The organism is Halomonas sp. QHL1, assembly GCF_001882345.1.
GTDB lineage: Bacteria > Pseudomonadota > Gammaproteobacteria > Pseudomonadales > Halomonadaceae > Vreelandella.
Genome location: NZ_MINL01000001.1, coordinates 1 through 114564 on the forward strand (window position 1 = coordinate 1; position 114564 = coordinate 114564).

A 114564-nucleotide genomic window follows, 5' to 3' on the forward strand; every position below is an offset into this window, starting at 1 on the left:
TGTCATTGCGAGGAGCGCAGCGACGCGGCAATCTCGGCCTGCGGTGGCAGCTAACCCCGAGATTGCTTCACTGCGTTCGCAATGACAAAACCGAGATCGCCACGCTTCGCTCGCGATGACACCCGCTTGTCATTGCGAGTAGCGCAGCGACGCGGCAATCTCGGCCTGCGGAGGCAGCTAACCCCGAGATTGCTTCACTGCGCTCGCAATGACAAAAGCGAGATCGCCACGCTTCGCTCGCGATGACACCTACTTGTCATTGCGAGGAGCGCAGCGACGCGGCAATCTCGGCCTGCGGTGGCAGCTAACCCCGAGATTGCTTCACTGCGTTCGCAATGACAAAACCGAGATCGCCACGCTTCGCTCGCAATGACGAAACATCAAAAATCGCTGTGCTGGTGGGCTTCTCGCGGGGCAGGTGAAGAGGCGGGTAAACTTGCATGCCCAGCGCTCTGGTTAATGCGGAAGTGGGCAACCAGTTGGCGCAACTGGGCGCTGAGCTGTGCAAGCGCTTGGGTGGCGTGGTTACTTTCTTGCACCAGGCTGGCATTCTGCTGGGTCATTTGATCCATTTGCGTTACCGCCTGGTTAACCTGCTCAATGCCGCTGCTCTGCTCGATGGTGGCGGCAGAGATTTCCTGAACCAGGGTGCTGAGCTGTTTGATATCATCGACCATGCCATTGATCACATCGCCGGTGTCACGCACTTGACGGCTGCCTTCCATTACTTTGCTATCTGACGCTTCGATCAAGGTTTTGATCTCTTGCGCCGCGGAGGCTGAACGGCTGGCTAGTTGACGAACCTCATTGGCAACGACGGCAAAGCCGCGCCCTTGCTCGCCAGCGCGAGCAGCTTCCACCGAGGCGTTCAGTGCCAAGATATTGGTTTGGAAGGCGATGCCATCAATGGTGTTAACGATGCTGCTCATCTGCGTAGCGCTTTCGTTAATCGTCGCCATGGTGGTGATGACCGTCGACATAGAGTCACTGCCGCGCTGTGCGCTGTCGGCCGCTCGGGTGGCAAGCGTACGCGCATGATCCGTGTGTTCGGCATTTTGCTTAACTGTGGCGGTAAGCTGTTCCATACTGGAGGCCGTTTCAGCCAACGCAGCCGCCTGCTGTTCGGTACGTGTGGAAAGCTCTTCGTTAACCCCCACAATCTGCTCTACACCACTATTAACCTGATCTGCCCCGTGGTGAATATCGCCAATGGTATGGGCCAGGGTTTCACGCATGCGATTGATATTAAACAGTAAGCTCTCCTGATCTTTCGCCGAAAGCTGGGTTGCCTGAGTGAGATCTCCGTCAGCGATATTACGCACCACGCTGGCGGCGTAACGTGGGTCACCGCCTAAACGACGAGAAACATCACGAATAACCCAGCCCATTAGCAGCGTTACCGGAAGGCCAATGATCAGCAGAATCACGATCGAGCGAATCAAACCGTCAATAAAGGCAGCGTTAATATCATCGACATACACGCCTGTTGCCAGAGACCAACCCCACTCGGGAAGGTGCGCTACATAACTGGTTTTCGGTAGCTGTTCATCGCCACCCGCGCGGGTAGAGTAGTAGCCAACGTGGCCTCCGCCTGATTGGGCGACACGCAGTAACTCCGGGTATAGCGCCATACCGCTGGCGTCTAGATAGTCGGTCATGTCAGTGCCGGGTACGCGGCTGGGGTGGGAAATAACCAGTAAGTCATCATTGAAAGAGAAAATATATTCGCCTGCCCCAAAGCTAACGCTAGACATATTGTCGATGGCGCGCTGCTGGGCTTCTTCAAGGCTGAGTTCACCGGCGTCTACCCGTTCCTGCAGGGCTTTAATTTGGTTTTGTACGCTTTCGACCACGTACTGAATACTGTCGCGGCGTTCGTCCTCAATCGTTTGGCGGTTCTCAAGGGCTAGCCAACCCACCAAGAGCAGCATAGCTAACCAGATGAGGCCCAGCGTTCCCCAGAGTTTTTGTGTGGTTGTTAAACGAGTCATGATTTTCCTTTTTTTGTAATTAAGTAGTTCTGATCTTATTTCATTGCTATCGGCCTAAATAAAATAAAGATTAATGAATCTCTCATCAATGCTGTTTGGCCTATCACTCTTATTTTGCGAATAGGAGTATCTTATATTCTAAAATAGTCTAAATATAGAACTTAAAATACACTATGCTGTCTTCATATCATGAGAATGACATTTCCACCCCATGGGAGGCAGCGATGCAACGCCCAATCGTTACGCACTTTTTTGATGAGCCCACGAACACCTTTAGCTATGTCGTTCAAGATCCTGACAGCCGTGCCTGCGCGATCATAGATTCAGTGCTCGACTTTGATTATGCCGCTGGGCGAACCGACGTGCAGTCCGCTGACAATATCATCGCCTTTATTCGCGAATACGATCTCGATGTTGTCTGGATTTTGGAGACCCATGTACATGCCGACCACCTCTCGGCAGCGCCATACCTGCATGAGCAGTTAGGCGGTAAAACGGGCATTGGTGCCAACATAGTGAAGGTCCAGGAGATATTCGGTAAGGCGTTCAATGCCGGTAGCGAGTTTGCTCGGGATGGTAGCCAATTTGATGCGCTGTTCGAAGAAGGGGATACGTTCTCCGTTGGCCAGTTACAGGGCTATGTGCTGCACACCCCAGGGCATACGCCCGCCTGTTTAACCTACGTAGTGGGCGATGCTGCCTTTGTAGGCGATACGCTGTTTATGCCGGATTATGGCACCGCGCGGTGTGACTTTCCGGGCGGCGATGCGCGCACCCTTTATCACTCTATTCAAAAAGTGTTGGCGCTTCCCGAGCAGACGCGGCTGTTCTTATGCCACGACTATAAAGCCCCTGGCCGCGATACCTTTCAGCATGAAACCAGCGTGGCGGAACAGCGCAGTGAGAATGTCCATGTTCATGAAGGTATCAGCGAAGACGAGTTTGTGAAGATGCGTACCGAGCGCGACGCCACCTTAGGCATGCCAAAGCTCATTATTCCTTCGGTGCAGGTCAATATGCGGGCGGGGGAGCTGCCTCCGGCGGAAGAGAATGGCACCGTCTATCTCAAAGTGCCGATTAATTTTTTCTAAGGAGCCTCTGTTTAACGTTATGAGCGCAGGCCAGACAAGGCAAAAATCAACGAAAAAGCGGAGTTTACAGGTTGTAAATGAGCATTTTGAGGCGATTTTTAACGCCGTATGGCCAAGCGCAATAGTTAATCAGAGGTTTCCGAACGGTTTAAGTGCGAGTTGAGGAGTAATCTGTGGATTGGACAGCAGGCTTACAAGGGCTGGTTGGGGGTGTATTGATCGGGCTTTCCGCTACCTGGCTGATGGCAACGCTGGGGCGTATCGCAGGTATCAGTGGCATCGTGGGCAACTTGATAACCCAACGCCCCAAGGGCGATAGCGCTTGGCGAGTGGCTTTTCTGTTAGGGCTGATTAGCGGCCCGCTTTTGCTTATGGCGTTAGGTGGTGGTTTAGGCAACGTTGCCGAAAGCCCTGGTGAGGTGATTGGCGCACCAGTGGGAGGCGTAGGGTTAATGCTAGTGGCGGGGCTGCTAGTGGGCGTAGGCACGGGGCTGGGCAGTGGCTGTACCAGCGGCCATGGCGTATGCGGGCTGGCGCGATTGGCGCCACGCTCCATGGCGGCCACAGGTATGTTTTTAGTGACGGCGCTAGTGACCGTTTATATCTCGCGCCACTTGCTAGGCCTAGGCGGTGGAGTATGAGTCAGTCAAACAAGAGCAGTTGGATGAAAACAGCGGCAGGCTATGCGGCGGGGCTACTTTTCGGCATTGGCCTGGCTGTTTCAGGCATGACCGACCCCGCACGAGTAGTGGGGTTTCTAGACGTGGCGGGCGCCTGGGATCCAACGTTGATGTTCGTATTGGGCGGGGCCGTCGTCACCACCTTTATTGGCTATCGACTGGTATTCAAGCGTACTGCTCCACTGTTGGGTGGCGTCTTTCAGTTGCCGACCAAACGTGAGTTAGACGCGAAGTTGTTAGGAGGCGCTGCCCTGTTCGGCATCGGCTGGGGGCTTTCCGGCTACTGCCCAGGGCCAGCGATTGCCTCCATCGGCGGTCTTTCCTTACCGCTATTGGCCATGCTGGTGACAATGGTGTTGGGGTGGTTCGCCGCTAAGCGTCTCGCCTAGCCATTCGTTCTTATTCGGCGATTGCGATGCCTACGCCCTTGCCATCACGGCAAGGGCGTTTTTATTTGTCTTAACGCTGGGTTAATGCCCGTCAGCCATGCTGATGGGTAATAAATAGGAAACCGCTATGCACGTCTTGTTGATTGAAGATGACCCGCTGGTTGCTTCGGGTATTCGCGCTGGATTAATGACCTTCGATTTTGTAGTCGAGCACGTCTCCACGATGAACGCTGCCCGTCAGGCGATGCGAACGGTGGCCAGTGATGTGGTCATTCTTGATCGCGGATTGCCCGATGGTGATGGTCTTCAATTGCTGGCCGAGTGGCGTGAGCAGGGCAACGACGTTCCCGTGCTGGTGTTAACAGCTAGGGATGCGGTTCGTGACCGGGTGGATGGACTGCAGGGTGGTGCCGATGACTATCTGGTGAAACCTTTCGACTTAGATGAGTTGGTAGCGCGATTGCACGCATTGTTACGCCGTGTAGCAGGGCGCAGCAGCGGCCTGATTGCCCACGGCGCACTCTGCTTAGATCCAACGGCTCGGGAGGTCTACATCGATGAACAGCTGATTATGCTGTCTCGCCGGGAGCTGGTGCTGCTTGAAACCTTCCTGCAGTCGCCGCGCAGCGTCCTTTCAGCGGACCAGCTCAAAGATAGCCTTTACGGTATGAACGACGATGTGGAGAGCAATGCGCTGAATGTGCATATCCACCACCTGCGCCGCAAGCTGGGCAGCGGCGTGATTGAAACTGTGCGCGGGCTTGGCTATCGGTTGGGCAAACCCGAAGCGGTACATGCGGCCGGTACGCCCTATAAGGGGCAGCTATGAGTTTACGTGCGCGTTTGCTGCTGACTCTGGGATTAACGCTGGCACTGCTCTGGGGTGTGGCGGCGGCGTGGCTGATGCGTGACTTGGAAGAGAAATTTGTAGACACCCTGGATCAGCGCTTAGCGCAGTCGGCAAGAATGGTGGCGGGGTTAGTCCTGCAGCTGCCGTTTGACGTATGGGAGGATGCCGAGCACGCGGTGCTGTCTATTCCACCCATTGAGGGGCTGGCCTGCCAAGTGCACTCGCCCCAAGGTGAGATCATGGCGCGTACCCATGCCGACATGGACGCTATTCTCGCCCCGGGAGAGGGCGGCCACACTTATCGCCAAGCAGGCGACGTGACCTGGCGGGTATTTACCTACGAGCGCGCTGGCATCGTGATTACTACCGCTGATCGTATGGATGAGCGCGATATGCTGCTCAGCGGCGTTATACGCATGACCGTGGTGCCCTTTATCGTAGCGCTGGTAGGCAGCATGTTTGCGCTCTGGCTGGGGGTTTGGCGTGGCTTAGCACCGCTAACACGACTGCGCGAATCGCTGGCCAATCGCCACCCTGATGCGCTGGCCCCGGTTGCCACCTACGGCCTACCCAAAGAGATTCGTCCGCTAATTGAAACCCTAAACACACTTCTTGCGCGTGTGCAGCAAACCATTATCCGCGAACAGCGCTTTACCAACGATGCCGCCCACGAACTGCGCACACCGCTGACTGCGATTAAAACCCACCTGCAAGTGGCCCGCCGGGTCGAAGGTCAAGCCGCAATAACATCCCTCAACTATGCTGAAGAGGGCGTGGTGCGGTTGAGTTCAACCCTTGATCAACTGCTCACGCTGGCCCGCGTAGAGGGGCGTGTGCGCTTTGATGATGGTGAGGCTAGCCGCGTCGCAGATGTGGCCAAACACGCCCTGGCGGATAGCCAACACGACAAATCAGCCCGCTTTATAGTCCCGCCCCACTGGCCTGATGTTGCCCTTGCGATGCCCCGCGAACTGGCCATCACCGCGCTGCGTAATTTGCTCGATAACGCTATTAGCCATGGGCCAGCCGACACCCCCGTTACCTTCGATGCGCAGTGGGAGCCAGGGGAGCGTCATCTTACCTTTAGCGTTAGCGACCAAGGCCCAGGTGTTGATGGCGCGACGCTGGAGCAATTAACCCAACGATTCTGGCGCGCCAGTAAACAGCAGGGCAGTGGACTAGGGCTAGCCATTGTGGCTGCTATCGCCGAACGCTTTGGTGGCGAAGTGACCTTTGCCAGTCCTGCTGAAGGTGGTTTTGCCGCCCGCCTGGTGGTGCCAGTGGCGGGTAGCTAACAACGATAACGCAAGGGAGAAACCGATATGAATAAAAAATGCTTAAGCAGGTTTGGCTTGTTGATCGGGGTCAGCCTGGTCACAGGAGGCGCACTGGCGCAGCAGGGTGACGCAGAGCGAGGCCAGGCTGCAGCGACTACCTGCATAGCCTGTCACCAGGCCGATGGCAGCGGTATGAATGTGCCCAACGGTGAGTCATGGCCGCGCTTAGCTGGTCTGAATGCCGACTATATCGCCAAGCAGTTGCACGACTTTAAAGCCGGGCAGCGCCAAAACGCGACCATGATGACATTTGCCAATATGCTTGACGACCAGCAAATAGCCGATGTTGCCGAATACTATAGCCAAATGCCGCTATCGCCGGGGCAAGGCGGCGATGAGGCCGACGAAGCTCTGTTAGCGCGTGGTCAGCAGCTTGCCGAACGTGGCGATTGGAACGCCTACATCGTTTCCTGCCAAAGCTGCCACGGGCCTGGTGGTACAGGCGTTGGCAGCACCTTCCCAGGTGTCGCCAGCCAGCATGCTGGCTATATCAGCGCTCAGTTGACGGCGTGGAAAAACGAGACGCGCAGCAACGACCCACAGAATCTCATGGGGGCCATTGCCAAACGTATGAGCGATAACGACATTCAGGCCGTGTCTGCCTGGTACGCCACGCAGCCCGGTTCAGAAGAACAGGAGACAGCACAATGACCACCTGTCGTCGCCCCCTCGTCATAGCGCTGACCGGCTGCTCGCTTGCGTTCGGGGCCGTTTATGCAGCCACGGTTTTTGCCCAGCCAGAAGAGCGCCCAGATGCCGCGCTGAATATGCTTGTTCACGAGCCCCCCACAATGGAAGACCTTGAGAATTCCGAACTTCATCCGGAGCTGAAAAAAGTCATCCGCTATGGTCACGATCTGTTCACCAATACGCAGCAGTTGCGTGGTGAGAACGTGTTCAATGATATGAACTGCTCGAGTTGCCATTTGGGCGAAGGGCGGGTGCCGTTCAGCGCGCCGGTGTGGGCCGCGGCCATCACGCTGCCGGATTTCCGTGGTAAAAACCAGCATGTGAATAACCTGGAAGAGCGTATCGCAGGCTGCTTTGCTTACTCCATGAACGGCGTACCACCGGAGTATGGCAGCGATGAAATGCTGGCGCTAAGCGCCTACCATCAGTGGCTGGCCACCGGTGCGCCAATGTATCCAGACAAACCGATCTATGGGCGCGGCTTCCCCGCGCCGGATGAGCCAACTGAAGAGCCCGACTACGCTAGAGGCGAAGCGGCTTACCAGGAAAACTGTTCGGTATGTCATCAGGAGGATGGCTCGGGCCACTATGAAAACGGCGAATACGTATTTCCAGCCCCCTGGGGCGACGGCTCTAATAATTGGGGAGCGGGAATCGCGCGAGTAGAAACCATGGCGGGCTTTATTTACCAAAACATGCCGCTTGGTCAGCCGCGGTCACTCAGCGATCAAGACACCTGGGATATTGCATACTACATAAGCAGCCAGGAGCGCCCCCAAGACCCCCGCTACACGGGCGATGTCGCCGAGACGGCCGAGCGATTTGGCCCAACCTTCCATAACCGCTCACTGTACGGGCAAACCCGCGAACACGACGGCCACGTACTCGGTGACCACGACAACTTCGGGGAGAAGGGCGACATTAAACCCTGGAACGTCGGCATGCCGCGGTTTGAAAACCTTTCCGAGGAGTAATGCCGTTCACGATATGTGATTGTGAAGAGCTTTCATGTTTGTCATTGCAATGAGCTTTCTATGTTTGTCATTGAGAGGAGCCCACTTTATGTCATTGCGAGGAGCTTGCGACGAAGCAATCTTTACTAGCGGTGGTGGCACAAAACCCAGATCGCCGCGCTTCGCTCGCGATGACACACCCCACTTGTCATTGCGAGGAGCGCAGCGACGCGGCAATCTTAAGCTGCGGTGGCGATTAACCCCGAGATTGCTTCACTTCGCTCGCAATGACAGAGGGGCCGCAATGCCATCACCTATGTCATTGCGTATAGGGACTCCTCCCCGGTTGCAAGCGACGATGATGAACAACATAAGCCGATGCGTGCGTATAGTCGGTCTCTTAATGGGGACGCTATCCCCTGACCCTGATGAACGTCGCGCACCTACTCTCCTCAACGAGGCGTAGGCTTTTTCAGCCATCGCAATGATCAGGTTTCGAGAAGGTCGGTCTGACCTGTTATTCATCGATCGTTGCCCGGCAACAAGGTCGTCGCCTTTCGGCGTTTAGACGCTGATGGGGCTACCGCTTAGCTCATCATCAGCGCTGAACCGTCGTTAAACTCTCTACAATAGGACTGACCGCTGTGCAGCACCGCCCAGGCGGTTCGCACCGTCTTGTTCGCTAACGCGACAGCCGCCTTGTTCTTGCCAACGCGAGCGACCAGGGATCGTAGCCAACGGCTTTTGGCATCCGGCTTGTCACCCACCGTGTTGATGACCGAGTGTGCGCCACGTATCAAAGCGGCTTTCAGCGAGGGCTGGCCCGTTCGACCAATGCCCTTGAACGTTACGGTGCCACCGCTGCTGTGTTGCGTCGGTGTTAACCCCAGATAAGCTGACGCTTGGCGACCTTTCTTGAACGCGTCGCCGTTACCGAGGGCGCTATAGAGCTGCGTGGCGACCACCGGCCCTATACCCTCTATCGCCAGGAGTTCGCGACAAGGCATCGTGGCGCGACTCATCAGCTCCACCCGCTTATCCAGTGACTGAATACGCTCATTGAGCCGATCCAGCTCCGTCATTTGTTCAGCGAGTAAGTCACGCATCAGCATTGAAAGTTCGTTGTCGGCATCTTCTAGGGCGCGCCATACACGTTGCTTTAATGCCTTCTGACCACGACCGCTAATCACCCCGTACTCCTGTAATAGGCCATGAACTTGATTGATCAATTGGGTGCGCTGATGAAGGTACCTTTCCCGAATGCGGTGCAGACTCTGAATATCCTGCTGGTCTACGCTTTTGAGCGGTACGAAGCGCATGTCCGGGCGTAACCCGGCTTCTACAATAGCGAGGGCGTCATTGGCATCTGTCTTGTGCCCCTTGCGAAAAGGCGTCACAAACTGGGGCGAAATGAGGGCAACGGTATGGCCGAGGGCCTGCAGCTGTCGCGCCCAATAATGCGATCCACCGCACGCTTCCATGAACACCCGACAGGCCGGTTGGCGGCGCATAAAATCCAACACCTGATGCCGTTTAAGCTCTTTGTTGACCTGAACATGCGGGCGGCGGGTGTCGACAACACACACCTGAAAAACACGCTTTGCCAGATCAATACCTATTGTCTTATGCTTGTTCATGACTCTTCCCCTCCGCATTGAAGTGGTTCAACTATCAATGTAGCTCTCTGAAGCTTCGAGAGGGGAGGAGTCCCTTTCATTGAGGAGCGCAGCGACGCGGCAATCTTAAGCTGCGGTGGCGGTTGACCCCGAGATTGCTTCACTTCGTTCGCAATGACAGGAGGGCCGCAATGACTTCACCTATGTCATTGCGAGGAGCGCAGCGACGCGGCAATCTTAAGCTGCGGTGGCGATTAACCCCGAGATTGCTTCACTTCGTTCGCAATGACAGGAGGGCCGCAATGACTTCACCTATGTCATTGCGAGGAGCGCAGCGACGCGGCAATCTTAAGCTGCGGTGGCGATTAACCCCGAGATTGCTTCACTGCGTTCGCAATGACAATGGGGGAAGATCGCAATGACAGGGGGCTCACAATGATAAGGGATTGTAGCGCTCAGAAAGCTATTAGTACGGGGCGAGCTCATCCCATTCAGGATTAAGCGAGTCAATCAGAGCATTTTTACGTTGGCGTGAACCCGCTTTGAGCTGTTTTTCGCGCCTTATTGCATCTTCTATGCTATTTGACTCCTCTAGCCATACAAGTTTGTGACAACGATACTTTTTGGTGAATCCTGGCATTAAACCTTGGCGGTGTTCATTAAGCCTGCGCTCCAAGTTGTTTGTAACCCCTATATAAAGAACGCGGTGAGTACGATTAGTCAGCATATAAACATAATAAAGATTGCTTGTTGTCGACATAAATCGATCTTTCGGCGATGAGTTTTTATTAATCTAACTTCATTTTATTAGCAATGGTAGGGGCACATCATTGCAGTCAGTACTCTCATTTTGACTATGAAAAGTGAAAAGACCTTGGCTTACGGGGGGCAGATTAACCGAGATTGCTTCGCTTCGCTCGCAATGACAGGGGGGGGGGGCGCAATGACAAGGGGGCGCAATGACAGGGCAAGCCCGCAATAACAATTCATATGCTACTGCGAGGAGCCCCCTTTATGTCATTGCGAGGAGCTTGCGACGAAGCAATCTTTACCAGCGGTGGCGGATTAACCGAGATTGCTTCGCTTCGCTCGCAATGACAGGGGGGGGGGGCGCAATGACAAGGGGGCGCAATGACAGGGCAAGCCCGCAATAACAATTCATATGCTACTGCGAGGAGCCCTCTTTATGTCATTGCGAGGAGCTTGCGACGAAGCAATCTTTACCAGCGGTGGCGGATTAACCGAGATTGCTTCGCTTCGCTCGCAATGACAGGGGGGGCGCAATGACAAGGAGGACGCAATGACAGGGGAAGCTCGCAATAACAATTCATATGCTATTGCGAGTAGCCCCCTTTATGTCATTGCGAGGAGCTTGCGACGCGGCAATCTCAGCTAGCGGTGGCAGGCTAAGTTCAAGGCTCTTCACTGCCCATCATTTCGATCAGCCGCTCATCACTGGGCATGCCCTGAATGCGGTCAAGGCGCACGTTCCCGTTCTCTGTTTCACGCTGAAAAACCGAGGTGGGCGTGGCATACAGCCCTAACTCCTCGAACAGCTGGTTATTGGCATACACCTGTTCTTCAATTTCCCTCGGTTGGGCGCTGGCTTCGATTTCTTGCTGGCCACTTTCATGGGCATGCAGCGTCGCTGCCGGGTCATCGGCGCCGAGTATGGCAGCTGCTTTTCCAGGGCTGTCAGGTGCTAAGATACCTACCATAATATGACGTAGCTGCACCTCACCTGCTTCCACCCAGGGGCGAACGTCTTGCCACAGCTGGCGGCAGTAGGGGCAGTTGGCGTCGGTGAAGGTGTAAATCACCCGGGGAGCATCAACGTCGCCATCTTGAACCCAGTGGCTTTCGCTTAATAGCTGCCAGGTTTGTGCCTCTAACGGTGCACGTACATGCTCATCCAACTGCGCTTCGGTGAGGTCATTACCCTCGCTATCCATTAGCGTACCCACCACAGCGTGCTCGCCATCAGGCGTCAGGTAAATCGCCATGTCCTGGCCTTGCACGCTGGCGCCATAGCCGCGCAACCCGCCGGGGGCATCGAATTGGCCATGAATCTCCAAGCCTTGATCGGCAAGCGCCTGGATAGGGGCGGGGAGCTCATCGGCAGCGCTCGCAGAGGTACCCACCAATCCTGCCAGTAACAAAAAGCCGCTAATGGTGTTTCGGGTTAATTGCATTACAACGTCCTGTTTTAATGATATGGCGTTAAAAAAATGGTGTGAAAAAAATAGCAGAAGGCGTTTGATAAGAGGGCGGGTCAGCGCAAACGTTCTAACCCACGCTGCAGCGTAGCGCTGGAAAGCTCGCCAAAGTGCGTATTGACCAGGTGACCATCGGCATCATAAAAGAGCGTGGTTGGCATGGCGTGAGCTCCGGTGGCTTGTCCAACCGCATTGCGGGGGTCGAGCCATACGTTGTCCAGTGAGAAGCCGTGTTCACTCATAAACGCCTCAATATGGGCAGGTGACTCCCCTTGATTAACGAATACAAAGGTGATGCCGGTTTCATTAGTTTGCGCCTGTTCAAAAACCGGCATTTCGCGGATGCACGGCGGGCACCAACTGGCCCATAGGTTGACCACTATAGGTTGTTGGCTCTGTTGCGACATTTGCGGTAGATCGATGGGCTCACCTGCACGGGTAGTAAGCGCAATATCCGGTAACGGGCGAGATTGGTGCTCTATTAGGGTAGCGCTACCCGCGGCGAGCCCCCACACCAGGCCGCCGGCTAATAGTGCGCCTGTCAGCGGAAACCGCTGGCGTGGCGAGCGCCATAGAACCCAGCTGGCATACGCAAGGCCGATAACAATACCGCCAACAATATCAAATCCACCATCGCGAATATCCAAACGCGAAAGCAGGCCGTCATATTCGCCCCAGTAACGCACCACGAAGACCAGGCGGGCGCCAATAAAAGCGACAAAGAGCAGGGTAAATAGCGTATCGCTAACGGGCACCCGATGACGGCGACCCAGTAGCGCCCCTGCAAGCAGCGCCAATAAAAAAGCCAAGCCAATCAAGAGCTGGTGGATACTAAAGCCCATTGGGCCCAGGGCAACACTCTGTTGCAACATAAGAAAAAATAACCCCTAGAATAATGCAGTGCTGGCATTGTCGCAGCACGACATTATTTAGGGATTAGGTGTTTTATACCTGGGGCGATATGTCGCAACTGACGGTTTTTAAGCTTTAGGCTTCTCGACGGCATTAACGATCAGCCACTAACCAACGTACCGCGTAAGGCGGCAGCGAGCCTTCGGCGCTCCAGGGGTTACCCGGGTCAAGCGCTTGCCATGCGTGATTCTCAAGTGCCTGGGTAACTGCCTCGCCCACGTTCTCTAAGGGGAGCGGCAGATCGGTGACGTTATACAGCGCTAATAAACGGCGGCCATCGTGCAGTGGGCCGCGCTCAACCGCCAGCAGCTCCGGTGCAGAGACCAATACCCGCTGGGCGGCATTGGGGTGAAAGCAGGGTTCCTGACGGCGCTGGTCTAATAGCCGGTTTAACGCATGGAAGACATCGTGGGTGGGCGTTGAAGGGCTGTCTAACAGCAGGTCTAGCTCACTACGCTGCCAGCGCCGTCGGTTGATCGAGCGTAGCCGCCCACTGCGCTCAACGCCTTCTACGTCATTGAGTGTGCCTGTCAGGGTGTGAATATACAGCGCGGGTATGCCCTGTAAGCTGAGCATAATCGCCTGGCTGCATAGGAAGCGGGCGATCTGCCACGGGTCGGGGCCGCGGCGGGTGCCGCGCATGGCTTCAAACCAGGTGATATTGATCTCATAGGGTGTATCGCTGCCATCCGGGTTACTGCGCATGCTGACAAAGCCGCCGAATTTGTGCATCAGCTCAAGCAGTGCATCCCGCTCGTGATCGGGCAATAAACCTTCCAGCGGGCGCACGCCAATGCCGTCGTGGCTGGCGGTAAAGTTAAGGTAGGTGCATTGGTCGGGCAGTACGGGAAGGCTGGCAAGCCAGGTTTGCAGAGTGCTCGCTTCACCCCGGGTGAGGGTATGCAGTAGCAGTGGGGGAAGGGCAAATTGATACACCATATGGGCTTCGTCGGGCGCCCCTTTCGCTAGCCGATCTAAACCAAAATAACTGATGTTTTCCTGGTGGGGCACATTGGTTTCGGTGATCAACAGCGTGCCGGGCGCCACATGATCCACAATCGCTCGCAGCAGCCTTACCACGGTGTGGGTTTCCGGCAGATGAATGCAGGAGGTACCCAGCCGCTTCCACAGAAAGGCCACCGCATCCAAGCGCACAATCCGCGTGCCTTGCTCCAGATAGAACAGCAAAATACCTATGAACTCCAGCAGCACGTCGGGATGTTCAAAATTTAGGTCAAGCTGGTCTTCGGAGAACGTCGCCCACAGATAGCGGGTGCCGCGCCGGGTGGAAATAGGCACCAGCAGCGGACTGCTGCGTGGTCGCACCACTTGAGATACATCAGTATCTGGATCGACTTCAATAAAGTAGTCGCGACCGGGCAGGCTGCCGCTTAAGTAATCCACAAACCAGAGCGACTCCCGGGAAACGTGGTTGAGCACCAGGTCGGCCATTAAGTCGTAATGGCTGGCGAGTTCGCGGATGTGTGACCAATCACCCAGATCGCTATTCACTTCCCGGTAGTGGATCACCGAAAAACCGTCGTCGCTGCTCCACGGAAAGAAGGGCAGCACGTGTACGCCGCTGATACGGCCACCTAACCGCGCTTGCAGAAAATCGCTAAGCACCGCCAGCGGCGGCACACTATCCTCTATAATGGAGTCGCCGTAGCTGATCACCCACTGATCTTTTTCGCTCCATGACGGTGCGTTTTTAGTGCTGGCTTCGACGGGGTTGGGTGAAAACGGGGCAAGCGACTGGAAATGCTCTAGGCGCTGGTTTAAGCGGCGCTGAACTTCGCCTGCCCGAGGCCCGTAAAGGTGCCTAAGATAGTCGTGAACGGTCTGCTCGAAGGGGGGCATGGGTGACTCCTGATAAACAATCTGCCACAAACACTGCAGCTTGTGTGCCAAATCGTTACAATACGGGGTTAATACCGCGTTTAAACGCTAAGATACATTAGCTTATGGCAGTTGCTGCTGCTAAACGCCATGAAATAGCACACACATTGACAGGTTATAACACGCTAACTCGTGCGGCACGCTGACACGAGCTGACAATAGGTTGACCGCCATGCATTGCCCTTTTTGTGGTGCAAACGATACTCGAGTGACTGATTCGCGACTGGTAGCCGATGGTGACCAGGTACGCCGTCGCCGCCAGTGTGCAAGCTGCCAAGAGCGCTTTACCACCTACGAAACCGCTGAATTGGTCATGCCGCGGGTGGTGAAGTCCGACGGCTCCCGCGAGAGCTTTAATGAAGCCAAACTGCGGGCAGGCATGCTACGCGCGCTGGAAAAGCGTCCGGTCAGTGCTGAAGCCATTGAAGCGGCAGTGGAGCGCATTCGTCAAACGCTGCGCGCCCGAGGTGATCGTGAGATCAACGCCCGCGATATTGGCGAGTCGGTCATGCAAGCGCTTAAAACCCTCGATCATGTGGCCTATATCCGCTTTGCGTCGGTGTATCGCAAGTTTCAGGACTTGGATGAGTTTCGCGCCGAAATTGACAGGCTGTCTCAAGAGCCCTCTTCCCGACCGGGCCATGGCAGCGAGTCGCCAAAATGAGTGCTGCCTTTAGCCAAGCCGACCACCGCTATATGGCGCGGGCGCTGCAGCTGGCGCAAAAAGGCTTATATACCACTGATCCCAACCCGCGGGTCGGCTGTGTGATTGTGCGTGATGAGCAAATTGTCGGCGAAGGCTTCCACCTGCGTACCGGTGAACCCCACGCCGAAATCCACGCCTTGAAAGACGCGGGTGAGCAAGCCCAGGGCGCGACCGCGTACGTCACCCTGGAGCCCTGCTCCCACACCGGCCGCACTGGCCCCTGCGCAGCGGCGTTAAAGGAAGCCAAAGTGGCCCGGGTGGTGATCGCCATGGTGGATCCCAACCCTCAAGTGAGTGGCCGCGGCATTCGCCTGCTTGAAGAAGCAGGTATTGACGTCGCGGTGGGGCTGCTAGAAAGCGATGCCCGCGCGCTGAACCCGGGCTTTATTGCTCGCATGACCACCCAGCGCCCCTTTGTGCGGCTGAAAATGGCGATGAGTTTAGATGGTCGAACCGCCATGGGATCGGGGGAATCCCAGTGGATCACTGGCCCGGAAGCGCGCACCCACGTGCAGCGGCTTCGAGCGCGTTCCAGCGCGATATTAAGCGGCGTAGAGTCGCTCATTATGGATGACTCCCGGCTGACGCTACGGGCAGACCAGCTCCAGCTCGACAACGCTGACGCAGTGGTTCGCCGCCAGCCCCTACGAGTAATATTAGATACCCACTTGCGCTTACCCTTGGCGGCGGCCTGTTTAAGTGAGCCAGGGCGTACGCTAGTAATCACTACGCCAGACCACCCGGAAGAGAAGCGCGAGCGGCTAACCCAGGCGGGCGCTGAAGTGCATGTAGTGCCCGCCGGTAGCGATGGCCGTATCGATCTAGTGGCAATGCTGCAGTGGTTAGCCGAAAATGAGCAGGTTAACGAGCTGCTGGTGGAAACCGGTGCGACGTTGGCGGGTGCTATGCTCGACGCGGCGCTGATCGATGAGCTGCAGCTATTTGTCGCGCCAACCCTGTTAGGCGGCGAAGCGCGGCCGCTTTTTGCGCTGCCAGGGCTCTCACGTATGGCTGATCAGCGGCGGTTAACCATTCACGATATGCGAGCGGTGGGGCGCGATTGGCGCATTATCGCTTCCCCTCTGGCGACTAGCGCATCTGGCGAATTTAGCGAGAGCAAGGTACCCTGACGCGCAAAATCGTGACTAACTGGCGCGACACTCTTGCGCGATAACCTATCGTGACAAGCTATCGTGACAACACTTATTGGAGATTCCATGGCTCACCCCTCCTCTAGAGGCTTAGCCCCTATCGCCGAGCTGGTGGACGATATCCGCCAGGGCAAAATGGTGATTCTCATGGACGATGAGGATCGCGAAAATGAAGGTGATATCATCATGGCCGCCGAAAAAGTGCAGGCCGAGCATATCAACTTTATGGCCCGTTTTGCCCGCGGCTTGATCTGTATGCCGATGACCCGCGCCCGCTGTGAGCAGCTCAATCTGCCGCTAATGGTGCGCGATAATGGCTCTGGCTTTGGCACCAAATTCACCCTCTCCATAGAGGCAACTGAAGGCGTCACGACGGGTATTTCTGCAGCGGATCGAGCGCGCACGGTACAGGCGGCAGTGGCGCCTCACGCCAAGCCCTCCGATATCGTTCAGCCAGGCCACATCTTTCCCTTGATGGCAGAGCCGGGTGGCGTGTTGCGCCGTGCGGGGCATACCGAAGCGGCGTGTGATTTGGCGGCACTGGCGGGCTGTGACCCTAGCGGTGTTATCTGCGAGATTATGAACGACGATGGCAGCATGGCGCGTCGTCCCGAGCTTGAAGCCTTTGCCCACGAGCACGGCATTAAGATCGGCACCATCGCGGATCTGATCCACTACCGTATCGTTAACGAGCAGACCATCGATCACCTGGAAGCGTCAACGGTGATGACTTCCCACGGCGAGCTGACGCTGCACGTTTTCCGTGACCGTATCCAGGGCGCTCATCATTTGGCGCTGGTGAATGGTCAACCCACGCCGGAACAGGCCACCACGGTGCGCGTGCATCTTACCGATACGCTGCGCGATGTTTTGGGCTTGATGAAAGGCGAACAGTGCCGCTGGGATGCCCACCGCGCGCTGGAAGAGATTGCCGGTTCCGCGTCTGGCGTGTTTGTGCTGATTGATGACGGTCGCCCGCATCAGGATTTAAAAGATCAGCTCGATATCTTTTTGGATCGCGTACGCCAGCCGCGTACCAGCGATTCCGACGGTGCCGGTAACTACTTAACCATCGGTACCGGTTCGCAAATTCTGCGCTATTTAGGCGTGGGTAAAATGCGATTACTTAGTTCACCGTGGAAGTTTTCCGCGCTGTCCGGCTTTGATCTCGAAGTCGTAGAGCGTCTGGGCCCGAATGACACGGCGTATGAGCCAACCTTTCAGCAGGACTAATCAGCAGGAATAATTTGATGCACTCCCTCACTCAAGTTGAAGGTACTTTTGTTGATGTCGATGGTCGCTATGTCATCGTGGTCGGCCGTTTTAACCATCACGTGGTGGATAGCCTGGTGGAAGGCGCCGTCGACAGCTTGACCCGTCACGGCGTAGACGCTGAGCATATTCATATTGTTCACGTGCCGGGCGCCTGGGAATTGCCGCTGGCGGTTAAGCGTGTTTTGAAGGTGATGAAACCTGATGCAGTGATTGCCCTGGGCGCGGTAATTCGCGGCGGAACGCCTCACTTTGAGTACGTGGCGGGCGGCTGCAATACGGCAATTAATCACCTGCAGCTTGAGTTTGATACCCCGGTCGCTAACGGCGTGTTAACCGTTGAAACCATCGAGCAGGCGATTGAGCGTGCGGGCACCAAAGCCGGTAACAAAGGCACCGAAGCTGCCATGGCCGCCATGGAAATGGTCTCTCTGCTCCGCGCGCTGCCGTCAGGAGATACCCAATGAGCGAGCGCAAACCCTCTGCCGCTCAGCAGGGCCGCCACGCGGCGCGCGAGTTAACGGTGCAGGGGCTTTATCAATGGCACATGACGGGTAAATCCATCACCACCATTGAAGCCGAGTTTCGTAGCCAGGTCGCCGATGACGACCTTGAAGATCACGAAAACTGGGTGAAAGTGATGGAAATCGCCGACAAGGCGCTGTTTCACGAGCTACTCCACAACACCGTGCGTTTCAAAGCGGAACTGGATCGTGAAATTTCTCCCCTGCTAGACCGCCGCCTGGAAGATCTAGATGCGGTAGAGTTGGCAATCCTGCGGTTGGGCGCTTACGAGCTTTCTCGTCGCATGGAAGTACCCTATCGTGTAGTGATTAACGAAGGCGTTGAGCTGGCTAAGTCATTTGGCGCCACCGACGGCCATAAATACGTGAACGGCATTCTCGACAAGCTGGCGATTCGCTTGCGTAGTGCCGAGGTCAGCGCTCGCCGTCTCTGAACGCGAGCGGTCTGACACTGCGTTTAAGGGGCCTTTGTGCTTGCCGAATTTGATTTGATTCGACGCTACTTTATGTCGTCGCAGGAGGCGTCGACCGCGTCAAATGGCGTCACACTGGGATGTGGAGACGACGCCACGCTACTGATACCCCCAGCAGGCCAACAGTTGGCCGTGAGCGTTGATACCTCGGTGGTGGATGTACACTTTCCCCGCGAAGCCCCGGCATTTGCGGTGGGTCATCGTGCCTTGGCCGTTGCGCTGAGCGATTTGGCTGCCATGGGAGCGGCTTCACGCTGGTGCTTAATGGCGTTAACCCTGGATCAGCGCCAATTTGCCGATGATGAAGCTACCCATGCATGGCTGGACGACTATGCCCTTGGCTTTCATGCCCTTAGCCAGCAGCACGCCACAACGCTGGTGGGGGGCGATGTTACTTCTGGTGCGCTTTCCATAGGCGTTACCGTGATGGGTGAGGTGCCGGTGGGTGAAGCGTTCACCCGTGGCGGTGCCCAGGTGGGCGATCTAATTGCCGTCACCGGCGCATTGGGTGGCGGGGCAGGCGGGCTGGCGCTTTGGCAGCAGGGCGAGCGTGATCTGGCGCATCCGCTGTTAAGTCGCTACCTATTGCCGCAACCGCGCTTAGCGGCGGGTTTGGCGCTGCGTGGCTTAGCCACCGCTGCATTGGATATTTCCGACGGGCTACTGGCCGATTTGGCTCATCTTCGTGAGGCCTCGCAGGTAGGGGCTGTCATTGCGTTAGACGCGCTGCCACTAGCGGACCAGCTGGAAAGCACCCTTGGCCGGGAGACCGCCTTACGGGCGGCGCTGTCCGGCGGCGATGATTACGAGCTGCTGGTGACGTTAAGTGCTAACGACGTAGCCACGGCGCAGCAGCGTCTTGCACCACTAGGCTTGACGCTGACTGTCATCGGCCATTGTTGTGAAGCATTGGGCGTTAGTGCCTCTGACCAAAGTGATCTCAGTGGCTATGCCGGCTGGCAGCATTTTAGCGGGGAAGCGCCATGAATCGTGCACCGAAAAGTGTCTGGCGTCGCCCAACACATTTTTTTGCCTTCGGTTTAGGTAGCGGTACCGTTCCTTGGGCACCGGGAACCTTTGGTACGCTAGCGGCCATTCCGTTCTACTGGATGATGGCGGAATTGCCCCTTGGCTGGTACCTGAGTATTTGTTTTGTCGCCTTTGTTGTCGGCGTTTGGCTATGCGATAAAACGTCCCACGACTTAGGTGTACACGACCACTCAGGTATCGTGTGGGATGAGTTTGTGGGGTACTGGCTGACTATGGCAGCAGTGCCATTTTCGTGGGAAGCCGCCTTGTGGGGCTTTATTGTATTCCGCATCTTCGATGTCTTTAAACCTTGGCCGATACGCTGGGCAGATCGCCGCGTAGCGGGCGGTTTTGGCATTATGATCGATGATGTGATGGCAGGGGTCTACGCCTGGAGTACTATGCACCTGTGGTTCTGGCTACACTAAATTGTGTAAGTAATAAGTAGGAGCAGTTGATAACTTTTCGAGTGCGTTGGCTGCAAGGCGTTAGCTTCAAGGAGGTAGCATGCGCAAGGAACGTCTAATTGTCCCCATCCTGGCGATCATCGCTGTGGCATGGATGGCATTGCAGCTTCTCTCAAGCGTACTTTTTGAGCGCAGTCTGCGCCAAGCGCTCGAAGATCTGGAGGCGCGTGGTGAGTGGCGCGTCAACCGAACAGAGAGTCGCCAGGGCTGGCTAAGTTCTCAAGGTCGGTTGATTCTGTCGCCGCTGCTCAGTCGCCCCTGGCGCCTTGAGCTGACCTATAACGCACGTCACGGTATTTTAAGCACGGATGTCGAAGGCACTGTGTTACCCCGCCTGGATACCGTGCTGCAGCAAGCCGTGGGCGAAGTTACCGCTCCTTCTGTGCCGCGCTGGCAAGGGCGCTATCATACCCTGAGCGGCCACACTGACCTGCGCCTTGCTCTTGCTCCCTTCGTTATTCAACAAAATGGCCGGGAATTAGCCGTGCGCGGTGGTCGGCTGCGCTTGGAAGGGGTGTTTGGTGATTGGCGGCTACGCGCGCTGTTTGACCAGCTTACCCTGACCGATGGCATGGCCCAGCTTGAACTAGGGAACACGGTGCTCGAAAGCCGTTACACCTATACAGAGGGTGCCTACCATTTTGCCCAGCGCGACCATCTGCATATTGATATGCTGACGTTGAGCTACCCCTCCTACGATATTCAGCTTTCGCCTCTCGATCTAAACAGCCATATGGTGTTGGATGAGAGGGAGCTAAGTATCAAAGGCGACCTGGAGGTAGGTGATGTAATGGTGCCCTCTGAAGCGCCGGACATGCCGCTGCTCAGTGGCCGCATAGAGATGGAGCTCTCCCGCCTAAATGCCGATGCGGTTCGCCATATGATTCGTCGTTTACGCCAGGAAGCCGCTTGGGGAGACGCTAGTCTACCCATGGCCGAAGGCTTGCTGGCGCGTCTTGAGCCGGATCTGCGCAAAATACTTAGCGACTCGCCTCGTTTAGATGTCATGACCGTTGCCATCGAAAGTCCGCTGTTAGGTATTCGTTTAGATGCGGATGGCGCGCTGTTTTTTGATGCTCGCCAGTTGGATGAGCTTAGCGTGGTTAATCTGGACCAAAAGAAAGAGCAGGCGAAATGGCTGGAACGCATTGATGGCGACTTCACCTGGCACGAAGCGCCTACCGTCGCCGCGCTATGGTTGGGGCTGCCGCTCGGCACTCGCGAACTGCAGTTTGATGTGGTGCGCGGCGTTTGGCGTATCAATGGGCGCCCGATGCCCAAGCTTTGGCCTGAATAAACGCTGTTAACCTGACTGTTCTATTCGCGAAGGGTTGAAGTTTTGGCCCACTGCCCGCATTCCATGGACAACGCTAGGCGGTTCTTATCGCCGGTATCGGTTCATTGGAGGACGCATGAGCGACCAGGATTACGAACACGACGCTGAACACTTTGAGTGGGAACTTGATGAACAGCCGTCATCATCCACCGATGACGCCCAACGTGATGATAATGAAGAGCGTGCTGAAAAGGACGCTGAAGAGCAGGGCAGCAAAGAGTATCGCTCAGACGGCGAAAAGGTAAACTCCCTGGTGCCGGCCAGCGAAATGCTGCCCGAACGCATTTATCTCCTGCCTATCCATAATCGGCCTTTCTTCCCCGCCCAGGTACAGCCGCTGGTAGTGAATCGTGAGCGCTGGGAAGAGACCATGCGCCGCGTGGGCAACACGCCCCACCACACACTGGGCGTTGCCTTTGTGGGTGAGCAGGGCGTTACCTCCCTGGATCATGAAGGCTTTCCAGAGATCGGTACTGCGGTCAAAGTGCACAAACTCAAGGGCGAAGACGATCAGATTCAGTTTATCGCCCAGGGCCTCCAGCGCTTCACAATAACTCGCTGGCTCTCCAAAGAGCCGCCTTACTTAGTCGAAGTCACCTACCCTAAAGAGCCGGTTGACGCGGAGAACGAAGAGACCCGCGCCTACGCCATGGCGATTATCAACGGCATTAAAGAGCTGCTGCCGATTAATCCACTGTATGGGGAAGAACTCAAGCACTACCTCAACCGTTTTAGTCCGCATCAGCCGGGCCCGTTGACCGACTTTGCCGCCGCTATTACCTCCGCTAAAGGCCCCGAGCTTCAGGATGTGCTGGCCACTCTGTCAGTGGAGGAGCGGATGCAGAAAGTGCTGCCGCTGCTTCGTAAAGAGATCGATGTAGCGCTGCTGCAGGGCGAGATCAGCGAGCAGGTGAACGCGCAAATGCAGGACCGCCAACGCGAGTTCTTCCTGCGTGAGCAGCTCAAGGTTATCCAGCGTGAATTGGGTATCTCCAAAGACGATCGCGAAAACGATGTGGATACCTTTAGAGCACGTTTGGAGTCTCTGGTCGTGCCCGAGCGCGTTCAATCGCGTATCGATGATGAGCTCAATAAACTCAGCGTGCTGGAAACCGGCTCGCCGGAGTATGGCACCACGCGTAACTACCTGGATTGGCTAACCTCGCTGCCTTGGGGTGTGACCAGCCAGGATCAGCTCGATCTACCCCACGCGCGTCAAGTGCTGGATCGCGACCACGACGGCTTGAAAGACGTTAAAGAGCGTATTATCGAATTTTTGGCCGAGGGCACGTTTAAAGGGGACGTAGGCGGTTCGATTGTGCTGTTGGTCGGCCCGCCAGGGGTAGGTAAAACCTCCATTGGGCGCTCGATCGCTGAAGCCCTGGGCCGTCAGTTTTACCGCTTCTCTGTGGGTGGCATGCGCGATGAAGCGGAAATTAAAGGCCATCGGCGTACCTATGTGGGCGCGATGCCGGGCAAGCTGGTGCAAGCCTTTAAGGAAGTCGAGGTCGAAAACCCCGTCATCATGCTGGATGAGATCGACAAGCTAGGGCAGTCCTTCCAGGGCGACCCAGCCTCGGCGCTGTTGGAAGTACTTGACCCCGAGCAGAACGTTGACTTCCTCGATCACTACCTCGATGTACGCATGGATCTCTCCAAGGTGCTGTTTATATGCACCGCCAACACCCTGGATTCGATTCCTGGGCCGTTGCTCGACCGCATGGAGCAGATCCGTCTTTCCGGCTATATCGCCGAAGAAAAACTGGCGATAGCTAAAAACCACCTATGGCCGAAACTGCTCAAGCGCGACAATCTGACGAAAAAACGTATCAGTTTGTCCGATGCGGCCTTAAAGCAGGTAATTGAAGGCTACGCTCGGGAAGCCGGGGTGCGCCAGTTGGAGAAACAGCTGCACCGCATTGTGCGTAAATCGGCCGTTAAGCTGCTCGAAGAGGAGCCCGAAACGGTCAAGATATCGGTCAAAAACCTGGAGGAGTTCTTGGGTGCACCGATTTTCCGCAAGGAAAAAGTGCTCACCGGCGAAGGGGTGGTGACCGGCTTGGCGTGGACTTCCATGGGCGGCGCTACCCTGCCCATAGAAGCGGGCAAAGTACACTCGTTGGATCGTGGCTTTAAGCTGACCGGCAAGCTGGGCGAAGTCATGCAGGAGTCGGCTAATATCGCTTACAGCTATACGTTGGGCCATCTGCAAGAGTATGGCGCCGATGCCGACTTCTTTGACTCGGCGTTTGTGCACCTGCACGTCCCCGAAGGTGCGACGCCGAAAGATGGCCCTTCGGCCGGCGTTACCATGACCACCGCGCTACTCTCGCTGGCCAAGCACCATGCAATTGATCGGCCCTTGGCGATGACCGGCGAACTAACCTTAACTGGCCAAGTTCTTCCCGTTGGTGGTATTCGTGAAAAAGTTATTGCCGCGCGCCGCAGTGATATCTTTGAATTAATTCTGCCCGATGCCAATAAGCGTGATTACGAAGAGTTGCCGGACTACCTGAAAGAGGGAATGACGGTACATTTTGCTAAACGCTACCGCGATGTGGCGAATGTAGTGTTTGGCCGCTGATTACCTGCTTATTTAGCGCCATTGCAAGATTTTTATAGCGCTATTAACCATTTATTTAATGCTTTTAAAGCGCCTTACGAAAGTAAGGCGCTTTTTTTACATTTGTTTACTGGTTTGAAAATCATAACCATAGCGATAATAGCGTAAGATTTAATAAAAATTAAGAATATCTAATTCTTGGAGAACTAATGCGCAATAATCAGCCCGTCACTCAACGCGAGTATGTCCTGAGTGAGGAATCAGTACTCATTTCGCGTTCGGATTTAAAAGGCAATGTTACCTATGCCAATCCTACCTTTGTTGAGGTCAGTGGCTATAGCCGTGAAGAGCTAATCGGCGCACCACACAATCTCCTTCGTCATCCCGACATGCCCGAAGCAGCATACGCAGACTTCTGGAAAACCATCCAAGCCGGGGTCACCTGGCAAGGCGTGGTCAAAAACCGGCGCAAAAATGGTGATCACTACTGGGTGCACGCCACCGTGGCACCACTGCGGGACGGTGAACGCATCGTGGGTTATACCTCAGTGCGCCGCAAAGCCTCTGGGAAGGCCGTCGCCCGGGCAGAAAAAATCTACGCTGAAATCCACAAAAAGGGAAAATCTCGCCGTTACGCGCTAGCCAATGGCACGCTGCGGCGTAAAGGCTTGACCGGCATGCTGGCGCGCTTTCAGTTCACTAGCCTGAAAGCCAAGCTCACCAGTATGGTGGTGGCATCACTGCTGCTGCTTTGCCTTTCGGGCGGATTGGGAGTGTATGCGGTAATGGTCTCCGGCGAACGGCTGGAAACACTCAATCGCTCTGGGTTGGGCGATGTCGCCTCGTTGCAGCATATCGAGCGCTACATTGGTCAAACGGTTGAGACGTTGGAACCGGCGGTGCGTAATCCCCGCGGGGCGGACCTGGATGCTGTCAACGCTGATATTGGCCAGCATGCCGATGCCATGCAAACGCTTTGGGCGGACTATTATGCCGATGATGCCGTCACTGCTGAAGCCGCTCAGGCCTTTGATAGTGCGCTGAGCACCTGGGGCGCTGCGGTGCAAACCGCCCTTGTGGCCATTCAGGAGGGTAATGGGTTCGCGGCCTTTGAAGCCTTTAATGACGTCGTGGTACCCACTACTGAATCACTGCGCGAGATGAATAGCACCCTTGTAGAGCAGGTGCGCGCCGATGCAGAAGCGGTGGTCACTCAGGCGCAAACAGGGCGTCAACAGCTGCTAATGGCACAACTGGTGCTACTGGCCGTTGGCTTTTTAGTCATGATCGGCTTGAGCGTGATGATTCTAAAATCCGTGTTTCGCAGCTTGTCGGGCGCACGGTATATCACTTTCCAAATTGCGTCGGGCAACTTGGCCGCCCGTGAACGTCGTCAAACCAACGATGAGTTGGGTGAGCTACTTTACTCCCTGGACACCATGCGCTTTAGCCTATCCAGCATCGTGGGCGATGTAGAGAGCCGGGTCTCGGTGGTTACCCCGGCGATTCAGCAGATAGCCGCTGAAAACGAAGAGCTCTCTTCGCGTACTGAGCAGCAGGCGTCGTCGCTTCAGCAAACGGCGTCGAGTATGGAGGAGATGACCTCGACGGTTCAGCAGAACACGGAGAATGCCCGCCAAGCCACCGAGCTGGCGGTGCAAAATGCCGCGAGCACTCGTGACACTGGGCAGCAGATGCAGCAGTTGGTGGAACGCATGCAGCGTATCGCCCAGAGTGCTGAAAAGATGACCGAGATGATCAGCGTGATTGACGGTATTGCTTTTCAAACCAATATTTTGGCACTCAACGCCTCGGTAGAAGCCGCCCGCGCTGGCGAGCATGGCCGTGGCTTTGCGGTCGTCGCCAGCGAAGTGCGCAATCTAGCCGGTCGCAGCGCGGATGCCGCCCAGGAAATCCGCAAAATGATCGATAGCACCACCCAGGAAGTCAGCGGTGGACGCAGTGCTGTCGAGCAGGCGGAGCGAGCGATTGAGGAGGTCTCTCAGCAGGTCAGCCGGGTCAGTGAGCTAATGGAGTCGATCAGCACCGCTTCCAGCGAGCAGAGCAGTGGGATTGGTCAAATTAACTCGGCAATTGCCGAAATGGATCTCGTTACCCAGCAGAACGCCTCCAAAGTGCAGTCGATTGCAGCGTCAGCCGATAATCTCTCCCTTGAAGCCTTTGAACTCGCCAACGTGGTTGACGCGTTCCGTTTGGAAGGCGCTCAAGATGAGAGCATTACCGAGGCGCGGGCTAAGTTACAACGCGCTAACCAAGCACTCAGCAAAGCTGCCCAAAGTTTACCCGCCCCTTCCAAGCGTGCTGTACCACCCTCGACGCAGCCTCGCGCTGACCAGTGGGAAGAGTTTTAGCGCTTGAGCTTATTGCCATTAGGTAGGGGAGTTAGCTGCTCAATGATAGGTGGCTGATTTCCCTCAATTCGTTTTACCCATGCCACCCTTCGCGGTGGCATGTTTTATGCATTGCCTCCAATCAAATTCTAATGATGGCGCAAGCCGTCAATAAAAAAGTAGGGGTTCAAAATGCGCAGTGCTAAACAGGCAATGTCTAGTCAGACAGTAGCTAGTCCGTCAGTAGCTAGGCAAACAACATCCGACTTGTACGAGTTAGCTGATGATGAAGTGCTGATCTCACGCTCGGATCTGCAGGGCAGAATCACCTACGCTAACCAAACCTTTGTGGAGGTGAGTGGCTACACCCTGGAAGAGATCATGGGTGAACCCCATAGCCTGTTCCGCCATCCCAGTATGCCCAAAGCGGTTTTTCAGAACCTTTGGACAACCATTGAAGCCGGTAAGACCTGGCAGGGGCTGATTAAGAATCGCCGCCAAACTGGTGAGGCTTATTGGATGCACACCACCGTCGCGCCGCTGCTCGATGGAGAGCGCGTGGTGGGCTATACCTCTATTCGGCGTAAAGCCACGGCTAGGGCGATTGCCCGAGCAGAGCGGGTATACGCTGCTATGCAACAGGGCAAAACACGCGGTTTCACGCTCCATTATGGTGCAATACGCCACACTGGCGTGCGCGGATGGGTAAAGCGTTTTAGTTTCAGTAGTATGCAGGCCAAATTGATGGGCATGGTGCTGGCTTCTGTGGCCCTATTAGTGATCGCGGGGGCCGCGGGGGTGTATGGCCTGACCAGTTCCGCTGAACGACTGCGCACCCTCAATCAAACCGGCCTTGAAGGCATCACCGATCTTCAGCAAATTGATCAGCGCGTTAGCCAAGCAATTCAGGCGCTAGAGCCAGCCGTGCGCAACCCGCGGCGTGCAGATATTGAGGTGCTGGACACACAGTTAACCACCATGCGCGCCAACATTGAGCAGTCGTGGCAAGACTATACCGCGCAACGCGAAACGGGGAGTGTGCAGGAGGGACTAACGGCGCATCTCATTACCTTTACCGACAGTGCCGATACTACCCTGACCGCTATCCAAGATGGCAACGGGTTTGCCGCTTTTGAAGCCTTTAATGATATTGTCCAACCGACCTCTGAAAGTATTAGTGCCACTATCAACGTATTGGTGGAACAGGAACGAGCCGCCGCGCAGACGCTGATGGAAAATGCTGAACAGCAGCAACAGTTGTTGCTTTACGGCCAGTTGGGCGTCCTGCTGCTGGGTATTGTGTTGATGATCGGGCTGAGCATAGCGGTACTCAAATCGCTGATTAAATCGCTCAACGAGGCGCGCCGCGTAACGTTTCAGATTGCCGCGGGTAACTTGGCCAATCGGGTAACCTTAAAACGTAATGACGAGTTGGGCGAGCTGCTGAGTTCACTGGAAACAATGCGCGCTAGCTTGTCAGGGCTGATCACCGAGGTGGGCAATAAAGTCGAGGTGGTAACCCCTGCGTCTGAACATATCAAACAGCAGAATGAAGAGCTGGCGACGCGCACCGAGCAGCAGGCGTCCTCGCTGCAGCAAACCGCCTCTAGCATGGATCAAATGACGGCGACCGTGCAGCAAAACACCGAAAATGCCCGCCAAGCCAATCAGCTGGCCATGCGAAATGCCACCACCAGCCGAGAAACCGGTGAGCGTATGCAGGCGCTTGTCGAGCGGATGGAGCGCATCGCTGCCAGTGCCGATAAGATGACCGATATCATTAGCGTCATCGACGGCATCGCTTTTCAAACCAATATTCTGGCGCTGAATGCCTCGGTAGAAGCTGCCCGTGCTGGCGAGCATGGGCGGGGTTTTGCCGTGGTGGCTAACGAAGTGCGCAACTTGGCTGGGCGCAGTGCCGATGCTGCGGGTGAAATTCGCCGCTTGATCGACGCCTCCTCCCAGGAGATCAGCGGCGGCGCCCAGGCGGTGAGAGAGGCCGAAGCCGCCATTGAGCAGGTCGTCACACAGGTGATGAAAGTCAGCGACATTATGGAGGAGATCAGCACCGCGTCCGATGAACAGAGCAGCGGTATCGCGCAAATTAATACCGCCGTCGCGGAGATGGATCACGTCACCTAGCAGAACGCCTCCAAGGTGCAGTCAATTTCCAGCGCCGCTCAAGACCTAACCCGTGAGGCATTGAGCCTCGCTAACGTTATCGCCGCCTTCCGTTTAGAGGGCGCTGCCGAGGAGAGCAGCGAGACTGCCCGAGAGCGCTTGCTTAAACAAGCAGGGCTTGGCTCCACGCCCTCATCAGTGGCAGCTCCTGCATTAGCCCCGCCCCAGAGCTCTTCGGCTCAGCGTACAGGCCAAGCCCAGTCAGACGAAGAGGCGTGGGCAACCTTCTGATGAGCCGGCGCCATGGAGGGCGCTTCACTCGCTATCAGGTCTCTATTTAACCTCTACATCTAGCTTCTATATCTAGCCTCTATATCTAGTCTCTGCGCAGTGCTCATGCCACAATCAGAAAAACGACTGATATTTTTCAGAATAAACCTAGCCCGCGGCTTCGCGTGCAGTGGGCTAATAAAAAATAGAGCCTAGCGATTTATTAGAGAGTAGAGGACACCATGCCAGAGTATCGCTCACGTACCACCACCGCTGGCCGCAATATGGCCGGTGCCCGCGCACTGTGGCGCGCCACTGGTATGCAGGACGGCGACTTTCAAAAGCCGATTATTGCGGTAGCCAACTCCTTTACCCAGTTTGTGCCGGGCCATGTGCATTTAAAAGACATGGGCCAGCTGGTGGCGCGGGAGATCGAGAAAGCCGGGGGCGTTGCTAAAGAGTTCAATACCATTGCGGTGGACGATGGCATCGCCATGGGCCACGACGGCATGCTCTACTCGCTGCCCAGCCGCGACTTGATCGCTGACAGCGTCGAATATATGTGTAACGCCCACTGCGCCGACGCGCTGGTATGTATTTCCAACTGTGACAAAATTACCCCTGGCATGTTGATGGCCGCGTTGCGCCTCAATATTCCGGTTATCTTTGTTTCCGGCGGCCCCATGGAAGCGGGTAAAACCAAGCTGCTTAACCACGGGTTGGATCTCGTCGATGCGATGGTCATGGCCGCCGACGACAGCGTAGACGATGAAACGCTTGCCGAAGTAGAGCGCAGTGCCTGCCCCACTTGCGGCAGCTGTTCGGGTATGTTTACCGCCAACTCAATGAACTGCTTAACCGAAGCGCTGGGCCTGGCCTTGCCCGGTAACGGCACCGTGCTGGCGACGCACTCGGATCGCCGTCGCCTGTTTGAAACCGCTGGCCATCGCATTGTCGAGCTGGCAAAGCGCTATTACGAAGGCGAAGAAGCTCACCTGCTGCCTCGTGCCATTGCCTCCAAGGCGGCGTTCAAAAACGCTATGACCCTGGATATCGCCATGGGCGGCTCTACCAACACCATTCTGCACTTCCTCGCAGCGGCCCAGGAAGCCGAGTTGGACTTCACCATGTCGGATATCGACCGCCTCTCTCGTGAAGTGCCCCAACTCTGCAAAGTGGCGCCGAATACCCAGAAGTACCATATCGAAGACGTCCACCGTGCCGGTGGCATTATGGCCATCCTGGGTGAGCTGGATCGTGCCGGGGTGCTGGATACCTCCGTGCCCACCGTGTATGGCGATAGCTTAAAAGAAGCGCTGGATGAGTGGGATATCATGCGTTCCCCCAGTGCGGAAGTGATCGAATTCTTTAAAGCTGGACCGGGCGGTGTGCCTACCCAAGTGGCGTTTTCGCAAAGTGCCCGCTGGCCGAGTCTGGATGGCGACCGCGCTACTGGCTGTATCCGCGACCTTGAACACGCCTTTTCTCAGCAGGGCGGTTTAGCCGTGCTCTACGGCAATATCGCGCTGGATGGCTGTGTGGTCAAAACTGCAGGCGTCGATGACTCGATCCTGGTCTTTGAAGGCCCCGCCCATGTGGTGGAGTCCCAGGATCAGGCGGTTGCCGATGTGCTGGCGGATAAGGTCAAAGAGGGCAATGTAGTGGTGATTCGCTACGAAGGCCCGAAAGGCGGCCCCGGCATGCAGGAGATGCTCTACCCGACCTCCTATCTCAAATCCAAAGGGTTAGGCAAGGCGTGCGCGCTGCTGACCGATGGGCGGTTCTCTGGCGGTACCTCCGGGCTCTCTATAGGCCATGTTTCCCCTGAAGCAGCGGCGGGTGGCGCGATTGGACTGATCGAGCAGGGCGACCTGATCCGCATCGATATTCCTAACCGGGCAATTAACGTCAAACGGACAGATGCCGAGCTGGCGGCCCGCCGAGAAGTGATGGACGCCAAAGGCGCCACTGCCTGGAAACCCGCTGAGCAACGACCCCGCAAGATCACTCCTGCACTTAAAGCCTATGCGCTGTTGGCGACCTCTGCTGACAAAGGGGCCGTTCGGGATCTAAGCAAGCTCGACTGATATACGCAGCTAAAACATGCAGCTGAAACATGCAATAAGCCCGAGTAAGGAATCAAATGAAGGCAATTATAAACGTTGGATTAGTCGGCTACGGTTTCGCTAGCCAAACCTTCCACGCACCGCTGATCCAGGCTACGGAAGGCCTGGACTTGGTCGCGGTCTCATCAAGTGATGCCGCTAAGGTGCAGGCGTCACTGCCCGATGTCGAGGTAGAGGCTCAGGCATTAGCACTTTGCCAGCGCAGCGATATTGACCTGATCGTTATTCCCACGCCTAACGATACCCACTTTCCTCTCGCCAAAGCCGCTCTCTCCGCGGGCAAGCACGTAGTGATTGATAAACCCTTCACGGTCACCCTGTCAGAAGCAAAGCTGCTTAAAAAGTTGGCGGATAATAAAGAGTGTTTGCTGTCGGTGTTTCATAACCGTCGCTGGGACAGCGATTTCCTGACCGTTAAGGCATTGCTAGAAGCAGGTACGTTAGGGCGTGTAGTCAACTTTGAGTCGCACTTTGACCGTTTTCGCCCGGAAGTGCGCGACCGCTGGCGGGAAAAAGCCACCCTGGGTGGCGGCATCTGGTACGACCTGGGGCCGCATTTATTGGACCAAGCCTGTGAGCTGTTTGGCATGCCCTACGCTATCCTGCTGGAATTGGGAACGCGCCGAGATGGCGCCCAAGCCGATGATGACTTCCTGGCTTTGCTCGACTACGAAAGCTTTCGTGTTACCTTGGCGGCAGGCACGCTGGTGGCCGAGCCAACGCCGCGCTTTCGGATTAATGGCACCCAAGGCAGCTTTATAAAATACGGCTTAGACCCTCAAGAGGATCGCTTAAAAGCAGGTGAAGTGCCGACATCCCAGTGGGGCGAAGATAGCCAACATGGCACCCTGACGCTGCGTGAAGGGGAGGGTGAAAACGCGCCGCTAACGCGTCGTGAACTTCCGACCCTGTCGGGCGACTACCTTGCCTATTACCAAGGCATTGCCGCCGCTATCCGTGATAAGAAGCCACTTCCGGTGAGCGTAGAAGATGCTCTACGCTCAATGGCTTTACTCGAAGCAGGGCTGGATAGCCACCGCCAGCGCCGCTGGATCGCATTGAAAAATCATCTTTAGAATTAGTCAATGGTATTGGTAGCTTCGCTTACGATGGCATCGACCCACCTTGAGCGAAGCTACTTCCCACGAAGATACTTCAAAGCAAATTCGTAGCACTATTGCGCTTCTCTTCCCGCAACCTGTCTCGGGCGATATAGAGCGCGGCGATGGCGCGGGCTTCGTGGAAATCCTCGCGCAGCAGTAGGGCGGGTAGCTCCTCAATGGCGTGGGTTTCCACAATCAACGGCTCGGGCTCATCCCCCGGCAGGCGCTTGGGGTAAAGGTCGGTGGCAAGGAGTACCTGCATACGGTGGCGCATATAGTTAGGTGCCAACGAAAGCTCGACCAGCGGTTCAATACGGTGCGCGCCAACGCCACACTCCTCCATCAACTCGCGATTGGCCGCGGTAATGATATCTTCACCGGGGTCGACCAGTCCCTTTGGCAGGGTGAGCACATAATCTTCAAACCCTGCCGCGTATTCGCGGATCAGCAGCACGTGCTCTGGGTCGGGCATTGCAACCATCATCACCGCACCGCGATCAGCGCCGGTTAAACGCTCAAATTGGCGCTCTTCGCCATTAGAAAAGCGCAAATCAAGTGACTCTATCTGAAACAAACGGCTTTGGGCCACGCTCTTGCGCGCCAAAATTTGCGGCTTTTGCTGGTACCCCGAGCGCTTAACGCTGGCATCGTCTAGGTGGTTAAAAGTGGGGCGCGTTGGGGGGAGCGTAGACATAAAAGTGTGCCTCCATGGCTGGTAAAAGGCGGTTAAGCTACAATAGCACGCTTACTCCTAACGTGACTGGAGCGGCAATGATTGATTGGCGCGAGATAGACACCGTTCTCCTAGATATGGACGGCACGCTGCTGGATTTACACTTCGACAGCCACTTTTGGCTCGACCATCTGCCGCGGCGCTACCGTGAACTGCACCATCTGGATGAAGCCTCCCAGGAAGCGTTGCGCGCGCGAATTATCGGTGAACAGGGCACTTTAAACTGGTACAGCCTGGCGTACTGGAGCCGTGAGCTGGGCGTAGATATTGTCGCTCTGAAGCGCGAAGTCCAGCACTTGATAGGTCTGCGTAGCGACGCCCTGGATTTCCTTAAATGGCTAAAACAGGCTCACCCACGGGTAGTGCTGGCCACTAATGCCGATCGTGCGAGTCTTGCCCTGAAGCTGCCGCTCACCGGTTTGGAAAGCTATCTAGATGCGATCATCTCTTCTGAGGACGTGGGAGCCGCCAAAGAGGAGCAGGCGTTTTGGTTTGCGCTACAAGATATCGAAGCCTTTGACCCTGCGCGCACGCTGTTTATCGATGACAACGCCCGCGTGCTCGAGAGCGCTCGTGAGTTTGGCATTAAGCATTTGCTGGGCATTAAACAGCCCGACAGCCAGCGGCCTGAAAAAGAGCTACAAGAATTTATTGCCCTCGATCGCTTTGCTCACCTGTTACCCGAACAGTTTCCTGAACAGGTGTCAGAAACCCAAGGAGTGCCTAAATGAGCGAGAGCGTACGCTTAGATAAATGGCTGTGGGCCGCGCGTTTTTTTAAGACCCGCGCACTGGCCAAAAAAGCCATCGAGGGCGGGAAAGTGAATTACGACGGCGGTCGCGCTAAAACCAGCAAGCAGGTGGAAATCGGTGCGCTTATTCGTGTGCCCCAGGGCTGGGAGATCTTAGAGGTAGAGGTCTTATCGCTTTCCGATCAACGCCGCGGCGCACCAGAAGCGCGCACGCTCTATGCGGAAACCGAAGAGAGCGTGCAACGTCGTGCTAAAGAGGCCGAAGCAAGGCGCCTCACTAACGAGGCGATGCAGCATCCGCTCAAACGCCCCGACAAAAAACAGCGCCGCGATATCCAGCGCTTCCAGCGCCACCAAGGCGAGTAACTCCTCGCCGTTAAACTAGCCTCCATTACACTCTCATCGTGCTTAAATAATCGCTGCACTTAAATATTAGGTTGCCAAATTATGTCCGATCAAATTCAACGCTTTATGTTCGATCACACCAATGTCCGCGGCGAGATCGTCACCCTGGCGGCCGCCTACCACGAAGTGTTGGATCGCCACGCCTACCCACCGGCGGTGAATGAGCTGCTGGGAGAGCTGTTAGCCGCCGTGGCACTGCTTACCGATACCGTGAAATTGGATGGCACCTTGAGTATCGAAGTGCGTGGACGCGGCGTTCTTTCTCTATTAATGGCCGAATCCAACCCCGGTGGCGAATTGCGTGCGATTGCCCGCATAGCAGAAGACGCTGCACTGCCCAGCGAGCATGCCAGCTTCCGAGAGCTGGTGGGCGAAGGTCAGATCGTTATTACCCTCGATCCCCGCGAAGGGAATCGTTATCAAGGCATTGTGGCGCTGGATCAAGAGTCCCTGGGAGGCTGCCTGGAAGCCTATTTCAGCCAGTCCGAGCAGTTGCCAACCCGCCTCTGGCTAGCGGCAGATGAGAAGCGCGCGGGCGGGTTACTACTGCAGCGGCTGCCGGAAGAGTCACAAAACCAGGATGTGGATGCCTGGGATCGCAGCGTACAGCTAGCCGATACGATTAAAACTGAAGAGCTGCTCGGTCTTGAGCAGCGCGAAGTACTGCATCGTCTCTACCACGAAGAGACCGTGCGCGTTTTTGACCCCAAAGCCCTGCGCTTTGGCTGTACCTGCTCACGCGACCGCATGAGCTATGCGTTGCACTCTCTGGGCAAGGAGGAACTGCGGGATATTCTCCACGAACAGGGCGCGATCGATACCCAATGCCACTTCTGCCACACGAAATATCACTACACAGCGGCGGATATTGAAACTTTGTTAGACAACCCCGAAGCGCCATCGCCCACGATTCACTAAGTATGTAGTCGAAAGCATGAGCAAGGGCGTTTTCCAGTAGTGCTAGGAGCGCCAGTGGATTCAATGAACTTGGCGTTTCTTGCAAACGGCTGTTTGAATATTTACTGCGCCGCAACACAAAATGTAGTGCCTTTGTAGTAGTTTAACTACAAGATATTTGATCTTCGCCCCCGTTTCCTGGGGGCTTTCTTTTTGCCATAATGCGCCCAACTTCAGCGCGCCCAGCCCGTCTTGCAGTGGTTGGGCTGAATTTTAAGGCGTCGGTGACGCCCGGTAACTCGAGAGAAGCCCAGGAATCGACATGACCACGACTCAAGCCGCTCCCCAATCCCACGTTAATCTCAGTAGCGCCGAACTGATCGAGCGCGCCGTGGCACGTGGCGAAGGCCGCCTCTCAGCCAACGGTGCCTTGGTAGTAAATACCGGCCTGCGTACCGGCCGCTCACCGAAAGACCGTTATATCGTCGACGAGCCCTCCACAAGCAGCCAAATTGATTGGGGTAACGTTAACCAACCCTTCGATGCCGACAAGTTCAACGCCTTGTGGAACCGGGTCAATGACCACCTGGTCAGCCAAGAGCATTTCGTTTCTGAGCTGCACGTTGGCAGTGATTCCGCTCACTACCTGCCGGTGCGTGTCACCACCGAAACCGCTTGGCAAAACCTATTTGGCCGTACCATGTTTGTGCGCCCGCTGGCCTACAACCAAGCGATAAAAGATGAGTGGCGGATTGTTAACGCCGCAGGCTTTGAGTGCGACCCCTCTCGCGATGGCACCAACTCTGATGGCTGCGTAATCATCAACTTCGCCGAGAAAAAAGTACTTATCGCGGGTATGCGCTACGCCGGTGAAATGAAAAAAGCCATGTTCTCGGTGCAGAACTTCCTGCTGCCAGCCGCTGACGTATTACCGATGCACTGCTCTGCGAACGTGGGCGAAGATGGCGAAACCTGTCTCTTCTTCGGTCTCTCCGGTACCGGTAAAACAACGCTCTCGGCTGACCCGGCGCGCTTCTTGATCGGTGACGACGAGCACGCTTGGGGCGACGGCATTGTCTTTAATATGGAAGGCGGCTGCTACGCCAAATGTATCGATCTTTCTGAAAAGAACGAGCCGGTCATCTGGAACGCCATCAAGTTTGGCACCGTGCTGGAAAATGTGGTGCTGGACGACCGCCGTGAGCCTGACTACGCCGATGATAGCCTGACCCAAAACTCCCGCGCCGCTTACCCGTTAGAGCACGTTGAGAAGCGCGTAGCGGAAAACCTGGCTGGCGAGCCAAATGCTATCGTGTTCCTGACCTGCGATATGTCTGGCGTGCTGCCCCCGGTGTCGATTCTTTCCAAAGAAGCCGCGGCGTATCACTTCTTGTCCGGTTACACCGCCAAAGTGGGTTCCACTGAAATGGGCTCCTCGGAAGGCTTGGCCGCCACATTCTCTACCTGCTTTGGCGCACCGTTCTTCCCGCGTCCAGCCCGTGAATACGCTGACCTACTGATCAAACGTGTCGATAAGCAGGATGCTCAGGTTTACTTGGTCAATACCGGGTGGACCGGCGGCGCTTACGGCGAAGGCGGCGCACGCTTCTCCATTCCGACCACACGTGCCATCATTAGCGCGATTCAGTCCGGCGTGCTGCGCGACATCGATACCAAGCACATCGATGGTCTCAATCTACAAGTACCGCTTGCCGTGCCGGGCGTCGACTCCAGCCTGCTCGACCCGCGTGAAACCTGGCAAGACCGTGAGGCCTATGATCGTCACCTCAAAGATTTGGCGACCAAATTCGTTGATAACTTCAAGAAGTTTGAAGGCGTCAATGAAGCGATCATCAAGGCAGGCCCTCAGCTGGGCTAAACATTAGCGTATCTAAAAAGATGCTCGCCGGTGTAAGTAATCGGACGCAGGGACGACAAAGACGTTAGAAACGATCTAAGTTAGCAATGATCGACGTTAGCAAAGATCGAGGTCAGAATGGGACAGTGCTCAGGCACTGTCCCATTTTTTATTGGTTTTCCTTGCCGATTACGACGGGAGCGACACCATGAAAAGACGTCAATTTTTAGGCCTGGCAGGACTCACCAGCGTAGTGGGGGCGATACCCGGTCTTTCGTTTGGCTTTCCACGCTTAGACCTTGAGGCTGCCCCTGGGTTGGAAACGCTGGAACTTAGTGAAGCCGAGTGGCGTGAACGGCTTACCGACGAAGCCTTTGATGTGCTTCGTAAGCACGGGACTGAACCTGCCTTTTCAAGCCCCTTGGATAAGGAGTGGGGGGAGGGCGAGTATCGTTGCGCTGGCTGTGATCTATTACTTTTCACCAGTGAAATGAAATATGATTCTGGCACCGGCTGGCCAAGCTTTTTCGAGCATGTAGAAGGGCATATGCTGACCGAGCTGGATTTCAAACTGGTTTGGCCTCGCACCGAATACCACTGTGCCCGCTGCGGTGGTCATCAAGGCCACGTATTTGAAGATGGCCCCGATCCCACTGGCCTGCGCTGGTGTAATAATGGCGTTGCCCTGCGCTTCGTGCCTGCCTGAATTAGCGAGCCAGTTAGGTGAGAGCTATATAAAACAATGATTTGGAGCGTTGCGTGAAAGAATGGTTTCAAGGACTGGGTATTCAAAAAAAGCTCTCCAACATCCATAACCTGCACGATGTTGAGCGGCTGGCGCGGCGCAAGCTGCCCAGGCCAATTTTCGGCTATATCGACCATGTCGCCGAGGATGGAAGAACTCAGCGCGCAAACCTGTCCGCGTTCGATGAGTACCACTTTTTGCCCAAGGCGTTTGTTAATGTCGCGCAGATAGATCTGCACACCGAGCTCTATGGCAAACGCTACGCCGTCCCGTTCGGCATCGCCCCAATGGGTATTAGTGCGCTCTCAACTTATCAGGGCGACTTAGTGCTGGCGCGGGCAGCGGCGAAGCGCAACCTGCCCATGGTTATGAGCGGTTCATCGCTGGTACCCATGGAAGAGGTGGCCAAGGTGGAGGGCGCCGACTGGTTCCAGGCGTATCTGCCGGGAACGCCAGAAGGTATCGAAGCGCTACTGGCGCGTATCCAGCGGGCCGGTTTCAGAAAACTCGTCGTCACGCTCGACTACCCGGTACCCCCCAATCCCGATAATTTTCGTCGTTCTGGGTTTACATCGCCGCTGGAGCCAAGCCTGCGTTTAGCCTTGGATGGTTTGATGCGCCCAGGCTGGCTGTGCAATACCTTTCTGCGCACCTTGTGGAAGCACGGCATGCCGCATTTCGAAAACAACTATGCTGAGCGGGGTGCGCCTGTGATCTCCCGGCAAGCAGCGCGGGATTTTTCGGGGCGGCGCCATTTTGACTGGGGCTATCTCGATCTTGTGCGGCGGCTATGGCCCGATGTATTGATCGTTAAAGGGGTGCTTAACCCTGATGATGCGGTACGTGCGCAGCAGGCGGGGGTGGATGGCATTATTCTTTCTAACCACGGCGCTCGCCAGTTGGACTGCACCATCTCGCCCCTACAGGTGCTGCCCGAGATCAAGCGTCGCGTGAGTGATATTCCCATTATGATCGACAGCGGCTTCCGGCGTGGCACCGACGTGATTAAGGCGCTGGCGCTGGGGGCTGACTTTGTCTTTGTGGGCCGTCCCTTCAACTACGCTGCCGCCGTAGCGGGGCAAGCCGGGGTAGAGCATGTTGCCGATCTCTTACAGCGTGAAATTGAGCGCAATATGGCCCTGCTCGGACTGACCAGCCTCTCTCAGCTAGACCGTTCTTGCCTCTACCAACCAACAGTTGGTGAAGAGCCACGGTCTATTACAACCTAAACCCTTCAACAATATGCTCGGCTAAGCTATCGATAATCGGTGATTGGGAGGAGGAGGTACGCTGCAAAACGATGGACGCCTCAGGCAAGGCGGGAAAACCCTCCTTTTCACCCAATATCTGCATATCGGCGGTGACTAGGCTTCGCATCCAAGCAGAAACTGCCAATCCCGCGCCAACAACCGCTTGTAGTGTCGCCAAGCTGGGGCTGCTATAAGCGACTCGATAGGCCCGGCCAGCCCGGTCTAATGCATTGCAGGCATGACGACGACAAAAGCAGGGCGCTTCAAACATGGCTAGTGGCACTGGCGTCTGTAAATGGGTGCTGTGACTCTCTGCCGAGACCCATACGGTGCTTTCCCGCCTCAATATTGTGCCAATCTCATCGCCTATTTCCCGCGTCATAATGATCAGGTCCAGGCTTCCTTGCGGCTGCTGGGAGAGCACCGAAGAGGGGGCGCAGTGCACATCGACATCCACCAGGGGCCAAGCCTGGGAAAAGGTTTTCAGAATACCGGGTAGGAAACGCATCACGTAGTCATCCGGTACGCCCAGGCGTACTCGGCCCACCATGTCGGGCTGACGCAAAAGCGTTAGCGCTTCGCCTTGCAGCGATAAAATCTTGCGCGCATAGCCAAGCAGCGTATGGCCTTCGCTGGTCAATTGCAGCGGCTTACTTTGGCGCACAAAAAGTGGACGCTGAATAACGTCCTCTTCCAGTCGTTTAATTTGCATACTCACGGCGGATTGCGTGCGGTTCACCGTCTGTGCCGCGCGGGTGAAGCCCCCGTGGTCAACAATGGCGACAAAGGTACGCAGAAGCTCGTGATCGATTGTGGGTAGCGTCGCCATAGGTATCAATCTTATTGATGTTGCTCATAAGGAGTATTCGTTGGCTTGATTGTAGAAGCTGTTCAATACTTCCTTCAACGCCTATTTGATATGCCGTTTTAAGCGGCGATAAGGAGGTTGATATGGAGTGCTCAGTCATCTGCCATCATAATGCACAGCGCCAGCAGGCGGAGCAGCGTGCAAACACAGTAACCTGGCGGGAAAGGCTCTATCGCTGGCGGCAGCTGCGTCGCGAACGCTATGCGTTGCGCCACTTGAGCGACGCTATGTTGAAAGATATTGGCATTAGCCGCGAAGCCGTTCAGCGCGAATCGCATCGGCCTTTTTGGGATGACCGAGGCTGGCGCCGCTAGCAAACCCAAAAGTGAGAAGTCATTGCGAACGCAGTGAAGCAATCTGGGAGCAGCCATCGCCAATCAAGATTGCCGCGTCGCTGCGCTCCTCGCAATGACATATGAGGTGTCATTTCGCGCCTCTGTTGTCATTGCGAGCGAAGCGAAGCAATCTCGGGGCTATTCTCAAGGTCATGCCAGCCGTGGCGCGTTTGTGATACCTTGTTGGCACTAAAAAATGCTGCATGAGTTAGTTGCAATTTATGGATGTCAATCAGCGTATTATTTCCCGCCTGGCCACTGAGCTTGGTGTGCGTCCCGAGCAAGTATCCGCCACGGTGGAGCTGCTGGATGGCGGCGCCACCGTGCCGTTTATTGCTCGTTACCGTAAAGAAGTCACCGGCGCGCTGGACGATATCCAGCTGCGCCAGCTTGATGAGCGCCTCCGCTATCTGCGCGAACTGGAAGAGCGTCGCGCCGCAGTGCTAGCCGCCATTGATGAGCAGGGCAAGCTGGACGGCCCGCTGAAAGCCAGCATTGAGGCCGCAGAGACCAAGCAGCGGTTGGAAGATTTATATCTGCCGTTTAAGAAAAAGCGCCGCACCAAAGCGCAGATTGCTCGCGAAGCAGGGCTAGAGCCGCTGGCGGATGCGCTGCTTGCCGATCCAACACTTAGCCCAGAAGGCGAAGCAGAAAACTATTTGCGCCCGGCAGAGGGCGATATTCCCGCCATCGAAGACGCCAAGGCTGCCCTGGATGGCGCAAAGCAAATCTTGATGGAGCGCTTCGCCGAAGATCCTGAATTGATTGGCCTGCTGCGTGAACGGCTGTGGCAAGAAGGCGAACTCAGTGCCCGTGTGCTAGAAGGTAAGCAGCAGGAGGGCGCCAAGTTCTCAGACTATTTCGAGCACGATGAGAAACTCGCCAAAGCGCCTTCCCACCGCGCTCTAGCGATGTTCAGGGCGCGCAACGAAGGCATGTTGAGTCTGTCGATCCGCTTGCCCGGCGAAGAGGAAGCCCCCATTCACCCCGCCCAGCTGGCAATTGCCAAGCAGTTTGGCATTAGCGACCAGGGCCGTGCGGCGGATAAGTGGTTAGCCGAAGTGGTGCGCTGGACCTGGCGCGTAAAGCTGTACACCGCGCTTGAGACCGAGCTGCTGGGCCGCCTACGCGAACAGGCTGAACTGACGGCGATTGAAGTGTTTGCGGCCAACCTGAAAGACCTACTGCTGGCGGCACCGGCGGGGCAGAAAGTCACCCTTGCTATCGACCCAGGCCAGCGCACCGGCTGTAAAGTGGCAGTGATTGATGCTACCGGGCAGTTTGTTGACCACACCGCTATCTACCCCCATGCGCCGCAAAACCAATGGAATGAAGCCTTGAGCGTTCTGGCGAAGTTGGTGAAACAGCACGGCGTTGAGCTGATTGCCGTAGGCAACGGCACCGCCAGCCGAGAAACCGATAAGCTGGTGGGCGAGCTGTTAAAAGCGCTGGCGCCAGCGCATCGATTAAGCAAAGTCATGGTCTCGGAGGCGGGCGCCTCGGTTTACTCTGCTTCTGAGTACGCCTCACGGGAAATGCCGGATCTCGATGTTACGGTGCGCGGCGCGGTCTCTATTGGCCGCCGCCTGCAAGATCCGCTAGCCGAACTGGTTAAAATCGAGCCCAAGTCGATTGGCGTGGGCCAGTACCAGCATGACGTCTCCCAAGTACAGCTGTCGCGCAGCCTGGAAGTGGTGATCGAGGACTGTGTTAACGCCGTGGGTGTTGATCTCAACACCGCCTCCAGTGCACTGCTTTCTCGGGTAGCCGGGCTGAGTGCTGCGCTGGCCGAAAATATCGTTGCCCAGCGCAATGTCAAAGGCGCCTTCAAAAGCCGTAAAGAGCTTTTAGACGTCAGCCGCCTAGGCGCCAAAACCTTCGAGCAGTGCGCGGGTTTCCTGCGTATTCACAATGCCGACAACCCCTTGGATGCCAGCGCCGTTCACCCGGAGGCCTACCCATTGGTAGAGCGTATCGCCAAGCAGAGCGGTCGAGAAGTGCGAGGCTTGATTGGCGATAGCGCTGCACTGAAAGCATTAAAGCCCGCCGACTTTGCCGATGAGCGTTTCGGCGTGCCCACCGTCAGCGATATCCTCAAAGAGCTGGATAAGCCTGGCCGCGACCCGCGTCCCGAATTTAAAGCCGCGGAGTTCCGCGAAGGGGTCGAAACACTAAAAGATCTCAAGCTCGGCATGGTGCTCGAAGGTACCGTGACTAACGTCACGCACTTCGGCGCTTTTGTGGATATCGGCGTCCATCAGGATGGCTTGGTGCATATCTCGGCGCTGTCTGATCGCTTTATCGACGACCCGCGCAGCGTGGTGAAGGCAGGGGATATTGTCACCGTCAAAGTGATGAGTGTCGATATTCCCCGCAAGCGGGTAGGGCTATCGATGCGGCTGGATGACCAGCCGGAGGCTGAGAGCAGTGCTGATAAGAGCAGTGGCTCGCCTACAAATCAGCATAATGCAACACGCAAGCCGTCCCGTGGCCAGCGTAGCGCTAAGCCAAGTGATGCGCCAGAGCCCATGGGTGCGTTGGGCGCCGCATTGCTAAAAGCGCGCGGCGGCAAATAGTCGCGCGCCTTGAAAGCGAACGTGTCTTGAAATAAGCATGGTTGCCGCCATATCCTGTTTTCTATTTTTGAAACAGCGATGATGGCGATGCCACCTGACTACACCAAGGCCCGCTCACAGCGGGCTTTACTGACAAGGAGTGTTCACCTTGCCTGAACCACTCACTGTGCCATCCGCGCTGACCGCGCAAGTCGAGCGCCTGATTCCCAGTGCGCGCCTTGGTCGGTTGGGCCGCCTGCGTCGTGGCCTTGAAAAAGAGGGGCTGCGGGTTGATGCCAATGGCCGCATTGCCCAAACGCCTCACCCGCACGCGCTGGGTTCTAAATTGACGCATCCGCATATCACCACCGACTACTCGGAGTCGCTGTTAGAGTACATCACGCCGGTTTACTCCGACCCGGGTGAAGCGCTGTGCTTTTTATCCGACCTGCATACCTTTACCTATCATCACCTGCAAAACGAATGGATCTGGCCCGGTAGCATGCCCTCTAGGCTATCCGGCAACGACAGCGTGCCGATTGCCGATTATGGCAGCTCCAATGTGGGCATCATGAAGCATGTTTACCGCAAAGGGTTGGACATGCGTTATGGCCGCATTATGCAGGCGATTGCAGGCGTTCATTACAACGTATCGTTACCCGATGATATGTGGCACGCCCTTCGCGAGTTGGAAAAAGCCACCAATATTCCCTTCAACGATTACCGCTCCACCCGCTATTTCGGCATGATCCGCCACTTCCGCCGCCATAGCTGGTTACTGTTGTACTTGTTTGGTGCTTCACCGGCGATTGATAAGAGCTTTTTGCCCGAGGGTAAAGTGCCTGAAAAGCTTCAGTCACTCAGCGACGATACTTACTTTGCCCCTTATGCGACGACCCTGCGGATGTCCGATCTGGGCTATCAAAACAAAGTACAGTCGCAGCTTAAAATCTGTTTTAACTCGCTCTCTAACTACGTTAATACCCTGCGTCACGCCATCTCTTCACCATGGCCCGACTATGAAAAAATGGGCGTTAACGTGGACGGAGAGTGGCGCCAATTGAACGCAAATATTCTCCAGATCGAAAACGAGTACTACAGCGACATTCGCCCCAAACGGGTCGCCAAGCATAACGAAACGCCTAGCCAAGCGCTTGAAGCCCGGGGTGTGGAATACATCGAAGTTCGCTGTTTGGATTTAAACCCCTTCGACCCCCTTGGCGTCACTGAAGAACAGATGCGCTTTGTGGATACCTTTTTGATGTGGTGCCTGCTCAGCGACAGCCCGTGGATCTCCGACGAAGAGTGTGACCGCTTAGACGACAACCGCCGCTGGGTGGTTGAGCGTGGTCGTGATCCTGAGCTCAAGTTATTCAACCATGGTGAAACCACCTCGGTGCGTGAATGGGGCGAACAAATTTTCGCCGAGATGGGCGAAGTGGCCCGCCTGTTAGATGCCGTCGAAGAGGGAAGCCCTCATGCTGACGCGCTGGCAAGCCTTGCGCCGCGCTTAGCAGATCCTTCGCTAACGCCGTCTGCCCAGGTGCTCGAACGGCTCAAAGCGAACGGTGGATCGCTTAGCGATTTGATGCTCAGTCTGGCCAAAGAGCAGGCGGAGCAGTTAAAAGCCGAGCCTATGCAGCGTAGCCGTGAAGCGCTGTTAGCCCAGTTGATAGAGACCTCCCACCAACAGCAGCACGATATTGAAGCCGCTGATAAAGAGACCTTTGAGGAGTTCTTACAAGTCTACTTCACCAAAGCTCGTGAGTCCCGCGCACTATCGGCGCTGCCATCAGAGGTTCGTCAATGATTCAGCACTCCTTTCGCTCGGTTGCCCTTGCCGGTTTAGCCTTCTGCGTTTTAATGATGGCGGTAGCCCTGGGGCTAGAGCATATCGGCGGTTATGAACCCTGCCCGCTATGTATCTTTCAGCGCGTAGCGGTGATTGCCGCTGGCATTGTGTTCGCGATTGCTGCTATGCACAGCCCTGCTGGCCGTGTGGGTAAAGTCATTTACGGACTGCTATCGCTGGCCGCGGTTGGAACCGGCGCCTTTATTGCCGGTCGTCACGTTTGGCTGCAAGGCTTACCTGCCGATGAAGTACCTTCCTGTGGCCCCGGGCTTGATTACATGATGGATATTCTGCCCATGCAGGACGTGGTAGCCATGGTCTTAACCGGCTCTGGCGAGTGCGCCGAGATCGACTTCTCCTTATTAGGCCTCTCACTACCCGCCTGGACGCTAATCGGTTTTGCTATCTTGGCAATTGCCCCACTGCGTATGCTCTGGTTATCAATACGTAAGCAGTAGCTTTAAAGGAATGTGGCGTGCTTTATCACCATTTTGCGACTCAAGAAGAGATCGACCGTGCCTACGACCCAATGCTCGGTCGAGATCCGTCAATGTTGGTAAAGGAGTGGCGTCAGCGCAGCGAGGCGTCACGGGCGCGCCACCGCGTAAGTCTTGATTTGCCTTTTGGCCCAACACTTGCCGAGCGCATGGATATCTTTCATGCCGATACGCCTAACGCACCGCTGCATGTGTTTTTCCACGGCGGGTACTGGCGCTCGCTAAGCCACCGCGAATTTAGCTTTATTGTTGATGGCCTGGTGAAAGCCGGTATCACCGTTGCGGTGGTCAACTACGCGCTCTGCCCGCAGGTGCGCTTTAGTGAGGTTGTGCGGCAGAGCCAGGCCGCAGTGGCCTACGTATACAGGCATGCCGCTGAATTAGGCGTTGAACCTGGGCAGCTGAGTATCTCGGGGCATTCAGCAGGTGGGCATCTATGCGCGATGCTCATGTCGACGGACTGGGAAGGCACCTTCGGTTTACCCAACCAACTGATTCGCGGCGCGCTGTGTATCAGTGGTCTTTACGATCTTCGGCCTTTTCCCTGGTCGTGGCTGCAACCCAAGCTCCAGCTTAGCGGGCGCGATGTGCAGGAGTTCAGCCCCTTATGGCTGCCGTGCCTAATGCCTGCGCCTATAAAACTGGTAGCAGGGGGTCTGGAGTCAGAAGAGTTCGAGCGTCAGATGAGTCGCTATGCTGAGCATTTGAGCCAACAAGGCCAAACAGTGACTCAGCAGCTTCTTCCCAACGTAGACCACTTCTCGATTCTTGAGCACTATCTCGACGATGGCTGCTTTGTTGAATGGATCGAAGCGTTTCACGGTTTATAACAGCGCCCGCTAGGGGCACTGTTTATAAGCTTTACATAGCAGGAATCACCGCCGTCGCCTCGATTTCAACCTTGGCCTGATCTTCCACCAGTCCAGCCACCTGAACCATGGTCATCGCCGGAAAATGCTTGCCCAGCACTTCGCGGTAGGCCGCGCCCACCTCTTTAAGTCGTGCCAAATACTCCCGCTTGTCCGTCACATACCAGGTTAGCCGCACGATATGCTCCGGGCCTGCGTTCGCCTCTTTTAAGATCGCCACAATATTCTGCAGCGCCTGATTCACTTGAACGACAAAGTCATCACTTTCAAATATCTGGTCCGCATTCCAACCAATCTGGCCGCCTACAAAAATAGTTTGGCCTGAAGCCAGCACGCCGTTAGCGTAACCGACTGCTGCTTTCCAATGCGAAGGGTGAAGAAGCTGATGAAAGTTGGCGTCACTCATTATGGCTATCCTTATAGGTTTTCAACGATAAAGTGCTGGCGCATAGCTTCTGTCCAGGGCAATGACTTACCGCTCTTTAGATCCACATAAACAAGGGTTGAACTGCTGGTTAGGCGCTTCTGCTCACCGCAGTAAGCGGTGATCTGCAGAGTCAGGCTACTACGCCCAACGGTTTGAACCGCTAACTCAAAGGTAAGTCGTTCGCCTAACCGGCTAGGCGCGTGAAACTGGGTGTCGATAGCGGCGGTAGGAACCCCGGTGCCGCTCTCCACATGCAGTTGGTTAAAGTCGCGCTGCACGACCTCCTCAAACCAATCCTCCACCACGGAGTTAATCATCTCAAAATAGCGGGGGTAAAAAACGATTCCTGCCGGATCACAGTGCTGGAAACGGACTTTGCGCTGGGTAGTGAACGGCATTGTTTTCTCCCTATTTTTATTTTTAACATTCTTAACTACACGCCCAGATAGCGGTCGCGAACTGTGCTGTTCAGCATGGCGGGTTTGCCATCCCACACGGTGCAGCCTTTTTCCAGGATGGTGCAGCGGTCAGCGATGGGTAGAATTTCGCTTAACGACTTATCCACCAGTAGCGTGGCCTGGCCTTGCTCCTTGAGCAGGCGAATAGCCCGCCAGATCTCCTGACGAATGACCGGCGCTAAGCCTTCGGTGGCCTCATCCAGCACGAGTAGACGCGGATTGGTCATCAACGCCCGGCCAATGGCCAGCATCTGCTGCTCACCGCCAGAGAGGGTTTTGGCCATTTGCGCGCGGCGCTCCTCTAAGCGCGGAAACAGCGTTTCTACCTTCTCCAGCGTCCACTCGCCCGGTCGTGCCGTTACTAACAGGTTTTCGCGCACCGACAAATTGGGGAAACAGCGGCGCCCTTCCGGTACCAAACCAAGCCCCGCTTTAGCGATACGGTAGGCGGGCAGGTGGCGTATGTTTTGGGTTTCAAACTCAATGGTGCCGCAGCTGGCAGGGGTCAGGCCGAATATCGAACGAATGGTGGTGGTTTTTCCCATACCGTTGCGCCCCATTAGGGCGACCATTTCTCCGGCGTTCACTTCGAGGTTCACGCCGAATAGCGCCTGCGAGGGGCCATAAAACGTTTCAATGTCGGCAATTTTAAGCATCGGAATCTCCCAGGTAGGCTTCACGGACGCGCGGATCCTGTCTAATCGCCTGACTATCCCCATGGGCGATAACGCTACCGGATACCAGAACCGAAATGCGGTCGGCAAGCCGAAACACCGCCTCCATATCGTGCTCAATCAGCAGGATAGGCACTTCAAGCTTTAGCGCCTCAAGTAGCTCGGTTAGCTTCGCCGAGCCTTCTGGGCCCAAGCCTGCCATGGGTTCGTCCAGCAGCAGGGCGCGGGGCTTGAGCGCCAAGGCGCAGGCCACTTCCACCTGGCGGCGCTCGCCGTGAGAGAGCTCATACATTGGCGTCCAGGCGCGATGGCTAAGCTGCATGCGTTCCAGCGCCGCATAGGCGGGGTCGAGCAGTTGCCGGTCGCGGGCGACGGGTTTCCAGAACCGAAAGCTGTGGCTTTGCAGCGCTTGAACACCCATCATCACATTGCGCATCACCGATAGCGGCTCCGCCAACGAAGAGACCTGAAAGCTACGCCCCAGGCCAAGGCGCGCCCGCTGAGCGATGCTCATGCCAGTGATCTCACAACCCGCTAGGTAAACACTCCCTTCATCAGGGCGTATATTGCCGGCGATTTGGCCAATTAGGGTCGATTTCCCCGCGCCGTTGGGACCAATCAATGCATGAATTTCCCCGGCCCTAAGTTCCAGCGACACATCGTCAGTCGCCTGCAATGCCCCAAAGCGCTTGTACAGCTTTTGCAATGAAAGAACCACATCACTCATTGCGCTCCCTCCCAGCCAGCCAACCCATCACACCGTGCTTGGCAAACAGCACCACTCCAAGTAGTACAAGCCCCAGGAAGAGCTGCCAGTACTGAGTAAACCCCCCTAGGAGTGTCTCCATCATTACAAACAAAACGGCACCGGCCAGCGGGCCATAAAGACGACCTACGCCGCCCAAAATGACGATTACCATCAGTTCGCCGGAGAAGTGCCAACTCAGCATCGCCGGGCTGACAAAGCCATTCAGGTCAGCGTATAGCGCCCCCGCAAGCCCAGTGATCGCGGCTGAAATGACAAAGGCTACCAAACGAATGGGATAAGGATTAATGCCCGCGGTGGCCAGGCGAACATCGTTAAGGCACGCCATGGTCAAGGCGGCACCAAAGCGCGACTTCATCAGTCGTGAGGTAATTGCCATCGCCAACACAAGCCCGGTGAAGCAGATAAGAAAATAGGTGAGTGCATTGCTGCTATCGACTAGTGGCAAGGTGTTACGTATATAGATTGGCAGGCCATCCTCGCCGCCATAGGTCGGCCAGGAGTTGGCAAAGTAGTAAATCATCTGCGCAAAGGCGAGGGTGATCATAATGAAATAGACCCCCGTAGTACGCAGTGAAATGGCACCAATGGCGAGGGCTAGTAGCGCACACAGCACAGCGGCAACCAGCCATACCACCAGTAAGTTGTCACTGCCCGGTACGCTGAAGGGCCAGGTCATAAACGGCGTAAAATCAAAGGCGTGGTAGGCGCTGATGCCCGCCACGTAGCCCCCCAGACCAAAATAGGCGGCGTGGCCAAAACTCACCATGCCGCCATAGCCAATTGCCAAGTTAAGGCCAACGGCCGCCATGGCAATAATCGTGATACGCGAGGCCAAATTGACGTAATAAATTTGGCCCGAGAAATATGCCGCCACCGGGAGCAGTAACAGCAGGCCGAGTAGGGCCATCTGAACCAGCCCCTTGCGATTAAAGTGGCTACTTGCCTTGGACGCCTCAGCACCGTCGGCAACGCCCCGGGCAGAGTTATTAGACAGGGCAGAGTTCTTGGACATGGAAGTGGTATTAGTCATGGGCAGAGAACAGTCCCTTAGGCTTAAAAGCAAGAATGACGGCCATGAGGATATAGATCAGCATTGCGGCCAGTGCAGCCCCAACCCCGGTCGCCTCGGAAGGTGGCATAAACGCACGAAAGAATATCGGCAAATAAACACGGCCCAGCGTATCGACAATCCCCACCAGAAGGGCACCAAATAGCGCGCCTTTAATGGAGCCAATACCGCCAATCACAATCACCACAAAGGCCAGAATCAGTACTGGCTCCCCCATTCCCACCTGCACGGATTGTAGCGCGCCCACTAAAGCCCCCGCTAAGCCGGCAAGCCCAGCACCTAAGGCAAACACCAGGGTATAGAGTTTTGAAATATTGACACCCAGCGCCCCAATCATTTCGCGGTCGCTTTCCCCAGCACGTATTCGCATGCCCAACCGCGTCCGTGAGATAAGCAGGTAAAGTGCGATCGAAATAGCGATACCCACCCCAATTAGCATTAGTCGATAAATGGGGTAGCGGGTGTCACCCGGCAGGGTTACAAAACCGGTGAGCCAAGAGGGCGGGCTAAGCAGTAAGGGGGATGAACCGAAAATCCAGCGCGTGCCTTCCGAGAAAATCAGTATCAGTGCAAACGTCGCCAACACCTGATCAAGATGAGGACGGTGATAGAGGCGGCGTATGACAATCAGTTCCACCAATGCACCGGCCAATGCCGCCGCTGCGATACCCGCGCTCAGCCCAATCAGAAAAGAGCCGGTCGAGGCAGTGACCGCCGCCGTAGCGTAGGCCCCCACCATGTAAAATGAGCCATGGGCAAGATTGATCAGCCCCATTACCCCGAATACCAGGGTTAGGCCGCTGGCCATCAAAAACAGCATAGTGCCAAGCTGTACGCCGTTAAGTAATTGCTCAATTAGCAGAGTAACGGACACGTTAGGAATCCTTAACGAAAGAAAAGGGTAAAGGCTGGGTGGCGACACCCAGCCGCGGTGTCATTACATCTGGCACTGTTCAAAATAGACGTCTTGAATATCTTCAATGGCGATGCCGATCAGGCGGTTAGTCGGCTCTCCATCATCGCCCTCCACCACTTCGCGTACGTAAATATCTTGAATAGGGTGGTGGTTCGGGCCAAAGCGGAACTCACCGCGCACGCTGTCAAAGTCGGCGGCTCGCAGCGCTTCACGAAAGGCTTCCTTGTCATCAGGATGGGCGGTTTCAAGCGCGCTAAGGATCAGGTTGGCGGTGTCATAACCTTGCGCCGCGTACAGAGTCGGCATTCGGTCATAGGCGGCTTGGAAGCCCTCTACAAAGCGGTCGTTGGCCTCGTTTTCTAAATCGTAAGCCCATAGCGAGGTGTTGCGTGCTCCAACAGCGGCACTGCCCACGGCCTTGATAAGGATTTCATCAAAGGAGAAGGCGGCCCCAAAGATCGGCATATCAACGCCGGAGCTCTCCCACTGCTTCATAAACGAGATACCCATCCCACCGGGTAAGAAGAAAAACAGGCTGTCGGCATCGCTGTCGCGAATCTGGGCAATTTCAGCAGCGTAATCGGTTTGCCCCATTTGGGTGTAAAGCTCGCCAACGACCTCACCCTCATAAAGGTGTTTGAAGCCTGCCAAGGCGTCGGTGCCTGCAGGGTAGTTGGGCGCCATGATAATGGGACGCTCATACCCCTGTTCACGCATATAAGCGCCCATGGCGCCGTGCAGATTATCGTTCTGATAAGCCACGTTGAAGTAGTTCTCGTGGCACATGCGCCCGGCTAAATCGGAAGGCCCAGCATTGGGTGAGAGATAGAAGGTGCCCTGACGCACCACTGACGGAACAACCGCCATTGCCAAGTTAGACCAGATAATGCCGGTGAGAATGTCGACGTCATCACGCTGCATAAACTCATTGGACAGGCTGCGAGCCAAGTCAGGGCGCCTAGCGTCATCTTGGATCAGGACTTCAACATCGTCGCGACCCGACTGCTCGAGCGCCAGCATAAAGCCATCGCGAACGTCCACACCCAAGTGCGAACCGCCGCCTGAAAGGGTGGTGATCATGCCGATCTTGACGTCATCGGCATGAGCCGTTACCAGACTGGAGGAGAGCAGTAAGCCAAGGCCAAAGCGAGTTATCTGTTTCATGGATCATTCCTCATTTTTTAATCGTTTATTGCTTAGAGGGTCATACGTTGGTGTTGGTACTATTAGTGTTGGTGCAAGGAGAGCCAGCGCTCGGGTAATGTTCCTGGCTCAGCCGAAAGCGCTGAACCTTACCCGTGGATGTTTTAGGTAGTGCCTCGATAAACCGTATGGAGCGAGGGTACTTATACGGCGCGATGGTCTGCTTCACGAAGTCCTGCAACATTTGCTGACATTCTTCATCTTGCTGAAAACTATCGTTTAGAACAACAAAAGCCTCGACAATTTGCCCGCGCTCTTGGCTAGGCGCTCCGATCACCGCGCACTCTTTCACGGCTGGGTGTGCCAGTAGGGCCGCCTCTACCTCGGGGCCCGCGATGTTATAGCCCGCCGATACAATCATGTCGTCATTGCGGGCGGCGAAATGGAAGTAGCCTTCCTCATCTTGATAAAACGCATCACCGGTGATATTCCAGCCTTCTTTTACATACTTTTGCTGGCGCTTATCGGCCAAATAGCGACAGCCGGTGGGCCCGCGCACAGCAAGCTTACCGATCGTGCCGCGGGGCACATCATGCATTTCATCATCAACGATACGTGCCTCGTAACCGTTCACCGGTTTACCGGTGCAGCTGGGGCGATGGTCATCCAGGTGATTGGAGATAAAAATATGCAGCATTTCAGTCGCGCCGATACCGTCGAGGATCGGAGTACCGGTTTGCTTTATCCAGTCATGATAAATCGGTGCGGGCAGGGTTTCGCCAGCGGAAACGGCAACGCGTAGGCTGCTCAAATCCTCATGGCTGGTAGGCGCTGACAGCATCGCCCGGTAGGCCGTCGGTGCGGTGAAGACCACCGTGGCCTGATACTCGCGGATAATATCCATCATATTGGGCGGAGAGGCGTGTTCGAGCAGTACGGCGGTGGCCCCGAAGCGCAGCGGGAAGATGGCCAGTCCGCCCAGGCCAAAGGTGAATGCCAGCGGGGGAGAGCCGACGAACACGTCCTCGGGTGTTACCTGTAGGACTTCTTTGGCGTAGCCGTCAGCAATTACCAGCAGGTCGCGGTGAAAGTGCATGGTGGCTTTGGGCGAACCGGTGGTGCCCGAGGTAAACCCGAGTAGAGCCACATCGTCGGCAGCGGTATCCACTGCTTCAAAGGTGGCGGGTTTGCCCAGCGCTAAACGGTCAAGCTCTGCGTCGTGGTTAGCCGTGCCATCAAAGCCTACGACACGTTCGAGTACCGGGCTGTGCTGTTGGCACTCAACCAGTTCATCGAGCAGGCGGGTATCGCAAAGGGCGAGTCTGATTGCCGCTTTATCGATTACCTGGCATAGCTCTTTGGTACGCAACATCGGCATGGTATTGACCACTACGGCGCCCGCCTTGGTGGCGGCCAGCCAGCAGGCCACCATGGCCGGGTTGTTGGCGGAGCGGATCAATACCCGTTGGCCTGGAGTAACGCCCAAGTCTTCGACCAATACATGGGCAAGGCGGTTGGTCCACTCGGTGAGCTCTTGATAGGTGCGACGGCGGCCATTGCCCGCTAAAGCAATTCGTTCTCCGAAACCCTGGTTGAGCAGCCGGTCGCAGAGCTCAGCGCCCGCGTTAAGTCGTTGGGGATAATTGAAGCCCGCGAGCAGGAACTCAGGCTGACAATCAATGGGTGGCAGGTTATCCCGCGCAAAAGTATCAGCATGAGCCGACTGGATATACATGACCAACCTCCGTATTTGGTGTCGTTGTTTATTCCTGACGGCACCTCTGTGTGAGGCGTTATCAGGGATACGGTGTCTGGCGTTGTGTTTTATTGTTTTTGAGAACTACTGTACGGTTTTTTGCTGTTTACTCCTCCGCGAGCATGCTGCGGGCGATGACTACTTTTTGTACATCTGAAGCGCCTTCATAAATACGCAGCGCGCGGATTTCTCGGTAGAGGCTTTCGATAATATGGCCCTTGCGAACGCCGTCGCCGCCGTGAAGCTGTACTGCCTGGTCAATCACCTGTTGAGCCTGGTCGGTGGCAAATAGTTTGGCCATTGCCGCTTCACGGGTCACCCGCTCAGCGCCTTGGTCTTTCGTCCAGGCCGCGCGGTAGACCAGCAGGGCGGCGGCATCGACATTGAGCGCCATATCGGCCAAGTGGCCCTGCACCATTTGTAGATCAGCAAGAGTGGCGCCAAACAGCTCCCGGGAGCGGCTGCGGGAGAGCGACTCTTCCAGTGCCCGGCGGGCGAAGCCCAGGGCTGCCGCGCCAACCGTGGAGCGGAAAACGTCCAGCACCGACATGGCAATCCGAAAGCCCAGCCCAGGCTTGCCGATCAAGGCGCTAGCAGGCAGCACCATATCGTTGAAGCCCAGCCGTGCCAGCGGGTGAGGCGCTACCGACTCCAGACGCTCACGAATTTCCAATCCTGGCGTGTCGGCAGGTACTAAAAAGGCCGAAAGTCCTTTGGCGCCGGGGCCTTCTCCGGTGCGGGCGAACACCGTATAGATATCAGCAATGCCGCCGTTAGAGATCCAGGTCTTTTCGCCATTTAAACGGTAGCTGTCGCCGTCGAGCTCGGCGGTGGTATCCAGTTGGGCTACATCGGAGCCGGAGCGTGGCTCGCTCAGGGCAAACGCCGAAAGTGCTTCGCCACGACGGGTTTTTTCCAGCCACTGCTTCTGTTCATCGCTGCCGTATAGGCTGATGGCGCCGGTTCCCAGTCCCTGCATGGCAAACGAAAAGTCAGCCAGGCCATCGTGACGGGCGAGGGTTTCGCGAATGAGGCAGAGGCTGCGCACGTCGATATGCTCGCCCGCAGTGCCGGTCAAAAAGCCTGCTTTACCCAGGTCGCGGACGAGTTGAATACAGGTGGCATTTACATCGTTGTGATCGCGGGGTAGCTCAGTGCGGCACCACGCTTCGAGCTGTTCGGAAAGTTCGCGGTGTCTGGCCTCGAAAAAGGGCCATTCCAGGAAGCTCTTGTCGCTCATCAGTCCCCCTTAAACTCAGGTTTTTGTTTGGCTACAAAGGCGTGGTAAGCGCGTTCGAAATCGTTGGTCTGCATGCAGATCGCCTGGGCCTGCGCTTCCGATTCGATGGCCTGCTCCAGGCTCATGGACCACTCCTGATTTAGCTGGGTCTTGGTAATGCTGTGGGCAAAGGTGGGCCCACTGGCCAGCCGGGTGGCGTAGGCGATGGCGTCTTCTTCAAGAGCGTCTGGCTCAACCACGCGATTGTAGAAGCCCCACTGGAATCCCTCTTCGGCACTCATGCTGCGGCCACTGTAGAGCAGGTCGGCGGCGCGGCCCTGGCCGATAATGCGCGGTAGCATGGCGCAGGCGCCCATATCGCAGCCCGCCAAGCCCACCCGGGTAAACAGAAACGCCGTGCTTGCGCGGGGAGTAGCAAAACGAATATCCGAGGACATGGCGATAATTGCCCCCGCCCCAACACAAATGCCGTCGACGGCAGCAATAATCGGTTTGCCACAGTTAAGCATGGCCTTGACCAAATCCCCGGTCATGCGGGTAAATTCGAGGAGGCCCTTCATATCCTTGCCCACCAAGGGGCCGATAATTTCATGCACATCGCCGCCGGAGCAGAAGTTTTCACCGTTAGAGGTAAACACCACGGCATGCACATCCGATGCATAAGCGAGGTCGCGAAAGGTATCGCGCAGCTCGGCATAGCTCTCAAAGGTCAGCGGGTTTTTGCGCTCCGGGCGATTCAACCGTATAACGGCGACATCACCTCTCATTTCCCAAATAAAATGCTCGGGGACTAAGTCAGCCATACTCTTCATCTTTTTGTTCTCGTCTGTCAGTGATTAATGGGCATCTTTATGAGAAGCCGGTAAGCGGTGTAGCAACTCGCCTATATGATGGGCATCCTCTTCGCCCACCCCCTCAAATAGCGCATTGATCCAGCGTTCATGTTCAGTAGCCATAGCGCTAAAGCTTTCGCGGCCAGCCTTCGTCAAGCACACCCGCGTGGCGCGCCGGTCGCCCTCAATGGCAATGCGTTCAACGGCGCCATCCTCCACCAGACGATCAATAATGCCAGTGACGTTGCCGTTGGAAACCCGCAGTCGCTTGGAGAGCTCATTCATTTTCAGGCCCTCCTCAACGGCATACAGAGCCGCCATCACGTCAAAGCGCGGCAGCGTAGAGTCGTGCTCGGTACGCAGCCGTTCGCGCAGCTCGGACTCCACCTGACGAGTAACCCGTAGCATGCGTAGCCATAAGCGCAGGCGCTCCTTGCTTAAGCTTTCTGCTGTCATACTTCGCCCCCTGAGATTGAGATCGCCTGACCGTTAATCGCGCCACTGTTAGGCCCGCAAAGCCATAGGGCAGTAGCGGTTACCTCCGCAGGAGTGACTAAGCGTCCGGTGGGGTTGGTAGATTGAAAGTGCGCTGTGGCTTGTTCGGCTGACTGACCTGTTTTGGTCACAATATTCTCCACGCTGGCGGCCAGCAGTGGTGTATCGGTAAAACCGGGGCAGAGCGCATTGACGGTCAGGTTGCGGGTGGCGGTTTCAGCCGCCAGTGAACGCACCAGTCCTACCACACCGTGTTTAGCCGCGCAGTAAGCGCCCACATAGGCGTAGCCTTTTAGGCCCGCCGTAGAGGCAATGGCAATCATTCGCCCGCCGTCATTCAACTGTTTCAAGCCCTCGCGCAGGGTTAAAAATACCCCGCTAAGGTTTACATTCAACATGCGCTGCCAATGCTCGAAAGAGGTCTTTGTGAACGGCGCACTCTCAGCCGCCCCGGCGTTGGCGATAACGATATCCACACTGCCGATCTTCTCGAATAGCGCCACCATGGCAGCTTCGTCGGTGACATCGACCACGGCGGTACGAATGCCATCATGCTGCTCGGCAACGGCTTGAAGGGCTGCCTCACGGCGGCCGGTAATGGTGACTTCGGCGCCTGCTTCGGCAAAGGCCAGGGCCATATCGGCGCCGATACCGCTGCCGCCGCCGGTAATCACCGCCCGCTTGCCTGCCAGGCTGTTCGCTGCCACGTTTCTATCAGATTGGCTCATACCCAACCCTCGCCACGTTCGGCCAAGCGCTGTAGCTGATCGGCGCCGGCTCGGTAGGGCGCCGGCCACTCCACCTCACTATCACCCAGCCCTGCAGCAACGTGCAGCAGCCAGTAAGGATCCGCAAGGTGAGGGCGGGCGATACAGACTAAGTCGGCGCGTCCAGCCATCAGAATCGAGTTCACGTGGTCGGCCTGATAGATATTGCCCACCGCCATGGTGGCGATTGGCGTCTCATTACGAATCCGGTCAGAGAAAGGGGTTTGAAACATCCGCCCATAGACCGGTTTGGCCTGGGTCGAGGTTTGCCCGGCAGAGACATCGACAATATCCACCTCCGCGTCGCGCAGCCGTTTGGCGATCTCAACCGCATCGTCGGGGGTGATGCCTTCAGCGCCGCACCAGTCGTTGGCAGAAATGCGCACCGACAGTGGCTTATGTGCAGGCCACACGAGGCGCACGGCGTTGATCACTTCAATCGGGTAGCGCAGCCGGTTGTCTAACGAGCCGCCATACTCATCGTCACGGTGGTTGGTTAATGGCGTGATGAACGAAGAGAGCAGGTAGCCGTGGGCGGCGTGAATCTCGATCATGTCGAAACCCGCGCGATCAGCCATCTGCGCTGCACTGACAAACTCATCGCGTACGCAATCCATATCGTCGCGATCCATCGCTTTTGGCACTTGATTACGCGCCGACCAGGGCTGTGCTGAAGCTGCCAGTATTGACCAATTGCCATCTGCGAGCGGAGCATCCATTTCCTGCCAGCCCAGTTGAGTAGAGCCTTTTGCTCCTGAGTGGCCGATTTGGGCGCACAGCTTGGCCTGGGTTTCTGTGTGCACGAAATCACAAAGACGTTTCCACGCTTCTTCATGTTCGGGGGCGTATAAGCCAGGGCAGCCGGGGGTAATTCGCCCGGTGGGGCTGACGCAAGTCATCTCGGTATATACCAGGCCTGCGCCACCCTTGGCGCGTTCTGCGTAGTGGCTAAAGTGCCAATCGGTAGTGCAGCCATCGACGGCTTTGTACTGCGCCATGGGGGAGACCACAACGCGATTAACCAGGGTCATATCGCGTAGTTGATAAGGCGCAAACATGGGGGCGCGAGCGCTGCCAGAATTACCCGCCTGGGTTTGAAACCAACGCTCGGCGCTCTCCAGCCACTGGGGGTCGCGTACCCGCAAGTTCTCATGGCTGATGCGCTGGGAGCGGGTCAATAGCGAGTAGTTGAACTGCACCGGATCGAGATCCAGGTAGCGCTCTATCTGTTCAAACCACTCGGTGGAGTTGCGCGCGGCTGACTGAAGGCGAAGCACCTCGAAACGGCGGTCTTCTTCATAGCGAGCAACGGCAGCTTCCGAACTGCTTTCACTGTGCAAGTAACTAGCCAGTGCAATGGCGCTCTCCAGCGCGAGCTTGGAGCCGGAGCCAATCGAGAAGTGCGCAGTGGCAGCGGCATCACCCATCAAGACTACATTCTCATAGCTCCAGCGTTCGCAAAGTACCCGTGGGAAGTTGATCCATGCCGAGCCGCGTATATGGTTGGCGTTAGTCATCAGCGCGTGACCATCAAGATGCTTGGCAAAGATTCGTTCGCAGACCGCAATCGACTCTTGCTGACTAAACTCACCAAAGCCAAACGCCTGCCAGGTGGCCTCGCTACACTCGACGATAAAGGTCGCGGTATCCTTGTCAAATTGATAGGCGTGAGCCCACACCCAGCCATGCTCGGTCTTCTCGAAGATAAAGGTAAAGGCATCGTTGAAGGTTTGATGGGTACCCAGCCAAACGAACTTGCACGCCCGTACATCAATGTCGGGCTTGAAGTGATCGGCGTAGGTTTGGCGGGTGCGGGAGTTTAGGCCGTCGGCAGCCAAGACTAAGTCATATTCACGCCGGTATTGCTCAATGGAGCTTTCCGTTATATCGGTTTCAAAGCGCATCTCCACGCCAAGCTCGCGAGCGCGCTCCTGTAACAGAATCAATAGTTGGCGGCGGCCAATACCGCAAAATCCGTGGCCTGTAGAGACCGTTTTGACGCCTTTATGGACAACCGCAATATCATCCCAATAAGCGAAATGCTCCCGAATGCGCTCTGCGCTGACCGGGTCGTTGGCTGCCAGGTTGTCGAGGGTTTCGTCTGACAGCACCACGCCCCAGCCGAAGGTGTCGTCTGCACGGTTGCGCTCAATCACCACGATCTCATGGGAGAGATCGTGTAGCTTCATGCTGATAGCGAAATAGAGGCCGGCAGGCCCTCCACCCAGGCAGGCGATTCTCATTTTTTTCTCCACGGGAAAACACACTCTTTTCTGAAGATAGGAGACGCATTTATAAAATTCAAGCATAAACTCTTTAAGCTTAAACTATTTTCCTCGAATATGCGTGCGAGCGTTTAACGACCTGCCTGCTGCTGTGCTCGCAATGGTGGTCGGAAGATGAGAGCATCGATAGACGCAGGAATATGGCAAGACAGCCGCTTGAGAAAGCTGGTCATCAGCCATAGAAGAAAGTGTTATGGGTAGTGAGCTTTTAGTACCAAGGAAACCGTACTTGCTGGGATTGACAGAGGTAGTGGGAGGCGCGACTCTAAGCCTGTTTGTTATTCTAAGCGCTTAATAGTATTTAAAAGGTAAGTTTAAGGAGAATGCCCCATGCTCGAAGATTGCAAAAACGCCCTGGAGCGCTGGGGAGGCGTGCATACCCTAATCGACCGCTGGCTAGATCAGCGTCGTCAGCTATTAGTTAGCTTTATCGAGCTGAAGGAAGCGTGTGATGCTGAGCTGGAAGCAGTGAGCAAAGCGCCTATCGATACGTTTAGTGAAAAGCTAATGGATTACATCAGCGCCGGTCACTTTGAGATTTACCCCCAGCTGTCGGAAGAGGCACGGGCCTTTGGTGATGAGGACGCGCTGGTCATCGCGGAGAAGTTGCTTGAGCGTTTAGAAATGTCCACCGAGATGGTATTGGAGTTTGATACCGATTTTGGTTCCACGCTTCGCTGCGAACTAAATATCGCCCGCCTTCCTGCTTGGATTGACCGCTTGGCCCGCGGCCTTACTGAACGCTTCGCGCTGGAAGACCAGTTGATCGCGCGCTTACACGCCGTTCATAGCCCTCAGCACACCAAAGCACCCGCTTAATATTCTCATTAGCTCGCGGCCTTATTGGCGCCGCAGCTTACCCCCAATCACCAGCATGCAGGGGGTAAGTAGCAGGGTGAGTGCGGTGCCGAAGGTGAGCCCCCCGGCAATGGCGCTCGACATTTGCGTCCACCACTGGGCGGAGGGCGCATTAAAGCCAAGGGCCGGGGTGAATAGATCAACATTGACCCCCAGCACCATCGGCATGAGTCCCAGCACCGTGGTAATCGCCGTTAACAGCACCGGGCGAAGGCGCAAACAGCCCGCTTCAAGCGCGGCCTCGCCGGGGGGCATACCTTGGCCCCGCAGTTCGTTATAGGTATCGATCAAGACAATGTTGTTATTGACCACGATACCTGCCAAGGCAATTACCCCCATGCCCACCATGACAATGCCGAAGGCCTGCCCGGTAATCAGCAGGCCCATCAATACCCCCGCGGTGGAAAACACAATCGCCGAGAGCACCAGCCCCGCCTGGTAAAAGCTATTGAACTGGGTGACCAGAATCAGCGCCATCAAGGCGATAGCAATCAAGAACGCGCTGGCTAAGAACTGCATCGACTCCTGCTGATCCTCCTGCTCGCCCGCCACGTTGACCATCAAGCCGTCAGGCAAACTGTCGCTGCCCGCCGCTAGCAAGGCGCTCAGGCGCTCATCGGCGAGATATCCGGGTGCAAGGTCGGCGTCTATCGTAATAGCACGTCGGCCATCGATACGGTTTAGCGTGCCTACCTTAGGTGCCGGTTCCAGGGTTACAAAATGCGAGATCGGTACTTGGCCCCGCTGGGTATTGATCGTCAACCGCTCCAACTGATCCAGCGAACGCCAGTTTTGCGGCAGGCGCACTCGGATATCCACTTCATCGCTGACTTCGGGGGGCCGGTAGCTTGCTACCTGAAGGCCGGTAGTCAGCAGCTGAACCGCGCTACCTATGGTCGTTACGTCGGTGCCCATCCGCGCCGCGGCTTCACGATCCACGTTAACCCGCCACTCCACGCCGGGTAGGCTGCGATTATCCTGAATGTCGGTAAAGCCACCCAGCTCGCGCATTAACTGACTTATTTGGTTAACGCCCGCATCGGCAACGTCGGGATTAGTGGCGCTCACTTCAAGCACGATAGGCTTGCCGCCACCGGGGCCCATTTCCTGCTCCTGAAATTCCAGCGTAATGCCGGGAATATCCCGGGCGCGCTCGGACATATCATCCAAAATAGCCTGGGCTGGGCGACGCTCATGCCAGTCGATAAACTGAAACTGCAGCATGCCAATCACGTCGTTGCCCATCTGCTCATTAGGCACAGCAAAGGAGCGGGCATACAGCGCTCGCACTTCGCTCATGCCGGATAGTTTGGCTTCTACCCGCTGCACAATGGCGTCGGTCTCCACGGCGGAGAAGTCGCCTCGGGCGCGCACCAGCACCTGGGCGCTGTCGGGCTCCACGGCTGGGAAGAAGTCGACACCGTGGTTAAAGCGCGCATAGCCGGTATACAGCAGAGCCATTAATAACACGGTCACCAGCAGTACCCAGGCAGGGTGCATAAGTAGCCTAGCCAGCAGGTGGCGATAGCCGCGCCCAAAGGAGGTTGTCGCCTCATCATGGTTAGCGCCTGTCGTCGTCGCGGTGGAACGCGTAAACAGTCGCCCAAGAGTCGGTAAGAACACCAGCGCCATGGCCAGCGATGCCATCAGGCACAGAATTACCGTGGCGGGCAGGTACTTCATAAACTGACCGACCACGCCGGGCCAGAATAGCAGGGGAATAAATACGGCGAGCGTGGTGGCAGTCGAGGCAATGACCGGCCAGCTCATGCGCGAAGCGGCGTTGAGCCACGCCTGATGCGGCGTTTGCCCATCGCGCAGATGGCGGTCGGCAAGTTCACTGACTACGATAGCCCCGTCGACCAGCATGCCCGCCACCAGAATCAGCGCGAATAGCACCACGATATTAAGCGTAAAACCAAATGCCCAGACCAGCAGAATGCCGGTTAAGAAGGCGCCTGGAATGGTAAGCCCCACCAGCAGCGCCATGCGCCAGCCCATCACCGCGACCACCACAATCAGCACCAACACTACGGCGGTCAGCACGTTGTTGAGAAGCTCGGATAGCATATTCTCAACGGTGGTCGACTCATCCAGAATAGTGGTGAAACGCAGCTGCTCGGGAAGCAAATCATCCGCTTCGGCTAAGCGGTCACGGACTGCACCAATGGTGGCGATGATATTCGCCCCTGCGCGCTTGGAAACTTCCAGCACCACGGCGGGCTGATCATCAATGCGGGCAAAGCCTTCCGGCTCTTTATAGGTGGAGTTGATCCATGCCACATCGCCAAAGGTGACCACGCGATCCTCATCGACCTTGACTGGCATATTCATGACGTCCTCAAGGGACTCAATAATGCCGGGGACTTTCAACGCCAGTCGACCCGCGCCGGTGTCCAGGCTGCCTGCTGCTACCAAGCGGTTATTGCGTGATACCTGATTAAACAGCGCATCAAAATCGACCCCATAGCTCTCCAGCACCAGCGGATCAACGACGATTTCCAGCAGGTCTTCCCGCTCACCGGCAATGTCGACTTCCAGCACATCGGCGATGCCTTCGATCTCTTGCTGCAGGCGCCGGGCAATCGTCATTCGTTCGCGGGTATCCAGTTGCCCGGAGAGGCCAATAGTCAACACCGGAAACTCCGAAACGTTGACCTCCATCACCCGCGGCTCATCGGCCTCGGACGGCAGGTCGCTGCGCGCGATGTCCACCCGGTCACGCACGTCGGTCAGCGCGGTGTCGGGGTCAAAGCCCGGGTCGAACTCCAGGGTTATCGAGCCATGCCCCTCGCTGGATTGGGCGGTGAACTTGCGTAACCCCTCAATGCCGCGCAGCTCCTGCTCCATGGGGCGGATCAACAGCCGCTCGCCATCCTCGGGGCTCACCCCCTCCAGCGATAGCGCCACATAAATCATCGGAATGGTGACATCGGGGTTGGCTTCTTTAGGAATCATCTGCCAGGCAGTGATGCCCGCCAGCAGAAGACTCACCAACAGCAGCAGCGTCGTACGAGAGTGTGCAAGCGCCGCATTAATCAACTGGCGCATGAACGTTATCCTGTTCCGTCGGCTGTGAAATAATCGCCTCTTCAGCGGGTACCGGCTCTACCTTTTCACCGATTTCCACCATGCCTGCGCCTAGCGTAATCAGACGCAGCGGGTCGGGTAGGCCGGTCACATAGGCGCGCTGTATATCGGCACTGACAAGCTCAACGGCGGTCTGCTGCACCTGATCGTTGTCATCCAGATGCTTGACCGCCAGTTGGCCTTCGCTATTTAAGCTCAACAGCGCAGGCGAAAGGGTATGCACCTGACGGGGTGGTAGCGTAATCGTCAGCTCCGCGCTGCCGCCTGCCAGACGTTTCCCGGCGGGGTTGTCCAGCGTTGCTTCAATATAAAAGCTGCGTGTAGCTTCTTCGGCGCGATGGCTGATAAAGGTCAGCTCGCCTTCTAAGTGATCACCATTAAGCAGCCGGGCGGTTACCGGCAACCCCACGCTTAAATCACCTACTTGCTGCTGCGAAACCCAGGCGGCACCTTTCAAACGACGGTCATCGACCAACTGGCCCCACTCTTCACCGGGCTGGAGCAGGTCGCCTAGCTCCACCTGAACCCGATTGAGCACGCCATCAAACGGCGCGGTGGGACGGCTGTCATCCAGCTGCTTCTGCAGTTGTGCCACCGAGGCGGCGCTGGCGCTTAGTGCGCTCTGCAGGCGGAGCAGTTCTGGCTGCGAAATCAGCTCCCGCTGGCGCAGGTTGCGCGCCCCGGCATACTCCGCTTCGGCTACCGCTAGCTCGTCCCGGGCCTGCTGCAACTGCTCGGGCAGGGCGTCGTTATCCAGCACCAGTAGCGTATCGCCCGCATCCACACGGCTACCTTGCGCGACCGGCTTCTCAGCCACAAAGCCCGCTGCGTTGGCACGCAGGGTGGTTTCGCGCTCTGCCGTCAATTGGCCCTGAATAATTTGCTGGGGAATAAAGGCGGTGCTCTGCTGCACGACAATTTCGACCCGCGAACCTGCTTCGCTGCGTGCCGGGGCATCTTGGGGTGTGGTTTGAAAGCGCTGAAAATTACCAAAGGCGAGCCATATCACTAGCGCCAGCACCAGTAGGCTAGCTAAGGCATAAGAAAACGGGATTTTTCGCATGGAGCGTCCATGTCCTTAGCAAAACAAGAAAGGAGGGCATAAAACCGAAGATACCATAGCGCAACTCAACCTTTTCAGCGAGTAGCGAGCCGCTGAGTGAATGGCAAGTATAACAAATGGGTAGTAGCCGCATGTCTGATTGAGTTTTTGCCCGGCTGGGCATACCATCTTTGCGTCTTGAGTTCTGTTAAGCCACTCCTCAGGCGAGAACCATCCCTAGGCGAACCAATCAAGGAGCAATGATGAAAGATCCAGTACGTATTGCGATTACCGGCGGCGCCGGTCAGATCAGCTACTCTCTTATTTTCCGCATCGCCGCTGGCGACATGTTGGGGCCGGATCAGCCTGTCATTCTCCAGCTTCTGGAAATTCCCCAGGCAATGGACGCCCTGAACGGCGTGGTTATGGAAGTTAACGACTGTGCCTTCCCGCTGGTACAAGACATTGTCGCGACCGACGACCCGAATGTAGCGTTCAAAGACGCTGATTTCGCCCTGCTGGTTGGCGCACGTCCGCGCGGCCCAGGCATGGAGCGTAAAGACCTGCTGGAAGCCAACGCAGCGATCTTCTCCGTTCAAGGTAAAGCGCTGAACGATCACGCCAGCCGTGATGTGAAAGTGCTGGTTGTCGGTAACCCGGCCAACACCAACGCACTGATTGCTTCCTGTAACGCGCCGAACCTTGATGCGGGTCAGTTCACCGCCATGACGCGTTTGGATCACAACCGCGCCTTGACCCAGCTGGCACAAAAAACCGGAAAGCACGTCACTGACGTTGAAAACATGATCATCTGGGGCAACCACAGTGCCACCCAGTATCCGGATCTGGCCCAGTGCAAAGTCGACGGCAAAGCAGCGTTCGATCTGGTTGAGCGCGACTGGTACGAAAACGACTTTATCCCCACCGTGCAGCAGCGCGGCGCGGCGATCATCAAAGCACGTGGCGCTTCCTCTGCCGCCTCTGCTGCCTCTTCCGCCATCGACCATATGCACGACTGGGCGCTGGGTTCCAAAGGCATCGTCAGCATGGCGATTCCGTCTGACGGCAGCTACGGCATCGACGAGGGCATCATCTACTCCTACCCAGTGCGTTGCCAGGGTGGCAAGTATGAAATCGTTCAAGGCTTCGAAATTGACGAGTTCAGCCAAGAGAAGATGAAAGCCACCGAGAAAGAACTGCGTGAAGAGCGTGCAGCCGTCGAGCACCTGCTCGGCTAAACGCGCCCGCTGACGCTTTTATATGAGCGCCAGTAAACGCAAAACCCCGCAAGCCAAGCTTGCGGGGTTTTTTATTACGGTTTACTCCTCACCACTCACAAGCCTCAATCCCGCAAACTCATGATCCGCCACTGGCGCTCTTTGGCGATTTCGCGCAGGGTGTCGTCGGGGTCAACAGCGACGGGGTGCTCGACTATTTCTAACAGCGGCAAATCATTGTGCGAGTCGCTATAGAACCATGCGCCTTCCATGGTCAGGTCTTGATCTTCCAGCCACTTTTCTAAGCGGGTGACTTTGCCTTCGCGGTAGCTGGGAATGCCCGAAACGCGCCCAGTGTAGCGGCCCTCTTTGACTTCCGGATTCACCGCGATTAAATGATCGACACCCAAGCGCTCGGCAATCGGTGCGGTAATAAAGCGGTTGGTGGCGGTAATAATCAGCAGCGTATCGCCTTTGGTGCGGTGGCGCGCCAGCAGCTCTTCCGCTTTGGGCAGGATGTTTGGCTCGATTTTGCTGGCCATAAACTGCTGGTGCCACGCCGAAAGCTGTTCAGGGGAGTTATCGGCCAAGGGCTTAAGCGCCATTTTCAAAAAGGCGGCCATATCCAGAGTGCCCGCGTTGTAATCGGCCATGAAACGTTCATTGGCTTCCCGGTAAGCGACCGGGTCGACGGCCCCTTGTTCGAGTAAAAACTCGCCCCAGGCATGATCGCTGTCGATGGATAGCAGCGTATTATCCAAATCGAAAATGGCCAGACTCACGGCGCTCCCCTTTTTTAGTCAGTGGTAGTAAGCGGTTAGTGTTGGTGTAAAAGCCGTTGTTAAGGCAAATAGCGGACGCGGATTATCGCAGAGTCGCACTGCCATTCCCACCAGCGATAAGGCTAATACAAAGTAAGCATTCACCACTTAGCGTTATATTGTATTGATACGCTTGTCACCCTTGTGGAAAAATGGGGACAACTGAAAATTTATAAGGTGATGTCCGTGATCGACGCTGACGGCTTTCGCCCCAATGTTGGCATCATCATTGCCAATAGCCAGGGGCAGCTGCTTTGGGCGCGTCGGGTAGGACAAAATGCGTGGCAATTTCCCCAGGGGGGCATCAATGCAAGCGAGACGCCACAACAAGCACTTTTTCGTGAGCTTTACGAAGAGATCGGCCTAACCGCCGAGGATGTTGATATTGTTGCCTGCACCCGGGGCTGGCTACGCTACCGTCTGCCACGACGTATGATTCGCACACATTCGCGTCCGGTCTGTATAGGCCAGAAGCAGAAGTGGTTTTTACTTAAAATCCGTTGCCAGGAAAGCCAAATATGTATGACGGCAACCCCCACACCTGAGTTTGATGGGTGGCGGTGGGTAAGCTACTGGTACCCGCTAGGGCAGGTAGTGCCTTTTAAGCGAGAGGTATATCGGCGCGCGCTGCGAGAGTTGTCTCCCCGCGTTCAGCGCCTGGCACAGGATGAAGATTAGGGCGACGGGCCGCTGCTCCAAGTAGGGGAGCGGCAGTCTGCCAGGAAATTCCTCAGCGAGGCAAATAATAGTGAAAAGTAAAACGTCCATGCTTGAGGTGCTGCGCCGGGTGATTCAGGAAGTGAATGGCGCGCGCAACCTCGACGCCGCGCTGTCCACGATGGTACGCCGAATTCGTAAAGCGATGCAGACCGATGTGTGCTCCTTCTACCTCTACGACAAGGAGCTTGAGTCGCTGGTATTGATGGAAACCATTGGTCTGCGTACCCAAGCAGTAGGGCGCGTAGTGCTGCCGATAGGCGAAGGCCTAGTGGGCTTGGTAGCCAAACGCAGCGAGCCGCTTAACCTAGAGGACGCACAGATCCACCCGCAATTCCGCTATTTTGAAGCCACTGGAGAAGAGCGCTACTCCAGCTTCTTAGGCGTGCCGATCATCCACCAGCGGCTGATGCTGGGCGTGCTGGTTGTTCAGCAAGCCGAAAAACGCCGCTACGACGATGAGGATGAAGCCTTCCTGGTCACCATGGCTGCGCAGCTAGCGGGCGTATTAGCTCACGCCTTAGCCACAGGGAACCTGTTACGCCCGGCGCTTGCCGGTGGGCAGGCAATGTTTAAAGGTGTGCCAGCATCGCCGGGCATGGCCATGGGTGAGGCGGTGGTGATTACCCCTCCATCCGACCTTAATAGCGTGCCTGACCTCATTCCAAGCGATCAGGACTATGAGGTAGCGCGATTGAAGGAGGCCATCGGAAAAACGCGCAGCGAAATTCGTGCGGCGGCCGAGCGCTTGGCAAGTCGTATCTCTGCACAGGAGCTGGCGCTGTTTGATGTTTATCAGCAAATGCTTGGCGAAGCGGCACTGGCCGATGAAGTGGAAAAGCGCATTCGCGAAGGGCAGTGGGCGCCTGGCGCCCTGGCTGACGTAGTACGACGCCACGTGCAGTATTTAGAGCGCGTTGACGATAACTACCTGCGTGAGCGCGCCGCCGATATTCGCGATCTGGGCCGCCGGGTGTTAGCGCACCTGCAGGAAGACACGCCGTCCACGCCGGAAACCTACCCCGATAATGCCATTCTGGTCGGCGATGAAATCAGCGTGGCCATGCTGGGAGAAGTCCCCCGCGACAAGCTCAAAGGGCTGGTCTCGGTACGCGGTTCCAGCACTTCTCACGTGGCGATTGTCGCCCGCGCCATGGGCATTCCTACGGTGCTGGGCATGGTGGATTTACCGCTGCCGCGCCTAGGTGGTGCACCGGTGGTGCTGGATGGTCACCGTGGCCGCCTGTTTGTACGCCCAGCGCCTGAACTGAAAGCGCGATATGAAAGTCTGATTGCTGAAGAGATTGCGCTTAGCGAGTTGCTAGAGCACGAGCAAGATCTACCCAGCGCCACCCCCGACGGCCACGACATGCCGCTAATGGTGAATACCGGGTTGGCTGTCGACGCCACCGCGCTGCTTAAAAGCCGTATCGGTGGGGTGGGGCTTTACCGCACTGAAGTGCCGTTTATGATTACCGAGCGTTTTCCCGGCGAAAAAGAGCAAACCAAACTCTATCGCGACCAGCTTGAAGGTTTTGCGCCGCTGCCGGTGGTGATGCGTACTCTGGATATTGGTGGCGACAAAGATCTGCCTTATTTCCCGATTGAAGAGGCCAACCCGTTCCTTGGCTGGCGCGGTATGCGCGTGACGCTGGATCACCCCGAAGTGCTGATGGTGCAACTGCGCGCGATGCTTAAAGCCTCCATCGATCTGGATAACCTCTACGTCCTCTTCCCGATGATCACCAACGTCGAAGAGGTAGACGAAGCGCTGCGGCTGCTTGATCGTGCCATTCTAGAGTTGGGCGAAGAGGGTATTACCGTCGTCAGGCCCAAGGTCGGCGTGATGATTGAAGTGCCTGCCACTATTTACCAAATGGACGCGCTGGCGAAGCGAGTCGACTTCTTCTCTGTGGGCAGCAACGATTTAACCCAGTACTTACTCGCGGTGGATCGCAACAACCCTCGCGTATCGAGCCTTTACGATGCGCTGCACCCGGCGTTGCTCGGGGCCTTGCTAGAACTTGCCACGGATGCCACGCGTCTCAACAAGCCCATTTCGCTATGCGGTGAATTGGCCGGCGACCCGGCTGGGGCGCTGCTACTGATGGCTATGGGCTTTACCAGTCTCTCGATGAACGCACCCAGCCTGCCCAAAGTACGCGCGGCTATTCGCCGAGTACCGTTTAGCGATGCCCAGCAACTGTTGAAAGAAGTCATGGAGCTGGACACGCCTGCCCAGGTGCATGCCCATTTAGAGCAGCGTTTGGATGAGTGGCAGTTGTCGCACTTAATGCCGCCCCGCGACTAAGGGTGTTTGTCATCAACTGATGGGTAGCGCTAAGGAGGTTTCACCTTCGAAGCGCCCCAGCGGTCCAAAGCGCTGTTCGGTGATTTCGATGTGCCCGTGGCTATCCAGAGTTAGCCACGAGGTGGCGCGGGTGCCATAGCGCTCGCCGACTATAAACGCCGCTGAGAGTTGACGCTCCAGCTCAAGCCCCACACCAGTATCCGGCAACTCCTCGGCAGCCGCTTCTTGCGGGTTCTGCATTGCACGCTGAAGAGTGGTAGGCCATGTCTGGGGGGAGGCTGGTTGTGAAAGAGTGTGCTCAAGCGCACCACGCACATGTAGAAGCTTCGGCCAGGGTGAGTTGAGGTCGGCATTGGATAGGCCATGCACGCCGGGGACTACCTCGCTGAGGGCCAAACGGTTTCTGCCCCGGTGTAGGTGCCAAAGCCGCTTTGGCGTCGCCACTAACAAATTAAATCCTGCATAGCGCAGTGCCTCGCCCTCGCTGAGTGTGGTTAACCACGCTTCAATATCGCCACACTGCAAGGCATTAGCGACCAGTTCACCCCGGCTTGGGGCGCCAGGAGGCACGCTTAGTTGTAGGTCACGTACGTTGGTTAGGGCTGCCACGACACCGCCACGTTTGGCCGCCAGCCACGAGCCACCGGCCTCTAAATCACGCCCACCAAAAAGCTCGGGTTTATCTTGCCACTCTCCCAGCGGCGCGGTGGGGCGCGCATGGAACTCATCCCGGTTACCCATCAGCCGCAAAGGCATGGGCGTGCCGGGTTGCCAAGCAAACGAAATTAAGCACATAACAAACTCGTAGGCGAATAGGGTGGAAAACGTTCAACGCAAGAGCAGCATGACAGTAACGAAGCGCAGACGTACACTTACTTCAGTATCACACTTACTTAAGTAACATGTTTGTAGCATAAATCGTCACGCTGAAGGGTGTGAGTTTCGGCAAGTAGCCCAAGGTTTAACCAGCGGTCGCGTATTCTGCGGCCTTGCGGCCAATAGGAAGGCGGGATCATGCAACGCTATCAACGGGAGCACTTTTGGAACGCCATTATTTGGCCTCTGCTGTGGCCCCTGCTGCTTGTGCAGGCGGCATTAGTTGTTCTTTGCCTGGTAGTCGGCACCATGATGTGGTGGATGTCGCCAAGCTACACCTCCTGGAGCACCATGCTGTGGTTAATGGCGGCCCTGCTCATTGGCAGTAGTTTGAATGTTGGCGCCTTTCTTATGCTGGTTAAAGCACACGCTCGGCGCAACGATGCTCGTCTTATGCAAGAGCTCACCGAACTTGAACAGCATAGTCAGGCATTGTGCACCACCGCAGTGCGTTCACTACCTGAACATCAATGTTCAACGCCGGATGCCGCCGACGAATTTCATTCCCCCCTCCAGCGGTTGGTCAGTGTTAATGAAGCGCTATTGGGTCTTGAACACTCTATGCGCAGCTCGCAAGTGGTCAGCTCGGCTACTAAGAACACTCAGCAAGGGCATGAGCAAACGTTGTTGGACGACTTTCAGTACCAGCAGCGGCAGCTTAAACACTTGAAGGCTGGCCGAGAAAGAGCGCGGGAAGAGTCGCGTTTGAAATCAGGCTATTTAACGCTGCTGCAGAATGAAACGAATAACTTGTTAGACCATTTGAATGCCATGGCTGAAAAAGAGATTACCGATAATTGTCGGCAAAACGTCATGGAAGTATACGAGCACGTGTCGGATATCCGCGCCCTATTAGCCAATCTTGTTCAGCAAGATTCTGAACAAGGGGCTGGATATAGCGCTTTAGGCGATGAGGCAAAGGGAAGCGATAGTGAGCGTGCCGAACCCCAGCGCAGTTTGCGTGTATTGGTCGTCGACGACGGGCCGGTAAATTTGATGTTGGCGCGGCAAATGCTGGAAACCCAAGGTCTGCAAGTGGAAGGCGTTAGCAGCGGCGAGCAGGCGCTTGAGCGTCAACAAAGCGGCAGCTTTGATTTGGTATTTATGGATATCTTCATGCCCACCCTGGACGGTCTTGAAACCACCCGGCGCTGGCGCGAGTACGAGCGCAGCCGCGGCACCACTCAAAGCGTGTTGGTCGCGCTAACGGCCAACGTCGACAATGCAGGGCACGATGCCTGCCTGGCTGCAGGTATGGATGACCTGCTCGCCAAGCCGTATCAACCCGAAACCCTCCTTAATATGATTGCATATTGGTTTCCAGGTACGATTAAAACGACTCTGCCTGAATGACCATCATTATGGCGTTATCGATTTACTTAACCCTTGGAGCCGTCGCAGGCACCATGGCGGGTGTATTTGGCGTGGGTGGCGGGCTTATTATTGTTCCCGTGCTGGTGTTTGCGTTTGAGCTGCAGAATATCGCCTCAGAAATCACTATGCATTTAGCCATTGGTACCTCACTCGCCACTATTCTAATCACTGGTTCATCGTCGGCCCTGGGCCATTTCCGGCTTGGCAGTATTCACCGTGCTTGGCTAAAAGCGCTGCTGCCAGGGTTGGTATTAGGAGCCGTCGCCGGGGTGTTTGTTGCTGATAATCTCTCCGGCTCGTCGCTGGGAACTATGTTTGGCATCTTCGTTCTACTCATTGCCGCCAAAATGGTGTTTGGTTTAACGCCCAAGCCCGGCAGTGTCGCGCCTGGGAACTGGTTAATGGCACTGGCTGGTGGTGTGATTGGTGCTGTTTCAGCGCTGTTTGGGATTGGCGGCGGCGCGATGACGGTGCCGCTACTGTCGCGCTGCGGAGCTAGCATGACGCAGGCGGTGGGTACGGCAGCAGCGGTTGGACTACCCATCGCGCTAGTGGGAGCGCTGACGTTTATCGTGGTGGGGTGGGGGAGTCCTTTATTGCCCGCCTGGGCGACTGGCTTTGTTATGTGGCCGGCGTTCTTCAGTATTGTGGTCACCAGCGTTCCATTTGCCCGCTTAGGCGTTAAACTTGCCCACGTTTTGCCTGCCCATGTGCTACGGCTCTCCTTCGCGTTACTGTTAGCAGTGGTAGGGGTCCGCTTCCTGCTCTCCTAGCCTGTGACTATTAGGCTTGCGATTGGGCACTTCAAATACTTCCTTTGGTCAGATTAGAGAGTGTAAATGATTAATTACCCGACGATTGACCCAGTGGCTATCTCCTTGGGGCCGCTGCAAGTCCATTGGTATGGCCTAATGTACGTAGTAGGTTTTGTCGCTGCCTGGTGGCTCGGCTGCCGACGCGCATCGCGTATCGGCCTCAATAATGACGATATCGGTGATTTGCTCTTCTACTGTGCGATCGGTGTCGTCGCCGGTGGGCGCTTAGGGTATGCGCTGTTCTACGGACTAGGGCAGTGGACAGCCGATCCGCTCTGGATCTTCCGCGTATGGGACGGCGGAATGAGCTTCCACGGCGGCCTACTCGGCGTATTGCTTGCTGCCTGGATATTCGCCCGGCGCAAGCAACTGGCATTCATAACGCTGACCGATTTTATCGCCCCGCTAGTACCCATTGGCTTAGGTGCCGGGCGCATCGGTAACTTTATCAACCACGAACTGCCAGGGCGCGTGACCTCGTTACCCTGGGGCATGCCGTTTCCCGGCATGGGGCCTGAACCGCGCCATCCTTCAGCGCTCTATGAGGCGCTGTTAGAAGGCGTCGTACTGTTCGCCATTCTCTGGTGGGTCTCCGCCAAACCGACTTCACGCGGCTTTTTATCCGGGCTATTTCTAGTTGGCTACGGCGTATTCCGCTTCATGGTCGAGTTTGTCCGTATGCCCGATGCTCACATCGGTTATATCGCCTTCGGCTGGGTCACTATGGGTATGCTGCTCACGCTCCCGATGATTGCGCTGGGTCTGGTTATCATCGCTTGGTCACGCTCCCAGCCAGTGGACGTAAAAATCCAAAATGCTTAAAGGGAGAGGTGCTTAGCTAGCTGGTCGAAAAGAGGGGCAATCTTCGCATTGCCCCTTATGAACTCACCACCTAGAATAAACCGCTACATCGCCTGTTAATTTGGAAATTCTGTGACTGCTACAACGCCTGCGCTCGAACAACCCTATTTAGACTTGATGCAAACAGTTCTGGAGCATGGCGTTGACCGCCACGACCGTACAGGCGTGGGTACGCGCTCCGTGTTTGGCCATCAGATGCGCTTCGACTTATCGCGTGGTTTTCCGCTACTGACCACCAAAAAACTCCACCTGCGTTCTATCATTCACGAACTCCTATGGTTCCTGAAAGGCGACACCAACATCGCTTACCTGAAGGAGAACGGCGTGCGGATTTGGGACGAGTGGGCCGATGAAAACGGCGACTTAGGCCCCGTTTATGGCTACCAATGGCGTAGCTGGCCTGACCCCAAAGGCGGCAGCGTTGACCAAATTGCCAAAGTGCTTGGGCAAATTCGCACCTCGCCCCAGTCGCGCCGCCTGATTGTGTCTGCCTGGAACCCGGCCCAGGTCGATGAAATGCAGCTACCACCGTGCCACTGCCTGTTCCAGTTCTACGTCGCCAATGGCAGGCTGTCGTGCCAGCTCTATCAGCGCAGCGCCGACATTTTTCTCGGTGTGCCGTTTAATATCGCCAGCTACGCCTTGCTGCTGACCATGGTCGCCCAAGTGACCGGCCTGCAACCCGGTGAGTTTATCCACACCCTGGGCGATGCGCACCTGTACAGTAACCACCTTGAACAGGCCAAAGAACAGCTATCGCGTACGCCCAATCCAGCGCCTAAGCTGGTGCTTAATCCCGAGATAGATGACCTGTTCGCATTCCGTTTTGAAGACATTCACATTGACGCTTACGAGGCGCACCCGCACATAAAAGCCGAGGTGGCGGTATGAGCCAGTTGAACAATATGGCAGAACAAAAGGATAGCTTCGACTCCCTGGTACCGGTGGCTATGATTGTTGCCATGGCAAAAAACCGAGTGATCGGCGTAGAGGGCAAGCTGCCCTGGTACTTGCCTGAAGATTTAAAGTTCTTTAAGCGCATCACCCAGGCAAAACCGCTGGTGATGGGGCGTAAAACCTACGCTTCCATTGGCAAGCCGCTGCCGAATCGGCTTAATGTAGTCGTCACCCGCAACGCCGAGTTTTCCCACGAAGGCGTACGCGTGTGTCACGACCTGCCCGCAGCGCTCACGCTCGCCGACCAGCACGCCACTATCGAAGCGGCAGAAGAGATCATGGTCATGGGGGGCGGAGAGATTTACCGCCAGGCGTTACCCTTTGCCCAGCGGCTTTACATAACGGAAGTGGACATAGACGTTGAAGGCGACGCAACGTTTCCTGATTTCGACTCCAACGAATGGCAGGAAGTACAGCGCGTAGCAGGGCAGCCATCAGAAGGTCAGCCAAGCTATGATTTCGTGGTCTACGAGCGCATCGCCGACTGAAAAGGTCAAAGGAGAAGGCTATGGCCGCCAGCTTAATGAACATGTTAGATGACTTGGAAACGCGTCTAGAACGCACACAAGCTGAGCTACACGCCCTGCGCGAAGAAAACCAGCGGCTAAAGCAGCAATTGGCGCTGAAAGACGACGCCCAAGGGCAAAGCGTGCCAAGCCCGGAAACCGCGACTGTAATAGAGCCAGAGAAGCATAGCGAAGCCACTCCCGACCTTGAATCGACAGCGCTCGATGAAGAGGCGCCAGAAGAAAAAGCCGACTCACCGACCGCTGCTGAAACGCCCAACACACCTTCGCCGCACGCCTTGCTTAATCAATGGTACGAGCGCTACCCCCAAGCGTTTTTTAAGGGGCACACCAAACCGCTAAAAGTCGGCATTCACCAAGAGCTTGCAGAGCGTGAAGAGTGGCCCAACAAGTTGATTCGTCGCGCCTTAGCCAACTATGTGAACCTTCCGCGCTATATAAAAGCTGTGCGAGAGGGGGCAGAGAGGGTAGATTTGGATGGTCAGCCTGCTGGCAAAGTAGATAAAGAAGCAGCACTGCATGCATCAGAAAAACGCGGTGATCAGAAAGAGGCCAGACAGCCCAAAAAAGCGCAGCCCAAACCGAAGCCTGTCGCTCCAAAGCCACCTAAAGAGGAGGTAAAGCAGGCCGAGAGCGAAAAAAGTGAGTCGCGTAAGCAGCTTAGCATGGAAGACAAACTACTAGGCTTACAGCAGAAATTTAAAGGCCGCTGAGACCAGGCATGGAGCCAAGGGTTCCATTAAAAAGCGAAAATAGTAAAGAAACACTGTTTTTTTCTATTGCGTTCACTGGAATCCCAGTATAGAGTTCGTCTTGCGAGCATTGGACTATAACAAGGCTTTGTTGAGGACATGCCGCATACCACCGGGAAAAACCGGAGGATGGGAAAAGAGCATGGCCCGCAAAAGCCAACTGCCAGCTCTTAAAGAGCTGAGCACTAACGATCGAAACAGTTTACGAGTTAAGGAACTTACATCATGAAAAAGACACTTTTAGCGACTGCTATCATCGGCGCCCTGGGTGCCTCTGCTGCAGCACAAGCAGCTACCGTATACGACGAAGCTGGCACCAAGCTTGAAATCAATGGCCGCATTGCCATGGGTATCGCTGGCGGCGGTCCTGAAGCCGCAGTCGATACTAATGGCGACGGCGTCAATGATTCTGTGGAGAGCAACAGTGCCGAGTTTGTCGATGTCTACTCGCGCCTAGGCCTCTCCATGAGCCACGAGCTCAACTCTGACCTGACCGCCTTTGGTCGTGTCGAGTGGCGCTTCCGCGGTGACGAGCGTACTGGTAGTGGTCGTGTGGTCGACTCCAATGGCGATAGCATTAATGGCTTTAGTGAAGTTCGTCACAGCTATATCGGCCTTCGCAGCAACTCTTGGGGTACTGTTCAAGCTGGTAACTATGATAGCTTTTACAACAGCTATGTGGCCGCACCGTTCGATCTCTACATTGATCGTGGCCTTGAGTTTACCGATCGTGGTATCGGCGGCGCGAAGCAGGCGCGTGGTGACTCCTTTGGCTATGTGACCCCGGACCTGCAAGGCTTTACTGCCTTTATCAGTGGCAAACACTTCTCTGATCGTGGTGAGGTCGAGCCGACTGATGGCTCTGAATTTGCCACCCAGGGCGGTGCTATGTTCGAAACCGGACCGGTTCGTCTGGCGCTGGGCTACGTCGACGATATCTCCGAAGGCGGCGGCAATGACGAGATCCTTTACGGCGCCACTGCTTCCTATGCTATCAACGATGCCTTCTCTGCCCGCCTGGGTTATGAAACTCGTGACGAAAACGACACCTTGGGCGGTGGTTACGATACAGTAGGTTTAGGCGGCTCTTACAACATTAACCAGTGGACATTCCACGCTGATATTTACGATGTCAACCCGGATGACGGAGATAGCCGCACTTCTTGGGCGCTGGGTAGTTACTACAACCTCTCTAGCAACTTTAACATTTTCCTGGAACTGCAGCAGGCTGACCAACAGAGCATTTCTGTCTTCAATGACGGCGGCGATATTATTGAAACCGCTGATGGCGACGATGCATATTGGCTGACAGGCGCTCGTTACCACTTCTAAGCCTGGTTTAAATACCACGCTTAAAGGGTAACTGCCTAGCAGTATCCATAGAACCGGCCTCTTTCGAGGCCGGTTTTTTTGCATATGCAGATTACCGCGGAGAAATAGCCGGTTGGATGGCTAAATTCGAAGTTTCTTTAAACTGCGGACGTTATTCAGCTTATTAATTGCTATTATTTTCAGTAAAGCCCACGAACACAGATACAGAAGGATTGATGAGACCGTGCATTTGCTTCAAGGGAGTGAGTTATGAAAGCCGTCTTAAAAGCATTTTACGAACAACAGCCCAATCCCAGCGTTTCTAGTCAGCGTGTGGCGTTTGGAACCTCCGGTCATCGCGGACGTTCTCTCGAGTGTACCTTTAACGCCTCGCATATTTACGCGATCACCCAGGCGGTAGTCGATTATCGGCTTGAGGAAGGCTATCAGGGGCCGCTGTTTTTAGGTTTCGATACCCACGCGCTTTCGCGCCCTGCCTGGGAGTGCGCGCTGCAGGTGTTGGCCGCTAATCGGATACCGGTATTTATCGAGAAAGATCACGGCTATACCGCGACGCCGCTAATAAGCCAGGCGATTCTGCACCACAACCGCCCTCAAGGTCAGGCGGCACCCGATGTGGCACTCGCGGATGGCTTAATCATTACCCCTTCGCATAACCCGCCTGAAGATGGCGGCATAAAGTACAACCCGCACCACGGTGGCCCTGCGGATACCGATGCCACCGGTTGGATTGAGCAGCGCGCCAACGCTTACCTGATGCGTCAATTAGAAGACGTGCCCACCGTGCCCGTTGACGAGGCGATTGCTCACGCCCAAGAGTATGATTTCACCGCGCATTACGTCGCCAAGCTCGGCAGCGTGGTCGATATCGCCGCGATTCAGGATGCGAATCTAGCTTTAGGTGCTGACCCTATGGGCGGCACGGCGCTGCCGGTATGGCAGGCGATAGCGGCGCATTACAGCCTAAACCTTGAAGTGGTAAATACTGCGGTGGATGCTGAGTTTGCGTTTATGCCACCGGACCACGATGGCAAAACCCGTATGGATTGTTCAAGCCCTGCGGCGATGGCCAATCTGCTCAAGATTAAAGACCGCTTTGATATCGGCTTTGGTAACGACCCCGATGCCGACCGCCACGGTATTGTCGATGCCAACGGTTTAATGAATCCGAATCACTTTTTGGCCGTGTGCATCGATTACCTGATGACCCACCGCCCCGAATGGGCTGCTAGCTTAAAAGTCGGCAAGACGCTGGTATCGTCTTCAATGATTGATCGGGTAGTGGCTTCTCACCAGCGCGAGTTGTATGAAGTGCCGGTGGGCTTTAAGTGGTTTGTGGAAGGCCTGCGCGAAGGCTGGTTGGCGTTTGGCGGCGAAGAGAGCGCCGGCGCTAGTTTGCTAACCCGAGACGGCAAGGCATGGTCCACCGATAAAGACGGTATCGTGCTGTGTTTGCTGGCGGCAGAAATCATGTCGGTCACCGGTAAAACGCCCAGCGAGTATTACCGCACGCTTACCGAGCGTTTCGGCGAGCCTTTCTATAAACGTGTAGATACTGCCTGTTCACCCGAAGAGAAAGCGGCGTTTAAAAACCTGACTGCCGAGAGCGTGACCGAGCAGCAACTTGCTGGTGATCCGATTACTGCTGTGCTTGTCAACGCGCCCGGTAATGGCGCTGCTATTGGTGGTATTAAAGTCACCACCGAGAACGGTTGGTTTGCCGCCCGCCCCAGCGGCACGGAATCGCTTTATAAAGTCTATGCCGAAAGCTTCAAAGGTGAAAAGCATCTGGACGAATTGATTGAAAACGCCAAATCGCTGTTAGCCAAGGTGTTGAACGGCTAGTTCGTTACCAGCCGTTAGAGCGCCCATTCACTGCTCACTTTTTTGTAGACTATTCACTGGTATATCAAGGTGCTGAGGCCTGTTGAGCACATTAAGCAGGACGATGGCTCGCTCTTCGCCTTTAAGGCTGGTGAAGATGGCTTCCAGGTCTTTGAAGGGGCCGTCGGTGATAGTGACTTTCTCACCAGCGCTGAAGTAGGTGTGGATGCCTTCCTGGTGGTGTGGCTGGGCACGAAGGGTTTCAACGAGCTGTGAGGGCACTGCGACAGGCCTGTTGCCGAAGGTAATCAGACGCAGAACGCCGCGGGTGGAGCGAATGGGCCCCCAGTTGCTGGCTACCTGATCTAAACAGATAAACAGGTAGTAGGGGAATAGCGGTTCGGTCACGATAGTGAGCTTACCCTGGCGTTTTCGTTGGCTACTCAGCACAGGGTGAAACACTTCATAACCTTGGTTGGTGAGATGTTCGGCGGCGCGAAATGATTCACCGCCTTTGCATTGAATAACGTACCAAGAAGGTATCGCATCCTTTGCGTCGCTGAAAGAATCCATCCGTTCGTCCTTTGGCATAGCGCGTATTAACTGTGTGTACCTCAACGAGCAGGCTACGGTAGCATTTTGTCTTATGCATGTACCGTTTGATCAATTTTTTTCTCGCAGGTTTCAAAGCGTTTGGAAGCCTATATATTAGTCTTTGCTTGTGCCTTGCGTTAATTTTTAGCTTAGTACTTCAACGTGGCGATCATGTAAAGATCGCGCATGGTTGATGCCTGTCAACGTTTGCTAGACTAAAATTTTGGTAAAATTGGCCGATAAAAAGGTTTGGCCTATATTGCCGCCACCCGTAGTAACAGCAAATGGATATACATTCTGCAGTTAATCTATGAATTCCGGGACATCCAGTGCGTCTGGCTGCCCCGTTGAAACGTATGCATATCTCCCGCTCATTGAGAGGCCGGCTGCTGCTGGGCCTTGCGGCTACCTGGTTTTTGGTGGTTACCCTGGTGTTGGGCATGTCCTGGCAATTGGGGAAAACTATGGTGCAAGAAACCAATATGTCGCACCTTCGTTATGAAGCCACTCTGTTGGCCGATGAAGTCACCCAACAAGTTGAGCTACGTTTCCAGGCATTAGAGCGCCTGCGTGGAAGGATTGGTGCCACCGATGATGCGGGTTGGATCAACTATCAATTACAGCAAAACGATAGTCTGCTGGCCTGGTTCGAGGGAATTGTCGTTGCCAATCGCAAGGGAACGGTCGTGGCCGATTGGCCCGCTATCGTTGGCAGAGTGGGGCTCGACACCTCAGAGCTTGAGTACTTTCATATGCTGCGCGGTACGCGTAGGCCCTACGTAAGTGAGCCGTTTGAAGGTCGAGCGAGTGGAATGCCCATGGTCCTGGTAAGTGTTCCACGCTTCACCGAACAGGGCGAGTTTGATGGCTTTGTGGCGGGCATTCTTAGCCTTGATTCAGGGGGGATCTTTAGTCGTTTAGCCAAGGTACGCTTGGGTGAAAATGGCTATGCGGGCGTTGCTACTGCATCGGGGAAAGTCTTGTATCACCCTGATAGCTCGTTAATTAATGCGTCCGTTCCCGACAAGTCATTCAACCCTGGGTTGGATCTTGCCCTAGATGGCTGGGAGGGAGACAGCATTGGCCAATTATTAAATGGGCAAATGGCGCTACAGTCCTATGCCCAAATATGGCCTGCCAACTGGGTGGTAGGTCTTTACATGCCTGTTCAGCAAGCGCAACTGCCTTTGGCTGGCTTTATTCAGAAATTATGGTGGTTATGGGTGCTTTTTGCGCTCTCTATGCTGCCCCTCCTGTGGTGGATGTTGGGCCGAGTGCTTTCGCCCTTGAGGCATTTGGAAAAGCAGATTGGTGAAGTGGGGCTCGGCTATCGAGAGAACGTCAGCCTAGCTACCAATATGCAAGAGTTGCAGCAGGTAGCGGGTACATTCAACCGAGTAGAAGGAGAGCGTCAGCTTTTACTCGGTAATCTTCAAGAGCGCGAGGCGTTTCTAGACTCAGTGCTCAATGCCGTGCCTCAAGGTATGTTTGTCGCCAATATTCACGGTGACATTACCTATATGAACCCCGCGTTATTAGAGATGCTGGGGATTTCCGCTGATGCACCCATGGAGACATGGCTGACGCAGATCCATACTGACGACATCATTGGTGCCAAGGATCTGTGGCTGCATAGCCTGCGCACGGGTATTGATTTTGTTCGTCAACTGAGGTTTTTACGCAGCGATAAAGAGCTGCTGTGGCTGGATATTCATGCCCGCGTGGTCACGCTTTCTCAAGATGGCCATACCCTTGGTTTAGTCGGGGTTGTCAAAGACATCACCGAGCGCCGCGAGCAGGAAGCTATTCAGCGCTGGGAGGCGGAGCACGACCCGTTAACCGGGCTGTTGAATCGCCGTGGCTTCGAGCGCCGCTTAGAAGAAGCCTTTGCCGATTTCCAAAAAACCAGTACGCCGTCAGCCCTTCTGCTGTTTGATTTGGATCACTTCAAACCCATCAATGACGAAGGCGGCCATGCCCTAGGCGACGAAATGTTACGCCGTATTGCGCAGGTGGTTGCTTGGGAAGTTCGCCGTAGTGATCATGTGGCTCGCCAGGGGGGCGACGAGTTTGGCGTGTTGCTCCCCAGCTGCACCCTGGCTCAGGCGAGGAGGATCGCAGAGTCATTGCGTCAATCGGTCAGCGAAATCTCTGTCACTCATGAAGGCAAAGAGTACATGGTCACCTTAAGCATCGGTGTGACTACCTTTGATGATATTGATTCTAGTGTGGTCGATGTCCTAGCGCGTGCCGATGCCGGTAGCTACAAAGCCAAAGAGCACGGCCGTGATGGGGTTGTGGTTAATATGCCGCATGATGATGTCATGGAGCTTTTCGACTCGCAGAAATAATCTCTTAAAAGTGCTCAAAGCGGCGGTATAGGCCTAGAGCGCTTTTTAGTCGACAAAACTTGCTCAGCAGGAGAGTATAAGCGGGTACTAATTTGTTGTTAGAAGCCCGTTTTTAAAATCAAGGCTGACCGAGATACTGTTGTGAACCTACTTGAACTGTTTGCCCGCACGCTTGATGTCACGCTGCCTGTATTCGCGATGGTATTTTTAGGCCTAGTCCTTAAGCGCTTGAAATGGATCGATAGCGCTTTCGTCTCGACCGCTTCAGCGCTGGTATTTAGAGCAACGCTCCCCACCTTGATTTTCCTCAGTCTGATAAAAGCCGACTTAAGCGTGGCACTGGACGTTTCGCTGATGGTGTTTTTTGCCGCTGCCACGCTCGGCCAGTTCCTGCTCAGTTGGGCATGGGCGCACTTCCGTGTTGCTCGCCAGGACCGCGGTATTTACGTCCAGGGCGCGTTTCGCGGTAATTGCGGGGTAGTGGGCTTAGCCTTAGCGGCGGGAATGTACGGTAACTACGGCCTGTCGGCGGGCAGCCTTCTGCTGGGCGTAGTGATTGTGATGTACAACGCGCTTTCGGTTGTCGTACTGGCATTCTACCAACCTGGCCAGGCCACCGATTGGCGCAGCCTGCTCAAGCATGTAGCAAAAAATCCGCTAATTATTTCCGTGTTTGCGGCATTACCCTTCACCGCTCTCTCGATTCCGCTGCCCAGTTGGGTGATTACCTCGGGGGACTATTTTGCTTCGTTAACACTGCCACTGGCGTTGATTTGTATTGGCGCGACGCTCTCCGTTTCGAGCATGCGCAACAGCAGCCAAGTGGCACTAGGTGCTAGCTTGATGAAGATGGTAACGCTTCCGATACTCTCCACCTTGGCGGCCTGGATGATGGGCTTTTCCGGCGAACAGTTGGGCTTGCTGTTCCTGTTCTTTGCCAGCCCCACCGCCGCCGCCAGCTTTGTGATGGTGAAAGCGATAGGCGGCAATGTGCCATTAGCGGCCAATATCATCGCCATCACAACGCTGATGGCGAGCATTACCGTCACACTGGGTGTCTTTGTGCTGCGTTTACTCGGTTGGATATAGAATTGAATAGCGCCAACGCGGTTGGCCCTGCCTAAGCCGACGCGTTATACTACGCGCCCGCAAGTTCAGAGCGATTAAGTCCCTGTAGCTCAGTAGGATAGAGCAGCCGCCTCCTAAGCGGCAGGTCGCAGGTTCGACTCCTGCCAGGGACGCCATCTAAAACAATGGCTTAATGACGTAATTCTTTAGTGCCTTCCCTACTAAGGCCTTTAGTTCTCCCTAGTGATTCCCCTAGCTTTACAAGCACTGCATTTAAGCGGTTCTGTCTCGCTTGCAGCCCAAGTTATGTGAGGATGGGCTTATGGCCCTGTACACGTGGATGATTGATGCCACTTTAGTGCGAGCCACACGCGCTGCCGCTGAAGGTGGCAAAAAGGGGCTCGAAAGAATCGCTAGACCACGCCCTTGGCCGTATCCGCTTCGGTTTAACTCCAAAAATTCATTTGGTGTGTGATCTTCATACTTGGTCACTGCCATTAACCCTTCCGCCAGCCAACAAGTAGCTTTTCGACACTTCGCTTTCACGTTTGAGAGACCCTCACTGCCACATAGTGTCAGGCATCCTCACAGACGTAGTCGCTATATAGCGGCTTACTACAGCTTGATTCGGAACGAAAAGCTTAAAAAAACCAGTTTGGTCATTTCTCTACGGTGGTCATGTTGTGTGCAAACGAAGCACGGAAGTAAGCTCCAATCCAAGCTTGCCTTGCAGGCTAAAAAAACAATTACTAAAAACGCTAGGAGAAACGCAATGTTCAAGAAAACCACTCTTGCCGCCTCTGTCATCATGATGTCCATCACAACAGCGCAGGCTGAGGGCCCTTATCGCATCGGCATTACTCAAAACAACGTGGGTGTGGATAGCTATCAAACGACTTATGAAAGTGCGTTTGAAGCTGCTGCTGAAGAGGCAGGCAACGTTGATATTGTGGTGTTAGATGCCGGTGGAGATGTCGCTCGTCAGATTGGCCAAATGCAAGATCTTATTCAGCAGCGTGTCGACGCCATTATCATTTGGCCAACCAATGGGCAAGCCGTAATTCCTGCTATTCGTCAGGCTCATCAGGCGGGCATTCCTGTCGTCGTTACTAATTCCAAAATTGCTGAAGCGGGTCTTGAATTCATCGCTGCTTTTTCAGGCCCAGATAATGTTCAGCAAGGCATTTCCTCTGCGGAAATGATGTGTGATGCGCTCGAGGGCGAAGGGCAAATCGTGCAGATTGCTGGCCAGCCGGGCTACACCACCGCTATGGAGCGTTCGACCGGTTTCGAGGAGCGTCTTGCTGAAGTTTGTCCTGGTGTAGAGCTGCTGGAGACGCAGCCTGGTAACTGGAACCGTGAGCGGGCTCAGCGGGTGATGGAAGATTTCCTGACTAAATATGACCGTATTGACGGCGTTTATTCCGGCGATGACAACATGGGTGTCGGCGCTCTGAATGCAGCGAAAGGTGCTGATCGTGCCGATGAGATTATCTTCATTGGTGCCACGAATTTCGCCGTTGGTTACGACGCGATTGAGCGTGGCGAGTATTACGGTTCCATCTATCAGTCTCCCGTAGATGATGCGGAAGCCGCGCTACAAACGGCCTTGGATGTATTAGCCGGAGAAGAAGTGCCGAAAATGAACTTCTTTGAGACTCCAAAAATCACCGCTGACAACGTTAGTGAGTTTGATCGTCCTGTTTTCTGAGCTAGAGCATGCTGCCCAGAGCGATGAGCGCTTAGTTCGTCGTCTCTGGTAACCAGCATACGACTGAAGGCAGGGTTCCTGCGCCGGAGTGCACGGTAAGCGTCAATGGATGACTTGCTTGTCCATTGCGCTAACCGGTGCTTTCCGAGGTGATTTTATACAGGTGATTAGCATGGCTTCCGCAGAACAATCAAAATCCAGTCTGCCGGCAGGAAAACTTAGCAAAGCAAGCGTCATGAGTTTTCTTTCGGCCCAGGGAATTCTCATCTTTTTCCTGGTTGGCATGTTCGTTTTTTCTTTCTTTTCAGAGCAGTTTCTTTCCCAGTCAAACATCATGACCGTGGTTCGTCAGGCCTCGATTATTGGCATTATCGCCGTGGGTGTCACGGTGGTGATTATTGGCGGTAATCTGGATCTTTCCGTGGGATCGATGCTGTCGTTTTCGACGGTGTTGGTGGTGGATCTACACGATAAGGTTGGCCCCACCACGGCCATTCTGATGATGTTTGCATTAACGCTGATGCTGGGTGCCGTCAATGGCATTCTGATCGGTTTTTTGCGCCTTAACTCCCTGATTGTCACGCTGGCGATGTTGTCTGCCATTCAAGGCTTCGTGCTGATCTACAGCGGTGGCCAAAACGTTGATATCGCGAATCAGGACGGCACGTGGTTTGCGTTCTTTGGGCGTGGCTATTTAGCGGGGATTGCTGTCCCTATCTTGCTGTTTGGTTTGCTGGCCATTCTGGTTCAAGTGGTGATGAGCTACACAGGCTATGGGCGACGCATCTTTGCTGTCGGTGGCAATCCTATGGCTGCCGTTTATTCGGGCATTCGCAAGAACTGGTGCGTGTTCAGCACCTATCTAATCTCAGCGTTCTGTGTGGCGTGTGCGGCGCTTGTTCTTGGCTCGCGGGTGATGGGCTCACAAAACAATGTTGGCCAAGGTTATGAGCTGCTGGTACTGGCCGGGATCATCCTTGGCGGTACTAGCCTGCTGGGGGGCGCTGGCAGCATCTGGAAAACCGTGATTGGCGTGTTGATCCTGGGCTTTATTCAGAATGGCCTGCTGTTGATGGGCTACCCCTATTACATCCAGTGGATCGTGACCTGGGCCATTATTATCCTGGCCGTATGGCTGGACCTCGCTAACAAGCGTAAGCGCTTGCTAACGACCCACTCATAACCCGGAGGAGTAAAACATGACAAGTCTAAAAGGGTTCTTCCGTGGCAGAACGGCTATCCAACCGATCTGGGTGTTTGTTCTCGTCATCTTTATTTTCTTCAGCTTTATGTCGGAGTACTTCCTGTCATTTGGCAATATCAGCAATATTCTGGTGCAAACCTCCACCATTGGCCTGATCGCCCTTGGCATGACGCTTGTCATGATCAACGGCAATATCGATTTATCGGTCGGTGCGACTTTGGGGCTAGCAGCTTCATTGGCAGTCGGGTTGCAAGAGACGAGCATGACGCTGGCGATTCTTGCGGCACTCGGTTCAGGTGTTTTGTTAGGCGCGATTAACGGCCTGATTGTTTGGAAAACCGGCGTAAATGCTTTCATCGTGACGTTAGGCGCCATGCTAGGTATCAGGGGGCTGATCTTTCTATACACCGGTGAGCAGTCGTTTTATGCGTTGAATTTTGCCTTCTCTGACTTTGGTACCAGCACCATCGGACCTTTTCCAGTATTAGCAATTATCTTCCTGATTTGCACATTGATCATGCACCTAGTGCTGACTCGAACCGGCCATGGGCGTAACACCTATGCGGTGGGCGGCAACCCTGAAGCATCAATTGATGCCGGGATTCGGTTAGGGCGTCACATGATGATCAATTTCATTATCGTTGGCTTCTTTGCTGCCCTGGCGGGAGTAATGCTGGCCAGTCAAATGGGCGCGGCGACACCAAATCTGGGGCGTGACTATGAGCTCTGGGTGATTACCGCAGTGGTATTAGGCGGCACCAAGTTGACCGGTGGTTACGGCAGCATCGTTGGCACCCTAGGCGGGGTGCTGGCTATCGGTATTCTGCGTAACGGCATGAATTTAATGCAGGTGCCCGCGTTTTATGTGCTGGTCATTCTCGGCGCTATCCTCATCTCGGTGCTGATTATCGACAAGAAGCTTAATGCACCCTCGGCTAAGGAGGTGCGGATATGAGCCCTTCTCAACACGACTTTTCATCTAACAAACGACAGCCGATTAACGCTGAACAGATACTGCGGCTTGAAGGTATCACCAAGCGTTTTCCTGGGGTTGTTGCCCTAAATAGTGTGGATTTTGACGTGCGGCCTGGGGAAGTTCATGCCCTGCTTGGCGAAAATGGGGCAGGCAAGTCGACGTTAATGAAAGTGCTAGCGGGTAAACACCAAGCGAATGAAGGAAAGATCATTCTTGCTGGCCAGGAAATGGCCTTTGAAAACCCCAAGCATGCCAAGCGGGCAGGCGTCGTGCTGATTCATCAAGAGCAGTCGCTGGTACCTGAAATGACGGTCGCCGAAAACATCTTTCTCGGCAGCCTGCCAAGAAAGCCGTTCAATCGCGTTGACTGGCGCAAGCTGCGCGAGGATACCAATAAGATTCTTGAGACGCTTAAGTGTGGTTTTCAACACGATGACTTAGTGGGATCGCTGTCGATTGCTAAGAAACAGATGGTCGAAATTGGCCGAGCGTTAGCGTTTACCCCGCGCGTAGTGGTGTTCGATGAACCGACGGCATCGCTCACTGACCATGAAAAACCAGTGCTCTATGACGTGATCAATTCGCTGTGTGAGCAAGGCGTGGGGATTGTTTATATCTCCCACCGCATGGATGAAATTTTTCACTTATCACACCGTATTTCCGTGCTACGGGATGGTGAATACACCGGAACCGTCAATACGGCGGATACCAACGAGGACGAGATCACTCGAATGATGATCGGCCGTAGTTTGGAGCTCGATCATGCCAGCAAACCGAGTAACTTCGGCGACAACTTGTTGGAAGTGCGCAACCTCTCGGTGAAGCGCGTATTCGAGAACGTCAGTTTTAATGTTCGCAAGGGTGAAATTGTGGGCATGTACGGCCTGGTAGGCGCTGGACGCTCTGAGGTCGCAGAAACCATCTTCGGACTGCGCACGCCTTCCACTGGCGAGGTGGTGTTAGACGGCAAGGTGGTGTCCTTCCGTAACTCCCATGACGCCGCGGTTCATGGCGTTGCTTTGGTGCCTGAAGACCGAAAGGATCAGGGACTGATTTTGGGGATGAACTGCCGTGACAACATGACCCTGGCAAGCCTTTCTAGCGTGTCGTCATTGGGCTTTATGACGAGTGCCAAAGAGCGAGAGGTGTACGACAAATACCATCAGGCGATGAAGATCAAAACCCCCAGTTGGCGCCAAAAAGTGGGCAACCTGAGCGGCGGTAACCAGCAGAAGATCGTCATCGGCAAATGGCTGCATACCCACCCCAAGCTATTGATTCTTGATGAGCCAACCCGGGGCATTGATGTGGGATCCAAGTCGGAAATCCACACCCTGGTTAAAGACCTAGCCAAATCTGGCTATGCGGTGCTGGTGATCTCTTCCGAGATGCCCGAGGTTCTTGGCCTGAGTAACCGCATAATCGCTATGTATGACGGTCGCGTTACCGCTGAGTTTGATGGTGACAACGTCAGCGAGGACGAGCTGGTTCAGGCAATCACTGGAATGGGCAAGCAGGCGCAGGCGAGCTAGCTCGCCGTTTTGCGACTGATGTGCTCTGCAAAGAGCACATACAGACCACTTCAAACGTATAAGGAATGTTTTATGCAACCCTTTGTTTATGATGGCCTGCCATCCCGCGTGGTGTTTGGCCGAGGAACCCTGTCGCGTCTAGGTGAAGAGCTTGACCATCTAGGCTGTTCACGCGCCCTGGTGTTGGCCACGCCTCAACAGCATGAGCAGGCAAACCGCGTACTAGAGCAGTTGGGTGAGAAGGGCATAGGCGTTTACGCTGACGCCGCCATGCACACGCCAGTCGAAGTGACTGACAGTGCCTTGCAGGTGGTAAAAAAGCTGAACGTGGATTGCACTATTGCCATTGGCGGTGGCTCGACGATTGGTTTGGGCAAGGCGATCGCGCTGCGCACCGGCTTGCCGCAGATCGCCATCCCCACCACGTATGCAGGCTCAGAAATGACCCCGATCCTGGGGGAGACCCGCGACGGTATCAAGACGACGCAGCGCACTTTAGATGTACTGCCGGAAACCGTTATCTATGACGTTGATCTCACCTTGACGCTACCCGCAGAGATGTCCGGAACCAGCGGCATTAACGCGATTGCCCATGCGGTAGAGGCGCTATATGCCCGTGACTGCAACCCAGTAATCGCGCTAATGGCAGAGGAGGGGATCGCGGCGCTGGCGAGAAGCCTGCCCGTGATTGCTAATGACCCCAGCAATGTAGAAGCGCGCTCTGATGCGCTGTACGGCGCTTGGTTGTGCGGCACGTGCCTTGGCTCGGTGGGGATGTCGTTGCACCATAAGCTGTGCCATACCTTGGGCGGCTCTTTTAACTTACCCCATGCGGAAACGCACACCATTGTGCTGCCTCATGCACTGGCTTATAACGCCCCTGCAGTGCCTGACGCAATGGCTCGCATTGGCCGTGCGCTGGGCTGTTCGGACGCCGCTGCAGGGCTTTATGACTTAGGCCGTGCAGTCGGCGCACCCAGTGGGCTTGCTGAACTTGGCTTTACCCCCGCCGATGTTGAGCGCGCCACGGAGATCGCTACTCAGAACCCCTATTGGAACCCGCGCGAAATAGAAACCACTGGCATTCAGCAGTTGCTCAGCAATGCCCAGGCGGGCCGTCGCCCTCACGCTCAACCTGGGGGTGCGCAATGAAAGTGCTCTTCATTAACGCGACCGTGATTACCATGGACTCGCAGTTGGGCGAGTTAAGCAACGGCCAGGTGCTGGTTGAAGATGACCGACTTGCCGCCGTGGGCCATGGCCTGGTCGATGACCCCAAGGCGCAGGGCGCAGAGGTTATCGACTGTGTTGGCGGTATTCTCATTCCTGGGTTGGTGAATGCGCATATGCATACCTGGCAGACCGGGCTGCGTGGCGTTGCCGCTAACTGGACGCTGCTTGAGTATTTTCGCCACGTCCACCACGGTCTGGCGGCGCTGTTCACGCCCAATGACATTTATATTGCGACCCGTATGGGCGCGATTAATCAGCTTAACTGTGGCACCACCACATTAGGTGACTGGTGTCATAACAACCCGACCCCAGACCACACAGACGCCGCCGTGAGTGGGCTAAAAGAGTCCGGAATACGGGCGCTGTTTATGCACGGCTCACCGAAACCCGACCCAAAGCCTGGCCAGCCGCATTTTAGTGAAATCCCCCACCCGCGCCATGAAATCGAACGGCTGTTAAATGGCGAGCTGGCGAATCCAAAGGGGCTTGTCACCTTAGGCATGGCCATCCTTGGCCCTCACTATTCAACCCTTGACGTTACCCTGAAAGACTTTGCTCTGGCGAAAGAGTTTGGCCTTGTGGCCTCGATGCATCAGGGCGGCGGCACGGCGGTAGCGCCGGGCGCCTGGGATGAAGTAGAAAGCCGTGGTTTGCTGGGGCCCGATATCAATATTGTGCATGGACAAAGCCTGGATGACGGCCAGATGTCACGGTTCTGCGCCAGTGGCGTGACGTTCTCGATTGCACCGGAAAACGAGATGACCCAAGGCCACGGCTTTCCAGTCACTGGTCTGGTACGCCAGCACGGCGGGGTGGTGTCTCTGGGGGTGGATCTTGAGTCAGTACTTTCGGGTGACATGTTCAGTGTTGCCCGTGCTGCACTAGGGATGCAGCGCTCCCTTGATAACGATGCTTCACGTCGGGAGCAAGGCAAGATACCGGACACCTCGACTATTACTACCCGAGAAGCGCTTGGCTGGATCACGCTGGATGGGGCGAAAGCTCTTGGGCTCGATGCCCGCATTGGTAGCCTTACGCCAGGCAAGCAGGCCGACGTGGTGCTGATCGACAGCAACAAGCTCAATATGCAGCCGGTCAATGACCCGGTGTCGACGGTGGTGATGCAGACAAGCCTAGCTAACATCGACAGCGTCATGGTGGCAGGGCAGTTCAAAAAGCGCAGCGGCCGCCTGTTGATTAATACCGAGCAAGGTATCGCTGAGCTTGCTAAGTCTGGCCACCGTATTCACGCCGAACTACTGGCGCGTGAAGCTCACTCGACGCAGGAGGCAAACCAATGACAACTGTTTCCACGACGCGCCCTTCGCCATCTAAGGTGGCTTGGGTGGGCTTGGGTAAGCTGGGCTTGCCCATGGCCGCCAGAATTATCCAGGCAGGAACCGCGGTACAAGGATTTGACCTTTCCAGCGAGCGCCTCGCGTTGGCCGCAGCGTTAGGGGTCACGCCCCATCAGCAGCTTGCCAGTGCAGTGTCTGATTGTGACCTGGTGTTTGTCTCGATACCCGACGACCGCGCTTTAATCGGACTTTGCCTTGAAGCGGGCGAGCTGGTTCGCCACATGATGCCCGGCAGTATCTTAGTCGAGACCAGTACGGTAAGTGTTGAAGCGTCTGCCCGAGTGACCGAAGCGGCCAAGGCTCATGGCATCTCGTATTTACGTAGCCCCGTGTCGGGGAACCCCGTGGCGGCTGAGGCAGGCACGCTTTCGGCGATGGTATCTGGCCCCCGCGATGCACTGGCAACCGCCAAACCCGTGTTCGAAGCCTTTACCAAAGCACAATATTGGCTGGGCGATGAAGAGCAGGCTCGGGTCGCCAAGCTGGCGATTAACCTGATGATTGCCGTTAGTGCCGGAATGATGAGTGAAGCGCTGACCCTGGCGCGCAAAGGCAACATTGAATGGGACGCCATGTTGACGCTTATTTCCGACAGCGCGGTGGGTTCCCCGATGGTGAAGTACAAGGTGCCGCCACTTTCCCAGCGCGATTTCACCTCGACCTTTTCCGCTGCCCAAATGGCCAAAGATCTCGATCTGATTCTTGATTGCGCCCACACCTCTGGGGTCACAACGCCCCTGGCCGCCCAAATGCGCGAATCCTATACCGCGCTTATCGCCACGGGCCATGGCGATGATGACTATATCGCTACCGTACACCACACCGAGCGACTTTCGGGGCTAGGTGAGCCGACACCCGCACCGCATAGGGGGCAATAAGATGCGCAACCTGACGACTGACAATATCACCGCGGCGGTAATTGAAGATTTCTCTAACTGTGAAGACGCACGGCTAAAGACGCTGCTCAATGGCTTGGTCAAACACCTGCACGCCTATCTGCGTGAAGTGCAACCCACTGAGCAAGAGTGGACCCAGTCGATTGAGTTTCTGACCCGCACGGGGCAAATGTGCGATGACGAACGCCAAGAGTTCATTCTGCTTTCTGACACCCTTGGTGTGACCATGTTGGTGGATGCCATCAACCACTCAAACAGTGACCCGAACATTACCGAAAGTACCGTATTGGGGCCTTTTTATGTGGCGGACCCTCCCCAAGCGAATCAAGGGGATGCCATTAACTGGGGGGTTGAAGGGGAGCCGCTATTCGTTGAAGGCCACGTGCACGATGCCCAGGGTAAGCCATTGGCAAATGTCACTATTGATGTATGGCAGTCGGACAGTGAAGGTTTTTACGACGTCCAAAAGCCCGAGCTTGAAGGCGCTTCATTGCGTGCTCGCTTCCATACCGATAGCCAAGGCGGTTACGCCTTCTGGACCGTCACCCCTTCGCCTTATCCGATCCCAACAGACGGGCCAGTCGGCAAAATGCTCGACATTACCGGGCGGCATCCTTATCGCCCGGCGCATGTGCATTTCATGCTGATGGCGCCGGGGTACGAAACCTTGGTCACCCAAATCTTCGCTGAAGACGACCCCTACCTTGATTCGGATGCGGTATTTGGTGTGAAGGATTCACTGGTGAAGACGTTTGCTCAGCAACCAGCAGGGCAAGCGCCCGATGGTCGGCAGATGGAAACGCCTTACCGCTATTTTCATTACGACTTCGGCTTAAAGACGGCCTGAGCGACTCAACCTGAACGTCCGGCTCGAACTGAGCTGGTTAAACCGAAAGAGGAAACGACATGACAACGATCGATCAAACCGCTATCGCAACGCTATTTACTGAAGCACGTACCCACAACGTTTGGCAGGATCGTGACGTTAGCGAGGAAACGCTGCGCGAGCTGTATAACCTAATGCATTACGGCCCCACCTCGATGAATTGTCAGCCAGCGCGGATTCTGTTCCTGACCACAGATGAGGCCAAAGAGCGCCTGAAATCCGCTCTAATGCCAGGCAATCAGGAAAAAACCATGAAGGCACCGGTGGTTGCCGTGCTTGGTTTCGACACAGAGTTCTATGAGCATCTGCCGCGCATGTTCGCCCATAACAAAGACGCAAAATCGCTGTTCGAAGGAAAACCTGATTTTATTCATTCTACTGCATTTCGTAATAGCTCCATTCAAGGTGGCTATCTCATTTTAGCGGCTCGCGCACTAGGGTTGGACGCCGGCCCTATGTCCGGCTTCAACAATGCGGCCGTGGATGAAGAGTTCTTCCCAGATGGCAAAGTGAAGAGCAATTTTCTGTGTAACTTAGGCTATGGCGATGCGAGCGCATTGTTCCCTCGAGGCGACCGCTTCTCCTTCGATGAAGTGTGCAAAGTGATGTAGAAATTTATGGCAAAGGCTTGCTTGTATGCCTAAACGAAAGGGGGCCGTGACTGTCATGGCCCCCTTTTTCGCTTGCATTGCAGCAAGGGGAGCCACGGCGTAAAACTAATGAGGCGTTGAGATGGTTGTTGACTGGGTATTCGTGGCGTTAATGGTAGTTGCTGTGTTGCTGACTGGTATTTCCAAGTCAGGATTTGCCGGTGGGGTAGGGGTGGTGGCCGTGCCATTAATCTCGTTAAAGGCAAGCCCAACGTTTGCGGTCGCGGTGATGCTGCCGCTACTGATTGTAATGGATGTGTTTAGCCTTAAGGCGTGGTGGCACCAGCGGGTAGGCCGTCTATTGTGGCTTATGTTTCCGCCCGCGGTGCTAGGGGTGGTGGTGGGTTACTTCACCTATGGCTGGTTTGATGAAGCGCTGCTGACATTTCTGTTGGGGGTGTTTTCGGTACTGTTTGGCCTGTGGGGTTTATTCAAACCGCTACGTGGCAAATTAATGCCTGGCTGGGTAGGGCGCCTGTGTGGTGGCATTGCAGGATTTACCAGTTTTATTGCCCATGCGGGCGGGCCACCGCTGAATTTTTACCTACTGCAATGCCAACTGACCAAACAGCAATTCCTAGGGACTGCAGTGGTTTTTCTGGCCATTACTAACCTGGTGAAGCTGGTTCCCTACACCCTACTGGGCTTGGTTAACATTGATAACTTGACCATAGCGCTGCTGCTGATGCCTGTTGCATGGCTGGGGGTTCGGTTGGGGCTGGTTATTCAAAAACGCATCAATGGCGAGCTATTTTTCCGGGTGATTCTTTGCCTGCTTATTCTGCTGGGTATCCGCTTAATCATGGACGGTATAGGCTGACACTTAATGGTAAACTTTTTTTATAGCTGTTCTTTTTTTTAATAGCAGCCCCATCGCGAAAAGTGTTTACCACCACGTTGGCGGCCTGATGGTTTGGTGATGTGTTGGAGTTGTCATGAGAGAAGGTCGTGCTGAGATAAACGAAACAAACCCAGAAGGGCCTTACGATAAGCTATCGCAAATGCCCTCCTCCAAAATCTCGAACACAGAGTTCGCACGATTTATCGACTTCATTGAAAAATTTGAAGATGAAACTGAAAGTTCGCTCTCTATGGCGCTTGGCTATCGTGAGATGCGTATGTTGCTGCACGTCATGCGTAACCACCTTGCGGGTAGGTTAACCACCCCCACGTCTCTAGCCGATGCGTCTGGCCTCACCTACGGTACGGCAAAGCGCGGCATCGAGAGTATCATACAGCGCGGTTTGCTTATCTCGCGCCCACGAACTAAGTCGGGTAAGACGGTTTCGTTGCATCCTTCCCCTCAAATGATCCAGGAGTGGGAAAGCTACATCGAGCGTATTAAAGGACTCCTTGGGCCGTTGTTCGGTATAGACCCAACATCAGATTCAGCCAGTAAGATCTTTCTGGGTATGACGTCATCTGAACGGGTGATATCGACCCCGGCAGTGTTGTCTGCGCGGCTTGAGCTTAAGGGTGGATTACGTGTGTTAGCGCATGCTGACCCAACGTTCATGGCCATGCATAACCTTAAACGTCAGTTGGAGTCGATCTTTGGGTTGGAAATACGTAACAAGGCAAGGTCAATCGATAGTCTGTTAGATGAGATTCTAAACAATGCTCGTTTAGCTAAGTCGCGCTACGACGTAGTGGCCTGTGACTTACCCTGGTTTGGTGAGTTAGCGGCGGATGGTGTTCTGATGCCACTTGATGCATTAATCAAACGCGATGATTATGATTTCTCTGATTTTCATCCAATGGCTATTCAGAGCTCAGGGTATGCGGGCAGTCAGTACGGTATACCCGTTCAAACAACGCCAGAATTACTCTGCTATCGTCAGGATGTTTTCGAGGCGATGCAGTTGACGCCTCCAACCACAACAGAAGCGCTTGTCAAAGTTGCTAGACAGCTACATGAACCTGCCAAAGGGCGTTACGGCATCGCTTGGAATGCAGCGAGAGGCACACCCCTCGGGCATACCTTTAGTTTTCTTATGGCGAAGTTCGGTCAGCCGCTCCTTAATCTACCGAGTTGTCAGGGAGGTTATGACTTTCAGCAAGCCAGAGGCGAGCAGCTACGTCCTATGTTTCAGTCAGATGCCGCTTATAGGGCCTGCGAATATATGCTGGATATACTGAAATATTCACCGCCTAATATCCTCAGTATGTCTTGGTACGAGCGTGCACAGTCTTATGCATCGGGTGAAACCAGTATGGCCTACTGCTACACGCTACTCGCCCCGCTGTTTGAGTTGAATCGGCACTCACCTGCTTATGGCAATACTAGCTATCTTCCCCATCCTGTTGGAAATCATGGCCGTGCCATAACCCCAATAGGAGGTTATGCACTCGCCATTCCCGCTAACTTAGCACCAGAGCGTGTTGAGGCAGTGTGGACGGCTTTACGGCATCTGACATCTGCAAACATGTCCAAGCTCTACATTATGAATGGCAGCCTAGTGACGCCCCGTTTCAGTGTTAGCCAAGATCCTGAAGTCTCTGCCTTATCCCCACTCATAAAAATTGTCGACGATATGGCACAAAAGGATATTTTACAGGCTTGGCCACGCCCCCCCGTGCCAGGAATTACCGACCTTATTAGTATCGCAGGCAATGAGATATTCGAGGTGCTAGATGGTAGGCGCTCGATTAAGAAAGCCTTGTCGATCGCCCAGGAACGCGCGGACAAAGTGATGCGAGACAAAGGGCATTATTGAGTGAGGCGCGAACAGTAAGGAGTGTGCATAACCCCATGCCTGAAAGACAGGCATGGGGGAGTGCCTGTTACTGCATGATCATACCGCCATCGATCATCAGCAGTTGGCCTGTCATATAATCGGATTCTGCGCTGGCCAAGAAAGACGCGGTGCCGACCACATCTTCAGGGTAGGAGTAACGCTTCATAAGAATCATCTTCTCCGCCAGCTCATCCATCGACTGCCCCTGCTTATCGAACTTGCCGATGCTGACCAAGTCTTTGTCGAGCTGCTCCCAAAGCTCAGTGCGTACGACGCCAGGACCATAGCCATTAACGGTAATATTGTGGTCTACCAAGGCTTTAGCGCCACCATTAATCATGGCGAGCACGGCGTGCTTGCTGCAGGAATAAGGGACCACGTCATCAAAAGCCTGACGCGATAGAATTGAGCCAACGTTAATGATTTTGTAAGGCCCGTTATCTTTGCCCTGATTGATCATCTGCTTAGCGGCTTCCTGCATGCCGAGTAGGCACCCTAACGCGTTAACATCCATGATCTGATGCCAGTTTTCCTCGGTAATATCCAGGAACATTAATGGCTTGTTAATACCCGCATTATTGACCATCACGTTCAAGCTACCAAAGGCATCAACCGTTGCTTTAACCGCGGCCTGCACTTCGGCACGGTCGGTGACGTTGAGTTTGACCGCAATGGCGTCGCCGCCGTTTGCTTTGATGCGCGCAGCGACTTCCTCGCACCCTTCAATATTGATATCTGCTACGCACACCTTGGCGCCTTGAGCCGCATAGTGTTCGGCAACGGCGGCGCCCATGCCACGTGCAGCGCCTGTAATTAAGCAGTTTTTACCTTTGAGTCGAGTGTTGTCCATGAGGTCACCTTAGAAATCTTATTGTGGGTCTCTCTCCGCCACCAAGATAAATAGTCTTTGTTGTTGGACGTAGGGAGTCTGCGTTAACAAGGGCATCCGTCGTTTATCCTGCATTGCTAATGACAGATTTATAACCTTGTGATGGCATATTCTCGGTATGTAACACAGGCAATGACAGGTTGGTCAGTCGTTAATATGACCAGATTGGACGTTTCTACGGGCACTGCGTTATGGGAAGGGATATAGCTAGTGTTTAATATCAGCTTTATAGCTTTAGTTTAAATAACAGCGTTTTACTATTTCAGGTTCTCGCCCAGTGAAAGTTCCTGAAAGTGGGTTTGATGCTAAAAACTTCAAGGCTATTTATTTGCAATAAGAACAAAGAGAGGTGTCTATGTCTCAGCCCTGTATTATCTGTGTCGCTATCACCGGCAGCCTGCCGCGCAAAGAGAACAATCCTGCCGTGCCGATTACGGTTGAAGAGCAGATTGAAAGTACCCAGGCGGCTTTTGAAGCGGGCGCGACTATCGCTCATTGCCATGTGCGTAACGATGATCAAACACCCTCATCAGACCCGGAAAAGTTTGGCCGCTTGATGGAAGGGCTCAAGAAACACTGTCCCGGTATGATTATTCAGCTCTCAACCGGCGGCCGCTCTGGCGCAGGTGAGGCGCGTGGCGGGATGCTGTCGCTTAAACCCGACATGGCCAGTCTGTCGGTAGGCTCGAACAACTTCCCGAATCGTGTTTACGAGAACCCTCCTGAGTTGGTGGAGTGGCTTGCCGATGAGATGCTTAAGTACGACATTAAGCCTGAGATCGAGGCGTTTGATCTGTCGCATATTCACCAAGCGGTGACTCTTTCGAAGCAAGGCAAGCTAAAGACGCCGCTCTACGTGCAGTTTGTCATGGGTGTTAAAAATTCTATGCCAGCGGACAAACCCACTTTTGATTTCTATATCGAGACGCTCAAGCGACTAGCACCGGATGCACAATGGTGCGGTGCAGGCATTGGTGCCAATCAATACCTGCTTAACGAGTGGTCGATTGCGGCGGGCGGTCATACACGCACCGGACTTGAAGATAACGTGCGCCTGGACAGCAATACTCTGGCGCCCTCAAACGCTGCATTAGTTGAGCGTACCGTTGCGTTGTGCGAAAAGTACAGCCGCCCGGTAGCGACGTGGAAACAAGCGCGTGAAATATTGGGGCTTCAAATGAATGGTAGCCAAAGGTAAACACTACTAATACTTGGAGGTGCACCTTGCTATTCAGTAAATCAGTCAGCCAAGACGTACTATTAATCACAACCGAGTCAGAAAATTACAAGTCCAGTACACTTCAGGCTACAAGATAAAAGATCGTATATGTCTTAACTTGTACGAATCTTGGTTATAAGCTTTGTGGAAAAACTACTTAAACGCCCCACTGCAATAGTGGGGCGTTAGTGGTGTTACACCTTAGCTCTGAACTAAAAGCTTATTGCTTGGCATATTTAGAGTTCGTACTGCTCTCGGGCATAATCGCCAAGTCCCACTGCATCAAGCCGCGCAAGTGGAGCAAGGAAAGTGACTTGTATCACGCCGGGAGCACGGCCAATCTCAATAGCGCCATTGACGGTAGCTCGATTCCGGATTTCTGCCACAGTTAAATCGAGCAATTTCGCGGCTCGCTCCAGACCATTCTCAATGGCATCGTTGAGATTCGCGGCCGTACCTACCACAGAGATCGGTGCTAGCGGTTCGATTTCTGACACTCCCCATTTTTCCGCCAGTCGCACTCCTTTTGCCTTTTCCGCCGCACTAAAAGGTTTTGCTAACGGTGGCAGGTCTTCCAGCAGTGGGAAAAGCACGGGGCCGTCAATCGGATAGTTCTTTACGACTTCGACCTGAAGAGTCACGCTTCCAGAGACGTCCATGGTATGCCCAGCTATTTCACCATCGCCTTGACCCGCATGCATGTCGCCCATATAGACACCTGCGCCGGGTACCTTAACCGGCGCGATGAGAATCGAACCTGCGCGTACCGCATCTATATCCATGTGCCCATCGGTCTTGTGCTCGGCTAACTGCTCGGGCGTGAGGCTATATTCGTGCGGCGCCCCCAATAGAAAGGCACCGAAATCCCCCGCATTGTGACTGTCGGGCATTGGAATTGACGGGCAAGTACCCAATTGCCCCATAAAAGGCCGCGTACGAATAAGCGTTCCTGGCATGTCCGAGGGAGCATAATTAAGAATGGATTGCTGACGGCTTTGGTCGGGGAGGGCCGAGTAGTGAGAGGCTTTTTTCGCGAAGATTTCGGCAACATTGCTAGGAACGGTTAGACCAACAGTCCGGGTATCATCAAAAGTGACGGTATATCCATGGACGATTTCAAACGGCTTGACCGGGTTGTTACACACATCGCATTTTACTGCATCTTGTCCAAAACCTTCGATATGTGTTTCGGGCCCGATGGTGTCACAGATGGGACATCTCGCAGCGACGTAAGGATCACCGAGGCAAAAGCCTTCAGGAGAGCTGTCATGCCCCGACGCGGTAGCAATCGAGGTAACGGTAATGTCACGGATGCGGATGGCAACGCCATCACCGACTTCAGCACCCTCAACAAATACAGGTTTTGTTACTTCATGCCCGCCCCTCAGGCTAGGTGTGATCATCGGCCCCCAGCAACCCGGCGCAGTGTTAGAGATGATCGTACCGCCGTTTTCGACTGGCCCTAACATTGGGGCGTTCGGATCCAGCACGCTGTTGGTGAATTCTTGAACTACAACGCTTCGTTGAGCAACATGCGAATCCTTAGTTACATCCTTCATAATACTCTACGCTCGCTTTTTAAGTATTTGTATTAAATAAAGTATGCTCATCATTAGAAATCTTCAATATCGTTAGCGCGGAAAGGTGGGTGATTTTTTTGGGTTTGAAAGGACTAGATGGGTAATCCAAACTATTGCATTATCTCCCTGCATCATCGCCATTGCTCATTAAGGCAATGCCATTATTATGATTGAGTGAACCGCCTTGGGTAATCTAGATACCTACCTGCTACTTCACTTCCTTAGAAAAGCGACAGCGCATGTGCATCCCATTATTACGAGGTAGCCGCTGCGAAATGTTAATATAGGAAATTTGGAAGCAAAGTAGTCAGATTCTCCGGGACGGCATCACATAGGTGATATGTGGCATGGCTTACGCTTTGACAGCGGGCAATATATCCGGAAGTGCTACCACAGCATCCCTTGGCATGGGCCTAGCGAATAGGAAGCCTTGCAGTAAATCGCAGTTACGACGGACTAAATCCTGCTGCTGCTCGCGCTCTTCAATGCCTTCTGCCACCACGACCAAATCCATGTGGTGGGCCATGGTGATAATTCCCTGCACGATGGCGGCATTATTGCGACTGGTTGCTATGTCTTTGATGAAAGCTCGGTCGAGCTTCACTTTGTGAATAGGCAGGTCGCGCAGATAGCTCAAGCTTGAGAAGCCTGTTCCGAAGTCGTCTAGAGCTACCTTAATGCCCATTAACTTAAGCTCGTTGATCAACTCTATAGCCTGACCGGCACCGTCTAACAACACGCTCTCGGTCACTTCAAGTTCAAGAAACTCCGGAGGTAGCCCAGTCTCGGCTAGTACCCGTTGGACTTCCTCTAGAAAACCTTCACGTCGAAACTGAAGTGATGAAATATTGACGGCCACCGGCACCACCCGCTCGCCTTCGGAAATCATAGCGGCAACATCTTGGCAGGCGCGACGCAGTACCCAGCGACCCAATGGAATAATTTGGCCCGTTCGTTCAGCCAGCGGGATAAACACCCCAGGCGAAATCATTCCTTTCTCAGGGTGATGCCAACGGATTAGCGCCTCCAAACCACGGATACGGCCGTTGACTGCCTCTACAATGGGCTGGTAATACAGCTCGAACTGCTCCTGCTGCAGCGCTGTATGCAGGTCATGGCGCAGTAGTACAGCTTCTTCTGTGGTCCGTTGTACATCACCCTGATACCAATTCCAGGTATTTCGCCCCTGTTGCTTGGCCTCTCCCATGGCCAAGCCAGCACGCTGCAATAGCTCATGGGCGTGTTCAACGACACCGCAGGTGCAGGCAATGCCAATGCTGGCACTGATATGTAACGACTTGCCATCAATTTGGAAAGGCAGTGTGAATGCGTCCAGAACACGTTCCGCAAACACATTGCCTGACGGACGACCATCCAGGTTGGCAAACACCAAAGCGAACTCATCGCCGGTTAGCCGGGCCAAGGTATCGCTCTGCTCGATTAGACGCTGAAGGCGCTCTGCTACAGCAATCAGCAATAAATTACCGATGTGATGCCCCAATCCATCATTAACCGTCTTGAAGTCATCCAAATCAAGGTGCATGACCACTAGCATGCCTTGCGACTGTTGGGCATGCTCGAAGGCTTGCTCCAGGCGTTCATCCAGCTCAGTACGATTAGGTAACCCAGTCAGTAGGTCATGCGTTGCCTGGTAGGCGAGTTGCGATTCCTGTTCGCGTTGCTGGGTGATGTCCTGCTGGATGCCAATGTAGTGGGTGCAAATGCCTTGTTCATCGAATACCGGGCTGAGCGACAAATAATTCCAGAAGGACGCGCCATCCTTGCGGTAATTGAGTAACGGTGTTTCAACCGACTCCCGGTTGGCAATCGCCTGGCGAACGGCCAGTACTGCCTGCCGATCAGTGTCTGGCCCCTGCAAGAACCGACAGTTGCGGCCCAACGCTTCCTCTTGGTTATAGCCAGTTAGACGATAGAAGGCATCGTTGGCATAGATCAGCGGCATTTCAGGCTTGCTGGCATCCGCCATGAGCACCCCATTAGGGGTCGCCTGGATGCCTCTTTCCAACAGACTTCGAGACGCCTCTGCCCGTTTAAGTGCCGTAATATCTTTGCAAATACCATAGACACCGACGATTTCACCATCAACAGACACGGGGAAATTAAGAACTTCGAGATAATAGGCATATCCATCGTGGTGTCTGCCCATGGTCTCGTATTGGCGATTACCGCCCCGCTTGGCGGTATCAAAACTAGCCTGGGTGAGTGTCTGATAATCAGGTTCAATAAACTCATTAAAGTGATGACCGATTAGCGCCTCTGCCGGGTAGCCAGTAATCCGTGATAAAGCAGCGTTACCGCGCTGGAATCGCCCTTCTAAATCAAACTCATAAACACCGTCAGGGTGGTTCACAAATAGCGAGCGGTGCCATTCCGACAAACTGCGGTGATGACTTGAGTCGCGATCGCGGACGATGGCTAACGCGACGAGCGAAGCCGCCAAGTGCAAAAGATCCTCACTCGTTTCGCTAGGGCAGTAGGGCTGTCGGAAGTAAGTGCCGAAAGTACCCAACAACTCGCCAGTGGCCGTCATCACTGGGCTTGACCAGCAGGCGCGCAACTCTTCTTGGGCTGCGGCTTCGCGAAACGCCAGCCAGCGAGAATCCGTGCGAATGTCTTCAGTAATTACCTGTTCCTGCCGGTAGGCCGCACAGCCAAAAGAGGCCGAACTTGGGCCGATAGGCACTTCTTTCAGTTGATTCTGATAACGTTTAGAGAAGCGCAGGCTAGGGTAGAGGCTTAGCGACTGGCGATCCAGATTGAAGCGCATGAAAGCCACGATGGCGTCAGGCAACATAATTTCAATCCAGCTGGCGATGGCATCCAGCGTTTGACCGAGAGGCGCTTGTTGAGCAATCAGCTCATGCACTTCGCGCTGAGCCTCCATCATCGAACGTTCGTTATGCATGGCAGCGTCCCCGTGCGATCTGCACTGATAGATAGCCTTTTAAGAATTTTGAAGAGAGTGGACTAGTTGCCTGATGCGGGCAAGGCGGTATTGTTAGAGCGCACTGCCAGTACAAAACATTACGTACCTAGTGATTGTTATGGCCCTTAAAGTCTATATAGTCTCCTGCATAATAGAAAATGCCTATGCCCTTGATATAGGTGAATAATTATCAATACCACATTCGCAGGTATTATTTAATGGCGGCTCCACTTCTGTACGAAAATCCATCAGCAAGCGTGATTCGATCGCTGCTTCAACACACTCACGAGTTATCTATATATTCCAAAGACATGCCCTATGCCATAAAGGCAGAAGTTATTGAATTAAACCTAGGTAACGGGAGCATGATGCTGGAAGTGGAGTACGCGGGTTCAGACATCGAGCGTTATGTAGCCACAGGCAACTTAAGTTTTGACTTGGAAGCATTGAAAGGGGCCCACAGCAATGAGCGCGAAACTTACAGCCTCAGTAATGTTGCCGCTAAGTTGCTCCAGATTGACAGTGCGTTGTATCGCCTAGAGTGCCAGCTACCCGAATCCGTGTTCGTAAAGGAGAACCGAGGCGCCGTTCGTATCCCGTTCATTCTGGGCATGCAGACCCGGGTTGGCATCGAAGTTTATCTGAATGAACTCAACGTGCCAGGCAGGCTTCGAAACCTGTCTATTGGTGGTTGTATGGTCGATATTGACCTAGCTGACAGCATTGCGATTGGCGTAGATCAGGAGATTCCTGGGGTAACGCTGGAGTTTCCTAACGGCGATAGTTTTTTTGCCGAAGGCAAAATCCGTCATATACGCCCCTTCGGTAACCACGGCTATGCGGCCGTCGGTATTCAGTTCATCAACTTGTCGATGCCTCAGACTGAATCACTGTTTCACTACGTGAATGAGTCAGAAAGAGAGGCTGCCTACCGTACCGGCACGAACGACAAAATGGTTAATCACTCCTCTCTGTTTATCCCGGGTGCCAAGGAGAAGAAAATCCAGCATCGAGAAGCTTTGGAACGTGATAAACGCTCTCGCCAGTCGCCTATGGAACGGGGAGTGATGGACGTGTCTCATCAGCTGCAAGTGGGGTTGATGTACATGAAAACGCGACAGCTGTTCCCAACCGAGATTTTTTACGATTGCGTTGATACTTTGCGCTACCTAGTGGAGCAGGATCGTAAGACGTTTCTCTATGCCCTCGCATTTTTACGCGATGAATCAGACTGGGTCAGACACGCCATACAGGTCGCCGGGCAGCTGGCTGACATGCTGCTGACCCGCGACCCACATAACCCTCAAGTGCGGGAGGCAGTGCTAGGTGCCTTGCTGCATACCATGGGCAAGCCTTTGTTGATCAGCGCGGAGCTGCCGTCGCTAAAGGTCAACATGAACCCCACCCAAAAAGTGATTCTTAGCGGCCACGTCACAGCGCTGCAAGACAAGCTTAGCGAGCTTTGCTGGGAACCAAGTCCCACCTGTCGCGAAGTCATCGAGAAAGCCAATGAACGCCTGGATGGCTCCGGTTACCCAGCAGGTAATTGCGGCGAACAGCTATCCGATCTGGTGCGGCTAGTGTCTGTGATCAAGGCGATTAATAAACTACTTCATGCGCGTAACGGGGAATCTCCACGCCCACCGCTTGACGCCTACCGCAGGATTCATGAGACGGACACGGTTTACGACAAAACGGTGCTGGTGGAGTATATCCAAATTTATGGCCTATACCCGATTGGCAGTTTGGCCAAGTTCTCGGCTGGCTTCCTTGCCTGGGTCATGGATATCAACGGTAAGGGCATGCCGAGCCAAGTTTACGTAATCAAGAACCTTCGCTTTCCTGATACCAACATCAGTAGTGTCATCAAACAAAGCGACTTGTCCCAGATAGGCAAGCTTGAAGGGATTGTTAACCCTTCGGATTATGGGGTGAAGGTGCTAAAAATCTAGAAATACTAGGCTTTAAGGTCGATGATCTGAGTTATCGTCAGGCCGCCGCTCTGATGTATGACGCGGCGTGTCCTGCTGGTGTTGAGGTGTCCGCTTTCCAGAATTACGATCCCGAAACTTACTCCAGGCGGATTTGGCTTTCTGTTGGTTTTCTGGCTTACGCAGCCAGTTTGCTGCTGCCATCATTATCCACTTTTTCATGTGAACCTCCTGGTTCCTTTTCAGAGGTGTATATGCGACCTACCATTTGGCCTATATCCTAACTATTCAATATTGACTCATCTTTATAACATTACAAGGACGTTCTGGTACTATTTTATAGACTGATCTTAAAGGTTATCTGAAGACATAAATTTGGTCCGACGTCTCCCCCCTGATTGAGTAATGATGCTTTTCGATTGCCCCCCACGTGGCTGACCATTGCCAAGGAAGTTACCCATGTTTTTCCCAAAACGCGTTGCCTTCACGTCGCTCATTGCTATGTTCGCGCTGCTACCGCCCGCGCTATTGGCTCAGGATGCCCACATTGGCAGCGTGCGTACCGAGTTCAAGCTGCTAGGCCCAAACAACACCATTGAAGTGGAGCGCTTCGATGACCCGAAGGTTCAGGGTATTTCCTGTTATCTCTCCTACTCGCAGATTGGCGGGATATCTGGTGCGGTGGGGCTTGCTGAGGAAGCCAGTGAGGCGAGTGTGGCCTGTCGGCAGACAGGCGAGATCATCTTCGACCTTGCTGAAGTAGAGGAGCAAGAGGTGATTTTTACTCAGCGTCGCTCGGCGCTTTTCAAAAATATGCGCGTCGTTCGCATGCATGACGCTGAAACCCAGACCTTTGTATACCTGACCTACAGCACCAAGCTAGTAGATGGCTCGCCAAAAAATGCGATTACTGCCGTCAACTATGGTGCGATAGGGGACGACCAGTAAATGATTTGTGGGCGCTTAGCGAGGATTGCCGAATGTTTGTGTCCAGTAGGTTGAATAGCGCGATTCTGAATTGCTGGTTTTCGCCATGCCCATCTCTGTGAAGGCGTCATTCATGATATTGCGGCAGTGGCCGGGACTCTCTAGCCAGCCTTCCACTGCAGCGGAAACCGAGGTGTGGCCAGCGGCGATATTTTCACCTACGGCTTGCCACACGTAATCCTGATTATCCACACGCTGCTCGATACCTACACCATCAGGGCCGGTATGGCTAAAGTAGTCATTTGCGGCCATGTCTTGGGAGTGGCTCTCGGCCGCTGCTTCCAGTTTGCAGCTCCACACTAACGCTTCCACGGCCTCAAACCGTCGGTCGCCGCATTGTCGAGCCTGGCTACGCGCTTCGTTAACCAGCGACAGCATTGCCTGCTGCTGATCGTTGAGTTCGCATTCGACCGGATGGCTAGCATTATCACTTTGGGGCTCGTCACTGGCCCAAGAGCTGCCTGAACCCATGAGTATGATGACCATGAGGCTGGGAAGCGCCCCGAGAGTGGGGCGCTTTGGATGGAAGTTATCCACCGAATTTTTCATTCTCGCCAAGGTTCGGAGTTGCGTCCTTTTTGAGGTTCGCTTTGGCGATTTCGTAAAGCTGGAACGTCTTACTCTCTTTGGCTTTCCAGTGCTCACCCATCTGCACTTTAATTTCTAGCAGGGCGACGTCTGGATCGTCTTTACCTTCGGGGAACCAGGCGGCGATGAAAGGGTTCCAGTATTTTTCGATCAGGTCGCGGTTGTCGATCAGGTTGGCTTTGCCCGATAGCGATACGTAGACGCCATCTTCCTGGTCGGAGAAACTCAAGCACACATCGTGATCGCTTTCGGTCTCAAACACCTTTTCAGCACTGCGGCGGGTGAAGAACCACAGGGTGCCGTCGTACTCTTCTTGCACCAAGTGCATTGGCCGTGCGCGAGGGGTATCGTTATCCAGCGTCACGAGCATGCCAACTTTGATATCTTTGATCATCTTCCAGATCTTTTGCTTATGTTCCGGGCTGGACATAGCTTCACTCTCCTTATGAATTGGCCTTATGAATCGGGTACCGAAAATAGCCATAGACAATGATTGTACAATGTTAATGGCTGGCTACAGCTTAGCTACCATTTTCGTCATCAGCAAATGCACTTTTGAATAAACCTGTATCTTGCCAAGTAACGTCCAACTTGATGTGCCCTCGGTTACTGGGCAGGATCAAAATGACGCAATACGCTGCTTAATACTGTAGAAGCGCCTTTTTGAAATTAATTTAATACGCTTAGGTATTGTGATGCGTCTTAGTTACCAGGGCCCGCTGCCTGAAATGGTGGGATTTTTACTACTGCCGCAGTATTCGATGATGGCCTTCTTTGCGGCGGTAGAGCCACTGCGAATTGCCAATCGTATTGCCCATCGCCCGCTGTTCGACTGGACGTTGATAAGCGCTGACGGTGGGCCGGTGACGGCGTCTAACGGTATGACCCTGATGGCCGATCAATCGACGGCAGAAGTGCACCATCTGCCGTCGCTGGCGGTATGCAGTGGCTTTACTCCAGAGGCGCATCTTACCCGGCCGTTAATGGCTTGGCTTCATCAGTTGGATCAGGCGGGCTGCTGTTTGGGTGGGATTGATACCGGGGCGTTTCTGCTCGCCGCTACAGGGTTGCTAAAGCACGAGCGGGTGGCGCTGCACTGGGAGAGCCTGCCAGCGTTTCGTGAGCGCTTTCCGGGCATTGATACTACCGATGAGCTTTACGAGTTGGGCGAGCGGCGTTTCTCCTGTGCGGGCGGGGCAGCGGCGATGGATATGGCGCTGGAAGTGATTGCCCGGCGGCATGGTGCAAAGCTGGCCATTGATGTCTCCGAACAGCTGATCCATGACCGAATTCGCACCCGCAGCGATCAGCAGCGCATGGCGTTGGTGAAGCGTTTGGGCACGCATAATCGGCGCGTTGTGGAGGCGGTTGCACTGATGGAGCAGAACCTGGAAGAACCGCTCACCCTGGATGAGATAGCCAGCCGTGTAGAGGTGTCGGTGCGCCAGTTGCAGCGCTTGTTTGAGCAAGAGCTAAACGTAACTCCGCGTCAATGGTACTTGCAGCTGCGCGTCAAGCGCGCACGGCGACTGCTGGCTGAGACCGACTTGGCGGTGTTGGCGGTGGGCGTGGCCTGTGGGTTTAGTTCATCATCGAGCTTTGCGCGTACGTTTCGAGCTCATTACGGTTACTCGCCTCGGCAGGTGCGTTCTGCCATAGCAGAAAAAGACCTTTAAAGCGTAATGAGTGTCGCTTAATGCCTGATAAGTGTCGCCTAGTGTCTAGTAGTGGGAGGGCAGCCGCGCATACTAGCTAAACCCAACTAATAAAGAGGTTTAACTAAATGTCGGTCACTGCTATTTCTGTCACTAACAACTCTGCCACCACCAACTCTACCGCTACCAAGTCGTTGTCGTTGACAGCGGGCTTCTTACTTGCTGCGTTTGCTGCCACACCTGCCATGGCAGAGCTTGATGAACTGCGCTTTGGGGTGCCGCCGTGGCCTGGGGTGACGGTAAAGTCTGAAGTGGCAGCCCAGCTACTTGAGGCCATGGGGTACGAGACCCGCCAGCAAGATTTAGCGGTCAGCGTTATTTTGGAAGGCTTGTCGCGCAACGACCTGGAAATCTATCTGGGTGGCTGGTATCCGGTACAGACAGATATGGTTGAGCCGCTAGTGGCCGACGGTAAAGTCGAAAAAGTGGTTTCCAATATCAGTGGGGCCAATTCCGGGCTAGTGGTTCCCCAGTATGTTTACGATGCGGGCGTCACCACGGTTGCCGAGCTGGCAGAACACCAAGACCGCTTCGATGGTGAAATCCAGGGAATTGAAGCGGGCACCGGCATTAACGATGCGATTCTCAATGCCATCGATAACGACCTTGCGGGCCTTGGCGAGTGGCAGCTCCGCGAGAGCTCTACATCGGCCATGCTGGCCCAGGCAGAGCAACAAATGGCCGATGAAGAGTGGGTGACCTTTGTCGGCTGGGAGCCTCACTGGATGAACGTGAGCTTTGATTTGGCCTATTTAGCCGACAGCGATGATGCGGGCGTGGCCTCCATTGAAAGCACGGTATGGACTATTACACCTGCCAGCCTGGCGGACGAAGCGCCTGAAGTTCACCGCTTCCTGTCGCAGTACGTGATCGATATCGAAGATCAAAACGATTGGGTGCATGAGTACAGCTACGAAGAGCGCCCGGCGGATGAAGTGGCGAACGAGTGGATTGGCAACAACCTGGATACCGTTGCCGAGTGGCTGGAGGGTGTTGAAACCCGCGATGGCGAATCCGCCGTTGAGCAAGTGCGAGCCCAGTTCGGTTCTTAATAGTACGGCTCGTAAAACCTAAGCTGAGATTAACCCGAAACAGCGCCTTATTAATTAAGGCGCTGTTTTAGTTTTTGGCAAAAGTCCTGCCAAGCCGCACTCATATCGGGTAGCAGCGCGTGGGCGTGAAGGGCGGCATGAACCATGTTCGGGGCGCAGCGATAGCCTACCGAGGCGCCTTCCTTACGCCAATTGGCTATTGCGGCTTCGATGGGGAGTGTCAGTGGGTCTCTCTCTACGGTCAGCATTTCAATGCGTGTGGCAGGCGGGCGGCGGTCCCGCTGAGTAGCAATAATCTCAGGGCACTGTTGACGAATGCTGAGCACGTCGTCGCGTGAAAGCAGCGGTGCATCTTCTCCCAAGCAATCAAATGAAAGCTCGCCAACGATTGGGTAGATCAACCCGAGTGGGGGCGCTTCTTTGCGCTGATGGGCAAGGTCAATGGCTAATCGCCCGCCTGCACTGTCGCCCACCAGCGCGACAGGTTGAAACGCTTCTAGCGCCGCTTGGCAGTCTGCCAACATGGCAGGGTAATCCACCTCCGGTGCCAGCCGATAGTTAACGCTTACTACTTCACGTTCTAACGCTTGCGCCAAGCTGGCGTCGGGGCCATGGTGGCTCTCTGTTGAGCCGATGGTAAAACCGCCGCCATGAATAAACAGCACGCAGCCCGGCGTTCGCTGTTGGGGTATAAAGCGGCGCACGTTAACACCATCACAAACGCTATTTTCGTCCCGCATTTCTGCCGGGTCGGGTGGGGCAAACGTGCAGCAAAGCTTGTCGTAGGCGCGCCGCGCTTGTGGCAATGAGAGATACTCCATCACGGCCAGCCCGGCGCTAAAGCGCTGAATAAAGTCGTCTACGTTCATCGCTACTGCAACCCTTAGCGTCGAATGCCGATGGTGCGTCCGGCAAGCTCGGGCCAAGCGTCTTTATTGGCTTGAGGTAGTTCCGCTACGCGATTCGCAATCGGTTCTGGAAACTGGGCGGGACGCCCAGACGCTTGCTCCATACCCATCAGCATCTGTTCGCTGGTTGCTATCAGATTGCCTTCATCATCGAACATGGCGAAAAACACGTGCAGACGTTTTGTATCGCTATCCAATAGCGTCAGGTTCACGTTGAGCGCTTGGCCTTGGTGCGCTTCGCGGCGATAGCAGAGATGCGTTTCCAGGGTATAGATCGTGTAGCCATAGTGCTCACGGCCCGCTTCATCTAAGCCTATCTGGTCAATCAGCGCTTCGCAGGCCTGGGAAAAGACGCGGGCGTACTCCGCGTCGTTCATGTGCCCGTTGTAGTCAACCCACTCGGGGGCGACGTGGGTTTCATGGATGATCATTAAATGCGTCCCTTAAGGCCTTCGGCTTCCGGCCAGTATTTTTGCACCACCTCCAGCAGCTCGACTAAAAAGTCATCCCGGCGCCGGTCAAGTGTCGCCACTGAGCGACCAGCTGCTTGATGCTCACAGCCCTCGACGACTTTATCAATCAATTCATCGGTGAGCTCCGGTGCCTCCAACTTGGTCCAAGGTAGTTTTAGCGCTGGGCCAAACTGCTCCAGCATATGGCGCATGCCTGGCTCGCCGCCCGCTAGGTGGAAGGTTAAGAACGTGCCCATCAACGGCCAGCGGAGTCCACAGCCGTAAACTACCGCGGCATCGATCTCTTCGGTGGTCGCCACGCCATCGTTGACCAGATGCAGGGCTTCACGCCATAGCGCTTCCATTAAGCGGTCAGCGATATGGCCCTCAATTTCACGGCGAACCACCAGTGGGCGCATAGCGAGCGCCTGATATAGCCCTTGGGCGCTGGTAATCTGCGCTGGCTGGGTTGCCTCACCGCCAACAAGCTCTACCAAGGGCAGTAAATACACCGGGTTGAAGGGGTGAGCGACGATCACGCGCCCAGGCGCTTGTTGGCACTGTAGCTGCAGGTCGGTGGGCTTAAAGCCCGAGGTAGACGAGCCAATGATGACGTCCGGTGCGGCAGCCGCGTCAATGGTAGCTAAGATCTCTTGTTTAAGTTCCAAGCGCTCGGGGACGTTTTCCTGAATTAGGTCAGCGCCATCCACGGCTTTTTCAATTGTATCTGCAAAGGTTAACCGCTCAGGGCTAGCATCGGGCTCTAAGCCTAGCTGGGTTAATGAGAGCCAAGCGTTGTCGATAAAGGATTGGGTGCGCGCAGGCGCGCTGGGGTCTGGGTCGAAGGCGACGACGTCCCAGCCTTGGGCGAGGGCACGGGCAATCCAACCGTTGCCAATCACGCCGGTACCAATAACGGCTAAGCGGCTCATGCATCACCTCCTGACGGGTCACGTAACTGCAAATGTGCGCGGGTTTCCGCGGGAGTCATTACTCGGGCGCCGAGGTTTTCAATAATGGTCGATGCTTTCTCCACGAGCTGGCCGTTGTTAGCCAGCACGCCTTTCTCTAAAAACAGGTTATCTTCCAATCCCACTCGGGCATGACCACCCAGCAGTACCGCTTGGGCGACCATGGGCATTTGATGGCGACCAATGCCGAAGGCGGCCCAGTTAGCGTTGGCGGGCAATTTGTTGCGCATCGCCAGCATCGTTTCGGTGTCCGCTTCGGCACCCCAGGGAATACCCAGGCAGAGCTGATAGAGCGGGTCGCCATCGATCAAGCTCTCTTGCTGAAGCTGACGGGCAAACCAGACGTGGCCCAGATCAAAGCACTCCAGCTCCGGCTTAACGCCTGCGGCCTGAACGAGGCGGGCGTGTTCGCGCAGCCAGTCCGCAGGGTTGACGTAGACCATGTCGCCAAAATTGAGGCTGCCGCAGTCCAACGTGCACAACTCAGGGAGTAGCTCGCCCACCGGGGCGTGACGTTCGGCGGGCGTTTGAATATCGGTGCCAGGGCCGCCGCGGGTGGGGTCTGTGGCATCAGGTATCCAGTCGCCGCCGCCGCCAGCGGTGATGTTCATCACGATATCCACATCAGCCTCGCGGACGCGCTCCATCACTTCGCGGAATTGGTCGGTCGAGTGGCTGATGCCGCCGGTTTCCGGGTCGCGAACGTGGATATGCGCGATGCTGGCCCCGGCACGCGCTGCTTCAATGCAGGACGCAGCGATAGCCTTAGGTGTAACAGGTACATTGGGGTTTTTAGCGGTGGTATCTCCCGCGCCAGTTACGGCACAGGTGAGAATGACATTGCGGTTCATAGCGTGCTCTCTAGTTAGCAGTTTATTCGCTTACTAGTGTGTCGCCGTGGGCAGACATTAGTTGTCATAAAGCGACATTCGCCATACACAAAGTGCAGTTTTTGATTTTCGCTAATTAATCCCCGTTAATTTACCTGCTTCTCCTCGCTACTCACGATGGAGGTTTGCTCGCTTTGAAAAGTGCTGATTAGAAACTTGGTTAGTGGGAAATATTGACCGCCATGGCTGCCGATCTAAACTAAATAAGCCCATGGCAAAGTTGATAACAAACACAAACAACGCTAGGAAGGAGTGCCTTCAATGACCCATAAACCCTTTCTGCGGCCGCTATCTGCCTTCATCGCTTCTGCGGTGATCGTCGGCTTACCCGCCGTTGCGACTGCCAATGAGCCGGAGCTAAGCCAGACTGAGGTGTTAACCGGTCTTGAAAATCCTTGGGATATGGCCTTTCTGCCCGATGGGACGATGTTTTACACCGAACGCTGTCGAGGGCTGTCGGTACGGCTACCCGATGGTGAGGTAGAGCACCTGCTGGGGATGGAAGGCACGGAGGAATATGCCACTACTGCCGATGATCTTGTTTGCGAAGGCCAGGCGGGGATGAACGGTGTTGCGGTCGATCCAGATTTTGACGAAAACCGCACGGTCTACGTTTACTCAGCTTCCCAAATGTCTGAACCACGTACCAATCGTGTGCTGCGCCTAACGGTGAACAGTGATTTTAATGAGGTATCGGATCGTACCGACATTGTTGAGGACATTCCCTACAAACCCGCCGCCACCGACCATCCATTTGGCGATGCTGGCGCCCATAATGGCGGGCGTATCCGCTTCAGTCCGGATGACGGTTACCTTTACGTGACCACCGGCGACAACCATAACAGTGAGATTCCTCAGTCTCCGGATCTGCTAGGTGGCAAGGTCCTGCGGATTGACCGGGATGGTGAGGCAGCCGAGGGTAACGAACCGCCTGAGGGCTTTGATCCGCGGATTTATACTTATGGCCACCGTAATGTCCAAGGCATCACTTTCCACCCGGATACCGGCCAGCCCATCGTGACGGAGCACGGCCCTTGGCATTCGGATGAGATCAATGCGCTGGTCAATGGTGGTAACAGTGGTTGGGATCCGAAACCCAATATGGCCGGTCGTGGCGACTGCCCAGACGATTACTGCGGTTATGAGCCTAATCAGACCGAGGGGATGGATCCAGCCGAGCGGGCGGCCTATATGCCGGTGACCGACACCGAAACCTACCCCGATGCTATGCAGCCTGCCTGGAAAAACGATGGTCTTTCACAGGGCATCGCTCCTGCCGAATTCCTAATCGGTGAGCAGTGGGGCGACTGGGACGGCCGTCTGCTGGTTGGTTTTATGGGAATTGGTTTCGGAGGTACGCCGGTGGGCCAACGTATTAATCTGATTGATATTGCGGAAGATGGTCTTTCGGTTAATGACATTGCCGAAATGTCCCTGCCAATGGGGACGGCCCGCTTCCGGTCAATTGTGCTGGGCCCAGAGGGTGATCTCTATACGGCAGTGGATGAAGGTAGCATTTACCGGATCACACCAGAGTGAGCAATGCGCAGCCGCACAGGCGTATTCCCGTGCGGCTGCGCGTTTACCCCAAGCCGCCTCAAACTTTTGATCAAAATCACTCTGCTGGGAAAAGGTCACTATGAAGATATCGCTGTTTTTCGTCATCGCGACTGCGCTGACGATGGGCTCGGCTACTCTGCAGGCGGCAGATAAGGCCGCCGGAGAAGCGCTGTATGCGGAGGCATGTGCTCAATGTCACGGCCCAAACGGGAAGGGGATGGCTAGCTTTCCATCGCTTAGTGGTCGGGACGCGGACTATATTACTTCCCGCCTTGAAACGTATCGGTCAGGTGAGAAAGTAGGATCAAACTCCTTTCTGATGATCCCCAACGCTACCGATTTGTCGGATGATGACATTGCTAACCTTGCCGCTTTTATCACCGAGAGTGACGAGTGACCTAGCTTTTGAAAAGAGCCGTTGAAAAGAGCCGTTGAAAAGAGCTGTTTAAAAGAACTCTTTAAAAGAGCTAGTTAAATTAGGCTATTGCCTGTTAATACCCGGTCATTTCCAAGTAACCTTCGCCAAGCGACTCGCCGCTAGCTCGGTCGTTGACCACCACTTCGCCCTCCCAGTAAGGCACGCTGGTGGTCATCCAGCGGTTGGCGTAAGGCGCTGCGATATTGATATCGATCGCCACTGACGGTATTTCCAGCCGCCATTGAGTGGGCACATCGCGGCCGGCAACAGCTGATGTGGCCAGTGGCGTCAGGATGATCTCGTCTGTTGCTAAGGGTGTGGCGTCGCCTTGGGGGGTAATCCAGGTGCCGGAACGGTAGTCTGTGCCTTGCTCTTGATCAGCGTCGCCACCACTGCCATCACCACCACCGCGTAGCTGAAACGCCATCAGCTTTTGGCCGTCATCAAAGTGGATCGAGAACCAGTCCCAGCCGGATTGACGGGCATCAAGCAGTTGGCTGCTCCATTCTCGATCCAGCCAGCCGCGCCCGCTGACTGTTTTGGTCTCGCCGTTGAGGGTGACGTCGCCGTTTATCCGCCAGAAGGGCTGGCTGTAGTACATGGAGCCCTGGCCATTGGCGGCTTTCTGACTAAAGCCCTCTGCTCCGTGTAGTACCAGCGGCCCTTCGGCGGTCAGTTCTAAGCGGTAGCCAAAACGCGATTCACCTTCCCCGCTGTAGGCAGTGAGCGTTAGATGGTTGAAATCGGTGCTTGCGGCTTCTTCATTCGCTTTAAGCTGCCAATCATCCAGCCACGCATGAAAGGGGCTAGCCACTACGCCTGCTTGGCTGTTTTGGGCATTACTTAGCTGAGACTGTGAGTGGCTGCGCCCGAAACGCTCGGCAACTTCGTGCTGCTCGCCCTGTGAGATCGCCATATGGGCCATCCAGAGTTGATCAGCCGCCCAAGGAGTAGGCGCAGGGCGTTCGCTGGGTGGCATCAGCGCCTGGCGGAAGAGTGTCCACTGCAGGCCGAGGGGGTCACCCGCGGCATCCTTCAGATTAGCGGTGAGATACCACCATTCGATGCGGTAATCTGGATGGGCGGCATGCTCTTGGGGAAAATCTTCTGGGAAAGTTAGTGGCTGATTAGGCCGGGCATGCTCAAAACCATCTGCGTCTTCTCCTAAACCGGCAAAGCCTGAACTACTGGTAGGCGCTGGATCTTCGTCGCCACAGCCATAAAGAATCAGCATCCCAGTGGCGATTAGCAGAAGAAGCAAGTAGCGCATTCGCCGTAAGCTCATTGATTGGCCTCTTCTGCCAGTAAGGCCCGCGGTGAAGC

At 55.1% G+C, this 114564-nt stretch carries 102 protein-coding genes, 1 tRNA gene and 1 pseudogene (1 of these 104 only partly in view); 66 read left to right on the forward strand and 38 right to left on the reverse strand.

Features of this window, described 5'->3' with window-relative positions; genetic code table 11:
- Positions 1-380 precede the first annotated feature (380 nt).
- Positions 381-1991 (reverse strand): methyl-accepting chemotaxis protein, encoded by a 1611-nt coding sequence (locus QHL1GM_RS00005; protein WP_071692632.1) that lies wholly within the window; start codon positions 1989-1991, stop codon positions 381-383.
- Positions 1992-2215: 224 nt separating this feature from the next.
- Here QHL1GM_RS00005 and QHL1GM_RS00010 point away from each other — a divergent pair, with 224 nt between their 5' ends.
- The 7 genes from QHL1GM_RS00010 to QHL1GM_RS00040 all read left to right on the forward strand — a co-directional run bounded on the left by QHL1GM_RS00010 (position 2216) and on the right by QHL1GM_RS00040 (position 8002).
- On the forward strand, positions 2216-3082 hold the full coding sequence (locus QHL1GM_RS00010) for an MBL fold metallo-hydrolase (RefSeq protein WP_071692633.1): 867 nt from the start codon (positions 2216-2218) through the stop codon (positions 3080-3082).
- A 173-nt stretch (positions 3083-3255) separates the two neighbouring features.
- Positions 3256-3723: a YeeE/YedE family protein gene (locus QHL1GM_RS00015; RefSeq protein ID WP_071692634.1), complete on the forward strand. Its 468-nt coding sequence runs from the start codon at positions 3256-3258 to the stop codon at positions 3721-3723.
- The gene (locus QHL1GM_RS00020; RefSeq protein ID WP_231896731.1) at positions 3720-4151 is read left to right on the forward strand and encodes a DUF6691 family protein; all 432 of its coding nucleotides are present in this window, start codon (positions 3720-3722) and stop codon (positions 4149-4151) included. The genes QHL1GM_RS00015 and QHL1GM_RS00020 overlap by 4 nt, the downstream gene beginning before the upstream one ends.
- A 127-nt stretch (positions 4152-4278) precedes the next feature.
- Positions 4279-4980 carry a response regulator gene (locus QHL1GM_RS00025; RefSeq protein ID WP_071692635.1) on the forward strand — a complete coding sequence of 234 codons (702 nt, stop codon included), beginning with the start codon at positions 4279-4281 and terminating at the stop codon, positions 4978-4980.
- Entirely contained in the window at positions 4977-6296 is a 1320-nt protein-coding gene (locus QHL1GM_RS00030; protein ID WP_071692636.1) for an ATP-binding protein, read from the forward strand. The genes QHL1GM_RS00025 and QHL1GM_RS00030 overlap by 4 nt, the downstream gene beginning before the upstream one ends.
- Positions 6297-6323: 27 nt before the next feature.
- Positions 6324-6989 (forward strand): cytochrome c, encoded by a 666-nt coding sequence (locus QHL1GM_RS00035; protein ID WP_071692637.1) that lies wholly within the window; start codon positions 6324-6326, stop codon positions 6987-6989.
- Positions 6986-8002 carry a c-type cytochrome gene (locus QHL1GM_RS00040; RefSeq protein ID WP_071692638.1) on the forward strand — a complete coding sequence of 339 codons (1017 nt, stop codon included), beginning with the start codon at positions 6986-6988 and terminating at the stop codon, positions 8000-8002. Before QHL1GM_RS00035 ends, QHL1GM_RS00040 begins: the two co-directional genes overlap by 4 nt.
- Positions 8003-8568: 566 nt before the next feature.
- On the opposite strand, the gene QHL1GM_RS00045 is transcribed toward QHL1GM_RS00040, so the two are convergent.
- The 5 genes from QHL1GM_RS00045 to QHL1GM_RS00065 all read right to left on the reverse strand — a co-directional run bounded on the left by QHL1GM_RS00045 (position 8569) and on the right by QHL1GM_RS00065 (position 14585).
- Positions 8569-9618, reverse strand: a complete 1050-nt coding sequence (locus QHL1GM_RS00045) for an IS110 family transposase (RefSeq protein WP_071692639.1) — start codon at positions 9616-9618, stop codon at positions 8569-8571.
- Between the two features lie 445 nt (positions 9619-10063).
- On the reverse strand, positions 10064-10357 hold the full coding sequence (locus tag QHL1GM_RS00050; protein ID WP_254795226.1) for a GIY-YIG nuclease family protein: 294 nt from the start codon (positions 10355-10357) through the stop codon (positions 10064-10066).
- Positions 10358-11009: 652 nt separating this feature from the next.
- Positions 11010-11789 carry a thiol:disulfide interchange protein DsbG gene (dsbG, locus tag QHL1GM_RS00055; protein ID WP_071692640.1) on the reverse strand — a complete coding sequence of 260 codons (780 nt, stop codon included), beginning with the start codon at positions 11787-11789 and terminating at the stop codon, positions 11010-11012.
- An 80-nt stretch (positions 11790-11869) separates the two neighbouring features.
- On the reverse strand, positions 11870-12685 hold the full coding sequence (locus QHL1GM_RS00060) for a TlpA disulfide reductase family protein (protein WP_071692641.1): 816 nt from the start codon (positions 12683-12685) through the stop codon (positions 11870-11872).
- 133 nt (positions 12686-12818) lie between these two features.
- Positions 12819-14585 carry a sugar phosphorylase gene (locus tag QHL1GM_RS00065; protein ID WP_071692642.1) on the reverse strand — a complete coding sequence of 589 codons (1767 nt, stop codon included), beginning with the start codon at positions 14583-14585 and terminating at the stop codon, positions 12819-12821.
- A 211-nt stretch (positions 14586-14796) separates the two neighbouring features.
- On the opposite strand from QHL1GM_RS00065, the gene nrdR reads away from it, so the two are divergent.
- From nrdR to QHL1GM_RS00130, 14 genes are all read left to right on the forward strand, one after another.
- The gene (gene nrdR / locus QHL1GM_RS00070; protein ID WP_071692643.1) at positions 14797-15288 is read left to right on the forward strand and encodes a transcriptional regulator NrdR; all 492 of its coding nucleotides are present in this window, start codon (positions 14797-14799) and stop codon (positions 15286-15288) included.
- Positions 15285-16460, forward strand: coding sequence for a bifunctional diaminohydroxyphosphoribosylaminopyrimidine deaminase/5-amino-6-(5-phosphoribosylamino)uracil reductase RibD (gene ribD, locus QHL1GM_RS00075; protein ID WP_071692644.1), 1176 nt, complete (start codon positions 15285-15287; stop codon positions 16458-16460). Before nrdR ends, ribD begins: the two co-directional genes overlap by 4 nt.
- A gap of 87 nt (positions 16461-16547) precedes the next feature.
- On the forward strand, positions 16548-17714 hold the full coding sequence (gene ribBA, locus QHL1GM_RS00080; RefSeq protein WP_071692645.1) for a bifunctional 3,4-dihydroxy-2-butanone-4-phosphate synthase/GTP cyclohydrolase II: 1167 nt from the start codon (positions 16548-16550) through the stop codon (positions 17712-17714).
- Positions 17715-17731: 17 nt separating this feature from the next.
- The gene (gene ribE, locus QHL1GM_RS00085) at positions 17732-18220 is read left to right on the forward strand and encodes a 6,7-dimethyl-8-ribityllumazine synthase (protein WP_007114490.1); all 489 of its coding nucleotides are present in this window, start codon (positions 17732-17734) and stop codon (positions 18218-18220) included.
- Positions 18217-18711 (forward strand): transcription antitermination factor NusB, encoded by a 495-nt coding sequence (nusB, locus tag QHL1GM_RS00090; RefSeq protein WP_007114491.1) that lies wholly within the window; start codon positions 18217-18219, stop codon positions 18709-18711. Before ribE ends, nusB begins: the two co-directional genes overlap by 4 nt.
- Positions 18712-18747: 36 nt before the next feature.
- Entirely contained in the window at positions 18748-19737 is a 990-nt protein-coding gene (gene thiL / locus QHL1GM_RS00095; protein WP_071692646.1) for a thiamine-phosphate kinase, read from the forward strand.
- On the forward strand, positions 19734-20207 hold the full coding sequence (locus tag QHL1GM_RS00100; protein WP_071692647.1) for a phosphatidylglycerophosphatase A: 474 nt from the start codon (positions 19734-19736) through the stop codon (positions 20205-20207). Before thiL ends, QHL1GM_RS00100 begins: the two co-directional genes overlap by 4 nt.
- Positions 20208-20286: 79 nt before the next feature.
- Positions 20287-21543: a DUF945 family protein gene (locus QHL1GM_RS00105; RefSeq protein WP_071692648.1), complete on the forward strand. Its 1257-nt coding sequence runs from the start codon at positions 20287-20289 to the stop codon at positions 21541-21543.
- Positions 21544-21658: 115 nt separating this feature from the next.
- The gene (gene lon / locus QHL1GM_RS00110) at positions 21659-24166 is read left to right on the forward strand and encodes an endopeptidase La (protein ID WP_071692649.1); all 2508 of its coding nucleotides are present in this window, start codon (positions 21659-21661) and stop codon (positions 24164-24166) included.
- Positions 24167-24354: 188 nt separating this feature from the next.
- Positions 24355-26517 carry a PAS domain-containing methyl-accepting chemotaxis protein gene (locus QHL1GM_RS00115; protein WP_071692650.1) on the forward strand — a complete coding sequence of 721 codons (2163 nt, stop codon included), beginning with the start codon at positions 24355-24357 and terminating at the stop codon, positions 26515-26517.
- 246 nt (positions 26518-26763) lie between these two features.
- Positions 26764-28638, forward strand: a complete 1875-nt coding sequence (locus QHL1GM_RS00120; RefSeq protein WP_254795227.1) for a methyl-accepting chemotaxis protein — start codon at positions 26764-26766, stop codon at positions 28636-28638.
- Between the two features lie 15 nt (positions 28639-28653).
- Positions 28654-28908, forward strand: a complete 255-nt coding sequence (locus tag QHL1GM_RS19590) for a hypothetical protein (RefSeq protein WP_254795228.1) — start codon at positions 28654-28656, stop codon at positions 28906-28908.
- A gap of 221 nt (positions 28909-29129) precedes the next feature.
- On the forward strand, positions 29130-30974 hold the full coding sequence (ilvD, locus tag QHL1GM_RS00125) for a dihydroxy-acid dehydratase (RefSeq protein WP_071692651.1): 1845 nt from the start codon (positions 29130-29132) through the stop codon (positions 30972-30974).
- A 56-nt stretch (positions 30975-31030) separates the two neighbouring features.
- The gene (locus QHL1GM_RS00130) at positions 31031-32089 is read left to right on the forward strand and encodes an oxidoreductase (protein ID WP_071692652.1); all 1059 of its coding nucleotides are present in this window, start codon (positions 31031-31033) and stop codon (positions 32087-32089) included.
- Positions 32090-32168: 79 nt separating this feature from the next.
- Here the strand turns inward: QHL1GM_RS00130 and nudE are convergent, their stop codons facing one another.
- On the reverse strand, positions 32169-32810 hold the full coding sequence (nudE, locus tag QHL1GM_RS00135; RefSeq protein WP_071692653.1) for an ADP compounds hydrolase NudE: 642 nt from the start codon (positions 32808-32810) through the stop codon (positions 32169-32171).
- Positions 32811-32887: 77 nt separating this feature from the next.
- On the opposite strand from nudE, the gene yrfG reads away from it, so the two are divergent.
- The 6 genes from yrfG to QHL1GM_RS00165 all read left to right on the forward strand — a co-directional run bounded on the left by yrfG (position 32888) and on the right by QHL1GM_RS00165 (position 38734).
- Positions 32888-33580: a GMP/IMP nucleotidase gene (yrfG, locus tag QHL1GM_RS00140; protein ID WP_071692654.1), complete on the forward strand. Its 693-nt coding sequence runs from the start codon at positions 32888-32890 to the stop codon at positions 33578-33580.
- Positions 33577-33966 (forward strand): RNA-binding S4 domain-containing protein, encoded by a 390-nt coding sequence (locus QHL1GM_RS00145; protein ID WP_071692655.1) that lies wholly within the window; start codon positions 33577-33579, stop codon positions 33964-33966. The genes yrfG and QHL1GM_RS00145 overlap by 4 nt, the downstream gene beginning before the upstream one ends.
- A gap of 81 nt (positions 33967-34047) precedes the next feature.
- On the forward strand, positions 34048-34923 hold the full coding sequence (gene hslO / locus QHL1GM_RS00150) for an Hsp33 family molecular chaperone HslO (RefSeq protein WP_071692656.1): 876 nt from the start codon (positions 34048-34050) through the stop codon (positions 34921-34923).
- Positions 34924-35224: 301 nt separating this feature from the next.
- The gene (locus tag QHL1GM_RS00155) at positions 35225-36781 is read left to right on the forward strand and encodes a phosphoenolpyruvate carboxykinase (protein ID WP_071692657.1); all 1557 of its coding nucleotides are present in this window, start codon (positions 35225-35227) and stop codon (positions 36779-36781) included.
- A 187-nt stretch (positions 36782-36968) separates the two neighbouring features.
- Complete coding sequence (msrB, locus tag QHL1GM_RS00160; RefSeq protein ID WP_071692658.1) at positions 36969-37466, forward strand: peptide-methionine (R)-S-oxide reductase MsrB; 498 nt, start codon at positions 36969-36971, stop codon at positions 37464-37466.
- Between the two features lie 53 nt (positions 37467-37519).
- Positions 37520-38734: an alpha-hydroxy acid oxidase gene (locus QHL1GM_RS00165; protein ID WP_071692659.1), complete on the forward strand. Its 1215-nt coding sequence runs from the start codon at positions 37520-37522 to the stop codon at positions 38732-38734.
- Here QHL1GM_RS00165 and QHL1GM_RS00170 read toward each other — a convergent pair.
- On the reverse strand, positions 38724-39584 hold the full coding sequence (locus QHL1GM_RS00170) for a LysR substrate-binding domain-containing protein (RefSeq protein ID WP_071692660.1): 861 nt from the start codon (positions 39582-39584) through the stop codon (positions 38724-38726). The genes QHL1GM_RS00165 and QHL1GM_RS00170 overlap by 11 nt on opposite strands.
- A 122-nt stretch (positions 39585-39706) precedes the next feature.
- Here QHL1GM_RS00170 and QHL1GM_RS00175 point away from each other — a divergent pair, with 122 nt between their 5' ends.
- The 5 genes from QHL1GM_RS00175 (at position 39707) to QHL1GM_RS00195 (ending at position 45692) form a co-directional block, all read left to right on the forward strand.
- On the forward strand, positions 39707-39937 hold the full coding sequence (locus QHL1GM_RS00175) for a DUF1127 domain-containing protein (protein ID WP_083570935.1): 231 nt from the start codon (positions 39707-39709) through the stop codon (positions 39935-39937).
- 242 nt (positions 39938-40179) lie between these two features.
- Positions 40180-42534: a Tex family protein gene (locus QHL1GM_RS00180; RefSeq protein WP_071692661.1), complete on the forward strand. Its 2355-nt coding sequence runs from the start codon at positions 40180-40182 to the stop codon at positions 42532-42534.
- Positions 42535-42682: 148 nt separating this feature from the next.
- A complete protein-coding gene (gene gshA / locus QHL1GM_RS00185; protein WP_071692662.1) occupies positions 42683-44323 on the forward strand; it encodes a glutamate--cysteine ligase in 1641 nt (546 codons plus the stop codon).
- The gene (locus tag QHL1GM_RS00190) at positions 44320-44823 is read left to right on the forward strand and encodes a disulfide bond formation protein B (RefSeq protein WP_071692663.1); all 504 of its coding nucleotides are present in this window, start codon (positions 44320-44322) and stop codon (positions 44821-44823) included. The genes gshA and QHL1GM_RS00190 overlap by 4 nt, the downstream gene beginning before the upstream one ends.
- Positions 44824-44840: 17 nt before the next feature.
- The gene (locus QHL1GM_RS00195) at positions 44841-45692 is read left to right on the forward strand and encodes an alpha/beta hydrolase (protein WP_071692664.1); all 852 of its coding nucleotides are present in this window, start codon (positions 44841-44843) and stop codon (positions 45690-45692) included.
- Between the two features lie 31 nt (positions 45693-45723).
- Here the strand turns inward: QHL1GM_RS00195 and QHL1GM_RS00200 are convergent, their stop codons facing one another.
- From QHL1GM_RS00200 to QHL1GM_RS00260, 13 genes are all read right to left on the reverse strand, one after another.
- Positions 45724-46137: a RidA family protein gene (locus tag QHL1GM_RS00200; RefSeq protein WP_071692665.1), complete on the reverse strand. Its 414-nt coding sequence runs from the start codon at positions 46135-46137 to the stop codon at positions 45724-45726.
- 11 nt (positions 46138-46148) lie between these two features.
- Positions 46149-46556 carry a thioesterase family protein gene (locus QHL1GM_RS00205; protein WP_071692666.1) on the reverse strand — a complete coding sequence of 136 codons (408 nt, stop codon included), beginning with the start codon at positions 46554-46556 and terminating at the stop codon, positions 46149-46151.
- Between the two features lie 35 nt (positions 46557-46591).
- On the reverse strand, positions 46592-47272 hold the full coding sequence (locus QHL1GM_RS00210; protein ID WP_071692667.1) for an ABC transporter ATP-binding protein: 681 nt from the start codon (positions 47270-47272) through the stop codon (positions 46592-46594).
- Positions 47265-48017 (reverse strand): ABC transporter ATP-binding protein, encoded by a 753-nt coding sequence (locus tag QHL1GM_RS00215; RefSeq protein WP_071692668.1) that lies wholly within the window; start codon positions 48015-48017, stop codon positions 47265-47267. The genes QHL1GM_RS00210 and QHL1GM_RS00215 overlap by 8 nt, the downstream gene beginning before the upstream one ends.
- On the reverse strand, positions 48010-49089 hold the full coding sequence (locus tag QHL1GM_RS00220; protein WP_175540330.1) for a branched-chain amino acid ABC transporter permease: 1080 nt from the start codon (positions 49087-49089) through the stop codon (positions 48010-48012). The genes QHL1GM_RS00215 and QHL1GM_RS00220 overlap by 8 nt, the downstream gene beginning before the upstream one ends.
- Positions 49082-50002 carry a branched-chain amino acid ABC transporter permease gene (locus QHL1GM_RS00225; RefSeq protein ID WP_071692669.1) on the reverse strand — a complete coding sequence of 307 codons (921 nt, stop codon included), beginning with the start codon at positions 50000-50002 and terminating at the stop codon, positions 49082-49084. Before QHL1GM_RS00225 ends, QHL1GM_RS00220 begins: the two co-directional genes overlap by 8 nt.
- Before the next feature lie 63 nt (positions 50003-50065).
- Positions 50066-51208 (reverse strand): ABC transporter substrate-binding protein, encoded by a 1143-nt coding sequence (locus QHL1GM_RS00230; protein WP_071692670.1) that lies wholly within the window; start codon positions 51206-51208, stop codon positions 50066-50068.
- Positions 51209-51248: 40 nt separating this feature from the next.
- Positions 51249-52922, reverse strand: a complete 1674-nt coding sequence (locus tag QHL1GM_RS00235) for a benzoate-CoA ligase family protein (protein WP_071692671.1) — start codon at positions 52920-52922, stop codon at positions 51249-51251.
- A gap of 127 nt (positions 52923-53049) precedes the next feature.
- Entirely contained in the window at positions 53050-54183 is a 1134-nt protein-coding gene (locus tag QHL1GM_RS00240; RefSeq protein WP_071692672.1) for an acyl-CoA dehydrogenase family protein, read from the reverse strand.
- On the reverse strand, positions 54183-54995 hold the full coding sequence (locus tag QHL1GM_RS00245) for an enoyl-CoA hydratase family protein (protein WP_071692673.1): 813 nt from the start codon (positions 54993-54995) through the stop codon (positions 54183-54185). The genes QHL1GM_RS00240 and QHL1GM_RS00245 overlap by 1 nt, the downstream gene beginning before the upstream one ends.
- Positions 54996-55019: 24 nt before the next feature.
- Positions 55020-55472: a MarR family winged helix-turn-helix transcriptional regulator gene (locus QHL1GM_RS00250; RefSeq protein ID WP_071692674.1), complete on the reverse strand. Its 453-nt coding sequence runs from the start codon at positions 55470-55472 to the stop codon at positions 55020-55022.
- Entirely contained in the window at positions 55469-56239 is a 771-nt protein-coding gene (locus tag QHL1GM_RS00255) for an SDR family NAD(P)-dependent oxidoreductase (RefSeq protein ID WP_071692675.1), read from the reverse strand. The genes QHL1GM_RS00250 and QHL1GM_RS00255 overlap by 4 nt, the downstream gene beginning before the upstream one ends.
- Positions 56236-58521 carry a bifunctional salicylyl-CoA 5-hydroxylase/oxidoreductase gene (locus tag QHL1GM_RS00260; RefSeq protein WP_071692676.1) on the reverse strand — a complete coding sequence of 762 codons (2286 nt, stop codon included), beginning with the start codon at positions 58519-58521 and terminating at the stop codon, positions 56236-56238. The genes QHL1GM_RS00255 and QHL1GM_RS00260 overlap by 4 nt, the downstream gene beginning before the upstream one ends.
- 372 nt (positions 58522-58893) lie before the next feature.
- Between QHL1GM_RS00260 and QHL1GM_RS00265 the strand changes: the two genes are divergently transcribed.
- Positions 58894-59382, forward strand: coding sequence for an Rsd/AlgQ family anti-sigma factor (locus QHL1GM_RS00265; RefSeq protein ID WP_071692677.1), 489 nt, complete (start codon positions 58894-58896; stop codon positions 59380-59382).
- A 21-nt stretch (positions 59383-59403) separates the two neighbouring features.
- Here QHL1GM_RS00265 and QHL1GM_RS00270 read toward each other — a convergent pair whose 3' ends face one another.
- Complete coding sequence (locus QHL1GM_RS00270) at positions 59404-62472, reverse strand: efflux RND transporter permease subunit (protein WP_071692678.1); 3069 nt, start codon at positions 62470-62472, stop codon at positions 59404-59406.
- Complete coding sequence (locus QHL1GM_RS00275) at positions 62456-63574, reverse strand: efflux RND transporter periplasmic adaptor subunit (protein ID WP_071692679.1); 1119 nt, start codon at positions 63572-63574, stop codon at positions 62456-62458. Before QHL1GM_RS00275 ends, QHL1GM_RS00270 begins: the two co-directional genes overlap by 17 nt.
- A gap of 242 nt (positions 63575-63816) precedes the next feature.
- On the opposite strand from QHL1GM_RS00275, the gene QHL1GM_RS00280 reads away from it, so the two are divergent.
- Positions 63817-64791 carry a malate dehydrogenase gene (locus QHL1GM_RS00280; protein WP_071692680.1) on the forward strand — a complete coding sequence of 325 codons (975 nt, stop codon included), beginning with the start codon at positions 63817-63819 and terminating at the stop codon, positions 64789-64791.
- Between the two features lie 104 nt (positions 64792-64895).
- On the opposite strand, the gene QHL1GM_RS00285 is transcribed toward QHL1GM_RS00280, so the two are convergent.
- Positions 64896-65552 carry an HAD family phosphatase gene (locus QHL1GM_RS00285; RefSeq protein ID WP_071692681.1) on the reverse strand — a complete coding sequence of 219 codons (657 nt, stop codon included), beginning with the start codon at positions 65550-65552 and terminating at the stop codon, positions 64896-64898.
- Positions 65553-65777: 225 nt separating this feature from the next.
- Here QHL1GM_RS00285 and rppH point away from each other — a divergent pair, with 225 nt between their 5' ends.
- Complete coding sequence (rppH, locus tag QHL1GM_RS00290) at positions 65778-66269, forward strand: RNA pyrophosphohydrolase (RefSeq protein ID WP_071692682.1); 492 nt, start codon at positions 65778-65780, stop codon at positions 66267-66269.
- A gap of 88 nt (positions 66270-66357) precedes the next feature.
- Positions 66358-68619 carry a phosphoenolpyruvate--protein phosphotransferase gene (gene ptsP / locus QHL1GM_RS00295; protein WP_071692683.1) on the forward strand — a complete coding sequence of 754 codons (2262 nt, stop codon included), beginning with the start codon at positions 66358-66360 and terminating at the stop codon, positions 68617-68619.
- Positions 68620-68631: 12 nt separating this feature from the next.
- On the opposite strand, the gene QHL1GM_RS00300 is transcribed toward ptsP, so the two are convergent.
- Positions 68632-69414: an NRDE family protein gene (locus tag QHL1GM_RS00300; protein WP_071692684.1), complete on the reverse strand. Its 783-nt coding sequence runs from the start codon at positions 69412-69414 to the stop codon at positions 68632-68634.
- Between the two features lie 219 nt (positions 69415-69633).
- On the opposite strand from QHL1GM_RS00300, the gene QHL1GM_RS00305 reads away from it, so the two are divergent.
- The 8 genes from QHL1GM_RS00305 (at position 69634) to pgm (ending at position 77958) form a co-directional block, all read left to right on the forward strand.
- On the forward strand, positions 69634-70848 hold the full coding sequence (locus QHL1GM_RS00305; protein ID WP_071692685.1) for a response regulator: 1215 nt from the start codon (positions 69634-69636) through the stop codon (positions 70846-70848).
- Complete coding sequence (locus QHL1GM_RS00310) at positions 70845-71642, forward strand: sulfite exporter TauE/SafE family protein (RefSeq protein WP_071692686.1); 798 nt, start codon at positions 70845-70847, stop codon at positions 71640-71642. The genes QHL1GM_RS00305 and QHL1GM_RS00310 overlap by 4 nt, the downstream gene beginning before the upstream one ends.
- Before the next feature lie 66 nt (positions 71643-71708).
- On the forward strand, positions 71709-72506 hold the full coding sequence (gene lgt / locus QHL1GM_RS00315) for a prolipoprotein diacylglyceryl transferase (protein ID WP_071692687.1): 798 nt from the start codon (positions 71709-71711) through the stop codon (positions 72504-72506).
- A 111-nt stretch (positions 72507-72617) separates the two neighbouring features.
- Positions 72618-73436, forward strand: a complete 819-nt coding sequence (locus QHL1GM_RS00320) for a thymidylate synthase (RefSeq protein ID WP_071692688.1) — start codon at positions 72618-72620, stop codon at positions 73434-73436.
- Complete coding sequence (locus QHL1GM_RS00325; RefSeq protein ID WP_071692689.1) at positions 73433-73990, forward strand: dihydrofolate reductase; 558 nt, start codon at positions 73433-73435, stop codon at positions 73988-73990. The genes QHL1GM_RS00320 and QHL1GM_RS00325 overlap by 4 nt, the downstream gene beginning before the upstream one ends.
- Before the next feature lie 20 nt (positions 73991-74010).
- Positions 74011-74742, forward strand: coding sequence for a ProQ/FINO family protein (locus QHL1GM_RS00330; protein WP_071692690.1), 732 nt, complete (start codon positions 74011-74013; stop codon positions 74740-74742).
- A 264-nt stretch (positions 74743-75006) separates the two neighbouring features.
- A complete protein-coding gene (locus QHL1GM_RS00335; RefSeq protein ID WP_071692691.1) occupies positions 75007-76113 on the forward strand; it encodes a porin in 1107 nt (368 codons plus the stop codon).
- Positions 76114-76362: 249 nt separating this feature from the next.
- Positions 76363-77958 (forward strand): phosphoglucomutase (alpha-D-glucose-1,6-bisphosphate-dependent), encoded by a 1596-nt coding sequence (pgm, locus tag QHL1GM_RS00340; RefSeq protein ID WP_071692692.1) that lies wholly within the window; start codon positions 76363-76365, stop codon positions 77956-77958.
- Positions 77959-77985: 27 nt separating this feature from the next.
- Here pgm and rfaH read toward each other — a convergent pair whose 3' ends face one another.
- On the reverse strand, positions 77986-78510 hold the full coding sequence (gene rfaH, locus QHL1GM_RS00345; RefSeq protein ID WP_071692693.1) for a transcription/translation regulatory transformer protein RfaH: 525 nt from the start codon (positions 78508-78510) through the stop codon (positions 77986-77988).
- A 377-nt stretch (positions 78511-78887) separates the two neighbouring features.
- Between rfaH and QHL1GM_RS00350 the strand changes: the two genes are divergently transcribed.
- The 15 genes and pseudogenes from QHL1GM_RS00350 (at position 78888) to QHL1GM_RS00420 (ending at position 95113) form a co-directional block, all read left to right on the forward strand.
- A complete protein-coding gene (locus QHL1GM_RS00350; protein WP_071695863.1) occupies positions 78888-80882 on the forward strand; it encodes a diguanylate cyclase in 1995 nt (664 codons plus the stop codon).
- A gap of 141 nt (positions 80883-81023) precedes the next feature.
- Complete coding sequence (locus tag QHL1GM_RS00355) at positions 81024-81971, forward strand: AEC family transporter (RefSeq protein WP_071692694.1); 948 nt, start codon at positions 81024-81026, stop codon at positions 81969-81971.
- Positions 81972-82049: 78 nt separating this feature from the next.
- A tRNA-Arg gene (locus tag QHL1GM_RS00360) sits at positions 82050-82126 on the forward strand.
- Positions 82127-82230: 104 nt separating this feature from the next.
- Positions 82231-82432, forward strand: a pseudogene (locus QHL1GM_RS19595) (IS5/IS1182 family transposase); the annotation flags it as partial.
- 290 nt (positions 82433-82722) lie between these two features.
- On the forward strand, positions 82723-83661 hold the full coding sequence (locus QHL1GM_RS00370) for a sugar ABC transporter substrate-binding protein (RefSeq protein ID WP_071692695.1): 939 nt from the start codon (positions 82723-82725) through the stop codon (positions 83659-83661).
- Positions 83662-83896: 235 nt separating this feature from the next.
- Positions 83897-84844 (forward strand): ABC transporter permease, encoded by a 948-nt coding sequence (locus QHL1GM_RS00375; protein WP_139245586.1) that lies wholly within the window; start codon positions 83897-83899, stop codon positions 84842-84844.
- A gap of 16 nt (positions 84845-84860) precedes the next feature.
- The gene (locus tag QHL1GM_RS00380) at positions 84861-85820 is read left to right on the forward strand and encodes an ABC transporter permease (RefSeq protein ID WP_071692696.1); all 960 of its coding nucleotides are present in this window, start codon (positions 84861-84863) and stop codon (positions 85818-85820) included.
- A complete protein-coding gene (locus tag QHL1GM_RS00385) occupies positions 85817-87373 on the forward strand; it encodes a sugar ABC transporter ATP-binding protein (protein WP_071692697.1) in 1557 nt (518 codons plus the stop codon). Before QHL1GM_RS00380 ends, QHL1GM_RS00385 begins: the two co-directional genes overlap by 4 nt.
- Before the next feature lie 72 nt (positions 87374-87445).
- Positions 87446-88525, forward strand: coding sequence for a maleylacetate reductase (locus tag QHL1GM_RS00390; RefSeq protein WP_071692698.1), 1080 nt, complete (start codon positions 87446-87448; stop codon positions 88523-88525).
- The gene (locus QHL1GM_RS00395) at positions 88522-89907 is read left to right on the forward strand and encodes an amidohydrolase family protein (RefSeq protein WP_071692699.1); all 1386 of its coding nucleotides are present in this window, start codon (positions 88522-88524) and stop codon (positions 89905-89907) included. The genes QHL1GM_RS00390 and QHL1GM_RS00395 overlap by 4 nt, the downstream gene beginning before the upstream one ends.
- Positions 89904-90842 carry an NAD(P)-dependent oxidoreductase gene (locus tag QHL1GM_RS00400; RefSeq protein ID WP_071692700.1) on the forward strand — a complete coding sequence of 313 codons (939 nt, stop codon included), beginning with the start codon at positions 89904-89906 and terminating at the stop codon, positions 90840-90842. Before QHL1GM_RS00395 ends, QHL1GM_RS00400 begins: the two co-directional genes overlap by 4 nt.
- Before the next feature lies 1 nt (position 90843).
- On the forward strand, positions 90844-91707 hold the full coding sequence (locus tag QHL1GM_RS00405; RefSeq protein WP_071692701.1) for an intradiol ring-cleavage dioxygenase: 864 nt from the start codon (positions 90844-90846) through the stop codon (positions 91705-91707).
- Positions 91708-91766: 59 nt separating this feature from the next.
- Positions 91767-92357 (forward strand): malonic semialdehyde reductase, encoded by a 591-nt coding sequence (locus QHL1GM_RS00410; RefSeq protein WP_071692702.1) that lies wholly within the window; start codon positions 91767-91769, stop codon positions 92355-92357.
- 121 nt (positions 92358-92478) lie between these two features.
- Entirely contained in the window at positions 92479-93216 is a 738-nt protein-coding gene (locus tag QHL1GM_RS00415; RefSeq protein WP_071692703.1) for a sulfite exporter TauE/SafE family protein, read from the forward strand.
- Between the two features lie 115 nt (positions 93217-93331).
- On the forward strand, positions 93332-95113 hold the full coding sequence (locus QHL1GM_RS00420) for an ABC transporter substrate-binding protein (RefSeq protein ID WP_071692704.1): 1782 nt from the start codon (positions 93332-93334) through the stop codon (positions 95111-95113).
- A 67-nt stretch (positions 95114-95180) separates the two neighbouring features.
- Here the strand turns inward: QHL1GM_RS00420 and QHL1GM_RS00425 are convergent, their stop codons facing one another.
- Positions 95181-95984 carry an SDR family NAD(P)-dependent oxidoreductase gene (locus QHL1GM_RS00425; RefSeq protein ID WP_035566719.1) on the reverse strand — a complete coding sequence of 268 codons (804 nt, stop codon included), beginning with the start codon at positions 95982-95984 and terminating at the stop codon, positions 95181-95183.
- A 394-nt stretch (positions 95985-96378) separates the two neighbouring features.
- Here QHL1GM_RS00425 and QHL1GM_RS00430 point away from each other — a divergent pair, with 394 nt between their 5' ends.
- The gene (locus QHL1GM_RS00430; protein WP_071692705.1) at positions 96379-97221 is read left to right on the forward strand and encodes a 3-keto-5-aminohexanoate cleavage protein; all 843 of its coding nucleotides are present in this window, start codon (positions 96379-96381) and stop codon (positions 97219-97221) included.
- Positions 97222-97478: 257 nt separating this feature from the next.
- Here QHL1GM_RS00430 and QHL1GM_RS00435 read toward each other — a convergent pair whose 3' ends face one another.
- The gene (locus QHL1GM_RS00435) at positions 97479-98801 is read right to left on the reverse strand and encodes an acetamidase/formamidase family protein (protein WP_071692706.1); all 1323 of its coding nucleotides are present in this window, start codon (positions 98799-98801) and stop codon (positions 97479-97481) included.
- Positions 98802-99174: 373 nt separating this feature from the next.
- On the reverse strand, positions 99175-101748 hold the full coding sequence (locus tag QHL1GM_RS00440; RefSeq protein WP_071692707.1) for an EAL domain-containing protein: 2574 nt from the start codon (positions 101746-101748) through the stop codon (positions 99175-99177).
- A 386-nt stretch (positions 101749-102134) separates the two neighbouring features.
- On the opposite strand from QHL1GM_RS00440, the gene QHL1GM_RS00445 reads away from it, so the two are divergent.
- Positions 102135-103721: a PilZ domain-containing protein gene (locus tag QHL1GM_RS00445; RefSeq protein ID WP_368087057.1), complete on the forward strand. Its 1587-nt coding sequence runs from the start codon at positions 102135-102137 to the stop codon at positions 103719-103721.
- A gap of 12 nt (positions 103722-103733) precedes the next feature.
- Here QHL1GM_RS00445 and QHL1GM_RS19125 read toward each other — a convergent pair whose 3' ends face one another.
- Entirely contained in the window at positions 103734-103922 is a 189-nt protein-coding gene (locus QHL1GM_RS19125; RefSeq protein ID WP_139245587.1) for a hypothetical protein, read from the reverse strand.
- Between the two features lie 237 nt (positions 103923-104159).
- Here QHL1GM_RS19125 and QHL1GM_RS00450 point away from each other — a divergent pair, with 237 nt between their 5' ends.
- Complete coding sequence (locus QHL1GM_RS00450) at positions 104160-104648, forward strand: CreA family protein (RefSeq protein ID WP_071692709.1); 489 nt, start codon at positions 104160-104162, stop codon at positions 104646-104648.
- A gap of 15 nt (positions 104649-104663) precedes the next feature.
- Here QHL1GM_RS00450 and QHL1GM_RS00455 read toward each other — a convergent pair whose 3' ends face one another.
- Positions 104664-105236, reverse strand: coding sequence for a CAP domain-containing protein (locus tag QHL1GM_RS00455; protein WP_071692710.1), 573 nt, complete (start codon positions 105234-105236; stop codon positions 104664-104666).
- Positions 105217-105705, reverse strand: a complete 489-nt coding sequence (locus tag QHL1GM_RS00460; protein WP_071692711.1) for a pyridoxamine 5'-phosphate oxidase family protein — start codon at positions 105703-105705, stop codon at positions 105217-105219. The genes QHL1GM_RS00455 and QHL1GM_RS00460 overlap by 20 nt, the downstream gene beginning before the upstream one ends.
- Positions 105706-105970: 265 nt before the next feature.
- Between QHL1GM_RS00460 and QHL1GM_RS00465 the strand changes: the two genes are divergently transcribed.
- Together QHL1GM_RS00465 and QHL1GM_RS00470 are read left to right on the forward strand one after the other, a co-directional pair.
- Positions 105971-106951: a GlxA family transcriptional regulator gene (locus QHL1GM_RS00465; RefSeq protein ID WP_071692712.1), complete on the forward strand. Its 981-nt coding sequence runs from the start codon at positions 105971-105973 to the stop codon at positions 106949-106951.
- A 107-nt stretch (positions 106952-107058) separates the two neighbouring features.
- Positions 107059-108042, forward strand: coding sequence for an ABC transporter substrate-binding protein (locus QHL1GM_RS00470; RefSeq protein WP_254795230.1), 984 nt, complete (start codon positions 107059-107061; stop codon positions 108040-108042).
- Between the two features lie 50 nt (positions 108043-108092).
- On the opposite strand, the gene QHL1GM_RS00475 is transcribed toward QHL1GM_RS00470, so the two are convergent.
- Genes QHL1GM_RS00475 through QHL1GM_RS00490 form a run of 4 tightly spaced genes read right to left on the reverse strand, consistent with a single transcriptional unit; the run spans position 108093 to position 111224 of the window.
- Positions 108093-108911 (reverse strand): alpha/beta fold hydrolase, encoded by an 819-nt coding sequence (locus QHL1GM_RS00475; protein WP_071692713.1) that lies wholly within the window; start codon positions 108909-108911, stop codon positions 108093-108095.
- 14 nt (positions 108912-108925) lie between these two features.
- Positions 108926-109381, reverse strand: a complete 456-nt coding sequence (locus tag QHL1GM_RS00480) for a thioesterase family protein (protein WP_071692714.1) — start codon at positions 109379-109381, stop codon at positions 108926-108928.
- The gene (locus QHL1GM_RS00485) at positions 109381-110334 is read right to left on the reverse strand and encodes an L-carnitine dehydrogenase (protein ID WP_071692715.1); all 954 of its coding nucleotides are present in this window, start codon (positions 110332-110334) and stop codon (positions 109381-109383) included. Before QHL1GM_RS00485 ends, QHL1GM_RS00480 begins: the two co-directional genes overlap by 1 nt.
- Positions 110331-111224: a 3-keto-5-aminohexanoate cleavage protein gene (locus QHL1GM_RS00490; RefSeq protein WP_071692716.1), complete on the reverse strand. Its 894-nt coding sequence runs from the start codon at positions 111222-111224 to the stop codon at positions 110331-110333. Before QHL1GM_RS00490 ends, QHL1GM_RS00485 begins: the two co-directional genes overlap by 4 nt.
- Positions 111225-111524: 300 nt before the next feature.
- Between QHL1GM_RS00490 and QHL1GM_RS00495 the strand changes: the two genes are divergently transcribed.
- Both QHL1GM_RS00495 and QHL1GM_RS00500 read left to right on the forward strand, forming a co-directional pair.
- Complete coding sequence (locus QHL1GM_RS00495) at positions 111525-112802, forward strand: sorbosone dehydrogenase family protein (protein WP_071692717.1); 1278 nt, start codon at positions 111525-111527, stop codon at positions 112800-112802.
- 100 nt (positions 112803-112902) lie between these two features.
- Positions 112903-113220, forward strand: a complete 318-nt coding sequence (locus QHL1GM_RS00500) for a c-type cytochrome (protein ID WP_071692718.1) — start codon at positions 112903-112905, stop codon at positions 113218-113220.
- Positions 113221-113314: 94 nt separating this feature from the next.
- On the opposite strand, the gene QHL1GM_RS00505 is transcribed toward QHL1GM_RS00500, so the two are convergent.
- A complete protein-coding gene (locus QHL1GM_RS00505; RefSeq protein ID WP_071692719.1) occupies positions 113315-114526 on the reverse strand; it encodes a lipocalin-like domain-containing protein in 1212 nt (403 codons plus the stop codon).
- Positions 114523-114564, reverse strand: partial view of an FtsX-like permease family protein gene (locus QHL1GM_RS00510; RefSeq protein WP_071692720.1) — the end only. 2460 nt of this gene lie beyond the right edge of the window; the window shows 42 of its 2502 coding nt (coding positions 2461-2502); the start codon falls outside the window, past its right edge; the stop codon is at positions 114523-114525. The genes QHL1GM_RS00505 and QHL1GM_RS00510 overlap by 4 nt, the downstream gene beginning before the upstream one ends.

What these genes read in the sequence shown, in the direction of transcription:
- QHL1GM_RS00010 (WP_071692633.1), top strand. Translation starts at nt 2,216, where the DNA reads ATGCAACGCCCAATCGTTACGCACTTTTTTGATGAGCCCACGAACACC.
- nudE (WP_071692653.1), bottom strand. Translation starts at nt 32,810, where the DNA reads ATGTCTACGCTCCCCCCAACGCGCCCCACTTTTAACCACCTAGACGAT.
- dsbG (WP_071692640.1), bottom strand. Translation starts at nt 11,789, where the DNA reads ATGCAATTAACCCGAAACACCATTAGCGGCTTTTTGTTACTGGCAGGA.
- QHL1GM_RS00470 (WP_254795230.1), top strand. Translation starts at nt 107,059, where the DNA reads ATGTCGGTCACTGCTATTTCTGTCACTAACAACTCTGCCACCACCAAC.
- QHL1GM_RS00170 (WP_071692660.1), bottom strand. Translation starts at nt 39,584, where the DNA reads ATGGCGACGCTACCCACAATCGATCACGAGCTTCTGCGTACCTTTGTC.
- yrfG (WP_071692654.1), top strand. Translation starts at nt 32,888, where the DNA reads ATGATTGATTGGCGCGAGATAGACACCGTTCTCCTAGATATGGACGGC.
- ribE (WP_007114490.1), top strand. Translation starts at nt 17,732, where the DNA reads ATGCACTCCCTCACTCAAGTTGAAGGTACTTTTGTTGATGTCGATGGT.
- QHL1GM_RS00035 (WP_071692637.1), top strand. Translation starts at nt 6,324, where the DNA reads ATGAATAAAAAATGCTTAAGCAGGTTTGGCTTGTTGATCGGGGTCAGC.
- QHL1GM_RS00250 (WP_071692674.1), bottom strand. Translation starts at nt 55,472, where the DNA reads ATGACAGCAGAAAGCTTAAGCAAGGAGCGCCTGCGCTTATGGCTACGC.
- QHL1GM_RS00275 (WP_071692679.1), bottom strand. Translation starts at nt 63,574, where the DNA reads ATGCGAAAAATCCCGTTTTCTTATGCCTTAGCTAGCCTACTGGTGCTG.
- QHL1GM_RS00190 (WP_071692663.1), top strand. Translation starts at nt 44,320, where the DNA reads ATGATTCAGCACTCCTTTCGCTCGGTTGCCCTTGCCGGTTTAGCCTTC.
- QHL1GM_RS00105 (WP_071692648.1), top strand. Translation starts at nt 20,287, where the DNA reads ATGCGCAAGGAACGTCTAATTGTCCCCATCCTGGCGATCATCGCTGTG.
- QHL1GM_RS00115 (WP_071692650.1), top strand. Translation starts at nt 24,355, where the DNA reads ATGCGCAATAATCAGCCCGTCACTCAACGCGAGTATGTCCTGAGTGAG.
- QHL1GM_RS00300 (WP_071692684.1), bottom strand. Translation starts at nt 69,414, where the DNA reads ATGTGCTTAATTTCGTTTGCTTGGCAACCCGGCACGCCCATGCCTTTG.
- ptsP (WP_071692683.1), top strand. Translation starts at nt 66,358, where the DNA reads ATGCTTGAGGTGCTGCGCCGGGTGATTCAGGAAGTGAATGGCGCGCGC.
- QHL1GM_RS00175 (WP_083570935.1), top strand. Translation starts at nt 39,707, where the DNA reads ATGGAGTGCTCAGTCATCTGCCATCATAATGCACAGCGCCAGCAGGCG.
- QHL1GM_RS00405 (WP_071692701.1), top strand. Translation starts at nt 90,844, where the DNA reads ATGCGCAACCTGACGACTGACAATATCACCGCGGCGGTAATTGAAGAT.
- lgt (WP_071692687.1), top strand. Translation starts at nt 71,709, where the DNA reads ATGATTAATTACCCGACGATTGACCCAGTGGCTATCTCCTTGGGGCCG.
- QHL1GM_RS00180 (WP_071692661.1), top strand. Translation starts at nt 40,180, where the DNA reads ATGGATGTCAATCAGCGTATTATTTCCCGCCTGGCCACTGAGCTTGGT.
- QHL1GM_RS00210 (WP_071692667.1), bottom strand. Translation starts at nt 47,272, where the DNA reads ATGCTTAAAATTGCCGACATTGAAACGTTTTATGGCCCCTCGCAGGCG.
- QHL1GM_RS00420 (WP_071692704.1), top strand. Translation starts at nt 93,332, where the DNA reads ATGAGAGAAGGTCGTGCTGAGATAAACGAAACAAACCCAGAAGGGCCT.
- QHL1GM_RS19125 (WP_139245587.1), bottom strand. Translation starts at nt 103,922, where the DNA reads ATGAAAAAGTGGATAATGATGGCAGCAGCAAACTGGCTGCGTAAGCCA.
- QHL1GM_RS00130 (WP_071692652.1), top strand. Translation starts at nt 31,031, where the DNA reads ATGAAGGCAATTATAAACGTTGGATTAGTCGGCTACGGTTTCGCTAGC.
- QHL1GM_RS00430 (WP_071692705.1), top strand. Translation starts at nt 96,379, where the DNA reads ATGTCTCAGCCCTGTATTATCTGTGTCGCTATCACCGGCAGCCTGCCG.
- QHL1GM_RS00270 (WP_071692678.1), bottom strand. Translation starts at nt 62,472, where the DNA reads ATGCGCCAGTTGATTAATGCGGCGCTTGCACACTCTCGTACGACGCTG.
- QHL1GM_RS00220 (WP_175540330.1), bottom strand. Translation starts at nt 49,089, where the DNA reads ATGACTAATACCACTTCCATGTCCAAGAACTCTGCCCTGTCTAATAAC.
- QHL1GM_RS00435 (WP_071692706.1), bottom strand. Translation starts at nt 98,801, where the DNA reads ATGAAGGATGTAACTAAGGATTCGCATGTTGCTCAACGAAGCGTTGTA.
- QHL1GM_RS00020 (WP_231896731.1), top strand. Translation starts at nt 3,720, where the DNA reads ATGAGTCAGTCAAACAAGAGCAGTTGGATGAAAACAGCGGCAGGCTAT.
- lon (WP_071692649.1), top strand. Translation starts at nt 21,659, where the DNA reads ATGAGCGACCAGGATTACGAACACGACGCTGAACACTTTGAGTGGGAA.
- QHL1GM_RS00065 (WP_071692642.1), bottom strand. Translation starts at nt 14,585, where the DNA reads ATGCCCCCCTTCGAGCAGACCGTTCACGACTATCTTAGGCACCTTTAC.
- QHL1GM_RS00030 (WP_071692636.1), top strand. Translation starts at nt 4,977, where the DNA reads ATGAGTTTACGTGCGCGTTTGCTGCTGACTCTGGGATTAACGCTGGCA.
- QHL1GM_RS00045 (WP_071692639.1), bottom strand. Translation starts at nt 9,618, where the DNA reads ATGAACAAGCATAAGACAATAGGTATTGATCTGGCAAAGCGTGTTTTT.
- QHL1GM_RS00060 (WP_071692641.1), bottom strand. Translation starts at nt 12,685, where the DNA reads ATGTTGCAACAGAGTGTTGCCCTGGGCCCAATGGGCTTTAGTATCCAC.
- QHL1GM_RS00100 (WP_071692647.1), top strand. Translation starts at nt 19,734, where the DNA reads ATGAATCGTGCACCGAAAAGTGTCTGGCGTCGCCCAACACATTTTTTT.
- QHL1GM_RS00390 (WP_071692698.1), top strand. Translation starts at nt 87,446, where the DNA reads ATGCAACCCTTTGTTTATGATGGCCTGCCATCCCGCGTGGTGTTTGGC.
- QHL1GM_RS00370 (WP_071692695.1), top strand. Translation starts at nt 82,723, where the DNA reads ATGTTCAAGAAAACCACTCTTGCCGCCTCTGTCATCATGATGTCCATC.
- QHL1GM_RS00260 (WP_071692676.1), bottom strand. Translation starts at nt 58,521, where the DNA reads ATGAGAATCGCCTGCCTGGGTGGAGGGCCTGCCGGCCTCTATTTCGCT.
- QHL1GM_RS00440 (WP_071692707.1), bottom strand. Translation starts at nt 101,748, where the DNA reads ATGCATAACGAACGTTCGATGATGGAGGCTCAGCGCGAAGTGCATGAG.
- QHL1GM_RS00200 (WP_071692665.1), bottom strand. Translation starts at nt 46,137, where the DNA reads ATGAGTGACGCCAACTTTCATCAGCTTCTTCACCCTTCGCATTGGAAA.
- QHL1GM_RS00495 (WP_071692717.1), top strand. Translation starts at nt 111,525, where the DNA reads ATGACCCATAAACCCTTTCTGCGGCCGCTATCTGCCTTCATCGCTTCT.
- pgm (WP_071692692.1), top strand. Translation starts at nt 76,363, where the DNA reads ATGAAAGCCGTCTTAAAAGCATTTTACGAACAACAGCCCAATCCCAGC.
- QHL1GM_RS00205 (WP_071692666.1), bottom strand. Translation starts at nt 46,556, where the DNA reads ATGCCGTTCACTACCCAGCGCAAAGTCCGTTTCCAGCACTGTGATCCG.
- QHL1GM_RS00410 (WP_071692702.1), top strand. Translation starts at nt 91,767, where the DNA reads ATGACAACGATCGATCAAACCGCTATCGCAACGCTATTTACTGAAGCA.
- QHL1GM_RS00230 (WP_071692670.1), bottom strand. Translation starts at nt 51,208, where the DNA reads ATGAAACAGATAACTCGCTTTGGCCTTGGCTTACTGCTCTCCTCCAGT.
- QHL1GM_RS00255 (WP_071692675.1), bottom strand. Translation starts at nt 56,239, where the DNA reads ATGAGCCAATCTGATAGAAACGTGGCAGCGAACAGCCTGGCAGGCAAG.
- QHL1GM_RS00335 (WP_071692691.1), top strand. Translation starts at nt 75,007, where the DNA reads ATGAAAAAGACACTTTTAGCGACTGCTATCATCGGCGCCCTGGGTGCC.
- QHL1GM_RS00475 (WP_071692713.1), bottom strand. Translation starts at nt 108,911, where the DNA reads ATGAACGTAGACGACTTTATTCAGCGCTTTAGCGCCGGGCTGGCCGTG.
- QHL1GM_RS00415 (WP_071692703.1), top strand. Translation starts at nt 92,479, where the DNA reads ATGGTTGTTGACTGGGTATTCGTGGCGTTAATGGTAGTTGCTGTGTTG.
- ilvD (WP_071692651.1), top strand. Translation starts at nt 29,130, where the DNA reads ATGCCAGAGTATCGCTCACGTACCACCACCGCTGGCCGCAATATGGCC.
- QHL1GM_RS00425 (WP_035566719.1), bottom strand. Translation starts at nt 95,984, where the DNA reads ATGGACAACACTCGACTCAAAGGTAAAAACTGCTTAATTACAGGCGCT.
- ribBA (WP_071692645.1), top strand. Translation starts at nt 16,548, where the DNA reads ATGGCTCACCCCTCCTCTAGAGGCTTAGCCCCTATCGCCGAGCTGGTG.
- QHL1GM_RS00375 (WP_139245586.1), top strand. Translation starts at nt 83,897, where the DNA reads ATGAGTTTTCTTTCGGCCCAGGGAATTCTCATCTTTTTCCTGGTTGGC.
- QHL1GM_RS00445 (WP_368087057.1), top strand. Translation starts at nt 102,135, where the DNA reads ATGATGCTGGAAGTGGAGTACGCGGGTTCAGACATCGAGCGTTATGTA.
- QHL1GM_RS00215 (WP_071692668.1), bottom strand. Translation starts at nt 48,017, where the DNA reads ATGAGTGATGTGGTTCTTTCATTGCAAAAGCTGTACAAGCGCTTTGGG.
- nrdR (WP_071692643.1), top strand. Translation starts at nt 14,797, where the DNA reads ATGCATTGCCCTTTTTGTGGTGCAAACGATACTCGAGTGACTGATTCG.
- msrB (WP_071692658.1), top strand. Translation starts at nt 36,969, where the DNA reads ATGAAAAGACGTCAATTTTTAGGCCTGGCAGGACTCACCAGCGTAGTG.
- QHL1GM_RS00400 (WP_071692700.1), top strand. Translation starts at nt 89,904, where the DNA reads ATGACAACTGTTTCCACGACGCGCCCTTCGCCATCTAAGGTGGCTTGG.
- QHL1GM_RS00305 (WP_071692685.1), top strand. Translation starts at nt 69,634, where the DNA reads ATGCAACGCTATCAACGGGAGCACTTTTGGAACGCCATTATTTGGCCT.
- QHL1GM_RS00245 (WP_071692673.1), bottom strand. Translation starts at nt 54,995, where the DNA reads ATGAAGAGTATGGCTGACTTAGTCCCCGAGCATTTTATTTGGGAAATG.
- QHL1GM_RS00265 (WP_071692677.1), top strand. Translation starts at nt 58,894, where the DNA reads ATGCTCGAAGATTGCAAAAACGCCCTGGAGCGCTGGGGAGGCGTGCAT.
- QHL1GM_RS00465 (WP_071692712.1), top strand. Translation starts at nt 105,971, where the DNA reads ATGCGTCTTAGTTACCAGGGCCCGCTGCCTGAAATGGTGGGATTTTTA.
- QHL1GM_RS00460 (WP_071692711.1), bottom strand. Translation starts at nt 105,705, where the DNA reads ATGTCCAGCCCGGAACATAAGCAAAAGATCTGGAAGATGATCAAAGAT.
- QHL1GM_RS00380 (WP_071692696.1), top strand. Translation starts at nt 84,861, where the DNA reads ATGACAAGTCTAAAAGGGTTCTTCCGTGGCAGAACGGCTATCCAACCG.
- QHL1GM_RS00385 (WP_071692697.1), top strand. Translation starts at nt 85,817, where the DNA reads ATGAGCCCTTCTCAACACGACTTTTCATCTAACAAACGACAGCCGATT.
- QHL1GM_RS00395 (WP_071692699.1), top strand. Translation starts at nt 88,522, where the DNA reads ATGAAAGTGCTCTTCATTAACGCGACCGTGATTACCATGGACTCGCAG.
- QHL1GM_RS00050 (WP_254795226.1), bottom strand. Translation starts at nt 10,357, where the DNA reads ATGTCGACAACAAGCAATCTTTATTATGTTTATATGCTGACTAATCGT.
- QHL1GM_RS00145 (WP_071692655.1), top strand. Translation starts at nt 33,577, where the DNA reads ATGAGCGAGAGCGTACGCTTAGATAAATGGCTGTGGGCCGCGCGTTTT.
- QHL1GM_RS00505 (WP_071692719.1), bottom strand. Translation starts at nt 114,526, where the DNA reads ATGAGCTTACGGCGAATGCGCTACTTGCTTCTTCTGCTAATCGCCACT.
- rfaH (WP_071692693.1), bottom strand. Translation starts at nt 78,510, where the DNA reads ATGGATTCTTTCAGCGACGCAAAGGATGCGATACCTTCTTGGTACGTT.
- QHL1GM_RS00455 (WP_071692710.1), bottom strand. Translation starts at nt 105,236, where the DNA reads ATGAAAAATTCGGTGGATAACTTCCATCCAAAGCGCCCCACTCTCGGG.
- QHL1GM_RS00480 (WP_071692714.1), bottom strand. Translation starts at nt 109,381, where the DNA reads ATGATCATCCATGAAACCCACGTCGCCCCCGAGTGGGTTGACTACAAC.
- QHL1GM_RS00330 (WP_071692690.1), top strand. Translation starts at nt 74,011, where the DNA reads ATGGCCGCCAGCTTAATGAACATGTTAGATGACTTGGAAACGCGTCTA.
- QHL1GM_RS00040 (WP_071692638.1), top strand. Translation starts at nt 6,986, where the DNA reads ATGACCACCTGTCGTCGCCCCCTCGTCATAGCGCTGACCGGCTGCTCG.
- QHL1GM_RS00310 (WP_071692686.1), top strand. Translation starts at nt 70,845, where the DNA reads ATGACCATCATTATGGCGTTATCGATTTACTTAACCCTTGGAGCCGTC.
- QHL1GM_RS00500 (WP_071692718.1), top strand. Translation starts at nt 112,903, where the DNA reads ATGAAGATATCGCTGTTTTTCGTCATCGCGACTGCGCTGACGATGGGC.
- QHL1GM_RS00350 (WP_071695863.1), top strand. Translation starts at nt 78,888, where the DNA reads ATGCATATCTCCCGCTCATTGAGAGGCCGGCTGCTGCTGGGCCTTGCG.
- QHL1GM_RS00240 (WP_071692672.1), bottom strand. Translation starts at nt 54,183, where the DNA reads ATGAGCGACAAGAGCTTCCTGGAATGGCCCTTTTTCGAGGCCAGACAC.
- QHL1GM_RS00485 (WP_071692715.1), bottom strand. Translation starts at nt 110,334, where the DNA reads ATGAGCCGCTTAGCCGTTATTGGTACCGGCGTGATTGGCAACGGTTGG.
- QHL1GM_RS00235 (WP_071692671.1), bottom strand. Translation starts at nt 52,922, where the DNA reads ATGTATATCCAGTCGGCTCATGCTGATACTTTTGCGCGGGATAACCTG.
- QHL1GM_RS00280 (WP_071692680.1), top strand. Translation starts at nt 63,817, where the DNA reads ATGAAAGATCCAGTACGTATTGCGATTACCGGCGGCGCCGGTCAGATC.
- hslO (WP_071692656.1), top strand. Translation starts at nt 34,048, where the DNA reads ATGTCCGATCAAATTCAACGCTTTATGTTCGATCACACCAATGTCCGC.
- QHL1GM_RS00450 (WP_071692709.1), top strand. Translation starts at nt 104,160, where the DNA reads ATGTTTTTCCCAAAACGCGTTGCCTTCACGTCGCTCATTGCTATGTTC.
- ribD (WP_071692644.1), top strand. Translation starts at nt 15,285, where the DNA reads ATGAGTGCTGCCTTTAGCCAAGCCGACCACCGCTATATGGCGCGGGCG.
- QHL1GM_RS00490 (WP_071692716.1), bottom strand. Translation starts at nt 111,224, where the DNA reads ATGAACCGCAATGTCATTCTCACCTGTGCCGTAACTGGCGCGGGAGAT.
- QHL1GM_RS00025 (WP_071692635.1), top strand. Translation starts at nt 4,279, where the DNA reads ATGCACGTCTTGTTGATTGAAGATGACCCGCTGGTTGCTTCGGGTATT.
- QHL1GM_RS00155 (WP_071692657.1), top strand. Translation starts at nt 35,225, where the DNA reads ATGACCACGACTCAAGCCGCTCCCCAATCCCACGTTAATCTCAGTAGC.
- nusB (WP_007114491.1), top strand. Translation starts at nt 18,217, where the DNA reads ATGAGCGAGCGCAAACCCTCTGCCGCTCAGCAGGGCCGCCACGCGGCG.
- QHL1GM_RS00325 (WP_071692689.1), top strand. Translation starts at nt 73,433, where the DNA reads ATGAGCCAGTTGAACAATATGGCAGAACAAAAGGATAGCTTCGACTCC.
- QHL1GM_RS00005 (WP_071692632.1), bottom strand. Translation starts at nt 1,991, where the DNA reads ATGACTCGTTTAACAACCACACAAAAACTCTGGGGAACGCTGGGCCTC.